Consider the following 112982-nt stretch of genomic DNA (forward strand, 5'->3'; position numbering starts at 1 on the left):
CGAAAATTTCAACCAACTGTGTTATACTGTCTGCTTCGTTTTCTTCACCGCGTCAGCAGCGAAGAACCGAACTATACACCTCACAACAAAACCAGTCAACACCTTTCGCAAAATTATTTCTAGAAATTTAACCACTTCCCTGTTTTAACAGGGTTTTTATTTTATAAAAAACTCAATCAAACTTTCTACACAATCCATACATACAAAAAAAATACAAAACAAAGGCCGTCTGAATTGCTCTTTCAGACGGCCTGTTTACATGATTTCTATTTATCCAATACGTTGAAGGACAATTTCTAGGACAAATTTACTGCCTACATAGGCAAAAATCAGACTGACAAATCCGACAATAGTCCAAACGGCAGCTTTTTTGCCGCGCCATGCGGTCATACTGTGTTTCAGCAATAATGCACCATAAATCAGCCACGACATAATACTGAAGATGGTTTTATGCGTGAAGGTCATCGGCTTGCCGAAAACGGTTTCTGCAAAAAATGTACCGCTGATTACGGAATAGGTCAATAAAACGAACCCTGCCCACATACCTTGGAACATAAGTTTTTCCAAACTCAATAATGGCGGCAAGAAGCTGACCAATACGGAAAAGCGGCGTTTGTGCAGATTGCGGTCGAGCAAAAGGATCAGGATGGCAAATAAGGTAACAATGCCAAATAATCCGTATGCGAGCAATGATGATGCGATGTGCGACAGCGGCAATAAGTCTACGATTTGACGGCCTGAAAAATCCCCCGGGAAAAGGAAACCCAACAATAAAGTCAATGCGGCACAAGGATACAATAAGAGCTGTACCCCGCGCAGACAATAAAAGAAGCTGCCCAGGCAGTACATCATCAGCATCAGCCAGACTATCAGACTGAGCGAATAGCCAAAACCGGTAATCAATACCCTATCCTGCAATACCGGAAACATCAATGCTGCTCCATGCACCAATAATGCGCCACTCAAAATCAGCAGCTCGGTTTTCAGCGGGTAAGACTTATTATTGTGCTTTTTATGTTGCAACCAGGAAAATGCGCCTAATCCGGCATACACCAGCATAAGGCAGATTAAGACAATCGGCATAAATATCTTTCTCAATAGACATGTGAACACTAGACGTACAGCCGTTAGGGTTTCAGACGGCCTTGCTGTGCGTATTTGTGTTCTTGAAGCATAACTTCGGACTATCGTGTAAAATAATCCGAATTTTATTTTAACAAAGAATGCCCTGTATTGGGCAGCTATTCTCATTATCAAGGATAAGTATGTTAGACAACCTGACCAACCGCTTCAGCAAGGTACTTAAAAATATTCGCGGCCAATCAACGCTGACCGAAGACAATATTAAAGAAGCCTTGCGCGAGGTTCGTCTTGCCCTGCTGGAAGCCGACGTTGCATTGCCCGTCGTTAAAGAATTCGTCAACACAGTCAAAGAACAGGCCCTTGGCCAAGAAGTCGTCGGCAGCCTGACACCTGACCAAGCCTTTATTGGTGTGGTCAACCAAGCCTTAGTCGAATTGATGGGCAAGGAAAACAAAACGCTGGATTTATCGGTTTCACCGCCTGCCATCGTTTTGATGGCCGGTTTGCAGGGTGCCGGTAAGACAACAACCGTCGGCAAACTCGCCCGCCTACTGAAAAACAATCAGAAGAAAAAAGTTTTGGTGGTATCTGCCGACGTTTACCGCCCTGCCGCGATTGAACAGCTGCGCCTGTTGGCCGAACAGGTCGGCGTGGACTTTTTCCCATCCGATACCAACCAAAAACCGGTTGAGATTGCAACTACCGCCGTTGATTACGCTAAAAAACATTTTTACGATGTCTTGATGGTCGATACCGCCGGCCGCCTGGCAATCGATGAAGAGATGATGAATGAAATCAAAGCGCTTCATGCAGCGGTCAACCCGGTTGAAACTTTGTTCGTTATTGATGCCATGTTGGGTCAGGATGCGGTAAATACCGCTCAGGCATTTAATGAAGCCCTACCGCTGACCGGTGTCGTATTGACCAAGATGGACGGCGACTCGCGCGGCGGTGCGGCATTGTCCGTACGCCATGTGACCGGCAAACCAATTAAATTTATTGGTGTCGGCGAGAAAATCAACGGCCTCGAACCTTTCCACCCCGACCGTCTTGCCAGCCGTATCCTCGGCATGGGCGACGTATTGACCCTGATTGAAGACGTTCAAAAAGGTATTGATGAAGAAGCCGCCGCCAAAATGGCGAAAAAGCTGCAAAAAGGCAAAGGCTTCGACCTCAACGACTTTAAAGAACAAATCCAACAGATGCGCAATATGGGCGGCTTGGAAAACCTGATGTCGAAAATGCCGGGCGAACTGGGGCAAATATCAAAACAAATCCCCGAAGGCACGGCTGAAAAAGCGATGGGCAAAGTAGAAGCCATCATCAACTCGATGACCCCTAAAGAACGCGCCAACCCTGCCCTGCTCAAAGCCAGCCGCAAACGCCGTATTGCAATGGGTGCGGGTACGACCGTACAGGAAGTAAACAAATTGCTCAAACAGTTTGAACAAATGCAACAAATGATGAAGATGTTTAGCGGCAACGGCTTGGGCAAACTGATGCGCTTGGCCAAAGGCATGAAGGGAATGAAAGGCATGTTCCCAGGTTTGTAAGCTGATTTGACAGAAAACGCCGTCTGAAAAGTTTCAGACGGCGTTTTTGTTTTGTATTCTGATTAAAACCATGAGGCTTTAAACAATCATTTCTTTCTATAACGTCTAATATAAAAGGCCGCCTGAAATCCTATTTTCAGACGGCCTTTGCTTATTCAACCTTCAACTTATTGCGACTTTTTCTGCTCTTCGCGTACTTTGTCCACCAACTGGTCAATCGTGGTCATGCCGGACTGCCAGTCTTTAAATTCGACTTGGTATTTGCCGCCGACGATAACGGTCGGTGTGCCGCTGATTTGGAATTTATTGGTCAATTCTTCCATTTGAGCCGCACGTGCTTGGCTTTCGGGCGCTTCAAATGCAGCCAATACTTTTTTGCCGTCAAATGCAGTTTGCTCGGACAACCATTTTTTCAGGGTATCGGTATCGGCCAAGTTGATTTTTTGGTTAACCATCGCATCGAAAATATGGCTGTTGGCTTTATCTGATTCACCGGCCATTTCCACTGCGGCCGCCAAACGTGCCAAAGGTTTCATTTCATCGCCCCACACGACATGCTCCCGGCGCATATAGGTATCGTCTTTAAACGTTTTGATGTGCTCGCTCAAGACCGGCTCAAGATGGGCGCAATGCGGGCAGAAGTAGCCGAAGAATTCCAATACTTCGATTTTGCCGGCCTGCTGTTGCGGAATCGGATTGGACAATACGGTGTAATTGACACCTTCGGTCAATGCGGCAGGGGCTGCCGGAGCGGATGCGCTGCTTTGGGCGCTGTCTGCCGGAACGCTGGTTTCAGCCTGTTTGCCGCAAGCGGCCAATGCCAACAGGGTCAATGAAGTCAAAGCTAAGGTTTTCAGTCTCATAGGTATCTCTTTACATTCAAATCAATGTGCGGATTTTATGGCATTTTGTTGAAGGCGTGTTCAATTTGAGTGAAAAAATGTGTTTAGTTTTATTTCAGCCTTTATAAAGGCCGTCTGAAATATGGCTTAGATAATTAGCCTTATTTTCAGACGGCCTTTGCCTGATTTCATCAGAAACGGTAATTTACCCGAGCAGTATAGCCGCGCGGATTACCCGGCATAGAGTCCGAACGCCAGTATTTTTGATTGAGCAGATTGGCTGCGGCAAAGGTAACGTTAACATTTTTATGGTTCCAGCCGAGCATGGCATCAACTCGGGCAAAGCCTGGAAGCGTGGTCACTTCTTTATTTCTTGAGTCGTAGCCGTAGCGTTTGCCTGTACCGGTTACGCCGATTTCGCCGTAGAGGTTTTCAGTCGGGGTATAACGGAAAAACAGGTTGCCGGTAACGTTACTGGTGTTGTCCAAATGGATGCCCACGCGGTTGCGATTTTCCTTGTCTTCAACCACTTTCGCCTGCATTACGCCCAACGATCCGCGCAGGTAGAGTTTTTTGGGGATGATTTGTCCGATGGCGGACAACTCCACGCCGCGCGAACGGTGTTTGCCGCCGACTGCCCAAGTGTAGGGATCATTTTGCGCGTCGGGGCGGTAGCGGATATTGAAGCGTTCGATTTGGTAGGCGGACAATGTGGTGCTGAGGCGGTCGTCCAGCCAACTGCTTTTAACGCCGGTTTCGTATTGGCGGGTGTACTCGGGGTCGGCGTTGAACACGGCGGAAGACGAAGTATCGATACTCAAATAGCCGCCGCGTCCGCCATAAGGCGCGAAGCCTTTGTTATATGAGGCGTAAAGTGTGTGGATGGGATTGATGTTCCACACTGCGCCGATGTTGGGGCTGAACGAGTGACCGCTGTATTGGCGGCTGCTACCGGTGAGTTTGTTTTCGGAATTGAACGTATACTTGTCGTAACGACCGCCGAGGACGAATTTCAAATCGGGCGTGGCGGAGAAGATGTTTTGCACGAAGATGCCGTAGGAGTCGGCTTTGTGGCGGTTTTGAGTGAGGACGGGTTGCAATCTGCCCGAAGCCGGCCAGCTTGCGCGGTCGTAGGGGTCGATGGAGGCGGTAAAGGCGCGGCTGTAACCTAATGTCGGGTTGCGGTGTTCGCGGCTATAATCCATGCCTACGGTCAGATGGTTTTCAAAACGGCCGATGGTGTAGTCGCCGTTGAGCGTAAAGTTGGACGACAGGGTTTTGTTGTCGGTCTGCTGCCAAGCGTAGTTGCGTTTGATTCGGCTGCCGTTTTCGCTGCCTGCATAAAAATGGTCGAAATCCTGCGCCGCCGTGCGGTGGGCGAGCTGCCATTGGGCGCGCCATTTGTCGTTGAAGGCGTATTCAAGGTCGGAACGCCAAACTTGCAGCTTGTCTTTCACAAAATCGTTCGGGTGGGCGAAACCCATACGGTAAGGCAGTCCGAAGCGGTCGTACACGGACTTGGTCGGGCTGCGGTCGGGTGTACGCTCCACATTGTCGTAGGTGTATTGCCCCGTCCATTTCAAGCCGTTGTCGAGTTTGACGGTAATGCTGGGCGAAACCATGACGTTTTTGCTGTCTATGCCGCTGCGGAACGAATTGGCACGCCCGACTTCGCCGGTAAGGCGGATGGCGACGTTTTTGTTCAGCACTTCGTTGATGTCCATATTCAGGCTGCGGTTTGCCCACGAACCGTAAACCGCACCGATATTACGGCTTTGTTTGAAGTTGGCGTATTTACTAACCATATTGATGACGCCGCCACCGTTGGTGCGGCCGTAAAGCACGGAAGACGGGCCTTTCAGGATTTCCACGCGCTCGATGTTGGCAGTGCTGCGGCGCACCTGGCCGCTTTCGCGTACGCCGTCGCGGTAAATATCGGATGCGTCGGCTTGAAAGCCGCGCAGGAAAATGCTTTCGCCGCGCATATCGTAGGCAGCGTCGATGCCGGCGTTGCCTTCAAGGATAGAACTCAAATCGTTCGTACCGTAATTTTTGTTTTTCTGGATATTGAGCGTATCGACAGTTTGCGGCGTTTCTTTAATGAGCTGGCCGTTGCGGGTAACGGCGGCTTCATCGTAGTTGATGTAGCCTTTGAGTACGCTGGTGTCGGACTGTCCGACCACGGAAACGGTAGGTAGCGTGGCGGTGTAATGTTCGCCATTGTCTTGCGTATCGGCGGCAGCGACAGGGAAGGAAGCGATAATCAGCGTGGGTAATAAAGCCAAATGAAATGGTATTTGCATTTTTATACTCAACTTAACAAAACAACCGAATTATATTGCTTCAAAAAAGAAATGAGAATAGTTTCTTTTAATTATATTTAACATGATATTTGTGAATAAAGGCCGTCTGAAATACATATCAGTTTCAGACGGCCTCTCTTCTTGATAGACACTTCTAAACTATTGACTCAACAGCATTTCCTGCATCAGCTTCATGCCCCATTGCCAGCCACCGAGTGCGCCGTTCAACTGGCCGGAATGCGGCGATTGAAGCAGGCGTGCATGCCAGCGGTCGGCCTGTTCTTGCGCCCAATCGCGTGGCGTGCCGTTTGTTTCGGAGATAACCAGCGCTGTACGGCAAGGGCAGCGGACACGTTGGAACGTATGGATTTCGTCTTCGGGAAAAGCTTCTGGACGCGGCGAGACCAAAATAATATTGGTCAGGCGTTTTTGCGTCAGGATGTCGGCTTGATACAACCACGCCAAAAATGCAGATACGCCGGCACCATGAGCCACGACGGCAATATTTCTGCTGACGATATGGTCGAAGGCCGTCTGAATGGCGTGTTGCCATTCGGAAATGGTTTGACGGCCATCAGCTTCGGCAGTGTGGACAATCGGATAGCTAACCGTCCAACGGTCTATCCACATTTCCGCTTCATCCGCATCGCGTATCAGAAACAGTGCCATTTCTTCGAGTTCGAAGCTCTGCATTTCAGACGGCCTATTTGAGCAAGTCGTTGAGTGTAAATGCAATCAGCAATGCGGCAGGCACGCTGAGGATGGCACAAATCGCCAGACAAAGTACGATGTTGGCAATCAGTCGCCAACCCTTCCAAGCAAAGCATTTGGCAGCAATCAGCAGGCAAGGCAGGGAAAACAGCAGCCATACCAACGCCCAAGTCGGATTTGCCTTGGTCGGTGCAACCCAGCCGGACATCCGCGCCAGCATAAACACCGCCCACACCAGCATAGGCAGCACAAATGCTGCCACGACCCACGCCGCGCCTACGCCGGTTTTGCCGTTTACATTCCAGTCATATTTACCCAAAACCTTATTCGGCAACATAGTCATACTCCACAACTAAAGGGGCGTGATCCGAGAATTTTTCGTCTTTATAAACATGTGCGGAAACGGCTTTGGCGGCCAACTCCGGCGTAACCATCTGATAATCGATACGCCACCCAACATCTTTCGCATACGCTTGTCCGCGGTTGCTCCACCAGGTATAGCCCGGCACATCGGGATAAAGTGTGCGCCACATATCCGTCCAGCCGAGCGTATGGATGACTTTGCCTATCCATTCGCGCTCTTCCGGCAGGAAGCCTGAGTTTTTCTGGTTGCCTTTCCAGTTTTTCAGGTCGATGTTTTGGTGGGCAATGTTCCAGTCTCCGCAGACGACGATGTCGCGTCCTTCGTTTTTCATGGCTTCGAGCATGGGATAGAACGCGTCCAGAAAGCGGTATTTCACTTGTTGGCGCTCTTCCGCGCTGCTGCCGCTGGGCAGATACAGCGAAATTACCGACAACTTGCCGAAATCGCAACGGACAAAACGGCCTTCCCTGTCAAATTCTTCAATGCCCATGCCGATTTGCACATTGTCGGGTTTGCGTTTGCTGTACACCGCCACGCCGCTGTAACCACGCTTTTCGGCGCAATGCCAGTAGCCGTGCATACCGTGCGGATTTTTCATATCGTCTGACAGGTCGGCCTCTTGAGCTTTCAGTTCCTGCACGCAGACGATGTCGGCATCGGAAGCGGCGATGTATTCATAAAAACCTTTTTTATAGGCGGAGCGGATGCCGTTGACGTTGGCAGAGATAATTTTCAACATAAGATTTGAGTGATTTTTAAAAACGGATAATAGGATTGAGGTTTTCAGACGGCCTGCAAGTCATAAACAAATACTTTGGAATTGCGGCCGTTGGCATTGTATTCCTGCCGGCGTTCGGCAGGCAGGTCATCGGCTGAGGCCGTCTGAAAGCCCCGTTCGACAAACCATTCGCCCGTGTGCGTAGATAAGGCGAAAAGCGTTTTGATATTTAAGGCGCGTGCTTTTTGAAACAGATGTTCCAACAGTAATTCGCCGTAGCCGCCATCGCGCGCTTCGGGCGACACCACCAGACAGGCCAATTCGCCGCAGTCCGACTCGGAAAAGGTTTTCAGCGCCACGCAGCCGTAAATGTTTTGATCGTGTTCCAATACGGAAAAACTGGAAATATGGTTTTCCAAATACTCGCGGCTGCGGTGTAACAAGATGCCTTGTTCCGCCAACGGACGGATTAAGGCGATGATGTGCGGAATGTCGTCGCTGCGTGCCTGACGGATGGAAACAAACGGCTCACGCGCAATAGATGTACCGCTGCCCTCGCGGGTAAACAGCTCGCGCAACAGGCTGCCGTCTTCACGGCCATTGAGAATCTGTACCCGCGATACGCCGTTTTCCAACGCGCCTACCGCCGCATGCAGCAAATCGGCCGGCGCATCGGGATTGTCGTGTATCAGCTCCTGCACTTCGCCGACAGACAAAGTGTTGGCCAACGAGCCGTCGGCGCGGCGGATACCGGCTTCTTCGGTCAAGAAAACCAGTTTCTCCGCCTGCAAAGCCATGGCCACTTCCTGAGCGGTTTCGCACATACTCAGGTTGAAGGTTTTGCCGCTGTACGAATGTCCCAAAGGACTGATCAGCACCACCGCGCCGCCATCCAAACGCAAACGGATTTCTTCCGCGTCGATTTTGCGGACGGTACCGGTATAGCCCATGTCCACGCCGTCGATAACGCCCAACGGACGGGCGGTAATAAAGTTGCCACACGCGATAACCGGCGGCTTGCTCCGTTGCGGTGCGGATACGCTGCTGAACAAAGCTGCTTCCACATCGCTGCGGATAATCCCCGCCACCTGCTTCACTTCCATCAAAGTCGCTTCATCGGTAATCCGGCGGCTGCCGCTGTATTTCGGAACAAAATTCCGACCCGAAGCCAATTTGTCGAGCAAATGCCGCGAACCGTGTACCAAGATCAAACGCAAGCCCAAGCTGGCCAACAGATTTAAATCGGCGGCCAAACGAATCAGGGTTTCGCCTTCCAACAGGCTGTCGGTCACGCCGACCACCATGGTTTTGCCGCGCAAATATTGGATATAGGGTGCGGCCTCACGAAAGCTGGCGACAAAATGGGTGATGGCACTCATAGCAGGGCAAGATAAAAGAGTTGCATAATCAAAACCGTCAGCGCAATCAGCGATGCCAAAGTCCAGTTGAAACCGTCCTTGCGCGTTTTGACCGCCGCCTGCTCTTCTGCCTTAGGCTCTTCCTTGAGCGCGCTGTTGAGCAAATCGGAAATTTCTTTGCGCGAGAGTTTGGAATGTTTGAGGATTTGCGCACCGATATTATGCACGAGGCGCACATCCGTTACCGCCACAGGCAGATGGGCCGGATCGGCCGGCAAGTTGCCCGACAGATAATCCTTGGCCTTAAACATCCCCGAACAACGCGTGCAGACCACGAAACCCTGCGCCACGTTCAACTGGGCATCTTTCACCCAATGCGGTGTTTTACAATGAGGACAAGAACAAGCAGGCATGAGTATTTCCGTAAGTGTATTGAATCAAAATATATTTTAGCCAATGTTCCAGGCCGTCTGAAAACTGTTTCAGACGACCTGAGCATGATGTTATGGTTTAAACCGCGCCGTAACGTTCGCGATAAGCTTTGACCGGCTCGAAGAAGCCGCCAAATTCGGCATTGTTTTGCAAGAGCGTGAACAAGTCGTTCAAGTTGGCAATCGAAACCACCGGCAGGCCGTATTGTTTTTCGACTTCCTGCACCGCCGACAATTCGCCCGTGCCTTTTTCCATACGGTCGAGCGCAATAGCCACTGCGGCAGGCGTTGCGCCTTCGGCCTCAATCAGTTTGACCGACTCGCGCACGGATGTACCGGCGGAAATCACATCATCGATAATCAGCACGCGGCCTTTCAAAGGCGCACCCACCAACACGCCGCCCTCCCCGTGGTCTTTGGCTTCTTTGCGGTTGTAGGCAAAAGGCACGTTCACGCCTTTTTCCGCCAACATCATCGCTGTTGCCGCCGCCAAAATAATGCCTTTATAGGCTGGGCCGAACAACATATCGAACTTCACGCCGCTGGCAATAATGGCCTCAGCGTAAAACTTTGCCAGTTGCAAAGTCGATGCGCCGTCATTGAACAAACCAGCATTGAAAAAATAAGGCGACTGACGGCCGGCCTTAGTCGTAAATTCGCCAAATTTCAACACATTTTGTGCCAAAGCGAATTTGAGGAAGTCTTGACGGAAATCGGACATTTGGGTTCTCCCGAAAGATGTTGATTTATCAAAGAAACGATTATAAAGGATTCATGCGGAAAAATCAGGCCGTCTGAAAACAGGTTCAACCCTGCTTTTAACCGACAAGGCGGCATTGCCGTCTTATCCCTACAATCAAAACGGATTATTCCCGATGATACGGATGGTTGTGCAAAATCGAAACGGCGCGATAAAGCTGCTCGGTCAATAAAACGCGCACCATGCCGTGCGGCAAAGTCAGGCTGGAAAGGCGCATCATCATGTTTGCCTGCTGTTTCAAACGGTCGGTCATGCCGTCTGCGCCGCCGATAATAAAGCAGACGTGTTCACCGTTTTGCTGCCAGCCTTTCAAATGTTGTGCCAATTCGACCGAAGTCGGCGCTTTGCCGCGCTCGTCCAATACCACCAAAAACGCGCCCTGCGGTATGGCTTCCAACAGGCGTTTTTCTTCAGCCGCCATGCCCTGAGCCGCATTCACACCCGCGCCGCGTTTCTCTGGCTTGATTTCTTTCAGCGCATAATTGACATCGCGCCCGAAGCGCTTGGCGTACTCGCCGACAGCTTCATCCACCCAACGCGGCATTTTCGTGCCGACAGCCAAGACGGTGATATTCATGGAGTATCCTTTTGTTCTCGAATTGTCGGTTGTAAATTATGGTCAAGCAAGCCTTTAACCTGTTCCAACTATGGGAAACTGCCCACGCAACCGACTGAAAATAAAAGGCCGTCTGAAAGCCGAATGTATCCCGTTCGGCTGTTTCAGACGGCCTTTCAATGATTAGCAGTGAACCAGTGTACCTTCGTTTTCGCCGGTTACCACGCGTTTGAGCGAGCCTTCTTTAGCAATGCCGAATACCACGATATTGAGCTTGCGTTCTCGGCAGAGGGCGAAAGCGGTGGCATCCATTACTTTGAGGTTTTTCAACAAGGCTTCGTCAAAAGTAATGGTTTCGTAGCGTGTTGCAGATGGGTCTTTTTTCGGGTCTGCGGTGTACACGCCGTCGACATTGGTGGCTTTGAGCATCACGTCGCAGTTCATTTCCGCACCGCGCAATGCGGCGGCAGTGTCGGTCGTGAAGAACGGGTTACCGGTACCGGCGGCGAAAATCACGACTTTGCCTTCTTCCAAATATTGAATGGCTTTAGGACGGGCGTAAGTTTCAGCGATTTGCTGCATAGACAGTGCGGATTGTACGCGCGCTTTGATGCCCAAGGTTTCGAACGCGTCTTTGAGTGCTAACGCGTTCATCACGGTTGCCATCATGCCCATGTAGTCGGCAGTGGCGCGGTCCATGCTGCCTGCTTGGGCGGATACGCCGCGGAAAATGTTACCGCCGCCGACAACGATACCGACTTGCACGCCCATTTTAACGACTTCGGCAATTTCGCCGACAGTTTGAACGATGGTATCGTGATTGATGCCGAACGGATCAGAACCCATCAGGGATTCGCCGGAGAGTTTCAGTAATACGCGTTTGTATTTGATTTGCTGTGTCATGGGATACCTTGCTTTCTTGAATGTCGTCGGTCGGAGTTTGGGCCGTCTGAATTTTCAAACGGTCGGATTACAATGATATGGTGTGTCGTTCTATTATTGTTTTGTTTTCAGACAGCCTTTATATTCGACCGTCTTAAAATAGGTACCGTAAACGGTTTTCTCAAAAAAAAGCACCCTGATTCGTTTGGAATCTAGGTGCTTTCTTTTTCATAAGTGCCTTACACTTTAGCTGCGGCAGCAACTTCGGCTGCGTAGTCAACAACGGCTTTCTCGATACCGTCGCCTACTTTGTAGCGTACGAAGCTAACCACTTCAGTGCCGTTTTCTTTAGCGAATTGGGCAACAGTTTGATCAGGGTTCATCACGAACGCTTGGCCGTTCAGAGTGATTTCAGCCAAGAATTTGCGGATACGGCCTTCAACCATTTTAGCGGCGATGTCGGCAGGTTTGCCGGAAGCGATAGCTTGTTCGGTGTAGATGTGGCGTTCTTTTTCAACGGTTTCAGCATCTACTTCGGCTTCGCTTACGCATTGTGGTTTAGCGGCAACGATGTGCATACCGATTTTGCGTGCTACGTCTTCAGAGCCTTTGAACTCAACCAATACGCCTTCGGTAGCCAAAGCACCGTGGATGTAGGCAACCAGTTGGTTGGCAGTGTCGATCACTTGGAAGCGGCGAACAGACATGTTTTCGCCCAATTTAGCGATGATGGCTTTGCGTTCTGCTTCAACCAGTTCGCTCAGTTCTTCAACAGAAGCCGGTTTTTTCTCGGCAGCAGTTTTAGCAACGAAGTTGGCAAATTCCACGAAGCCGGCGTCTTTAGCAACGAAGTCGGTTTCGCAGTTTACTTCAACCAATGCGCCGACATTGCCGTTGATCGCGTAAGCCAATACGCCTTCGGCAGCAGTACGGCCAGCCAGTTTACCGGCTTTCGCACCAGATTTAATACGCAGGATTTCTTCGGCTTTATCGAAGTTGCCTTCAGCTTCAACCAAGGCTTTTTTGCATTCCATCATGCCCAGGCCGGTAGCGGCGCGCAGGTCGGCAACCATTTTTGCAGTAATTTCTGCCATTTTGAATCTCCTAGATTTTTGGGAACACGGCGATTGCCGTGTTTGGAAATAGTGGCCGTCTGAAACGAATTTCAGAACGGGATTTGAGAAAAGGGGCATAACGCCCCTCTTCTGTGTACCGGATTACTCGGCAGCAGCTTCTTGGGCAGCGGCTACAGTTTCTTGCAGCGCTTGGTTTTTGCCTTCCAAAACTGCGTCAGCGATGCCGCGGCAGTACAGGCGGATAGCTTTAGCGGAGTCATCGTTACCAGGGATAACGTATTTCACGCCGTCAGGGCTGTTGTTGGTATCGACTACGGCGATAACAGGGATGCCCAGTTTTTCAGCTTCAACCAGAGTACCTTTTTGGTAGCCGGTATCGATAACGAAAATCGCGTCAGGCAGGCCTTTCATGTTTTTGATACCGCCCAAAGAACGTTCCAGTTTTTCAACGTCGCGTTGCATTTCCAGAATTTCTTTTTTGTTGAAACCGCCTTCAGCAGCGTTTTCCAGGGCAGCAGTTTTTTCTTCCAGGCGTTTGATGGATTGCTTAACGGTTTTGTAGTTAGTCAGCATACCACCCAACCAGCGGTAATCAACGAAAGGCATACCGGCACGGGTAGCTTCTTCGCGGATGATGTCGCGGGCTTGGCGTTTGGTACCTACGAACAATACTGTACCTTTGTTGGCAACCAGACGACGTACGGCTTCTTGCGCCTCTTGGAACATCGGCAGGGTTTTTTCCAAGTTTACGATATGGATTTTATTGCGCGCACCGAAAATGTATTGTGCCATTTTCGGGTTCCAGAAACGGGTTTGGTGACCGAAGTGAACGCCGGCTTCAATCATCTGACGCATAGTAATTTGAGACATGTTATTTCCTTGAAAGGGTTAAAGAGCACACATTCAATCGCATAGAACTTGATAGGCCAGGCCTATTGTCAAGCACCCTTCGGCGAAAGTGGGCATAAGTTTTAAAAATAAAAGAGTGTTTCCGAAATGGAAAACTGACGGATTATAGCGGATAAGAGGCCGTCTGAAAAGGGATTTTATACCTTTCCGTCCTGTTTTTCATCCGTCTGTACCGCCTTTTGGCGGGCCGCTTCAAACTCCGCCTGTTCCTGCCGTTTCATCAAGCGGTTGCGGCGGCGGATGGTCACGACGAAGACCGTGAACACAGTGGGCAACACCGCCCAAAAAACCAAATAAATCAACGCGCGCGCAATACTCGGCTGCGCGGCGGAAAACATCACGGCAACAAAAAGATAGCCGATGGCGACAATGTGCCACATTGTGTGCGTCCTGTTTGAATGTTAATAAAATCGTTATAATCGCAACATTCTACCGCAATCCCGAAAGGCCGTCTGAAAATGAGGAATCCCGAAAAATCGGCACTACGCAAACAGTTCCGCCGCGCACGCGCCCAAATGAGCGCAGACGAGCGAAACGCCGCCACCGAAACCATCAGCCGCCTGCTCAAACCCTACATCAAAAAAGGACGGAAAATTGGCGTGTATTGGCCGATAGGCAAGGAATTGCGACTGGACGGCTTTGTCCGTGCCGCACAAAAACGCGGCGCAAAACTCTACCTGCCCTATATCGAACCGAACACGCGGCGGATGTGGTTCACCCCCTACCCTGCCGACGGCGCCAAACAAGAACGCAAACGCGGCCGCGCTAAATTGCATGTCCCCCAATTCACCGGCAAAAAAATCCGCGTCCACCAACTCAGCCTACTGATTGTCCCCATCGTTGGCATCGACAAACGCGGCTACCGCCTCGGACAAGCCGGCGGCTATTACGATGCCACCCTCTCCGCCACGAAATACCGCCTGCAAACCCAAACCCTAGGCGTAGGCTTCGGCTGCCAACTGACCGACACCCTACCGACCGAACCCCACGACATCCCCCTAAACGGCTTTGCCTCCGAGCTTGGCGTATTGAAATTCAGACGGCCTCGATAGGACAATTATCGGTTTATTAAAATGATAAAAGGCCGTCTGAAAACCTGATTTTTTAGGTTTCAGACTGCCTTTTTTTGTTAGTTAAGACTTTGGGGAAATGAAGATATGTTTGAAGTTGTTGCTTAATGTGTAGGTTTAGGAAGCCTGAACGAGAGAAAGGCCACCTGAAAAAAGGTTGGATTATCAATCTGATAGTTGTTACTTGCTGTTTGAATAATTGTAAAATTTTTGTTAAGATATAGTAATATTTTCAACTACACGAGAGAACGAGAAGATAATGCGTTTAATCCGAGTGCTGGCAGGAGACTTCCCAAAAGCTACTGTTGCTTACAATGATTCATTTATTGTTTTCAACCGTAAAACAAAGATTTATCTAATTGATATCGAATCATATAATGAAAAAAGTGGCGAAGTAATTGAAGTCTACCTTTTTGATGGTAGACGACTTCTTATAGAACAAAATGATCGGTTTATCAAAACATTGCGTACCGCTTTATTTAATGAACCGCAAGATTTGGAGGTACGTAGGCAAAACTGGCTACAGCGGCAAAGATCAGATTCTGCAGAGACTAAACAAAAAAATCCTATGAAAAAGGTGCTTTGGATACTTTTTGCAAGCTTTGTAATTTTTTCACTTGTTAGAGGTTGCGATGGTAGAGACTCTTCTAGTGACAGCAGCCAACCTTCCACTATCTCACCAGAATCCAAAATCTATCCAGATATTTTAAATTTCAAGTATACGAAAAAAGACAATCCGAAACTTTATCAGCGTTGGGGCAAGTCAGGTGTTGCAAAAATTAACGAACTCATTCCCCAAGCAGCACGACTCGTAGCCAAAGAATCCAGTTGCGACAGAGTAGAGCTTGTAGAAGTTTCTGACAGTAAAAGCAAACCTCGCAGCAAAATTGTATTCTTTGCCGATTGCACCAACGGTAAACGTTTCTATGTTTCCGAGGATGATATTAAAAACCAAGCCCATGTTACAGCTGTGCAAGATAAGCAGATTGATGAAGCTGCTGCTATTAACCTATGCGATGTCGCCATTAAACAGCAATTAGTAAATCCGTCCACGTTTAGAGGGCATGTTCTCGATACAGGGACATTCCTCGGAATAACAGAGAATATTGTAGTTACTCGTGGCTTTACCGCAAAAAATAACGCTGGCATGGAAATAGAGTACCGTGCTCGTTGCATTATTACTGATACAGACGTCGAAGTCAGTATGGAGATGAAATAACAAATATAGACACAAGTGTGGGTATTGCTCACATAAATTACAAACATATTCTGCTCTGACAATAAATTGCCTGCCAGAATAAGCCTTATTATTCGACAGGTTTTGGGTATACAGTAGATCAGATTCTAGATTCACGCCTGCACGAGAATGACAGCAGGGATGCGTTCTATTTTAATCTACATAAATATGTGTCAGTTTTAAAAAGGCCGTCTGAAAGTTTCAGACGGCCTTTATTCGGATTAAACCTTACTTGGCATCTTTAAACCCGCGTTTTAAATGCACCATCAGCAATGCAACGGCGGCAGGGGTTACGCCGGAAATGCGGCTGGCTTGCCCGACGGTTTCGGGTTTGTGCTGGTTGAGCTTTTGCTGCACTTCGGCGGATAAACCTTTGACTTTGCCGTAATCGATGTCGTCGGGCAGCTTTAGGGTTTCGATGTCGCGGCGGTTGTCGATTTCTTCGTTTTGGCGGTCGATATAGCCTTGGTATTTGACTTGGATTTCGACTTGTTCGATGACTTCGGCGGAAAGGTTTTCAGACGACCTTGCGCCTTCGAGCGTCATCAGTGCGGCGTAGTCGAGGTTCGGACGGCGCAGGAGGTCGTGCAGGTTGGCTTCGCGGCTGAGTTTTTGTCCGAACACGCGGATTTGTTCGTCTTCGGCGAGTTTTTGCGGCGTGTACCACGTTGTTTTCAAACGTTGGATTTCGCGTTCGATGGCTTCGCGTTTTTCGTTGAACATGCGCCATTGTTCTTCACTCACCAAGCCGATTTTGTGGCCGTCTTCGGTCAGACGCATGTCGGCGTTGTCTTCTCTGAGTTGCAGGCGGTATTCGGCGCGGCTGGTGAACATGCGGTAGGGTTCGTTCACGCCTTTGGTGATGAGGTCGTCCACCAATACGCCGAGGTAGGCTTGTTCGCGGCGCAGTAGGAGCGGGTCTTGTTCGCGGATGTATTGCACGGCGTTCGCGCCTGCGAGCAGGCCTTGTGCGGCGGCTTCTTCGTAGCCGGTCGTGCCGTTGATTTGTCCGGCGAAGAAGAGGCCTTGGATGGTTTTGGTTTCGAGGCTGGCTTTGAGGTTGCGCGGGTCGAAGTAGTCGTATTCGATGGCGTAGCCGGGGCGCAGGATATGGGCGTTTTCAAGGCCTTTCATGCTGCGCACGAGGGCGATTTGAATATCGAACGGCAGGCTGGTGGAGATGCCGTTGGGGTAGTATTCGTGCGTGGTCAGGCCTTCGGGTTCGAGGAAAATCTGGTGGCTGTCTTTGTCGGCGAAGCGGTTGATTTTGTCTTCGATAGACGGACAATAACGCGGGCCGACGCCTTCGATTTTGCCGGTAAACATCGGGCTGCGGTCGAAGCCTGAGCGGATGATGTCGTGGGTTTGCGTGTTGGTATGCGTAATCCAGCAGGACACTTGGCGCGGGTGCATATCGGCGTTGCCGCGTACGGACATTACGGGAACGGGTGTGTCGCCGGGCTGTTCGGTCAATTGGGAGAAGTCAATCGTGCGTCCGTCGATACGCGGCGGCGTGCCGGTTTTCAGACGGCCTTGTGGCAGGTTCAATTCGCGTAAACGGCCGCCCAAGGATTTGGCGGCGGGGTCGCCGGCGCGGCCGCCTTCGTAATTTTCCAAACCGATATGGATTTTGCCGGACAAAAACGTGCCGGCGGTCAACACGACGGCGCGGGCTTTGAATTCCACGCCCATCGCGGTGATTACGCCGCTGATGCGGTCGCCGTCGAGCGTTACGTCGTCAACCGACTGCTGGAACAGGTCGAGGTTTTCTTGGTTTTCCAGCATTTCGCGGATGGCGGCTTTGTACAAAATGCGGTCCGCCTGCGCGCGCGTGGCACGCACTGCCGCTCCTTTGCTGGCGTTCAGGCGGCGGAACTGGATGCCGGATTTGTCGGTTGCCAGCGCCATCGCGCCGCCCAATGCGTCGAGTTCGCGTACTAAATGTCCTTTGCCGATGCCGCCGATGGAGGGATTGCACGACATTTGTCCGAGGGTTTCGATGTTGTGCGAGAGCAGCAGGGTTTGCGCACCCATGCGTGCGGCGGCAAGTGCGGCTTCGGTACCGGCATGGCCGCCGCCGACGACAATCACGTCGTAGGTTTTGGGGTAAATCATGTAAGTCATGTTTATGTGTTCTGTAAAGGTTTCAGACGGCCTTTTGTTGATCAGGCCGTCTGAAAAGTGGAATCAAATCTTAAAAAACCAAGCTTAGAAGGTATAGCCTGTTTCCAATTCATCATCGCCGACCAATTCGACCAGCAACGCATAAAGCGGCGCCAAATCGTTGTAACGGCGCGATACGCGGCGCAAATAGTTCAAGAAGCGCGGGATTTCCGGGCGGTATTTGTCTTTGCCGTCGCGGTAGTACAGGCGGGCAAAAATACCGGCCACTTTCAAATGGCGTTGTACACCCATCCATTCAAACCAGCGGTAGAACTCGTCAAACTCGGCAGGCACGGGCAGCTGGGCAGCGCGTGCTTTTTCCCAGTAACGGATGACCAAGTCCAATACAAATTCTTCTTCCCATTCGATAAACGCATCGCGCAGCAGCGACACCAAATCATAGGAAATCGGACCGTAAAGCGCATCTTGGAAGTCCAATACGCCCGGGCGGCCTTTCGCCAGCATCAGGTTGCGGACGATAAAGTCGCGGTGGACATACACTTTGGGTTGCGCCAACAGGGGCGGCAACAGCGTATCGACGGTTTGCTGCCACAACTGGCGTTGCTTGAAGGTCAGCTCGCGGCCCAATTCTTTGGCCACAAACCATTCGGGGAACAAGTTAATCTCGCGCAGCATGACTTCGCGGTCGTATTCCGGCAGTTTGCCGGGTTGGCTGGCTTTTTGCAGCTCGATCAATTCGTCGATGGCTTCGAGCAGCAGGGCTTTGTGGGCGGTTTCGCTGTTTTCCTGATTCATGGCAGTCAGGAATGTGGTGTTGCCCAAATCGTTCAACACCATAAAGCCCAACGCTTCATCCACATGAAGCACTTGCGGCACATTAACCATATTAAACAGTTTTTGCACTTTCAAATAAGGCGCAACACTCATCTTCTCAGGAGGCGCGTCCATACAGATGACGGTCTGGCCGTCTGAAAACGTCGCGCGGAAATAACGGCGGAAGTCGGCATCGGCTGCCGCAAAGCTCAATTCAAACGGCTGGTTCGGATAAACAGACTCCAGCCAGTTTTGTAATTCGGTTTGTCGTTGCATAGCGGTATCGCAGAATTTCAGGTTACAATAACCGCTATTCTAACTGGCAAACCGATTTAAGGGGCGATTTTGGCTCGTTTATTTTCACTCAAACCCTTGGTACTCGCCTTAATTATGGGCTTTGGCGCAACAGCCGTGCGCGCGGAAGATGCTTCTGTTCCGCAGGCGGAAGACTATACCCCTGCCCACGCCGCCGAATCCAAACCGGCAAAAACCGGCCAAAGCGAAGCCGATCCGCTTTCTTTGGGCAGCACTTGCCTGTTTTGCGACCATGAAGATGCCAAGCCGGCCGAAACCGCCGAAATCAAACGCAGCGGCGAGCCTGCCCTGCCTGCCGATTACACCCGCGTCAACGCCGATAAAATAGAAGGCCAGACCCAAGTCGGCGTCCGTGCCGAAGGCGACGTCATTGTCGAGCGCAATGCCGATGTTCTCAACGCCGATTGGGCGCAATACGATCAAGCCGCCGATACCGTTACCGCCGGCGACCGCTTTACCCTGTATCAAAACGGTTCGACCGTATCCGGCGACCAATTGGTTTACAACCTCAAAGACCAAACCGGTTCCGGCACCGCCGTGCGCCTCAATACCGAACAAGGCGGCCGCCGGCTTCAAAGTGTCAGCGAAAAAGCCGAACTCAAAGGCAAAGGCCTCTACAAGCTCATCAATACCAAATTCAACACCTGTTCGCCCGGCGACGCCAGCTGGTATATCCAAGCACAAAGCATTGAAGCCGATGAATCGACAGGTATCGGCGTAGCCAAACACGCTTCGCTCGTATTCGGCGGCGTCCCCGTCCTCTACACGCCTTGGGCGGACTTCCCCATCAACGGCAACCGCAAAAGCGGCCTGCTCGTTCCGACTATTGCCACAGGTTCAGACGGCCTGGAGCTGAGCCTGCCCTACTACTTCAACCTTGCACCGAATTTGGATGCCACCATCCGTCCGGGCATTATCAGCAAACGCGGCGTGCAACTGGGCGGCCAAGTGCGTTATCTGCAACCGAATTACAGCGGCGAAGTCGATGGCGACTGGATGCCCAACGACCAAAAAAGCGTCCACAACAACCGCTACCAGTTCAAATGGAAACACCAGCAGCAGCTGAACAGCAAAATCAGCGGCGGCATCAACTACAACCAAGTTTCCGATGACGATTACTACCGCGACTTCTACGGCCGCGAAGACATCGCGCGCAACGTCAACCTCGACCGTCAAGCATGGCTCAATTACAGCGACAAACTGCTAGGCGGCAGCTTCGACGGCTCGTTGCGCGTACAAAAATATCAAACGCTTGCCAACCAAGACGGTTATAAAGACGAGCCTTATGCCATCATGCCCCGTCTGACCGGCCGTTGGCAAAACCATCTCGGCAAAGCGCAACTCAACGTGTTCGGCCAATTTACCCGTTTTGACCACGATACCAAGCAAGACGGCAGCCGCGTGGTGCTCTACCCGAGCGTCAAATGGGACTTCCACAACCAATGGGGCTACATCCGACCTAAAGTCGGCGTACACGCCACTTATTACAGCCTCAACAGCTTCAATGGCCAAAGCGGCCGCAATGTCAGCCGCGTCCTGCCGATCATCAACGTCGACAGCGGCCTGACTTTCGAGCGCAGGGCCCGTCTCTTCGGCGGAGAATACCTCCAAACGCTCGAACCGCGCCTGTTTTACAACTACATTCCGACCAAGTCCCAAAACGACCTGCCCAATTTCGACAGCTCCGAAAACAGCTTTACCTACTCGCAGCTGTTCCGCGAAAACCTGTATTCGGGCAACGACCGCATCAATTCGGCCAACAGCCTGACGCTGGCCACACAAAGCCGCATCCTCAACCCCAACACCGGTGCGGAACTCTTCCGTGCAGGCATCGGCCAGAAGTTTTATTTCAAAAAAGACAACGTCCTGCCTGACGGCAACGTCAGTAATTATCCGCGCAGCCAATCCGACTGGGTAGCCTTTGCACACGGCAACCTTACTCCGAGCACACGCATTGATTTGGACATCCACTACAACCAAAACCTAAGCCGTGCCGAGAGCTACGCCGCAGGAATTACCTACAACCCCGAACCCGGCAAAGTCTTAAGCGCGCGCTACAAATACGGACGCAACGAACGCATTTATCTGCAAGCCAACGGCGACTATTTCTACGATAGGCTCAGCCAAGTCGATCTTGCCGCCCAATGGCCGTTGAGTAAAAACCTGTACGCCGTCGCCCGTTACAACTACGAAATCGAAGCCAAAAAACCGCTGGAAATGCTCATCGGTGCAGAATACAAAAGCAACTGCGGCTGCTGGAGCGCAAGCTTGGTCGGCCAACGCTATGTTACCGGCGAAAACAGCCACAAAAACGCCGTATTCTTCAACCTCCAACTCAAAGACTTGAGCAATATCAGCAACAACCCATTCGAAAAACTCCGCTTAGCCATCCCCGGTTACAGCAAAACCAACGAGGTAGTCAAACAATGAACTTCAAACCCCTGATTCTCGTCGCCGCACTCACTCTCGCAGTAGGCGCACACGCCGCTCCTAAAGCCAAAGCGACCAAAGCGCGTACCAGCAAAACTCCAGTCGTCAGCGCCACTACCATGCCTGCCGTACAAAGCGGCGTACATCTTTCAGACGGCATTGCCGCGGTTGTCGACAACGAAGTCATTACCCACCGCCAAGTAGCACAAGCCGTGGCGCAAGCGCGTCAAACCATGCCTAAAGGCACACAAATGGACGCCAACGAGCTGCGCCAACAAGTTTTGGCACAAATGATCAACCAATCCCTGATCCTCCAAGCAGGCAAACGCCGCAACATCCAAGCGACCGATAGCGAAATCGAAGCCGTTATCGCGCACAACCCCAACATCAAAAACCCGTCTGCCGCCGTCCGTCAAGACATCGCCGACAGCATTATTGTTGAAAAAGTGCGCCAACAGGCCATCATGCAAAACAGCCGCGTGAGCGACTCCGAAGTGGCACGTTACATCGAGCAGGCCAAACAACAAGGCGTAACCCTGCCTGAAGCAGACCCTGTGCGCCAATACCATGCCCAACACATCCTCATTAAAGCCGACAACGACAATGCCGCCGTCGGCGCAGAAAGCACCATCCGCAAAATCTACTCACAAGCCCGCAGCGGCGCAGATTTCGGCGGTTTGGCACGCCAATACTCGCAAGACAGCAGCGCCGGCAATGGCGGCGATTTGGGCTGGTTTGCCGACGGCATGATGGTTGCCCCGTTTGAAGAAGCCGTCCACAAACTCAAACCCGGCCAAATCAGCGCCCCTGTCCGCACCCAATTCGGCTGGCACATCATCAAGCTGAACGACGTCCGCGAAGCAGGTACGCCTGAAGAGCGTCAACAAAACGCTGTCCGCCAATACCTGTCTCAACAAAAAGCGCAACAGGCGACCACCAACCTCCTGCGCGAACTGCACAGCAGCTCCTACGTTGACGTACGCTAATCGCGCGTATTGTTAAAAAGACAAGAATCGGTACAATAAGGTCGTCTGAAACCTATTTTCAGACGGCCTTATTCCCTTTTACTTAAACAACCTATTGATTAAAGCACCCCATCATGCCCATCCGCCCCAACTGGCAAGCCGCCACCCTGCTGCAAGCCGAAGAAACCGCCCTTACTTCCGCCCACACCGGCCGCACCTACCGCATTCAAGCCGCGGCTCTCGGCGAGCGTCCGGCAAGTGGCTATCCCGTGCTGTATATTCTTGACGGGGATGCCTTTTTCCCTGCCATCCTCAATATGGCGCAATCCCTGCTCATCAACCCCATCACCAAAAGCCATGCCGCCTGTCTGATTGTCGGCATCGGCTACACCGGCGGCACCATCCGCGACTTAAGCCAACGCGCCCTCGACTACACGCCGCCGCTGCCCGACAATGCGCCCGAATCCGAACGCAAACAATACGGCCAAGCCGACCGCTTCAGCCGCTTTATCGATGACGAACTCTCCGCCCTGCTCAACAGCAAATACCGCATCGATACCCAAAACCAAGCCGTCTTCGGCCATTCGTTCGGCGCACTGTACGGCCTCTATTCCCTGTTCACCCGTCCCGAACGATTCCGCCATTATTTGCTGGTTTCGCCGTCTATCTGGTGGCAAGACCGCCGCGTACTCGATTGGCTGCCCGACACTTTGCCTCAAGGAATCGGCATCCGCCTTGGCGCAGGCGAACATGAAGGCAGAAACAACCGCCCCGACCAAACCAGCAGCGGCATGGTTGCACAAGCCAAAATTCTTGCCGGCACTTTGCACCACCTCGGCGCGGATGTCCGCTTTACCCTCTACCCCAACGCCAATCACGGCAACGCCCCGTTTTACGCCCTGACCGACTGCATCGAATATTTGCGCAACGTATGGCAGCGTTAAAGCAGGTTTGCCAAACATTGAGGCCGTCTGAAACGCAAACTTAGAAGCGTATTGAACCTATTGGATCGATCTAAAATCCAATTATAAAAAGGCCGAGACCTTTGCAATAACATAGACCTTTGCAATAACATAGGTTGAGACCTTTGCAAAGGCCTCGGGGCATGAAAAAGGGAGAGGCTACCTGAAAAATAGATTTTCAGGTAGCCTCAAACTGGTTTGGCATGCATCCGAAACGGAAAATTTGAGCGGTTACATACCTTGGGTTGGTGGCAGTGTTATTTCAACTTGGCTGCCAATTTGTCGAATTTTTGTTTGATGTCGGCCTTGAAGGCTTCCACTTTCCCTTGGCGTTCGGCTTTGCGTTCGGCTTTGCGCTGTTTTTTCCACGCTTCGTGTGCCTGACGTGCCACTTCTTTCTCCGCTTCTATTGCTGCCAATACCTCCTCTTGGGCAACGGCTGCATCTTGCCGGAGAATAACGGTTTTGAAACGGTGGAAGAAAGCATCCAATATAGCTTCGTTGAGTTCTTGCGCCAAAATAATGATTGCAGTACTGCCGTTATCCAGTTTTTTGGCTGCATTTTCCAGCAACGCCCCCTCTCCCAATGTTTGGGCAGTGCCTACATCACTGCCGATGAGTGCGCCAGTAGCTCCACCCAACAGAACACCGATAGGACCGCCGAGGATGCCGACCAGTGAACCAATGAGGCCGCCCGTCCATGCGCTTTCGGCCGTATTGGCGGTAAAGTCGGTGCTTTCTGCTGGGATAATCAGACCATTTTCCTTTTTAATCAAAACGGCTTGTGCCACCAAAGCATCTGTTGTCTGCGAGTAAGCTTTCAATTCAGAAAAGGCTTGATAAGCTTCGCTGGAGATGTCGAATAAGGCAACGATGATATTTTGTTTCATAAGTCCACTCCCGTAGATTGAAAGATTTAAGAACATACTAGTTGTATGCAGTGTCATTGTAAATTACAAGGGGGGGGGGGGAGCAATGCGGCAAACAGAACTTTACCTATATAAAGCCTGTAGAACCGGCAAACGGATAACGAACAATACCCAGTTTTGCCTGTAGGAAATCGTCGCATCGTTCACACCACAGGTTGAGAAAAATAAGCCTGCAAGACCTCAAGCGTCGTCTGAAATCCGTTTCCACTCCAACGCTAAATCATACAGCGCCTTTTTATTCTCGCCGGTAATCTTGGCGGCAAGCTCGGCAGCTTGTTTGGTCGGCAACTCGGCCGCAAGGATTTTCATGGTATTTTGCGCCGCCTCGGGCAAATCGCTGTGTTTCTCTTTCACCGAAGGGTGCAACACCAGCACCATCTCGCCGCGCGTTTGGTTGCTGTCGTTTTTGAGGGCGGCTTGGATTTCGGCAACCGTGCCGCTGAGGAAGGTTTCAAACGTTTTGGTGATTTCGCGCGCCAGAGTCAACCGGCGTTCGGGGAACTGCGCGGCCATATCCGCAAGGCTTGCTTCGATGCGGTGCGGCGTTTCAAACATCACAATCGGAAAATCGGCTTCCGCCCATTTGGCCAACAGCTTTTGGCGTTCGCCGGCCTTAGGCGGCAGGAAACCGTTGAAGTAAAAATCGGATTCCGTCACCCCGGCCACGCTCAATGCCCCCATGACCGCGCTTGCGCCGACCACAGGCACCACTTTAAATCCGGCTTCGCGCACGCGGGCGGCAAGTTTTGCACCGGGATCGCAAACCGCAGGCGTACCCGCATCCGAAACTTGGGCGACGCTCAGGCCGTCTGAAAGATGGGCGATGATTTTATCGGCCATTTGCTGCTCGTTGTGTTCGCGCACGCTCACGAGTTTGCCCTGAATGCCGTACGCACTCAAAAGCTGGGCGGTAACACGGGTGTCCTCGGCGCAGATAATGTCGGCCTTTTGCAGAACGGCCAGCGCGCGCAGCGTTATGTCGGCTAAATTGCCGATGGGTGTGGCGACAACGTATAATGTCTGTTTTTCGATGCTGTCGACGGCTTTTTGCAGGTGTTTTGTGTACATAGATTCAAGGCCGTCTGAAACGGCGTCTCTTTAAAAACAATGATTATATAACGGGTAAACTTTTCATGCGCTTAAACCACAAACAGGGGGCGGCGGCCGAAGATGCGGCACTGGCATTCCTGCTGGGCAAAGGCTGCTCGCTGCTGGCGCGAAACTGGCATTGCGCCTACGGCGAAATCGATTTAATCGTCAAAAACGGCGGTACGATTGTGTTTGTTGAAGTAAAATACCGCAAAAACCGAGGTTTCGGTGGTGCCGCATACAGCATCCCGCCGTCCAAATTATTGAAATTGCAACGAAGTGTAGAGTATTATCTGCAAAAGCACGGGTTAAACCATGCGCCCTGCCGCCTGGATGCGGTACTGATTGAGGGCGACGGACAACCCGAATGGATTCAAAATATTACAGGTTAACCTCATGACAACATTACAAGAACGCGTTTCCGCGCATTTTGCCGAGAGCATCCGCGCCAAGCAGGAAGCCGAAAAAGTACTGGTCGAGCCGACCGTACAGGCTGCCGAGCTGATGCTGCAATGCCTGATGAACGACGGCAAAATCCTGGCCTGCGGCAACGGCGGTTCGGCTGCCGACGCGCAACACTTCGCCGCAGAAATGACCGGCCGTTTTGAAAAAGAACGCATGGAATTGGCCGCTGTCGCGCTGACGACGGACACTTCCGCCCTGACCGCCATCGGCAACGACTACGGTTTCGACCATGTGTTCAGCAAACAAGTGCGCGCGCTCGGACGTGCCGGCGACGTATTGGTCGGCATCTCCACTTCCGGCAATTCAGCCAACGTCATCGAAGCCATCAAAGCGGCACACGAGCGCGACATGCACGTCATCGCCATGACCGGCCGCGACGGCGGAAAAATCGCTGCCATGCTCAAAGATACCGATGTTTTGCTCAACGTCCCTTATCCACGCACTGCCCGCATTCAGGAAAACCATATTTTGCTGATTCACGCCATGTGCGACTGCATCGACTCCGTCCTGCTTGAAGGCATGTAACCCTTTCTTTTCAGACGGCCCATCCCTTAAAGGCCGTCTGAACACCCAACCGTCCATACCCAAGGAAAAGGATATGAAGAATATCAAACGCTACGCCCTCCCCGTTCTGACTGCGACCCTCTTAAGCCTGAGTCTGAGCGGCTGCGTCGGCGCACTGATCGGCGGTGCAGCCGTCGGCACCAAATCCGCCGTCGACCGCCGCACCACCGGCGCGCAAACAGACGACAACGTTATGGCACTGCGCGTCGAAACCACCGCACGCTCCTACCTGCGCCAAAACAACCAAGTCCAAGGCTACACGCCCAAACTGAACGTTGTCGGCTACAACCGCCACCTGCTCCTGCTCGGCCAAGTGGCTACCGAAGGCGAAAAACAATTTGTTGAACGCATCGCCCGTTCCGAACAAGCCGCAGAAGGCGTGTACAACTACATCACCGTTGCCTCACAAGCGCGTTCGCTCGGCGACGTGACCAACGACACCTGGGGTACATCCAAAGTCCGCGCCTCCCTGTTGGGCCTCAGCCCGGCCACCCAAGCACGCGTCAAAATCGTGACTTACGGCAACGTGACCTATGTGATGGGCATCCTCACGCCTGATGAGCAAGCCCGCGTGACCCAAAAAGTCAGCACGACCGTCGGCGTACAAAAAGTCGTGACCCTCTATCAAAACTACGTTGCCAACTGATTCACAGCCAACCCGGGGCCGTCTGAATATTCAGACGGCCATTCCTCCAACGATTACCCGACCCATCATGTCAAAGAATAATAAAACCCCTTTCCAACTTAAGCCCAAACACCTAATCCGCGCTTTATTCCTTGTCAGCTTTATCGCCGTCGCCGCCCTTGTTGCCGGCGTATTCAGCACCCTACACTCCGGTAAAACCGACGTACCCGAAAAAAGCCCTGCCGAACAAACCGACACACGCATTGAAGTTTGGCGCCCCAACGGCACAGTCGAACCTGAAACCGTTCAGCCTGCCAAGGACGGCGACGCAAAAACTGCCTCCGGCAATCCTGTCGTCCCACAAAATGAAAAAGGTGAAAAAGCGGAAGAAGGTGTAAAAAACGACCGCGCCGCTGCACACCGCGGCAAACGCACAGAAAACAAACGCACTGAAGCCGACAAATCAGAAAACACACCATCCGACAACAGCAGCCCTGCCGCTCAAAACAAACCTAAAGCAGACAGCCAGCCGGTAGAAAACAAAGTCGCAAGCAACAAACCTGCCGCACAAGCGGTAGAAAACAAACCGGAAAAAGCCAAAGCCCCCGAGTCAAAACCGACTCCGAAAGCCGAGCCTAGGGCAAAACCACAAGCCAAACCGCGCAATAAAGACAATCTCGATAACCTGTTTTAAACAGACGGCACACCCGTCCCGTTCAGACGGCCTCCATGCCGTCTGAAACAAGAAGGAAACCTCATGAACGAAGTCATCATCAAAACCCCCGAAGAAATCGAAAAAATGCGCGAACTCGGCCGCTTGGTCGCCGAAGCCCTCGATTACATCGGCCAATTCGTCAAACCCGGCGTCACCACCAACGAAATCGACAAACTCGTTTACGACTACCACGTCAACGTTCAAGGCGGTTATCCAGCTCCCCTCAACTACGGCAACCCGCCCTACCCGAAATCCTGTTGCACCTCCGTCAACCACGTCATCTGCCATGGCATTCCCGACGACAAGCCGCTGAAAGAAGGCGACATCGTCAACATCGACCTGACCATTAAAAAAGACGGTTTCCACGGTGACTCCAGCCGTATGTTTACCGTCGGCAAAGTCTCCCCGATTGCCCAACGCCTGATCGACGTGACCCACGCCTCCATGATGGCGGGTATAGAAGCGGTCAAACCCGGCGCCACCCTCGGCGACGTCGGCTATGCCTGCCAACAGGTTGCCGAAAATGCCGGCTACTCCGTCGTGCAGGAATTCTGCGGACACGGCATCGGCCGCGGCTTCCACGAAGCACCTCAAGTAGTCCACTACGGCCGCAAAGGTGAGGGCCTCGTCCTCAAACCGGGCATGATTTTTACCATCGAGCCGATGATCAACCAAGGCAAACGCCATCTGCGCATCCTGAACGACGGTTGGACAGTGGTTACCAAAGACCGCTCCCTCTCCGCCCAATGGGAACACGAAGTTTTGGTTACCGAAACCGGCTACGAAATCCTCACCATCAGCCCTGCCAGCGGTAAGCCTTAACCTTGAAAAAACCTTCAGGCCGTCTGAAAACATAGATTCAGACGGCCTGAAGTTTATTCGCATTCTCAATCTGGAAAACCGAATAAAAACTCGAAATTAAGTTTTCACCCAAATTGAATTGTTTAATTATGTAAAAATTTGCTTACGCCATATTTAAGATAAGCGCATAATTTAATGATTTATATAATGAAAATTTACTGAAATAATGAATTAAGAAATATTTACATAAATTATGGCAGACAGCGGAAAACTTCTTTCGAATATACTGTCTAATTATCTAGATCAGTCATTTGCAATACGCCCACATATCACCCCAAAAGCCTACAGGAAAGGGATGCCGGCATTCTTGCAGACCCATTTTTATGCCTAGAGGCATGCAACAAATACCACAATAAGGAAGATTCATGAAATCGTTCGAAAAAATTGAAAACATCCGCGATATCCGTAAAAAACTCGGCCTGAACCAAATGGACTTCTGGAGTCGCATTGGTGTGACTCAATCCGGCGGTTCCCGTTACGAATCTGGCCGCAATATGCCTAAACCTGTACGCGAATTGCTGCGTTTGGTACACATCGAGCGCGTAGATTTGGCTAAAGTTAACCGTGACGACTTGGCCGTTGCTTCCCTGCTGAAAAACCGCGACCCTGAGTTGTACGCTTCTCTGAAAAGAGAAGCCAAAGCCGACAAAGGTAAATAATCAAGCTATTCAAAAGGCCGTCTGAAACTCGTTTTCAGACGGCCTTTTTACTTTCTACGCCCTAAGGGCATGTCTGCATACATGCCCTTTTCCATTTACGGCTGATACTGTTTGAAATAGTCCAACACGATTTGTGGCAGCCATTGCAGATTCAGACGGCCTTGATCGCGGCTGACAAAACCGACATGCCCGCCGTATGCCGGTTGCAGCAGCGTAACGGCCGAGGACACGTCCCGCCCGGTCGGCAGGGCTTCTGGCGGCAGGAAAGGGTCATTGACGGCATTGAGCAGCAGTAACGGCGTACCCACGCCTTTCAGGAACGGTTTGCAGGAATTACGGCGGTAGTAATCGTGGCGGTCGGCAAAACCATGTAGCGGCGCGGTAAAGCGGTCGTCAAAATCGCCAAGCGTTTTGCAGTTTTGCTGGCTTAAGGCCGTCTGAAACTGAGGAATCGCCTGGGCTTTCGGCAACAGCGAATTTAAAAAATAGCGCGTGTAAATCAGTCGCGTCATGCCCTGATCAAATCGCGTACCTGCCGCTACGGCATCAACCGGCGCGGAAACGACGGCAGATGCGCGTGGAACGGCATTGCTGCCCTGCTCACCCAAATATTTGGCCAGGGCATTGCCCCCCAAAGAAACGCCGACAGCGTAGATGGTTGAATAGCGTCGGGCCAGTGTGTTGAGCATAAAGGCGATTTCGGGCGTATCGCCGAGGTGGTAGAACACGGGCGCGGTGTTTTCTATACCGCCGCAACTGCGGAAATGGGCAACCACGCCGTTCCAACCGCGCTGCTGCACGGCTTTCATCAGCTCGACTGCGTAATGACTCTCGCTGCTGCCTTCCAGTCCGTGGAACAAAACCACCAACGGCGCATCAGGATTGGCGCTGTCGACAAAATCGTAGGCAACTTGGGTTTTGCCGGTACTGTCGGGCAGAAGCTCGCGGCGGTAGTCGGGCGCCTTGCCTTGCAGCAGCTTGGCAAACAGAGTATCGGCATGGCCGTTTCTGAGCCAATAAGGCGTGTTGGGTGAACGTGTATTCATGATTTATTTTTTCTATTTTTCAGACGGCCTGAAGATGATCATATACACCAGCAATGCAGTCAGCGTGCCGTTTGTCCAGCCTGCCCAAACGTCGGTGGGATAATGCACGCCCAAATAAATGCGTGAAAACCCGGTCAGCAGGGCAAAGGAAATGCCGCCTACCCAAGCAGCACGGCGGTAGCGCGTGCGACGGCAAAGCAATATCAACATGACGGCAATGGCAGCGGAAAACGTACTGTGGCCGCTGGGAAAGGAAAAATTGCTCTTCTCAATCAGGCGCGGCCAAAGCAACGGGCGTTCGCGGGCAAACCATACCTTCACAATCAGCATGTTCAAAGTCGGCACCAATGCCGCCAACACGCAAAACAGCGCTTCGCGCTTCTTATCGGCAAAATACAGGGCGGCGGCAACCGCGCCGATCAGCGGCACGGCAATCGCGGTTTTGCCCAGATAGTGCAACACGGTGGCAATCGGATCAAACCATGTTCCCGCGTGGGCATGGACGGCGTGCATCAGCGGCGGTTCAAAAGCGAAGCCGCCATATTGCGCCAGCCAAATGCCGATGATGAGGGTCGGCGGTAAAAACAGCAAAGAGGCAAAAGTCAGTGCGCGTCTGGATTGGGCTGGGGATAAATGCATTATTCCACCGTTTCTTTCAAAGTCGCGCCAATCGCCTGCAAACCCTGCAACGCATCTTCCCACGCCGCATCCAGCAAGCGGCAGGCCTCACCTTCCGCTTTAATGCCGAACTCGATATGCGGCGGAGTATAACGGCCGTCTGAATCGGTACGGCCCACGGTGGGCAGGCTGTACGAACGGACACCGGCGTAGGTACGCTCAAGATGTTCCATAATCGGCGTAATGCGCGATTCGGGTTGGTCGAACACATACACGCTGCGGCTGCCGCGTTCGGTTTGGTTAAAGCGGTCGGCGTAATAAGTTTCCAATACCCATTCCGCCATCGGGTGCGCCATCACGGGGAAGCCGGGGAAGAAATAATGTTCGCGGATGGAAAATCCGGCGATGTTGTTGAACGGGTTGGGCACAAGTTCCGCGCCTGCGGGAAAATCCGCCATTTTCAGGCGCTGGGCGTGTTCTGGGGCGTCAAGCGGTTCGCCGCGTTTAAGGGTAACGCCCTCGATGAACTTGGCGGCTTCGGGATGGCGGACGACGGGCAAATCCAAAGCGGCGGCGGCAGCTTGGCGGGTATGGTCGTCGGGCGTGGAACCGATGCCGCCGGTAACGAAGGTCGGCAGGTCGTCTGAAAAGCTGCGGCGCAGTTGTTTAACCAACAAATCGGGTTCGTCGGGCAGATATTGCACCTGACTGAGCTTCAGTCCGCGCGATTCCAGCAGGGATTTGAAAAAGGCGAAATGCTTGTCTTGGCGGCTGCCGTGCAGGATTTCGTCGCCGATGATGATGAGGTTGAAAGCGTTCATGATGAGGTTTCTTTAATACGGCCCTCCGAACATTCAGACGGCCTAATTGCTGACAATGTATTCCATTTATAAGATAATGGTTTCAACTTTTCAAGTCTGGAGAAATCCCAATGAGCCAAAACCATACTATTTTACAAAATCTCCCCATCGGTCAAAAAGTCGGCATCGCCTTCTCCGGCGGTCTTGATACCTCTGCCGCACTGTTGTGGATGAAACTCAAAGGCGCGCTGCCTTATGCCTACACCGCCAACCTCGGCCAACCTGACGAAGACGATTACAACGCTATTCCCAAAAAAGCGATGGAATACGGTGCAGAAAATGCCCGCCTGATTGACTGCCGCGCGCAGTTGGCACACGAAGGCATTGCCGCCATCCAATGCGGCGCGTTCCACGTTTCCACCGGCGGCATCGCCTACTTCAACACCACGCCTCTGGGCCGCGCCGTGACCGGCACCATGCTCGTTTCCACCATGAAAGAAGACGACGTCAACATCTGGGGCGACGGCAGCACCTACAAAGGCAACGACATCGAGCGTTTCTACCGCTACGGCCTCTTGACCAATCCCGCGCTGAAAATCTACAAACCTTGGCTCGACCAACAATTTATCGACGAACTCGGCGGCCGCCACGAAATGAGCGAATTTCTGATTGCCAACGGCTTCAACTACAAAATGTCGGTGGAGAAAGCCTATTCCACCGATTCCAATATGCTCGGCGCGACGCATGAAGCCAAAGACTTGGAGTTCCTCAACAGCGGCATCAAAATCGTCAAACCCATCATGGGCGTTGCCTTCTGGGACGAAAGCGTCGAAGTCAAACCCGAAGAAGTCAGCGTGCGCTTTGAAGAAGGCGTGCCGGTTGCATTGAACGGCAAAGAATACGCCGATCCTGTCGAACTCTTCCTCGAAGCCAACCGCATCGGCGGCCGTCACGGCTTGGGCATGAGCGACCAAATCGAAAACCGCATCATCGAAGCCAAATCGCGCGGCATCTACGAAGCCCCGGGCATGGCGTTGTTCCACATCGCCTACGAGCGCTTAGTAACCGGCATCCACAACGAGGACACCATCGAACAATACCGCATCAACGGCCTGCGCCTCGGCCGCCTGCTCTACCAAGGCCGCTGGTTCGACAGCCAAGCCCTCATGTTGCGCGAAACCGCCCAACGCTGGGTCGCCAAAGCCATTACCGGCGAAGTCACCCTCGAATTGCGCCGCGGCAACGACTACTCGATTCTGAACACCGAATCGCCCAACCTGACCTACCAACCCGAACGCCTGAGTATGGAAAAAGTCGAAGACGCCGCGTTCACACCGCTCGACCGCATCGGACAACTGACTATGCGCAACCTCGACATCACCGACACCCGCGCCAAACTGGGTATCTACTCGCAAAGCGGTTTGCTGTCGCTGGGCGAAGGTTCGGTGTTGCCGCAGTTGGGTAATAAGAAATAAAGCAACCCTGCCATTTGGGACCGTTTCAAACGGGAAAGGTCGTCTGAAATTTAGTTTTCAGACGACCTTTCTATTTTTCCTCAGATTAGATGGATATTTTATGTTTAATTTTGTAAATCAACATCTTAGACAAAGGCAACCTCGCGCCGACCTCCGCCATGGAACAAGTGCAAAACTTTGTACTCGGCGGCATCATCGGCGGCGTGATTTACAGCGACAGCGTCGGCCTGCTGCAATTTTTCCTCGTACTGATTTTGTGGACGCTATTGGTATTGAGCCTGAAATTCATCAAAAACCACAACCGCTGGATCAAATCCGTAATTGACGGCAAATCCGTTTGGACCATCGTCAACGGCGAAGTCCAAGCAGAAGAATGTATGAAAAACGGCATCAGCGCACACGACCTCATGTTCAAACTCCGCGCCGCCGGCATCTACGAAATCTCTGCCGTCAAACGCGCCGTGATGGAACAAAACGGCCAGCTCGCCGTCATTAAGTACGGCGACGAAAGCCTGCGCTATCCACTGATTACAGACGGCCAAGTCGACACCGACATCCTCGAAATCATTAAGCGTGATGAAGAATGGCTGCAACAGGAACTCGACCGCCTCCACCTTGAAGCCTCGCAAGTCTATATCGGCGAATATATAGACGGAAAATTGGTGGCACACCGTTATTCTTCTTGATTTGAAAATAGCAGGCCGTCTGAAACCTTGATTTCAGACGGCCTTTTTATATTCAATCCAAACACTGATTTTTTAATCGCGATATTCAAACGTTGTGCCCAAAAATTGAGCCAGCGCAGAGACGTGGGAATGTCGGGGATCTTTGACGGCGGTCAGCAGCAGGATATTGCCGTGTTGCCGCTCCAAATCCAGCAACTGCTTGATGGCGGCCTGCTCGGCATTGCCTTGCAGCTCTTCATGATAACGGCTGACAAAACTGTCAAAATTTTGAGCCGGATTTTCGTGATACCAGCGACGCAGGTTTGCACTGGGCGTAATATCTTTCAGCCAAAGTGCGGTGGCAAAAACTTCTTTATGGACGCCGCGCGGATAGAGGCGGTCGATAAAGACGGCGGTTTGTTTAGAATCGGGTTGATAGGCGTAAATGCGCTGTACGGTAAACATTTTTTCTCGTCTCCAATGGATTCAGGCCGTCTGAAAATTCAGACGGCCTGATGTTTTTTAGGGTTTAAAACAGTTTTTTGACTTCGGCTTCGATGTCGTCGGCTCGCATAAAGGTTTCGCCGATCAGGAAAGTATGCACGCCGTGGCTGCGCATGAAATCAACGTCTTCTTTGTTGCGAATGCCGCTTTCGGTTACAACGGTTTTGCCGTTCAATTCAGGCAAGAGGTCGAGGGTTTGTTGCAGGGTTACTTCAAACGTACGCAGGTTGCGGTTGTTGACACCCCACAACGGCGTGGCCATGTTGCGGCATTTTTCCAGCTCGGACGCATCGTGCAACTCCAACAATACAGTCATGCCCAATTCGTGGGCAACGACTTCAAAACGCTCAAGCTGCTCTGCTTCCAGTGCGGCGGCAATCAGAAGAACCGCATCCGCACCCCACGCGCGCGCCTGATAGATTTGGTATTCGTCGATGATGAAATCTTTACGCAAGACCGGCAGTGCCACGGCCGCACGCGCCTGTTTCAAATACTCGGGTGAGCCTTGGAAATAATGTTCGTCCGTCAACACGGACAAACAGGCCGCGCCGGCTTTTTCATAGGCAACAGCAATTTCGGCAGGATGAAAATCAGGACGGATCAGGCCTTTGCTCGGGCTGGCTTTTTTGACTTCGGCAATAATGGCAGGTAGATTCTGCGCGTGTTTTTCACGGATTGAGCCGATAAAGCTGCGAACCGACGCGGCAGCCTGCGCTTGGGCTTTGATGTCTTCTAAGGAAATGGCGGCTTTTTGGGCGGCCACTTCTTCTGCTTTGGTGGCAAGGATTTTGTTGAGAATATCGGTCATGGCGTTTTTCTATTGGGGCTGATTTTCGGGTTTGAATCGTGCAACATGCTGTCACAGATTAGATTTCAGACGGCCTGAATGCCGCTATTTTAATGGTTTGAAAAAAGGCGGGCAAGAATGCCCGCCTTTGTGTCTGCTTCAATTTAGTGATGAATGCCCAAAACGGCCGAAGTGTGGCTGATGATTTCGTCCGCCAAAGTCGGATTGTCGTTCAGCTTGATACCGTAGCCGGGCACCAATTCTTTCAGACGGCCTGACCATGACTCGATACGGCCCGGGAAGCATTGGTTGATCAGCTTAATCATCAAAGGCACGGCGGTTGATGCGCCTGGGGACGCGCCTAGCAATGCGGCCAGCGAACCGTCGGCATGAGCGACGATTTCGGTACCGAATTGGAGTACGCCGCCTTTTTTCGGGTCTTTTTTGATGATTTGTACGCGTTGACCGGCGGTAATCAGTTCCCAATTGTCAGGATTGGCTTCCGGATAATACTCTAAGAGCGAATTAAAGCGTTCTTCTTTGGTTTTACGCAATTCACCCAAGAGATATTTGGTCAGCGGCATATTAGCCCAACCGGCGCGGAGCATAGGATAGAGGTTGTCCATTTGGATGGACATCGGCAAATCCATGAGCGAGCCTTGTTTGAGGAAGTTGGGGCGGAAGCCTGCATACGGGCCGAACATCAAATGGCGTTGGCCGTCCACGTTGCGGGTATCCAAATGCGGAACGGACATAGGGGGCGCGCCGACGGAGGCTTGGCCGTACACTTTGGCGTTGTGTTGCGCGGCCGTTTCGGGATTGCTGTTGCGGAAGAAGAGGCCGGAAACCGGAAAGCCGCCGTAGCCTTTGCCTTCGGGGATACCGGATTTTTGCAGCAGAGTCAGTGCGCCGCCGCCTGCGCCGAGGAAGACGAAACGGGTGCGGAGTGTCAACGGGTCGTCATCGTCTTTGGTGCTGCTGGTTTTCAGCACCCATGCGCCGTCCGATTCGCGGTTGAGGTCGTCGACATGACGGTTGAATTTGATTTTTACGCCTTTGTCGCTCAAGTATTTGACCATCTGGCGGGTCAGGCTGCCGAAATCGACGTCTGTGCCTTCGGCGGAGTAGTTGGCGGCGATGGATTGGTTTTCATCACGGCCGTTGACAACCAGCGGCGCCCATTCGGCAATTTTGGCGCGATCGGTAGAAAACTCCATTTTTTCAAAGAGTTTTTGGTTTTTGAACACGTCGAAACGTTTTTGCAGATAACTGCAATGGTCGGCGTTCATCACCAGCGACATATGAGGGACGGAATTGATGAAAGTGCGGTCGGTCAGTTTGCCTTCTTCGACCAAAGTCGCCCAAAATTGGCGGCTGATATGGAATTGTTCGGCAATATTGAGGGCGCGGGTCGGATCGATCGTGCCATCGGCAGTCAGGGGCGCATAGTTCAATTCACACAGCGCAGAGTGTCCCGTACCGGCATTGTTCCATGCATTTGATGATTCCAACGCTACATCTTCCAAGCGTTCGATCAGGGTGATTTCCCAAGATGGTTCGAGTTCTTTGAGCAATACGCCCAAAGTGGCGCTCATAATGCCGCCGCCTACTAATACGACATCGGTTGCTTCAGCCATGGTTTTACTCCTACTAAAGTCAGGCATGGTTTGCCTTGTGGTTATCTATCATTATAAACAACTGATTTCAGAGGAATTATTTTGTATTTTATCGTGTGTGAAACTTTTGTTGCCTGCTGAGTTTCCGAGCGTAAATGGCGGAAGGCAGTTTCGGTTTGGGTTCCAGATTTCAGGTCTTTATAATATGTTATTAAGAATTTAGTAGATTTTACGGAGAAATGCAAAGATTTTCTGTTCGGTTCATATAAAAATAATAGATTAGGCCGTCTGAAAACGTTTTCTTACCCTTTATCTGCCAATGTTTGCCAAGAAAAAAGAATTTTTCATTTCTTTTTTAATTGACTGTTTTTGTCAGCAATTTCGGCGTCAGACTAACGTGAATCAACCGCCGATCTGCTATCATTTCAACTTATTTCCCCAAGGCAAGCCGCCATGTACCTGACTCAAGAAAAGCCCTACCGCCCCCTATTGGTCGCACTGATGTTCCTTACCCTGCCGCTGGCGATGATATTGCACAATATCGTGCAAATCGCCTTTTCAGACGGCCAAGGTCTGTTGGTTACAGTCAAAGACGGCGCGTGGGCATGGCAAAGCGGTTGGCAGGATTCCGTCGCATGGTTTGTCTGCGGCATGTTTGCCTTCCTCAACCTACCAATTGCCGGCGGACTGACTAAGCTGGCGTATAAAAAAATGATGCGCCGGCATTCGCGTTACGCCATCTTCCTTGCCGGTGTTGCAGCGTGTGCCTCGGCGGCGGCGGGTTTGATTTTTGAAGCCATCTTAGGCAATGCCGCATTGGCCGGTATGCGCGGACAAGGCGTGTTCTACTACACCCTTTCCGTGTGGATCATCGCCATGCTGACCCTGCCCAAACAGCTCACGCGCGCGCCGGAGCAGCCCATCGTCTTTCACAAGATGAAACGTTGATTCAACAGGCGCAAACATTTTCAGACGGCATGCTTTCCGTTACCATTACATCCAACGCGTTTTAACCAATAAGGAATAACAAATGAATCAGGCGCAACAGCTCCGCGACGGCATACAGGCACTGGGTTTGGACATCGACGAAGCCAAACAGGCCAAACTGCTAGACTATGCCGCCCTGCTGCAAAAGTGGAACAAAACCTACAACCTGACCGCCCTGCGTGATCCCGCCCAAACCGTCAGCCACCACCTGCTCGACAGCCTGACCCTCTTGCCCTATATCGAACACGCGCAAACCATGCTCGACGTCGGCTCCGGCGGCGGACAGCCCGGCATACCCACCGCCATCTGCCGCCCCGACCTTAACATCACCCTCCTCGATGCCAACACCAAAAAAACCGCCTTTCTACAACAAGCCGTCATCGAACTCGGCCTTAAAAACGTCCGCGTCATCAGCGGCCGCGTAGAAGCCGCCGCCGACTGCCGCGCCGACGTCATCACCAGCCGCGCCTTTGCCGAACTCGCCGACTTCGTCAACTGGACAGAGCACCTCCTCAAAGACGGCGGCTACTGGGCGGCCATGAAAGGCGTATATCCGCAAGAAGAAATCGACAAACTACCCGAAAGCGTCGCCGTCGAAAAAGTCGAAGCATTGCACGTTCCCCAACTCAATGCCGAACGCCATATCGTCATCATCCGCAAAAAGGCCGTCTGAAAACAACCCAAGCATACCGAATAACGGTACAATCCAGCCATCCACACTTAACACGACAGCAAAGCACATGAGCGCACAAATCCTCGCCGTCGCCAACCAAAAAGGCGGAGTCGGCAAAACCACCACCACCGTCAACCTAGCCGCCTCCCTAGCCTCCAAAGGCCGCCGCGTCCTCGTCGTCGACCTCGACCCCCAAGGCAACGCCACCACAGGCAGCGGCATCAACAAAGCCACCATCGAAAACGGCGTTTACCAAGTTGTCCTCGGCGAAACCGACATCCCCAACGCCGTCGTCCGCAGCAAAGAAGGCGGCTACGACGTATTGGGTGCCAACCGCACACTGGCCGGCGCAGAAGTCGAACTCGTCCAAGAAATCGCACGCGAAATCCGCCTCAAAAACGCCCTGCAGCTCGTTGCCGACGACTACGACTACGTCCTCATCGACTGCCCCCCGTCCCTGACCCTGCTCACCCTCAACGGCCTGGTCGCCGCCAACGGCGTCATCGTCCCCATGCTTTGCGAATACTACGCCCTCGAAGGCATCTCCGACTTAGTGGCCACTGTCCGCAAAATCCGCCAAGCCATCAACCCCGACCTCGACGTAACCGGCATCGTCCGCACCATGTACGACAGCCGCAGCCGCCTCGTCGTCGAAGTTAGCGAACAGCTCAAACAACACTTCGGCAACCTGCTCTTCGACACCGTCATCCCCCGCAACATCCGCCTCGCCGAAGCCCCCAGCCACGGCCTCCCCGCCCTCGCCTACGATGCTCACGCCAAAGGCACCCAAGCTTATCTCGACTTGGCCGATGAACTGATTGCGCGTTTGGAAAAATAAACAGAAATATAAATATAAAAAGGCCGTCTGAAAGGTAGAAAGTACTTTCAGACGGCCTTTGGTTTGATTGGAAAGAATATTTCTTAAAGACCGCGTGCGTGCGTACCGCACACACCCTACGCATAAATTTCAAATTCTTTGTGATTCATAGGTAGGGTGTGCGCCCGAAGGCACGCACGCGGTTTGATGCAGGCTACAGCTTGCTATTTAGAAAGATCTATTACTCTATTACAAGGTATAGATGAACAGCTTTCTCCTAAAACCCCGCCCGATCCAATTCTTCCAACAGCGCAGGCCGGCGCGGTTTTTCGCTATATCGCTCCCTGATTTCGTCGGCAAAGTCTTCTATCGCCTGCCGTTGTGCGGAATATTGGCGGCGGAGGATCTTTAATTGGTTCAAGAGCTGGCGGTATTGCTTACGGTTGCTTGCCTTATTGATTTCAGCCGTAAAGATTTGCAGATAGCAAGCCACGATTTGGTCGTGATACGGCTCGGGGAAAGACGGGGCAAAACGTTCCATCATGTACAACGAAAGGTGTTGCTGCAATAGGGCGAGCAGCAGATCGAATTCCTGTTCATACTCCAATATTTCAGCTTGCAGCGAATATTGACCCGACAAGCGCGCAAGCAGGCGGTTGAATTCATTTGGCCATTCAGCGGCGGAAAACGTGGCTTTCCACGCTTCGTAATGCGGCAATGAAAGGCTGGTGGAAAATGCCAAATCTGCTGCGATTTCGCGTACATTTTTACCGGTTTCCTTCAATACATCGAAAAGTTGCAGCTTCCATTTGTGCATTGTGCCGAGTGTTCCTTCATCTTCGGCAATGCTGATGCCTTCGCGCAAGAGGCGTTCTGCTTCCGCCCAATCTTGCTGCCCGACTGCTTGCTCTACCGCAATTTGTCTGAATTTCGGCAGGCGCAGATGTCGTCTGAAATAATCCTGCGCGGCAGCAGTATCGCCTTTCGCCTGTAATACCTGCCAGCCTTCGAGTGCCCAAAATTCATGTTCCCAACCCGACTTGGTAACAGCCAAACGTTTAACCACATAATCTTGCCACGCCTGCCATTCGCCGCGCAGCCGCCAGATTCGGGCGCGGATTTGGTAGATTTTATTGCCTGCCTCCGAGAAATCAAAATAGCGGCTGTCGTCCAAGCATTTGTCCAAAAAATTGATCAAACGCTTTGGGACATTTTCCATGACTGCCTCTTCCAGCAGCTCGATTGCCATATACATAGCATCGCCCAACATACCGTCCGAATCATCCGCCTTTTCAAAAGCATCCTGCAAACGCGGTATCAACAGAGGCAAAGCCTGCTGCAACGCCGCCGTCCCCTCCTGCGCCACATCTTCCAACCAGTTTTGCAGCCTGAAGCCCAAATCGGCGGCTTCATAGTAATCATAATATCGGGTTCGGGAAAAGATTTGAGAGAGCTGCTGCCGATACGGATTGCCGCCCTTTTTAGGCTGCTGCGCGTCAGATTCGTCCGGCTGCTCGTCTGGCGTTTCGGCGCGCACCGCATACCACAACGCCGCCATATGCTTGCACGCCCAGCCATAAGGACAATCGCAGCCCCCGTCCTTAATGTACAAATCACTATCCAGCTTCAGCCATACCGAATAGTTTTCCGAACCGCACACCTCCGCCCGATAACGCCCGGCGGAAGTTTTTTGGATGTAGCGAACTTTGCCCTGCTGAAAATACAACAGGCCGCGTTCGGCGATGTGGGGCGGGAACAGGTGGAGCGGATGGATACGGGGCATGGTTGGCTTCCAAGAAGTTGTTGAAATATGGGGAGTTTACTGGTTCGGGTGATGTTTGGGGAGAGGGTAGTGGGAATTCTTGTTTGGCAAAGTGGCAAAAGGTCGTCTGAAAATGGGTTTCAGACGACCTTTGGTGTGGTTGGAAAAGGAGTAGTTTAGAAAGACCGCGTGCGTGCGTACCGCACACACCCTACAGACGGGTTTTGTGGGATTACGGGTAGGGTGTGTGCCCAAAGGCACGCACGCGGTTGCAGGCTACGGCTTGCTACGCACGGATTCCAAGTTTTGCGTGATTTGCAGGTCGGGTGTGCCGAAAGATACGGACACGGCTGGACAGGCTATTTATTAATTACTTTATATAGTTGTACGTTTTCATATTTCCTGATATATTGCGTAAACATTACGTATAAAATTAGGAAATTTTTTATGGTGGAATTTGCATTATCAGAACCTTTCCCATTTGAAGTAGGAGAAGTGGTTGAACAACAAAATATTGATATTGCTTTGAGTGAAATCAGCGAGTATTTATCTCAGGAGGTGCTTAAAGAGATTGTGCTTACTGCACATAATAATATTCAGGACAAAGCAGCATTATCTGATAGGAATACATTGGGAAATTATCGGCAAGGAGAAATCACACTTGCTCTAAGGGTATATTTAAGTAAATATGGCTGGACGCTTGAGCCTTGGTCGGGTGGTGCATATCTATGGCTATCTCCATGTCGGACTAAAAATATTATTGTGGCTACTGCTACTTCTGACGTTGGTAGGCGTAATGGGATGCCAATGACTACCGCACGAAAAGGTAGGAAATTTGAGGAGGCTATTCGTAATTCAAAATTAGATTTGCCTGATACTGCTCAGTTTTGGGTTCTACTGTTTCACTGGGAGTATAATAAAGTGCAACTTGAACTATCTTTACCTAGTGGTTTTGTTAGTCATCAAATCACTGGATACAAGCAGCGAATTATATTAGCTGATATTGATTTGACTAAATTTGATGAGATTGAGCGTAAGCAACCTGTTGAAGAATATGAACCTTTGGTTGAAAGAAAACAAAAAGCAGGATAAGTTGAATGATACATCATGCAGACATTTAATCGTGAGAGACTGGAGTTTGCGCTGGATAAACGTGGTTGTACGCAAACAAAATTAGCTGAGTTATTAGGTATTACCGCTCGACAGGTTAGAAACTATGTAAAAGATGAGCAAATACCTGATTTAAATGAATTAGCTAATTTATTAGAGTTTCCAGTTCATTTCTTTACTAATGACGAAAGACTGCCTGAGTTGAAATCTCAGGCAGTAAGTTTTCGTGCTCGTTCACGCACCTCGAAGAGGCTTGAAAAACAAGCATTAAATCATAGCATTACGGCTTTTTTGTTAAATGACTGGCTCGAGACAGAATTTACACTAAGTCAAGCCGTATTGCCTGATTTTTCTGATATTCCTCCTGAAGAGGCTGCTCAGGAACTAAGATTAGAATGGGGGCTTGGCAATGAACCTATTCCGAATATGATCACCCTACTTGAAGCTAAGGGTGTTCGTGTATTTTCATTATCTTTAGATACAAAGGACATTGATGCCTTTTGTACTTGGTATGAAAATCATCCATTTGTATTTTTAAATACACAAAAATCTGCAGAACGTAGTCGATTTGATGCTGCCCATGAATTAGGGCACTTAATCCGTGATAAATACAGTATGGAACATAGTAAAAATAGTGAAATTACAGAAGATGAACCTCGTGATATTATCGAAAAAGAGGCTAATGCCTTTGCTTCAGCTTTTTTAATGCCGGAGGCTGCACTACGCTTATATCGTCATGTTCCTATCACTATTGAAAATTTATTAAAAATCAAAAGACGATTTGGTGTATCACTTGTTGCCTTAGCATATCGGATGCATAAATTAGGAATGATTACTGATAGGATGTATATACACAATCTTTGTCCTTTGTTTGCAAAGAAAAAATATCGAACTATCGAACCAGAGCCAATGGAAAGGGAAATATCAAGCGCATTACGTAAAATGCTTACTATTTTAAAAAATGATGGCATTGGTATTGAACAGATTGCTGAAAATTTAAACGTATCCCCCAAAGATGTTGCTGATTTAACTTTTGGATTAGTTGAGAGGGACTTAAATAGATATAGGAAACTTCGATTAGTCAAATAAAAAAACAGCCTGAAACTTTTCAGGCTGTTTTTTATTTTCCAATTTTTTCCCACTCTTTCAACAACCTCTTCACCGACACCGGATACGGCGTCTTCAATTCCTGCGCAAAAAGCGACACCCTCAATTCTTCAATCATCCATCTAAACGCGGCGAGGTCGTCTGAAACGGGTTGTCCTTGTTTCATCAAGCCGTCGGTTTTTTCCTGCCACATTTGTTCCAGCTCTTGAATATCGGCTTCGCGGGCTGCGTCGCGGGCGGGGTTGCTGCTGTATTTTTCGAGGCGCAGGGTCATGGCTTTGAGGTAGATGGGGAGGCGCGGCCATTGTGCCCACGGGGTGCGGGTGGCGAAGCCGGCGGCGAGCAGGGTTTGCAGGCGTTGGCGCAGGAGGTGAGTGAGCGGGTGTTTGCCGAGTTTGCTGTTGAGTTCGGCGTAGGCGGCTGCGGTTTCCTGCAGGTAGCGGCTGAGGGCTTCTTTGACGGCGGGCAGGCGGCTGCGGGCGCGTTTGATTTGTTCTTTGAAGGCTTTTTCGTTGCGCGGCAGCTCGTCTTCGCCGATAAAGGCGCGGTCGCAGACGGCCTGTGTGAGGTCGTCGCGCAGGGTGTCGGCGTTGATGTGTTTGAGCAGCATGGCGGCTTGAGTGAAGCCTTGGATGCCTTTGTTCAGGTCTTTAACTTGTTCTTTTAGTTGTAGTTTCATGAGTTCGATCACGCCTAATCGGTGGGCTTGTTCGGCGGCGGCAGACGTGTCGAACAGGCGTAGGGCGATGCGGCCGTCTTTTTCTTTTTGCAGGCTGAGGTAGCCGGTGAGCTGTTGTTTGCCGCGGGCGAATTTGATGGATTCGGGCAGGGTGCCGATGTCCCATGCGGTAACGTTGTCGCGCTCGAATTCTTGGGTGTTGTCGCGGAAGGTGGTGGCGGCGGCTTTGCCAAGTTGTTGTTGGATTTGGATTAAATTGCGACCCATGGCTAATTCTTGTCCGCCGTCGTCGATGATGCGGAGGTTGAAATAGCAGTGTTCGGGCAGCCTGAACGCGGCCCATTCGTCTTGGTTGATTTGCTCCAGTATGCGGATGTCGCCCGCGCTTTTGGCGATAAAGTGCGCCAACTGGGGAATGATGGCCGCTTGACGGTCGGGATTGCTTTCGAGGAATTTGGTGATGAAATCGGGTACGGGCACGCAAATGCGGCGGATTTGTTTGGGCAATGCTTTAATCAGCAGCTGGATTTTTTCGCGCAACATACCGGGCACCAGCCATTCGAGCGACGGCGCGTGCAAGCGGTTGAGGACGGTCAGCGGCACGGTCATGGTCACGCCGTCGAGCGGATGGTTCGGCTCGAAGCGGTAGGAAAGTTTGAACTTGCCGTCTGCGGTTTGCCAGAATTTGGGGAACTGCTCTTCGGTAATGTGCGCGGCAGCGTGTTGCATCAAATCGTCGCGACTGAGGAACAACAGGCGCGGATTGTCGCGCTCGGCGGTTTTGAGCCATGCGGCGAAGGTGCGGATGTCGGCAAGGGGTTTTTCAGACGGCGTTTGGGATTTCAGGCTGCTTTTGGGGTCGTCTAAACGGTTTTCAGGCTGCCTTTGGGCTTTCAGGCTGCCTGCTTGACGAACCATGCGGTAATTGGTCAAAACCAAACCGTTACGCGGGATTTGGTTTTCGTGTTGCCGCACAAAGCCTTGTTTTTGAAAAAATGCCAATGCGGCTTTGGACACGTCTGCCGTTATCGCCTTGCCGCTGTCTGTCGGCGGCAAAACAGCAGCCAGCAGCGCGGTGGCAATGCCCTGCCGCTGGTGGTGCGGGTTGGTATAAAGGCAGTTTAGGTGGCTTTGTTCGGGCTGGTATTCAATAAAACCGAGCACGCGCCCGTTGTGCGTGGCGACGCGGACATTGCCGCCGCCAATGCGTTGTTGCCAAAACTCGGCATCGTCCGCACCTTGCAGCCATGCGTTTTTTTCCTGCTCGCTGTAATAGCGGTTTGAAATGTGCTGCACGGCGCGGCGGAATAATTCGGCAACGGCGGTGGCATCGCTAGTTGTGGCGGGGCGAATATGGGGTTTCAGGCTGCCTGAAAGGCCATCTGAACGGTTTTCAGGCTGCCCGACTATCTCGCCGCCGCTTTTAAATACGGTTTTAGGCAAACGCGCATCGTAAAACTCAAACAAAATCTCATTGTTCACCAGCACATCTTGGCGGCGCGATTTGTGTTCCAGCTCGGCGACTTCGCGGATCAGTTTTTGGTTGTGTACGAAAAACGGCGCGGTGAAACTGCCCATTTCTTGCGCCACCAATGCGCTGCGGATAAAGATTTCGCGCGCTTCTTCGGGTGCAACTTTGCCGTAAGACACGGGGCGGCGCGGCAATACGGTCAGGCCGTAAAGCGTCACGCGTTCGCTGGCGACGACTTCGCCGCGTTTTTGTTCCCAGTGCGGCTCGAAATAATGATAGCGGACAAGGTGCGGCGTTTCCTGCTCGATCCATTCGGGCTGGATGACGGCCACATCGCGCGCGTAAAGGCGCGTGGTTTCAACCAGTTCTGCCGCCATCACCCATTTGGGTTTGGCTTTGAACAGGGCTGAGGCAGGGAAAAGGTGGAAGCGGCTGCCGCGCGCGCCGGTATAGTCGTTGCCGTCGGGCGATTTCATGCCGACGTTAGCGATGAGGCCGGTCAGCAGGGCGCGGTGGATTTGTTCGTAGCCGGCTTCTTTGGCGGCACGGATTTGGGCGCGGTGTTGTTTCTTGTCCAGTTGTTTTTGTTTGAGCTTTGCCGTCAAATCTTGATCATCTTGACTTTCAGACGGCCTTAATTGCTCTTGGGTAGGAGGTTGTCGAAACGCGGCTTCCTTGGTGGTCAAACCCATTTCAATCGCGGTTTGGGCAAGCTGGTGGTGCAGCTCGCGCCACTCGCGCATCCGCAGGTGCGACAGGAAATATTGACGACACCATTGCACTAGCTGCTTGTTGGACAAACCTTTGTCACGCTCGCGCTGGAAGCTGTCCCAAATATTCAGATAGGCAAGGAAATCGGATTGCTTGTCGGTAAAACGCTCGTGCGCCTTGGCCGCGGCATCGCGCGCTTCCAACGGCCGCTCGCGCGGGTCTTGAATCGACAGCGCAGACGCAATCACCAATATTTCCGCCATGCAGTCGTGTTTCTTCGCCGCTAACAAAATGCGCGCGATTTTCGGGTCGATGGGCAGGCGCGCCATTTGTTCGCCGAGGCGGGTTAAGCGGTAGCGGGGTTTGGTGAGTGTTTTCAGGCTGCCTGAAAAATTTTTGCTTTGCGAAAACTCGTTTCGCCCGTTTTCAGACGACATATGGATATGGCTTTTCATGTTTTGTATAACAGATGTGTAGGGCGGGTATTGATGCCGACCTACGCATTGGATTCAGATAATATTTATTCTGTGAATTGAATTTCAGATGGCCTGAAATTCAATTCAACAATGCCGATAAACCTTGTTTTGGGAAATGAAAAAGTAGAAGCCGCTTTTTATTGATGTGCATCAAGCTACTAACCCGGCAGTTTACCAATTATGCTTTCTTCAAAATCAAGAAGGTTTTTGATATTTCTATTCAAATTTGAATAATTTAATTTAAAATTGGGTCGACGCTCCTTAATTAAATGTAAATATTCAACACAATTTTTCTGCAATACTTCCAAATTTTCTATTTCCTCATGAAAATTAAAAAATATTTCCATATACTTATAATAACTCCCCTTTTTGATTGAGTCATGGGAAAAAGAAAACTTACCATACGTTTGTTCATTAATTTCTTTGTAATCCTCTATATTCATAGTATTAAAATGATAAAATATTTCATATTCAATGCATAATCGTAAGTCGTTAAAAATATCATCAATTTTACTTTCTATATTTTCTTTATCCTTATCAAGCACACTTCTAAGCAAATTTCTCCAATCAGTACAAGATAAATTTCTGATATATCTATATTTTTTATAATATGAATCGTAGGGGTTATATTTTAAAATATTACTAATAGAAAACGGCGATGAAGGATTTATTGTTATATTATTAAACTTATTGAACCCGTCACTGATATTTTTAAATGCATTAAATATGATTTCTCTTAATTTGTTTTGCTTATCTTTATTAATGATGAAATCTATTTCATCAGATAAGTTATTACTATATGCAAAGATATCCCTTGCGCATAATGCAAATCCATCAGATAGAAACAAAACCTTATCATCATCTGAATATTGCTGATGCCAATATTCAGCACGCTCTAATAACAAACAACGAAGCTCATCAAATTTTTTATTTTTAAGAAATTTTTCTACTTCTTGCATACGAAGTTGATTCATCCGTAGTATCCTTAATGTTTAAATTAATATAACTTAATGTGTTTTCGAGGAAAACTTTTAGCCCAACATGGTTTATTGTTTATCTGTTTTCGTCGGGCATAAATGCCCGATTTTCAAGCTACCTGAAAGATTTTCAGACGGCCTCCACCGCCCCCAATTCCAGCAACACCTGAAACCCGTCATTGATATACCGCGAATCGGGCATTTCTAAAAACGGGAATGCTGCTACGTCGCCCAAGTTCAGTGATGCCATGCGCAGGATGACGGCGGCGAGGTTGCTGCGGACGATTTCTGGGTCAGTAAATTCGGGGCGACTGTTGAAATCTTCTTCTGAAAACAGTCGGATACATACGCCTGCGGAGACGCGGCCGCAGCGGCCGGAGCGTTGGCGGGCGGCAGCTTGGGAGATTTTTTCGACATGAAGCTGCTCTACTTTTGCCCGTGCGGAATAGCGTTTGACGCGTGCGAGGCCGGTGTCGATGACGTATTTGATGCCCGGCACGGTAAGCGAGGTTTCAGCGACGTTGGTTGCCAGCACGATGCGGCGTTTCGCGCCTGTGGGGTGGAAGATTTTGTGCTGCTCGGCGTGCGACAGGCGTGCGAACAGGGGCAGGATTTCGTCGTTGCGGCGCAGCGTGGATTTGCGCAAGGCTTCGGCGGCTTCGCGGATTTCGCGCTCGCCCGGTAGGAACACCAAAATATCGCCTTCGCCGTGTCGCGCCAATTCGTCCGCCGCATCGACAATCGCGTCGGTCAACTCCACTTCCGCGTCGTCTTCGTCTTTGCTGGTCAGCGGGCGGTAGAGGATTTCGACGGGATAGGTGCGCCCGCTCACTTCCAGCACGGGCGCGCCGTTGAAGTGTTGGGAGAAGCGTTCTGCATCTATCGTTGCCGAGGTGATGATGACTTTCAAATCGGGGCGGCGCGGCAGTAGCTGTTTCAGGTAGCCCAAGAGGAAGTCGATGTTCAGGCTGCGTTCGTGTGCTTCGTCGATGATAATCGTGTCGTAGGCGGCGAGATAACGGTCGGTCTGCGTTTCCGCCAGCAGGATGCCGTCGGTCATCAGCTTGACGCAGGCATCGCGCGATGTGTGGTCGGTAAAGCGCACTTTATAGCCGACCGCGCTGCCGATTTCCGATTTCAGCTCTTCGGCAATCCGCTCTGCCACCGAGCGCGCGGCCAAACGGCGCGGCTGGGTATGCCCGATTAGCCCCGCTGCCCCGCGCCCGAGTTCCAAACAAATCTTGGGCAACTGCGTGGTTTTTCCCGAACCGGTTTCGCCGCAAATAATCGTTACCTGATTTTCAGCAATGGCTTTTTTGATTTCTTCGAGCTTTTCGTGAACGGGCAGAGTGTTGTCGAATTCGGGCTTGGGCAGTTTGGACAGGCGTTGCAGATAGAGGTCGTGCGATTTTTTGTATTTTTCCTCAACCTTGGCCAAGCCGCCGTATTTATTGGGGTTTTTAAAGGCAGATCGCAGAAAATGGCGGTCTTTGGAGAGAGTTTGGGCGAAATCGGGTTGCGGCATGATAGTGCAATAAATTGAATAATGTGAAAAGAATGGAATTATAGCAAAAGGCCGTCTGAAACTTGCTTGCTTTCAAGTTTCAGACGGCCTTTGTATGGATAAACCGTTTTAGTCGGCGGCGTGCCAAGGTTTTTGCATACCGGCGTGGAAACTCGGTTTTTCTCCGCCCCACAAGGTGTCGATGTCGTAGAAGTCGCGCACGGCAGGGAGCATGACGTGGACAACGAGGTCGCCTGCGTCGACGAGCGTCCATTCGCCGCTGTCGCCTTCGGTGCTGAGGATTTCAAAACCGGCTTCTTTCAAATCGACGGCAACGTTGTTCGCCAGTGCTTTGACTTGGCGTGTGCTGTCGCCGCTGGCAATAATCATGCGGGCGAACAGGGAGGTTTTGTCTTGGGTTTCCAAAACAGAGATGTCTTTGGCTTTGATGTCTTCAAGGGCGTTTACGGCCACTTCGACCATTTTTTGCAGGTCTTGCAATTCTTGTTCGTTCATTATTTTCCTAGTTGAAATGTTTTCAGACGGCATTATAGCTTATCTGCCTGAATAAACGCTATTTTTCATAGAGTTTGTGTTGGCGGATGTATTGGGCGACGGATTGCGGCAGGCCGTCTGAATGGTGCGTTTTGGCGAGATTGGCGCGGATTTGGGTGGAGCTGGTGTTGTGCAGCGGCGCGTTGAGGATACGGACGCTGCCGTTTTGTAGGGCTTCGCCAAGCCATGCGTGTAATTCGCGCGGGGTTTTGTTGAGGTTGTCGCCTTGGCGCATGGCGATGGCGATATTAGTCTGGCGTACGAGGGTTTGCCATTTTTTCCATGTGTGCAGCTGCATCAGGCTGTCGCTGCCCATCAGCCACCACAGTTGCGCGCCGGGAAATTGCTGGCGGAAGATTTGGACGGTGTCAAACGTATAAGTCGCGCCGTCGCGGACGATGTCGCAGTCGCTGGCGGCGAATTTCGGCTCGTCGGCGATGGCGAGTTCGACCATATTGAGGCGCTCTTGTGCCGGCGTGCGCGTGCTGTCTTTATGGTACGGGTCGCCTGCCGGCAGGAAGACGACAAGGTCCAAACCGATTTCGTCGGCGAAGGCTCGGGCGATGTGGAGGTGGCCGTTGTGGATGGGGTCAAACGTGCCGCCGAATAATCCGATGTTTTTCATTTCGTGGTGGTGTCTGCGTTAGATGTTTTGGCCGTCTGAAGCAGGCAGGCTGCCATCAACAATCAGGTTGAGCTTGCCTGTAGTCGGGTGGATGACCAGGCCGTGGATGGCGATGTTGTCGGGCATCAGCGGATGTTTGCGAATCAGCTCGACGGTATGGCGCACGCTGTCTTCGACGTTGTCAAAACCGGTCAGCCAGCCGTCCAAATCGATACCGGCATTGCGCAGGGTTTCGATGCGGTCGTCGGGAATATTGCTGTCGTGTACGCGTTGGAGGAACTCTTCGGCGTGTAGTCCGCGCATACCGCAGTCGTGGTGGGCGATGACCATGATTTCTTTGACTTTGAGCTCAAATACGGCCACCAACAAACTGCGCATCACCGAACCCCAAGGGTGCGTCACCAGCGCACCGGCGTTTTTGATGAGCTTGGCATCGCCGTTTTTCAAGCCCAAGGCATTGGGCAGCAATTCAATAATGCGTGCGTCCATGCAGGAAAGAATGGCCAGCTCGCGGCCGGGGTATTTGTCGGTGAAATATTTTTCGTACTCTCCCGATTCAACGAAATGTTGGTTGTAGGAAAGAATATCAGTCAATTCGCTCATGATGTGCTCGTTTCGGATGATTTACTCTATTATAGCGGTTTTCGGGTAGTGCGGTTATTTTGCAAATTCGCCGTAAACGGCTAAAATCGACGTATCTTTAGTTCTTTTGGAGGATGCGCCATGTCTCAGTCTTTCCGTTTTGAACAAGTATTCACACCCGATGTCCACGATGCGTTGTGGGATTGGGCGCAGGCAAGCTATGGCGCATCCGACGATTGGTGCATTCTGTATCTCAACGGCCTGCCTTTAGGCCGTCTGAACCCGTTATGGCGCGAACACCTCGGACAAGATTGGACAGGCAGGCAGTCGACCCTTTCAGACGGCCTGAATTTGGAAACAGACAGCTGGTCTCAGATGGGTGACAGTTTACAAACGCTGGCGCAACAATGGCGCGAGTGCGGTTGGCTCAAAGGTTGGCGCGGTGAAAAGTTCGACATCTGCGACCAGTCGGGCAAGCCTTTATGCGCACTCGAACGCGCCGCCTTCCGTCCGTTCGGCCTGATGAGTCAGGCGGTTCACTTGAACGGATTGGTCGAAACAAAAAACGGTTTGCGCTTTTGGATAGGCCGCCGCAGTCCGCACAAAGCCGTTGATCCAAACAAACTCGACAACCTGACCGGCGGCGGCATCAGCAGCGGCGAGAGGCCGTCTGAAGCCGTCTGCCGCGAAGGCGAAGAAGAAGCCGGCATTCCCGCTTCATTAACACCCCATATCCGACCGACCGCCCAAATATATAGTTTGCGCCCCGTTAATCGCGGTGTCCACAACGAAATCCTGTATATCTTCGACATCGTCCTGCCCGAAAGCTTCCAACCCGCCAACCAAGACGGCGAAGTCGCCGGTTTTGAACTGATGGACATCCCCACCCTGCTTGATGCCATGTTGGGCGGACACATGATGCACGATGCCCAGTTGGTCACGATCGAAGCCTGCCGTCGATACGGCCTGATCGACCCCAAACATCCGCTGTCCGCATGGCTCGACAGCATCCGTTGCCGACCCCATTTTTAAAGGCCGTCTGAAACCATGTTGCAACTCAAAAACATCAACAAACGCTTCGGCAGCAAAACCGTTGCCCAAGACATCAACCTAAACGTCGAAGCAGGCGAAATCCTCGCCGTACTCGGCCGCTCCGGCTGCGGCAAATCCACCCTGCTCAAAACCATCGTCGGCTTGGTGCATCCCGACAGCGGCGAAGTCTGGCTCAACGGCGACAACATCACCGACATGCCGTCTGAAAAACGCAATATCTCGCTGATGTTTCAAGACTACGCCCTTTTGCCGCATTTAACCGCCCTCGACAACGTCGGCTTCGGCCTCAAAATGCGCCGCCTGCCCAAAGCCGAAATCGAAGAACAATCCATGCAGGCCTTGCGCGACATCGGCTTGGAACACGAAGCGCAACGCAAACCCGAAAGCCTCTCCGGCGGCGAACAGCAACGCCTCGCCCTCGCGCGCGCCCTCATCACGCGCCCTTCGCTGTTGCTCTTGGACGAAGCCTTCTCCAGCCTCGACACACACCTGCGTCACCACCTGCGCACCCTGACCGCCGAGCGCATCCGCAGTCAAAACATCCCCGCCATTCTCGTGACCCACTCCGCCGAGGAAGCCTGCACCATGGCCGACACCATCGCCATCATGCACGAAGGCCGCATTCTCCAACACGGCACGCCGGAAACCCTTATCCGCCGTCCCGTCAACGCCCAAGCCGCCCTGCTGCTCGGTTTGACCAACACCGGCGACATACGCTACATTCCCCAACACGCCATCCGATTTGACCCGAACGGCACAGCCGTCCGCATCAGCGAAGCCGTCCCCCTCGCCGAAGGCACACGCCTCACCCTCGCCCATCCGCAATACGGCAATTTGATTTGGTATCCCCACGCCGACCACAATGCAGACAAACCGCAAACCGGACAGGAAATCCGCATCAGCGTGGATGAAAGTCAGATTGTTTGGTTTGATTGAATTTGATGGATTAAGAAAAAGAAAAAGGCCGTCTGAAAGATCAGTTTCAGACGGCCTTTTGGTAGGTTGGGTTGTAAACCCAACACAAAACAGATGATTTAACGGTTTTGTTGGGGCTTGACCCAATCTACGCTTACTTACAGAGAAATTTATATTGACTGATGCGTCATTACGCGTCATAATGCATCAAATAATTTTTTTAGGAAAGTGAAATGGGTTTTGATTTTGCCTCAAATGATGTTCTGTTAGGGATTGATGAAATTTGTCAAAAACTTAGTATCTCGCGTTCAACGTTTGAACGGATGAGACGCAGCAATAAAAAGACGATCTTGCCACCGTCTTACAATCCATCATCAGAGGAGTTTTCAGGACTTGCGCCCTTTCCTGAACCAACGATTATTTTAGGTAGAAGTCCACGATGGAGTGCAACCGTACTCAACGAATGGCTTCGCAAAAATTCAATATCTTCCTTAAGAAAGGATACATTTAATGACTACCGAAGAAAATTTGGCTCGTTGTAAGCAAAAGATTGAAGCACTAGATGAAAGATTAACCAAACTGGAAATAAAAAATTCTCTTTTGCATGAAAGAGTTAATTCACTGGAAGAGTATCGTAATTCAGCAATAAAGGCTGATTTAAATAATGGGATGAAAGGAGTGGATGCAGCTAAAAAATATGACTTAAGCCCTGGACGCATTTCACAGATTAAAAATAGCGATAATAAAGAGCGGTATGGGGGTAATAGTAGAAGAAAACACTAAGCAACCTATTTAATAAAAGCAGCCTGAAAACGAGATATGTTTTCAGGCTGCCTTTCGTACAATCAAATAGCTATTACTCTCTCAACTTCGCCAACTGCGCCTGAACTTTCGCCATTTTGTCTTCCAACTCCGCCAATTCCGCCTTATCTTTCTCCACCAAATGTGCGGGGGCTTTGTCCACATAGCCGGGTTTGGAGAGCTTGGCATTGAGTTTGTCCAAGGCTTTTTGCAGCTTCTCGGCTTCTTTGCTCAAACGGGCGGTTTCTGCGGCTTTGTCGATTTCGACTTTCAGCATCAGGCGTGCGCCGTTGCAGACGGCGACAGGTGCATCTTCCGCTTCGGGCAGGTTGTCCACCAGCTTGGCTTCGGTCAGTCGGGTCAGCGATGGCAGGTATTTGAGCAGGCCTTCGAGTTCTGCACTGCCTTCGACGAAGAGCGGTGCTTTGACGTTTGGCGCGATACCCATTTCGCCGCGCAGTTTGCGCACTTCTTCCACCAAGTCTTTCAATGCGGCCATTTTGTCGAAGGCCGTCTGAACGATTTTTTCTTTATCGGCTTGCGGATAGGCGGCCAACATGATGCTGTCGGCGGTTTTGGCATTGGCCAGAGGCGCAACGACCTGCCACAGCTCTTCGGTAATGAAAGGCATGATTGGGTGCAGCAGGCGCAGGATGGTTTCGAGTACGCGCACGAGGGTGCGGCGTGTGGTGCGCTGGGTTGTCGGGCAGCCGGTTTGGATTTGCACTTTTGCCAGCTCGATGTACCAGTCGCAATATTCGTTCCACACAAATTCGTACAGCGTTTGCGCGGCAAGGTCGAAGCGGTAGGTTTCAAAGGCTTCGGCAACGGCGGCTTCGGCTTGTTGCAGTTTGCCGATAATCCATTGGTCGGCGAAGGTAAACGCCAACGGCTGCATTTCGTCTTGACCGCAGTCTTTGTCTTCGGTGTTCATCAACACGAAGTTGGTGGCGTTCCACAATTTATTGCAGAAGTTGCGGTAGCCTTCGGCACGTTTGAAGTCGAAGTTCACGCTGCGGCCGAGGCTGGCGTAGCTCGCCATGGTGAAGCGCAATGCGTCCGCACCCATGCTGGGGATGCCTTCGGGGAAGAGTTTTTTCGTGGCTTCTTCCACTTTCGGCGCGGTTTCGGGTTTGCGCAGACCGGTCGTGCGTTTTACCAGCAGTTTTTCCAAGTCGATGCCGTCGATCAAATCCACAGGGTCGATGACGTTGCCTTCGGATTTGGACATTTTTTTGCCTTCGTGGTCGCGCACGATGCCGTGGATGTACACGTCTTTAAACGGTACTTTGCCGGTGAAGTGGGTGGTCATCATAATCATGCGCGCCACCCAGAAGAAGATGATTTCGTAGCCGGTAACCAAGACGTTGGACGGCAGGAAGGCTTTGAGTTCGTCGGTTTCAGACGGCCAGCCCAGTGTAGAGAACGGCACGAGCGCGGAGGAGAACCATGTGTCCAATACGTCTTCTTCGCGGGTCAAGCCTGTTTTGCCGGCTTGTTTTTCGGCTTCCGCCTGATTGCGGGCGACGTAAACATTGCCTGCTTCGTCGTACCATGCGGGGATTTGATGTCCCCACCACAGTTGGCGCGAGATACACCAGTCTTGGATGTTGTTCATCCATTGGTTGTAGGTATTGACCCAGTTTTCAGGGATAAAGCGCACCGCGCCGCTGTCGACGGCTTTTTTGGCTTTGTCGGCGAGACTCAAGCCTTTGTATTCACTGTCAGGCTCGCCGCCGTTTGGTGTGGCGGACATGGCGACAAACCATTGGCTGGTCAGCATCGGTTCAATTACTGAGCCGGTGCGGTCGCCTTTTGGCGTCATCAGCGTGTGCGCTTTGATTTCGACCAGCAAGCCTTGTTCCTGCAAATCGGCGACCATTTGTTTGCGCGCGGCAAAGCGGTCTAAGCCTGCGTATTTTTCAGGCAGGGCAAAACCTTGTTGCGCTTCGCCTTTGAAGTTGAACACTTCGGCGTTTGCCAGCACTTTGGCTTCCAAATCGAACACATTAACCAAGCGCGTGTCGTGGCGTTTGCCGACTTCGTAGTCGTTGAAGTCGTGCGCAGGCGTGATTTTCACGCAGCCTGTGCCGAAGTCTTTTTCGACGTATTCGTCGGCAATCACGGGGATGGTGCGGCCGGTCAGCGGCAGGATTAATTCCTTGCCAATCAAATGGGTATAACGTTCGTCTTCAGGATTGACGGCAACGGCAACGTCGCCCAGCAGCGTTTCGGGACGGGTGGTCGCCACGATAACGGCTTCGGCGGGATTGTCCGCCAGCGGATAGCGGATGTGCCACATAGAGCCCTGTTCTTCCACGCTTTCCACTTCCAAATCCGATACTGCTGTACCCAAAACTGGATCCCAGTTCACCAAGCGTTTGCCGCGGTAAATCAAGCCTTGCTCATACAGGCGCACGAACACTTCGGTCACGGTTTCGGCGCGCACGTCGTCCATCGTAAAATACTCGCGCGTCCAGTCTGCGGAACAGCCCACGCGGCGCATCTGCTGCGTAATCGTGCCGCCGGAAACTTCTTTCCATTCCCACACTTTTTCTAAGAATTTTTCGCGGCCCAAGTCATGACGGGACACATTTTGCGCGGCAAGCTGACGCTCGACCACGATTTGCGTGGCAATGCCCGCATGGTCGGTGCCGGGAATCCAGGCGGTGTTGCAGCCTTTCATGCGGTAGTAGCGGGTCAGACCGTCCATAATGGTTTGGTTGAAGGCATGACCCATGTGCAGCGTACCGGTTACGTTGGGCGGCGGCAGTTGGATGGAAAAAGACGGTTTGGTCAAATCCATATCGGGCTGGAAATAACCTTGGGTTTCCCAGTTTTGATAGTGTTTGGATTCGATTTCGGCGGGATTGTATTTGTCTAACATGATGGAACTTTGTGAAATTAAGGTTATTTTTGATGTGCGGATTATAACGCAAAAAGGCCGTCTGAATCATTTCAGACGGCCTTTGGCATACGGGTTTTAAAAATGGAACAATACCAGGCTGACGGCAATCACCGCCATGCCCGTTGTCAGGCCGTAAACGGTTTCGTGGCCGTCTGAATAACGTTTGGCGGCCGGCAGCAGCTCGTCCAACGCCAAAAACACCATCACGCCGGCTATCACGCCGAATACCGAACCAAACACGGCAGGCGACAAAAACGGCTGTAAAATCAAATAGCCCAAAGCCGCACCCAAAGGCTCGGCCAAGCCGGATAGCAGACACGCCCATACCGTTTTCTTACGGCTGCGGGTGGCAAAATAAACCGGCGCGGCGATGGAAATACCCTCCGGAATATTATGGATGGCAATCGCCAAGGCCAAAGGCATCCCGACCGCCGGATTCTCCAAGGTGGCAAAAAACGTCGCCAAACCTTCGGGGAAATTGTGCGCCGTAATCGCAAACGCCGCCATCATGCCGACTCGCGCGATATGGCGGCGTTTGCTTTCTTGAAACGACGGGTCTTGCGCGTCTAAGGTTTCATGCGGGTTCGGCACCAGGCGGTCGATCAGCGCAATGCCGCCCATCCCGGCCAAAAATGCCATGGTCGCCGCCGCAAACGCGTGGTCTTTATCATAAATTTCAGCGAACGCCTCACTGGATTTACTGAAAATCTCCGTCAGGGAAACATACACCATCGCACCGCCGGCAAATGCCAAACCGAACGATAACACACGCGGATTGGGCGTTTTGGAAAACATCACCAAGCCACTGCCTAATACGGTAAACAAACCGGCAGCCAACGTGATGGAAAAGGCAACGGCCAAATTGGACATCGAAAAATCGTGCATGAGAAAACCTGCGCTAAAAGCTGGGACAGGGTCAGACTAACACCTTTTAATGCGCATGATAATAGTTATTATTTATTTTATTGATTGGATACACGGATTTTGAAACAAAAGGCCGTCTGAAAAATAATTTTCAGACGGCCTTTAAATTTGAAATGCCGCTAAACCTTATCGCTTTCCAGCTTAAGCCTGATAGCGAGACAGGCTCAAATCGTCGCTGCGGATTTCGGTGTCTTTGCCGCTTACGATATCGGCGGTTAATTTTGCCGAACCCAGCGACATGGTCCAGCCCAAAGTGCCGTGGCCGGTATTCAGGAATAAGTTTTCAAAGCGGGTGCGCCCGATTAACGGCGTACTGTCGGGCGTCATCGGTCTGAGGCCGCTCCAGAACAATGCTTGGCTCAAATCGCCGCCTTCGGGGAACAAGTCGTTGACGACCAAAGCCAAGGTTTCGCGGCGTTTTTCGGGCAGTTTGATTTCGTAGCCCGACAATTCCGCCATGCCGCCGACGCGGATTCTGTTATCAAAGCGCGTGATGGCGACTTTGTAGCTCTCATCTAACATGGTGGAAACCGGAGCGCCGTCTGAATTTGTGACCGGCAGGGTCAAAGAATAGCCTTTGACGGGATAAATCGGCAGATTGAGATCCAACTGAGCCAAAACCGTCCTGCTGAAGCAGCCGAGCGCGCAGACGAAGGCATCTGCTTCAAAGCGTTCTTTTTCGGTTTCGACTGCGCTGATGCGCTGCCCGTTGTGTTCGATGCGACGGATGGTTTGGTTGAAGTGGAACTGTACGCCCTTTTCCTGACACAATTTGTATAGGTTTTCAGTGAAGAGGTGGCAGTCGCCGGTTGCGTCTGCGGGCAGGTGCAGGCCGCCGGCAATTTTGGCGGTAACGCGTGCCAGCGCAGGCTCAAATTCTGCGCATTCTTCGGGTTTCAGACGACGGTACGGCACACCATAGCGTTCCAAAACAGCAATGTCTTGTTCTGCCGCTTCGACTTCTTTGGTTTGGCGGAAAATCTGCAACGTCCCTTTTTTACGTCCTTCAAAATTCATGCTGGTTTGCGCTTCAAAACGGCGGAACATTTCGCGGCTGTATTCGGAAATCCTGACCATGCGCTCTTTATTGATTTGATAGTGCGCTGCCGTGCAGTTTTGCAGCATTTGCCACAGCCATTCGATTTGATACAGGCTGCCGTCAGGGCGAAACAACAAAGGCGGATGGCTTTTAAACAGCCATTTCAGCGCTTTGATCGGAATACCGGGAGCAGCCCAAGGCGTGGTATAGCCGTAAGAGAGCTGGCCTGCGTTGGCAAAACTGGTTTCCATCGCCACACCCTCGGCGCGGTCGATGACCGTTACTTCATGTCCTGCCTCTGCCAGATACCACGCGGAAGATACGCCGGCCACACCAGCACCTAAAACAAGCACTTTCATTTTTCTCCTCCTCTGACTTTTTTCAAAACAAACTTAATATACATCGGGCCGTCTGAATGTTCAGGTTCAGACGGCCTTGGACATTAATGCGGCAATTCGCCGTTTTTGATTTTTTGTTTGAAGTCGCGCGTTTCATTGACGATGACTTTCGCCATCAACAAAAGCGCAATCAGGTTGGGCAAGGCCATCAAACCGTTGAATGTATCCGAAGCCAGCCACACCAAATCAAGGCTCAACACAGTTCCCAGCATAACCGAAGAAACATAACCGACGCGGTACAAACCGGCAAACTTCTCGCCGAAGACGTAAACCGCGCATTTCTCGCCGTAATAACACCAGCCGAGAATGGTTGAGTAGGCAAAGAAAATCAGGCCGATGGTGACAATCCAACCGCCGATACCGGGCAGCATTTTTTGGAAAGTGACGGTTGTCAGCGCTGCGCCGCTCAATTCAGGTTTGACAAACTCGCCGCCTGCGCCGAGCAGACCCATCACCAAAATAATGCCGGTAATCGAGCAAACAACGATGGTGTCCAAAAACGTGCCGGTCATGGAAACCAAAGCCTGACGGACGGGGTGGTCGGTTTTCGCGGCGGCGGCGGCAATCGGCGCAGAACCCATACCCGCCTCATTGGAGAATACCCCGCGTGCCACGCCGTAGCGGATGACTGTACCGATGGCACCGCCTGCCACGGCCTGTGCGCTAAACGCATCGGAGAAAATCAGTTTGACGGCAGGCATCAGTACATCGGAATTAATCACGATAATGGCAATACCGCCTACTACATAAAACACTGCCATGGCAGGTACGATAAAGGACGCGGCTTTGGCGATGCCCTTAATGCCGCCCAAAAGCACGATGGCCGTTAATACGGTCAATATCACGCCGGTGTAGGCAGGTTCAACACCAAAGCTGGTCTGCACTGCCTGCGCAACCGAGTTGGACTGCACCGAGCTGCCGATACCGAAGGAAGCGAATGTGCCGAACAGCGCAAATGCAACGGCCATCCATTTCCAGTTTTTGCCCAAGCCTTTTTCGATGTAATACATCGGGCCGCCGGACATTTCGCCTTTAGAATTGGTGACACGGTATTTCACCGCCAACACGCCCTCGCCGTATTTGGTGGCCATACCGAAAATGGCGGTCATCCACATCCAAAATACCGCGCCCGGGCCGCCGGTTACCACCGCAGTCGCCACACCGGCGATGTTACCCGTACCGATGGTGGCGGACAGCGCGGTCATCAACGCCGCGAAATGGGAAATATCGCCTTCATGGTCTTCACCGTCTTCATGCTTCTTTGACGGCACAAACGCCTGTTTCAGCGCATAACCCAACATGGTGAACTGCAAGCCTTTCAGCAAAACGGTCAGCAAAATGCCCGTACCGACCAGCAGCATCAACATAATAGGTCCCCAGACCCAGCCGCTGATGGTTTCGAAAAAGGCTTTGAGATTATCTAAAAAAAATTGCATGGCTTTCTCCTTTGTCTGTTTTATTTTTTATGCACTACTTTTTGTAGTGTCATGTAATTTCAGCACAGAATATTCAATAAGACAATATCTTTCTTTTTAAAAAGATTTTTGAGGTTTTACCCTAAAAAGATATCTATTTAGACCGACCAGATTGTTTACAATCCGCTAAAAATAAAGGCTGTAGCCGAGATAAAATGCCAAATGAAAGTTAATTAATCTTCAATTAAGACTGCAACAATTAAAATGACACAATCGACAAATGGCACATTATTGAAAAATACAAACACGCTAATCTTGTTTAAAAAAAGCCTCAGGCCGTCTGAAAAATGGTTTTCAGACGGCCTGAGGCTTGCTATTTATATTGATAAAGTCAGGTTGATGAATGTTGCCCAAGCAACTGCGCCAACACTCGGGCAAAGCGTTCCGGCGCGCCTTCGCTGGTGTGCAAATACAGGGCGGGCTCGATGAGTTCCAATTCATTGAGCAGGAAGGTGTCGCCGACCAATGTGCCGTCCACTCGGGCGTAAACCGGCATTTGCGGCAAAGCGGCCAGTGCGTCTTGCGCGGCACGGATGGCAAACTCGGGCGGCTCGATACCAAATACCGACACGCCATAGGCCGAGTTGGCGCGCCATTCGCCTTGAGGCGGCTGACGGCGTACGGCATGGCTGAATACGCCGTTGAAAAACACCAGCGAGGTTTCACCCGCCGTTTCGATTTCGCGGATATAAGGTTGAACAATCATGCCTTGCGGATAATCCGCCATATCCACGTCCAATACCTCCGCACAAACTTTGACCACGCCTTTGCCGCTCTGCCCGAATGCCGGCTTGATGACTGCTTCCGTCCAGCCTTGTCGGTTCAGGATGTCGGCCAATTCGGCTTTTTGCGGCGGAACGAACACGCTGGGAATCACTCGCGCGCCGCGCGCTGCCAAATCGCACAAATAAGTCTTTTCCATATTCCAAGCCATCAGCTCGGGCGGATTGATAAAACGCTGCCCCGCCCGCCCGGCTTGCTCCAGCCATTGGCGGAAGGCTTCGGGTTCGGCGGCATAATCCCATGCGCACAAAGGCAGTAAAAACGGCGCGGACGGATGGTTTTGCCACGCATCAAATACGGTTTTCACGCCCATGGTTTCCAAGCATGCCGCCAATGTTTTCAGGTTGTCCGATGGTTCGGGATAGGTTTGGCAGGTAATGAGTGCCAAAACGGTTTGCTCGGTCATGGTTGCCGCCTCATTGCTAAAACCAAAATTATATAGCAAAATCAAACCAAAAGATTTTTCAGACGGCCTGATACATGAGGCTGATTCTGATAAAATGGTTTTCCCTTTTCCGTCGGAACATGCTCATGAAATCTGCTCACGTCCTTGTCTGGTTCCGCCGCAACCTTCGTCTGCACGACAATGCCGCGCTTAATGCCGCCGTTGCAAGCGGTTTTCCCATCGCCTGCGTCTGGGTCAGCCAAAGGCCGTCTGAAAACCACAATCTGCGTCAAAGCCTGTTCCACTATCAAGCCGCGCAAGAGCTGCATACCCGTCTGGCGGCGCACCATATCCCTTTATATGTCGTCGCTTCCGACGAAGACCTCCTCCTCTTGGCTGCTGCGTTCAATGCCCATACCGTCATCACAGACGAAGCCTACACCGAAGCCGAAATCCGCCAAGACAACCACCTCTGGCACAATTTCGACCGAGCAGGCATTGCCCTGCAACACGCCAACGACCGCGGCATTTTGGCCAAATCCCCCCTCATGGATGCCAACGGCCTGCCCTACACCGATTTTGCCGCCTATAAACAAGCATGGTCGCAGGCTTATTCAGGACAAAGGCCGTCTGAAACCGAATTGCCTGTTCAAACCGGACAAAACGTTCCACTGTTTCCAGCCCATACCGGCGCAGTATTGCCTGCCTATCAGCAGGGCGGCGAAACCGCAGCCTTAACGCAATGGCACGCGTTCAAACAGAATTTGGTTCACTACCCGATTACCCAAAACTTTCCTGCACGAAAAAACACCAGCCTCCTCAATGCCTACCTGTCCGCAGGCTGCATTTCACCGCGTCTGCTGGCCGCCGAAGGCTTGGCAAACCGACATTTCGAATGGCTGGACAAGCTTATTTTCCGCGACTACTGCTACCAGCTCGCCTACCACCGCCGCCTACCCGAAACAACCGATGCCGCTCCGGTACGCGAATACTGGCGACTCGGCCAAACCGGCGTACCCATCATCGACGCCTCCATCCGCGGCCTCGAAGCCACCGGTCACTTACACCCTGTTCTCCAGCAGCTGTGCGCCCACTATTTCTGCCACGCCCTCAACTTCGACCCCAACCAAGGCATTGCGTGGGCAGCCTCCGTCCAAACCGGCACCGACCCCGCGCTCAACCAAGCCAACTGGCACCTCGCCGCACAAGACACGGCCACCGTCCGCTATGCCCACCGTTCGCATCAAATCGATCCCGACGGCAGCTACATCCGCAGTTACGTCCCCGAATTGGCGCACCTACCGTCCACCCTCATCCACACGCCGTGGGCCGCCGCCGATGACATCGACACACACGGCTACCCCTTTCCCAAGGCCGTCTGAAACCTGCATTCACACCAAAAAACCACACTAAATACAGCTGAAAAACGTTCAAACAAAATATTTTGGTTTCAGATGGTCAAACAGATTGAATAGCCAAGATTTACACGGTAAACTTACGTCATTAAAAAATTTTATTATTTCATGACAATGAAACCCGCATTCGACATAAAAACATCACGTTTGGACGTCTTATCCATCCATCTGCACACCGCAGATTTAACCGAATTGGAAGAATTCCTGCGCCAACTGGCAGGCCAATCCCAAGACGAATTCGTTCCCTTCATTTTAGACGTACAAGATTTCGACCACCCCGAATCCATCGATTTGGGCGGCATGATTTCCCTGTTTGCCCGTTACGGCATGCAAATTTTAGGGCTGCACCACACCAGCGACACATGGGCGGCAGCGGCGGCGCGTTATCACTTGGTATTCAAACAAGGCAACTCCACCCAAGCAGCCGACACACAGGCAGCGCCTGCCTCACGCCAAGCACCGCAGCCGCAAGACGTACAGGCCACCGTTATCAACAATCCGACCGTATTGGTCAGCACGCCCGTGCGTACCGGCCAGCAGGTTTACGCTGAAAACGGCGACCTCATCGTCACCGGCATCGTCAGCCAAGGTGCGGAACTTATTGCCGACGGCAACATCCATATTTATGCCCCCATGCGCGGCAGAGCGTTGGCCGGTGCAAAAGGCAATACCAACGCGCGCATCTTTATTCATTCCATGCAGGCCGAATTAGTCTCCGTTGCCGGTATCTACCGCAACTTCGAGCAAGACCTGCCCGAGCATCTGCACAAAAAACCCGTACAAGTATCATTGCAAGACAACCGACTGGTTATCAGCGCAATCGACGCCGAATAAACATCAGTACTTAAAAAGGAAATATCGTGTCCAAAATCATCGTAGTAACTTCAGGTAAAGGCGGCGTAGGCAAGACCACTACCAGCGCCAGCATCGCAACCGGCCTGGCCCTGCGCGGCCACAAAACTGCCGTAATCGACTTCGACGTCGGTTTGCGCAACCTTGACCTGATTATGGGTTGCGAACGCCGCGTCGTATACGACCTCATCAACGTTATCCACGGCGAAGCGACTCTCAACCAAGCCCTTATTAAAGACAAAAACTGCGAAAACCTCTACATCCTGCCTGCATCGCAAACCCGCGATAAAGACGCACTGACCCGCGAAGGTGTAGACAACGTGATGAAAGAGTTAGCCAGCGAAAAAATGGGCTTCGAATTCATCATCTGCGACTCTCCTGCCGGTATCGAACAAGGCGCACTGATGGCGCTCTACTTTGCCGACGAAGCCATCATTACCACCAACCCGGAAGTATCCAGCGTCCGCGATTCCGACCGTATCTTGGGCATTTTGCAAAGCAAATCCCGCAAAGCAGAACAAGGCAGCACTGTTAAAGAGCACCTGCTGATTACTCGCTACTCCCCTGAGCGCGTAGCCAAAGGCGAAATGCTGTCTGTACAAGACATCTGCGACATCTTGCGTATTCCGTTGATCGGTGTGATTCCTGAATCACAAAACGTTTTGCAAGCTTCCAATTCCGGCGAACCTGTCATCCACCAAGACAATGCCGCAGCAGCAGAAGCCTATAAAGACGTTATCGCCCGCCTCTTGGGTGAAAACCGCGAAATGCGTTTCCTCGAAGCTGAGAAGAAAAGCTTCTTAAAACGACTGTTCGGAGGTTAATACATGTCACTGCTCGATATGCTGTTCGGCAGAAAGCCGAAAACCGCCACAGTCGCGCGCGACCGCCTGCAAATCATCATCGCACAAGAACGCGCACAAGAAGGCCAAGCTCCAGACTATCTGCCGACCTTGCGTAAAGAGTTGTTGGAAGTCCTGTCCAAATACGTCAACGTATCATTGGACGACATCCGCATCTCCCAAGAGAAACAAGACGGCTTGGACGTTCTTGAGCTGAACATCACCCTGCCGGAACAAAAAAAGGCTTAACACATGACCTTGACCGAATTGCGTTACATCGTAGCCGTCGCACAAGAACGTCACTTCGGACGTGCCGCACGACGCTGCTTTGTCAGCCAGCCCACCCTCTCCATTGCCATCAAAAAGCTGGAGGAAGAGCTGTCGGTATCCCTGTTCGACCGTAGCAGCAACGACATCATCACGACTGAAGCGGGCGAGCGCATTGTCGCCCAAGCCCGCCGGGTTCTGGAAGAAGCAGAACTCATCAAACACCTTGCCAATGAAGAACAAAACGAATTGGAAGGCGCATTCAAACTCGGCCTGATTTTTACCGTTGCCCCCTACCTTCTGCCCAAGCTCATTACCGCGCTGCGTGAAACCGCACCGAAAATGCCGCTGATGCTGGAAGAGAACTATACCCACATCCTGACCGAGTCGCTCAAACGTGGCGATGTCGATGCAATCGTCGTTGCCGAACCGTTCCAAGAGCCAGGCATCGTGACCGAGCCTCTGTATGACGAACCTTTCTTCGTCATTGTTCCCAAAGGCCATCACTTTGAAGAACTCGATGCCGTTACGCCTCAGCTTTTGGGCGAAGAACAAGTGTTGCTGCTGTCCGAAGGTAACTGTATGCGCGACCAAGTGTTGGCAAGCTGTTCCGAATTGGCTTCCAAACAGAAAATCCAAGGTTTGACCAATACCCTGCAAGGCAGCTCCATCAACACCATCCGCCACATGGTTGCCAGCGGTTTGGCCATCAGCGTCATGCCAGCTACCGCATTGACCGAAAACGACCATATGCTTTTCAGCATTATCCCGTTTGAAGGCAATGCGCCGCACCGCCGTGTCGTTTTGGCCTATCGCCGCAACTTTGTCCGTCCGAAAGCACTGACTGCTTTGCGCACTGCTATTTTGCAATCGCAACTGACCGGTGTGACCTTCGTCAACGAATAAACCGCAAAACAAAAGGCCGTCTGAATGTTCAGACGGCCTTTTTATTTCTAACCGAATAAAGGATTAGTAGCGGGTATGAACTTGGCTGCCGATAACGCCACCTAAAGCCGCACCACCCAAGGTAGAGCCGGTATCGCCACCAATCAAGTTACCTGCCACGCCACCCAATACCGCACCAGCAGCAGTGTTGCGTTGGGTTTGAGTCATATTGGCACATGCACCCAAAGAGGTGGCCAGCATGATCAAGGTCACAGTTTTTGCAAAAGTTTTCTTCATGGTTTGATTCTCCATCAGGGGTTAAGCTGTATATAGAACAGTATGGCACAACCTTACATTAATATATTTTCTGATAAGTAAAGACAGATTAAACTAAGATAACGCTTTTGATGAACGGTTAACTTCAAAAACAAACGAAAATTCCAATAGAATATTTATAAATTTTAATATATTTGGCATAAAATTGCGCATACATCAACCGCATTCGGTAGTGATACAATGACGACTTGTCTGAACTACCGGAAACACCCGTCATGAGTACCTACGCACTGGCACACATCATCCACGTTTATTGCGCGATTGCCTTTGTCGGCGGCGTATTTTTCGAAATGCTGGTTCTCTCCGTTTTGCACACCGGCCGCGTTTCGCGTGAATCGCGCCGCGAAGTCGAACGTGCCATGTCCCATCGTGCCGTCCGCGTGATGCCGATTGTCGTCATCACCCTTTTCATCAGCGGCATCGTCATGGTGTACAACCGTTATCTGCCAACGCTGCACCATCCTCTCGACAGCGCCTTCAGCATTATGTTGAGCATCAAAATCCTGTTGGCAGTAAGCGTTTTGGTACATTTTGCCATCGCCGTTGTCAAAATGGCCCGACACACCCTTACCGTCGGCTGGTCGAAATACATACACGCCGTTGTCTTCAGCCATATGCTGTTTATCGTCTTTTTTGCCAAAGCGATGTTCTACCTGTCTTGGTAAACCTTACCCATACCCCACACACAAGGATTTTTTATGACCCAATACCCGTCCGTCGGCTCGCCGATGTTTTACGGCATCTTCTTTATTGCCGTCTTAATCATGATCGCCATCGATATGGTATCGCTGAAAAAAAACGGCGCCCACAAAGTCAGCATCAAAGAAGCCCTCGCCTGGAGCGGCATTTGGGTAGCCGTATCCTGCGCATTTGCAGGCTGGCTCTATTTTGAACTGGCGGGTAATCCGACTTACGGGGCCGTTGTCGCCAAAGAAAAAGTCCTCGAATTTTTCACCGGCTATGTACTCGAAAAATCCCTTGCCATCGATAACATATTCGTTTTCCTGATGATTTTCGGCTACTTCAAAGTCGAACCTAAATTCCAACACCGCGTCTTGCTCTATGGCGTATTCGGTGCCATCGTCCTGCGCGCCATCATGATCTTCATCGGCGCAGCCTTGGTACAACAATTTGAATGGATTTTGTACCTCTTCGGCGCATTCCTCTTATACACCGGCATTCATATGATGAAGCCCGAAGCCGAAGCTGAAGAAGACCTTTCCCAAAACAAGATCCTGACCCTGCTCAAAAAAGTCATCCCGACCAGCCAACAGTTTGACGGTGAAAAATTCTTTACCATCGAAAACGGTAAACGCATCGCTACACCACTTTTGCTGATATTAATTATGATCGAATTGAGCGACGTCATCTTCGCCGTGGACAGCATCCCCGCTATTTTTGCCGTAACCACCGACCCTTTCATCGTCCTCACTTCCAACATTTTTGCCATCTTGGGCCTGCGTGCCATGTACTTCTTACTGGCAGACTTTGCCGAACGCTTTATTTTCCTCAAATACGGCTTGGCTTTCGTATTGAGCTTTATCGGTATTAAGATGCTGATTATGCACTGGGTACATATCCCGATTTCCATTTCCCTGTCCGTCGTCTTCGGCGCACTGGGCGCGTCCATCCTGACTTCTTTGGTGTACACGCGTCAGCAAGAGAAAAAATAATCTGCCAATATGAAAAGGCCGTCTGAACATTTCAGACGGCCTTTTCAAATATCAAACACCAGCTTATTTAGCAGCGTCTTTCAATTTGTCGGCAGCTTCTTGAGTCGCATCGGCTGCTTTACCCAAAGCATCTTTAGCCGCATCTTTAGCCGCATCTTTAGCCGCATCTTTGGCAGCATCTTTAGCTTCACCCACAGCAGCTTTTGCATCGTCCAAGGCTTTGTCGCTGGCTTCTTTAGCACCATCGATGGCTTTGCCGGTAGTTTCTTTAGCATCGGAAATTGCTTTCTCCGCAGTTTCCTTCGCTTCGGCACCGGCTTCTTTAGCGTCAGAAACAGCCTGTTCAGCAGCGCCTTTAGCTTCGGAAGCAGCAGCGTTCACATCAGAAGCAACGGCAGAAGCCGCTTCTTGAGTTTCCTGTTTCGCCTCTTGAGAACAAGCAGCCAAGCCGGCTACCATCATTGCAGCAATCAATAATTTTTTCATGTTGTATATCCTTTGGTCTAAAAAATATCTGTCAAAACTGACAGACCAAAAAATCATAACATAATAAACGCTCAAAAAAGGAAGAATTAACGCCAAATAACAGCCGGTTTACGTTTTTTGAAAAAAATTTCAAAAAAACAGTTGACGAAAAGAAACAAGCTACCTATAATGCACAGCTTATCGGGTCGTTAGCTCAGTCGGTAGAGCAGCGGACTTTTAATCCGTTGGTCGAGCGTTCGAATCGCTCACGACCCACCAAATATGAAAACCTGCTTTGAAAAAAGCAGGTTTTTTTATATTCTCCATCAAGCCTTTCTTCACTTGATACCTACTTTATTATCAACATCAAGAATATTCGAACTTTGTCACAATGCTGTTATAGATGTAACTCAAAGCATCACAAACCTCTTAAATCAATCAAACCCAACTCCCCACACATCATCTTTTTCTAAAAGCTTCCAAACACCTATCATCAAACCACGCTAAATCCTCTTGTATGCCAGACAATTTAGGCATAGACTAAAACTACATCCAACTACAACAACAGGAGAAGGTTTGATGAAACAACTGTCTATGTATATCAACGGCCGCTTTGAAACTGACTTTAACGGCACATGGCGTGATGTATTGAATCCAGCAACCGAAGAAGTCATCGCGCGTGAGCCTAAAGGTGGAAAAGCCGATGTTGATCGTGCCGTTGCCGCAGCCAAAGATGCGCAAACTGCATGGGAGCGTTTGCCTGCCGTTGAGCGCGGCGCATACCTGCGCAAAATTGCCCAAGGCATCCGCGAACGCGCCGACGAGCTGACTGACACCATTGTTGCCGAAGGCGGCAAAACCAAAGATTTAGCACGCATAGAAGTCATGTTCACTGCCGATTATCTCGATTATCAAGCCGAATGGGCGCGCCGTTATGAAGGCGAAATCATCCAAAGCGACCGTCCGCGCGAAAACATTTTATTGTTCAAACGTCCTTTGGGCGTGATCGCCGGCATTTTGCCGTGGAACTTCCCATTCTTCCTGATCGCCCGCAAAATGGGCCCGGCTTTGGTAACAGGCAATACCATCGTCGTCAAACCAAGCAGCGTTACCCCGATTAACTGCCACATCTTTGCTGAAATCGTTCATGCTTCAGGCTTACCGGCCGGCGTATTCAACGTCGTCAACGGCTCGGGCGCAGAAATCGGCAATGCCTTGGCATCGCATCCACAAGTCGATATGGTCAGCCTAACCGGTTCTGTCGATGCCGGCCGCCAAGTGATGGAAGCCGCCGCCACCAACATCACCAAAGTCTCACTGGAACTGGGCGGCAAAGCCCCTGCTATCGTCCTGAAAGATGCCGGCTTGGATCTGGCCGTCAAATCCATCTTAGCTTCACGCGTCGGCAATACCGGTCAAATCTGCAACTGTGCCGAGCGCGTCTATGTCCACAGCAGCCTGAAAGACGCATTTATTGAAAAAATGACCGCAGCCATGAAAGGCGTACGCTACGGCAACCCGGCCGAAGCTGAAGCAGGCGCACTGGAAATGGGCCCATTGATTGAAGAACGCGCCGTAAAATCCGTTGCCGAAAAAGTGGAACGCGCTGTCAAACAAGGTGCGACACTGGTCTGCGGCGGCAAACGCGCCGAAGGACGCGGCTATTTCTTCGAGCCGACCCTGCTGACCGATACCGACAACAGTATGGACATCATGAAGGAAGAAACCTTCGGCCCCGTCCTGCCGGTCGCCACTTTCGACACGCTCGATCAAGTCATCGCTTTGGCAAACGACAGCGAATTCGGCCTGACCAGTTCCGTCTACACCACCAATCTGAATGAAGCGTTTTATGTAACCCGCCGCCTGCGTTTCGGCGAAACCTACATCAACCGCGAAAACTTTGAAGCCATGCAGGGCTTCCATGCCGGTTGGAAAAAATCAGGTATCGGCGGCGCCGATGGCAAACATGGTTTGGAAGAATATCTGCAAACCCAAGTTGTTTATTTGGAAACCGATATCTAACCACCGATACGACCCTTCATGAAACAAAAGGCCGTCTGAAACCGATTTTTCAGGTTTCAGACGGCCTTTCTGCCTTTATAGAAAAAAACACCGACATCGCGTAAAATAGAGCCAATTTTTCACTTTATTCAGGCCGTCTGAAAATATCAGCAGCCTGACTCATTTTCCCGGAAAACACCATGAGCGAACAAAACAATCCGCAAATCGAGCCGCAGTTGGACGAAAACCAAATCATCGCCCTGCGTCGCGAAAAACTGCACAACATCCGCAAAGAACGCAACGCCTACCCTAACGATTTCAAACGCGACAGCTTTGCCGCCGATTTGCACGCCCGATACGGCGACATCGGCAAAGAAGAACTCGACCCGCAAGCCGTTCCCGTCAAAATTGCCGGCCGCATGATGCTCAAACGCCAAATGGGTAAGGCGAGCTTCGCCACCATTCAAGACGTGACCGGTCAAATCCAGCTTTATCTGAACAACAAAGGCGTGAGTCAGGAGGTTTTGGACGATTTCAACCATTGGGACTTGGGCGACATCGTCGGCACGGAAGGTACTTTGTTCAAAACCAACCACGGCGAATTGACCGTACGCGTGTCCAACATCCGCCTGCTGTCCAAATCACTGCGCCCTCTGCCGGACAAACACAAAGGCTTGAGCGATCAGGAAACCAAATACCGTCAACGCTACGTCGATTTGATTGCCAACGAAGAATCGCGCAATACGTTTATCAAACGCAGCCAAATCATCCAATCCGTGCGTAATTTCATGGTGAACGAGCATTATCTCGAAGTTGAAACCCCAATGATGCACCCGATTCCGGGCGGAGCGACAGCGAAACCTTTCGTTACCCACCACAATGCCTTGGATATCCCGCTCTACCTGCGCATTGCGCCCGAGCTGTATCTGAAACGCCTGGTGGTCGGCGGTTTGGAGCGCGTGTTTGAAATCAACCGCAGCTTCCGCAACGAAGGCATGTCCGTTCGCCACAACCCCGAATTCACCATGATTGAATTCTACGAAGCCTTCTCCGACTACGAACGCATGATGCAGATGGCGGAAGACATCATCCGCAACGCTTCCCGCGCGGTAAACGGTATGGCAAAAATCAGCTACAACGGCAAAGAAGTCGATTTGGAAAGCCCGTTTGAACGCCTGACCATTCTCGGCGCCATCAAGAAATACAATCCGCACTACACCGACGAGCAGTTGAACGATGAAGAATGGCTGAAAAAAGAAATCGTCAAACACGGCGAAAGCCTGCCTCCTTCTCCAGGCATCGGCAGCCTGCAACTTGCCCTGTTTGAAGGTTGCGCCGAGGGCAAACTGTGGAACCCAACTTTCATTATCGACTACCCTGTCGAAGTATCGCCATTGGCACGCGCATCCGACAGCAAACCGGGCTTGACCGAGCGCTTCGAGCTTTTCGTTGTCGGCCGAGAACTGGCAAACGGCTACTCCGAGTTGAACGATCCAGAAGACCAAGCTGAACGCTTCAAGGCGCAAGTGGCACAAAAAGATGCCGGCGACGACGAAGCCATGCACTACGATGCCGACTACATCCGCGCCATGGAATTCGGTCTGCCGCCGACCGGCGGCTGCGGCATCGGCATCGACCGCTTGGTCATGTTGCTGACCGATTCGCAAACCATCCGCGATGTGATTTTGTTCCCGCAAATGCGTCCCGAATAACGCATTGAAATAAAATCAAGGCCGTCTGAAAACAAAACTCTGTTTTCAGACGGCCTTTTTGTTCAAATATGTAAAACGGAAAAATTAAAATCGATAAATCCTTTACACCATAATAATAAAATTACATGATAATCAAAAAGATAATATAAAAAAGAATATGTAAACGTTTTTCAGTTTGTTGACAGTCTGCTAGAATACATCCAGTTACAGACAGCCTCCACACACAGGCCGTCTGAAAATGCAGAAACTCTGAAAGGTTTGTATGGATCAATTTTTCGAACAGCTTCACGGCTGGGTAAACGCCATCAACGACCCAATGTGGTCGGGGTTGGTATATATGCTTTTAGGCGCAGGCCTCTTTTTCACCGTTACCACCGGTTTTGTACAATTCCGCCTCTTCGGCCGCAGTATCAAAGAAATGTTGGGTGGCCGCAAACAAGGTGATGATCCGCACGGAATTACACCGTTCCAAGCATTCGTTACCGGCTTGGCCAGCCGCGTAGGCGTGGGCAACATCGCCGGCGTGGCGATTGCCATCAAACTCGGCGGACCGGGCGCGGTGTTCTGGATGTGGGTAACCGCCTTAATCGGCATGAGTTCGGCGTTTGTCGAATCTTCACTGGCTCAACTCTTTAAAATCCGGGACTACGACAACCACCACTTCCGCGGCGGCCCTGCCTACTACATCACTCAAGGCCTGGGACAAAAATGGCTGGGCGTTTTATTCGCCCTGAGTCTAATTTTCTGTTTCGGCTTTGTATTTGAAGCCGTACAGACCAATACCATCGCCGATACCACCAAAGCGGCATGGGGCTGGGATCAACACTATGTCGGCGTCGCTCTGGTCATTCTGACTGCCCCGATTATCTTCGGCGGTATCCGCCGCGTATCCAAAGCCGCGGAAATCATCGTCCCGCTGATGGCGGTTTTATATCTCGTCATAGCACTCTTCATCATTGTTACCAATATTTCCCTGATTCCTGAAGTGTTCGGTCAGATTTTTTCCAACGCGTTCAACTTCGATTCGGCTGCAGGCGGTTTCCTCGGCGGTCTGATTTCGACCACCATGATGCAGGGTATCAAACGCGGCCTGTATTCCAATGAAGCGGGTATGGGTTCCGCGCCGAACGCCGCAGCCGCAGCCGAAGTGAAGCACCCCGTCTCCCAAGGCATGATTCAAATGCTGGGCGTTTTCGTCGATACCATCATCGTCTGCTCATGCACCGCCTTTATCATCTTGACCTATCAACAGCCTTACGGAGACCTGAGCGGTGCGGCGCTGACCCAAGCGGCAATCGTCAGCCAGGTAGGCGAATGGGGCGCGGGCTTCCTTGCCGTCATCCTATTTATGTTTGCCTTTTCAACCGTTATCGGCAACTATGCCTATGCCGAGTCCAACGTCCAATTCATCAAGAGCCATTGGCTGGTTACCGCCGTTTTCCGTATGCTGGTTTTGGCATGGGTATACTTCGGCGCAGTTGCCAACGTACCCTTGGTATGGGATATGGCAGACATGGCCATGGGCATCATGGCATGGATTAACCTCGTCGCCATCTTACTCCTGTCCCCACTTGCCTTCCTGCTGTTGAAAGACTACACAGCCAAGCTGAAAATGGGCAAAGACCCAGAGTTCAAACTCTCTGAACACCCAGGCTTGAAACGCAAAATCAAATCTGATATCTGGTAACACCAAAGGCCGTCTGAAATTTCAGACGGCCTTTTTAATCCCTGCCATTTAGACAAAACGATGCCCCTTAAAGCCGAAGCCTTAAGGGGCAGAGCGTTGCGGCACATCTTTTCAGACGGCCTTATTGTAGCAACGTTTCTCATTTCGCAGTGCAACAATATGTCCAAATTCTAATTCCAAATCGGCACCCAGTCAAGCATTTCATTTGCATGGTAATACTTACCTAAGATATATTTATACTTACTAAACATCATATTACGGAGAAACTGATGGCTGCATTCAAACCCAATCCAATCAACTACATCCTCGGCCTCGATATCGGCATCGCATCCGTCGGCTGGGCGATGGTAGAAATTGACGAAGAAGAAAACCCCATCCGCCTGATTGATTTGGGCGTGCGCGTATTTGAGCGTGCAGAAGTACCGAAAACAGGCGACTCTCTCGCAGCGGCAAGACGCTTGGCACGCAGCGTCCGCCGCCTGACCCGCCGTCGCGCCCACCGCCTGCTTCGGGCCCGTCGCCTATTGAAACGCGAGGGCGTATTACAGGCTGCCGATTTTGATGAAAACGGCTTGATTAAATCCTTACCGAATACACCATGGCAACTTCGCGCAGCCGCATTAGACCGCAAACTGACGCCTTTAGAGTGGTCGGCAGTCTTGTTGCATTTAATCAAACACCGCGGCTATTTGTCGCAACGGAAAAATGAAGGCGAAACTGCCGACAAGGAGCTTGGTGCTTTGCTTAAAGGCGTAGCCGACAATGCCCATGCCTTACAGACAGGCGATTTCCGCACACCGGCTGAATTGGCTTTAAATAAATTTGAGAAAGAAAGCGGCCATATCCGCAACCAGCGCGGCGATTATTCGCATACGTTCAGCCGCAAAGATTTGCAGGCAGAGCTAGTTTTGCTGTTTGAAAAACAAAAAGAATTTGGCAATCCGCATATTTCAGACGGCCTTAAAGAAGGTATTGAAACCCTGCTGATGGCGCAACGCCCTGCCCTGTCTGGCGATGCTGTTCAAAAAATGTTGGGGTATTGCACCTTTGAGCCGACAGAGCCGAAAGCCGCTAAAAACACCTATACCGCCGAACGTTTCATCTGGCTGACCAAGCTAAACAACCTGCGTATTTTAGAGCAAGGCAGCGAGCGGCCATTGACCGATACCGAACGCGCCACGCTTATGGACGAGCCATACAGAAAATCCAAACTGACTTACGCACAAGCCCGTAAACTTTTGGATCTAGACGATACCGCCTTTTTCAAAGGTTTGCGCTATGGTAAAGACAATGCCGAAGCTTCAACATTGATGGAAATGAAGGCCTACCATGCCATCAGCCGTGCACTGGAAAAAGAAGGATTGAAAGACAAAAAATCCCCATTAAACCTTTCTCCCGAATTACAAGACGAAATCGGTACGGCATTCTCCCTGTTCAAAACCGATGAGGGCATTACAGGCCGTCTGAAAGACCGTGTTCAGCCCGAAATCTTAGAAGCGCTGTTGAAACACATCAGCTTCGACAAGTTCGTCCAAATTTCCTTGAAAGCATTGCGCCGAATTGTGCCTCTAATGGAGCAAGGCAAACGTTACGATGAAGCCTGCGCCGAAATCTACGGAGACCATTACGGCAAGAAAAATGCGGAAGAAAAGATTTATCTGCCACCGATTCCTGCCGACGAAATCCGCAACCCCGTCGTCTTACGCGCCTTATCTCAAGCCAGAAAAGTCATTAACGGCGTGGTTCGGCGTTACGGCTCCCCTGCGCGTATCCATATTGAAACGGCAAGGGAAGTAGGAAAATCGTTTAAAGACCGCAAAGAAATCGAAAAACGCCAAGAAGAAAACCGTAAAGACCGGGAAAAAGCAGCCGCCAAATTCCGAGAGTATTTCCCCAATTTTGTCGGCGAACCCAAATCCAAAGATATTCTGAAACTGCGCCTGTACGAGCAGCAGCACGGCAAATGCCTGTATTCAGGCAAGGCAATCGATATACGTCGTCTGAACGGAAAAGGCTATGTCGAAATCGACCATGCACTGCCGTTTTCGCGCACATGGGACGACAGTTTCAACAATAAAGTGCTGGTATTGGGCAGCGAAAACCAAAACAAAGGCAACCGAACACCTTATGAATATTTAAACGGCAAAGACAACAGCCGCGAATGGCTGGAATTTAAAGCACGTGTAGAAACCAGCCGTTTTCCTCACAGTAAAAAGCAACGGGTTCTACTGCAGAAATTCGATGAAAAAGGATTTAAAGAACGCAACTTGAACGACACGCGCTACGTCAACCGTTTCCTATGTCAATTTGTTGCCGACCATATGCAACTGACCGGAAAAGGAAAAAGACGTGTATTTGCCTCCAACGGACAAATTACCAATTTATTGCGCGGCTTTTGGGGATTGCACAAAGTGCGTGCGGAAAACGACCGCCATCATGCTTTGGACGCAGTTGTCGTTGCCTGTTCGACCGTCGCTATGCAGCAGAAAATTACCTGTTTCGTACGTTACAAAGAAATGAACGCATTTGACGGCAAAACCGTGGACAAAGAGACGGGAGAAGTGCTGCATCAAAAAACACACTTCCCGCAACCTTGGGAATTTTTCGCGCAGGAAGTTATGATTCGCGTCTTTGGCAAACCGGACGGCAAACCCGAATTTGAAGAAGCCGATACACCCGAAAAACTGCGCGCGCTGCTTGCTGAAAAATTATCATCTCGCCCCGAAGCCGTACACGAATACGTTACGCCACTGTTTGTTTCACGCGCGCCCAATCGGAAGATGAGCGGTGCACATAAAGATACTTTGAGATCTGCTAAACGATTTGTTAAACATAATGAAAAAATTAGTGTTAAACGAGTATGGTTAACCGAAATCAAGTTGGCCGACCTTGAAAATATGGTTAATTATAAAAATGGTAGGGAGATTGAATTATATGAGGCTCTTAAGGCACGTTTAGGGGCATATGGAGGTAATGCTAAACAAGCATTTGACCCTAAGGACAATCCGTTTTATAAAAAGGGGGGACAACTGGTTAAAGCTGTGAGGGTCGAAAAAACCCAAGAGAGTGGAGTCTTATTAAACAAAAAAAATGCTTATACCATTGCAGATAATGGAGACATGGTACGTGTTGATGTGTTCTGTAAAGTGGATAAGAAAGGAAAAAATCAGTATTTTATTGTTCCCATCTATGCTTGGCAGGTTGCTGAAAACATTCTTCCCGATATTGATTGTAAAGGATACCGGATTGATGATAGCTATACATTCTGTTTTAGCTTGCATAAGTATGATCTGATTGCTTTTCAGAAAGATGAAAAATCTAAAGTAGAATTCGCCTACTATATCAACTGTGATAGCTCTAATGGACGATTCTATTTAGCTTGGCATGATAAAGGCTCTAAAGAACAGCAATTCCGTATTAGTACCCAAAATCTTGTATTGATGCAAAAATACCAAATCGATGAACTGGGCAAAGAAATCAGACCATGCCGTCTGAAAAAACGCCCGCCTGTCCGCTAAATTAATCTATCCCTGTTTCAGACGGCCTGAAGCAGGGATTTTTTATATCAAAATAAGGGGAAAAACATGACTTGGCGCAGCCTGCTCATTCAAAATGGCGGCAAACTATCCTTGCAATGCCGGCGACTGCTGATTCAACAAAACGGCGAGCCCCATACCGTACCATTAGAAGACATCGCCGTTATCATCATCGAAAACCGCGAAACCCTGATTACTGCCCCGCTCCTATCAGCCTTAGCCGAACATGGCTCAACCCTGCTGACATGTGACGAACAGTTCCTACCCTGCGGACAATGGCTGCCTTATGCCCAATATCACCGCCAACTTAAAATCCTCAAGCTGCAGCTGAATATAAGCGAACCCTTAAAAAAGCAACTCTGGCAACATATCATCCGCCAAAAAATCCTAAATCAAGCATTTGTCGCAGACGAAACAGGCAATGATCTTGCTGCCAAACGGCTGCGCACTTTGGCAGTCGAAGTCCGTTCGGGCGATACAGGAAACCGTGAAGCCCAAGCTGCCGCCCTCTACTTCCAAGCCCTCTTTGGAGAAAAGTTTACTCGCAATGACAACAATGCCGTCAATGCCGCATTGAACTACACCTACGCCGTACTCCGTGCAGCAGTTGCACGCGCCCTGACTTTATATGGATGGTTGCCTGCATTAGGCTTGTTTCATAGAAGCGAACTAAATCCATTCAACCTCGCCGATGACTTTATCGAACCCTTACGCCCATTGGCCGACCTGGTCGTTATACATTTGCATGAACAAGGCCGTCTGAAAACTGATCTGACCCCTAATATCAAACAAAACCTTATCAAGACCCTTCACTGTCAAATCTGCATCGAACGGCAATACTTCAGCACCTTGGCTGCCATAGACAAAATGATTTCCTCATTTCAAGCCAGCGTAACTGACAAAAATGCCAAACAGCTGAAACTGCCTGAAATCTTGCCATTGAAAGAATACCAATATGAGTGAGGCCAAATTTATGAGGATTATTGTCTTCTTCGACCTACCGGTTACCACAGCGGCAAAGCGCAAAGCTGCCAATCAATTCCGCCAGTTTCTATTAAAAGATGGATACCAAATGCTCCAGCTTTCCGTATACAGCCGTATTGTCAAAGGTCGAAATTCGTTGCAAAAACACCACAACAGGCTATGTGCAAACCTACCGCAAGAAGGGTCAATCCGCTGTTTGGAAGTAACGGAAAAGCAATATGCCACCATGAAACTACTGTTGGGAGAGCTGAAAACCCAAGAAAAAAGAGTAAATTCAGACCAACTATTATTATTTTAAACACATTTTTTTAGACAAAATAAAACGGGAAACCCTTATAAAATAAGGGTTTCCCGTTGAGGTATTGTAGCACTGCGAAATGAGAAAGGGAGCTACAACATTAAAACAACTGAGACAGTGAACCATCAAATTGTAGCACTGCGAAATGAGAAAGGGAGCTACAACCCACCGGAAACTGTAACGGGGCGTTACAGTATTGTAGCACTGCGAAATGAGAAAGGGAGCTACAACGGTAAAACCGTATTGACCGCAACCTGTCCAATTGTAGCACTGCGAAATGAGAAAGGGAGCTACAACGCAAACCTGCGAGGCAATTTATAAAGCAACATTGTAGCACTGCGAAATGAGAAAGGGAGCTACAACAACATGAGTGGTGGGTTTGTTAATGCTGTAATTGTAGCACTGCGAAATGAGAAAGGGAGCTACAACGTTTCCAAGCCATACTCGGCAACTAATTTAATTGTAGCACTGCGAAATGAGAAAGGGAGCTACAACCATACATCTGCTTCTGTTAAACCGAATTTTATTGTAGCACTGCGAAATGAGAAAGGGAGCTACAACGGCAATGAAAAGCACTGAAGCTAATCTGCAATTGTAGCACTGCGAAATGAGAAAGGGAGCTACAACCTCTTCAACGTAACGGGTTGTCATCTCGCGATTGTAGCACTGCGAAATGAGAAAGGGAGCTACAACCGACTTTCGCGTCACAGATTCCGTGCATCTATTGTAGCACTGCGAAATGAGAAAGGGAGCTACAACTCATAAATCCACGCCACCGTCTTACCCTTCATTGTAGCACTGCGAAATGAGAAAGGGAGCTACAACGCACGGTTTCGCCGCGCGTTGCCAAATCTTATTGTAGCACTGCGAAATGAGAAAGGGTCTATCCAAATAAAAAAGCACCACCTAAACAGGTAGTGCTTTCATATTAATTTGCTTATTCAGCAGAATCAGCTGCTTTATCAACCAATTCAACCAATGCCAAAGGAGCATTGTCGCCTTTACGGAAACCGTATTTCAGTACACGAACATAGCCGCCGTTACGAGCAGCAAAGCGTGGACCCAATTCGTCAAACAATTTAACTACAACATCACGATCGCGAGTGCGGTCAAAAGCCAAACGACGGTTTGCCAAAGAAGGTTTTTTACCCAAGGTAATCAAGGGCTCAACTACGCGGCGCAATTCTTTTGCTTTAGGCAAAGTTGTCACGATGGTTTCGTGAGTCAACAAGGAATTCGCCATATTGCGCAGCATCGCAGCACGGTGGCTGCTAGTACGGTTTAATTTGCGGTTGCCATTACGATGACGCATGTCATTATCCTTTAATCTTCAAACTTACGGCTTTTCTAAGCCTACAGGCGGCCAAGCTTCTAATTTGGAACCTAATGTCAGACCTTTAGAGGCCAACACTTCTTTGATCTCATTCAAAGATTTACGACCCAAATTAGGGGTCTTGAGAAGCTCGGTTTCAGTACGTTGAATCAAATCGCCAATATAGTAAATATCTTCAGCTTTCAGACAATTAGCTGAACGTACGGTTAATTCCAAATCATCTACAGGACGCAGCAAGATAGGATCGATAGGAGGCGCTTTTTCTTCAACCTCTTCAACCGGAGTACCTTGCAGATCTGCAAAAATAGACATTTGGTCAATTAAGATACGTGCGGCACTACGTACAGCTTCTTCTGGATCAATAGAACCATTGGTTTCAATATCCAAAACCAATTTATCCAAATCCGTGCGTTGCTCTACGCGTGCAGGTTCAACTTCAAAGCTAACACGACTGATGGGCGAAAAGCTCGCATCCAACTGAATCGCACCAATCTGTTTGTTCTCATCACGCAATACGCGACGGCCTGAAACAGATTGATAACCACGACCTTGCTCAACTTTAATTTCCATGTCGATTTGGCCATTGTCAGCCAAGTGGCAAATAACATGTTCAGGATTGATGATTTCCACATCGTGTGGCAAATCAATATCACCGGCTACAACAGCACCGGCACCTGTTTTTTTCAAAGTCAACTGAACTTGGTTACGACCGTGAAGCTTGAATACGATACCTTTAATGTTCAAGAGAACGTCGACAACATCCTCTTGAACACCATCAATAGTAGAGTATTCGTGCAATACGCCGGAAATAACTACTTCAGTTGGGGCAAAGCCATTCATGGATGACAGTAAGATACGACGCAAAGCATTACCTAAAGTATGACCAAAACCACGTTCAAATGGCTGCATAGACACCTTGGCCCGAGTGGAAGACAAAGTATCTACATCGATTTGACGAGGTTTCAAAAATTCGGTTGTGCTATTTTGCATTTAACTGTCCCTCATTGAGCTAGCATTATTTAGAGTAGAACTCTACCACCAGCTGTTCATTAATATCGCCAGACAATTCTGAGCGATCCGGCATATTTTTGAATACGCCTTCCAATTTATCGGCATCAACAGATACCCAGCTTGGCAAGCCAATTTGAGTAGCCAGGCTCAATGCTTCTTGGATACGTACTTGTTTCTTAGCTTTTTCACGAACAGCTACAACATCACCTGCTTTAACTTGGAAAGAAGGGATATTAACAACTTGACCGTTTACAATGATAGCTTTGTGAGAAACCAATTGACGTGCTTCGGCGCGAGTAGAGCCAAAACCCATACGGTAAACGACATTGTCCAAACGAGACTCCAGCAATTGAAGCAGCAATTCACCGGTAGAGCCTTTACGACGATCTGCTTCCGCAAAGTAACGACGGAATTGACGCTCTAATACGCCATAAATACGACGGATTTTTTGTTTTTCACGCAATTGCAAACCGTAGTCTGACAAACGTGGTTTTTTCGCACCGTGTTGACCAGGTGCAGAATCCATTTTACATTTGGAATCCAAAGAGCGACGTGCACTCTTCAAAAACAGATCCGTACCTTCGCGACGTGCTAATTTACATTTAGGGCCAATATAACGTGCCATGTTTTAAATCACTCCAATATTAAATACGACGTTTTTTAGGCGGACGGCAACCGTTATGAGGCAACGGGGTAACGTCAGTAATGCTGGTAATCTTGAAACCAAGAGCGTTTAAAGCACGTACAGAAGATTCGCGACCAGGGCCAGGGCCTTTAATGCGAACTTCTAAATTTTTAACGCCATACTCTTGGGCAACTTTACCAGCTGCTTCTGTTGCAACTTGTGCTGCAAATGGTGTACTTTTACGAGAACCTTTAAAACCAGCGCCGCCAGAGGTAGCCCAAGACAATGCATTGCCTTGACGGTCAGTGATTGTAATGATGGTATTGTTGAAAGATGCATGAACGTGCACAATACCTTCGCTTACGGTTTTACGTACTTTTTTACGTACACGCGAAGCTGTGTTTGCTTTAGCCATTAATCAAATTCCTTAAAATTTATTTCTTACCGGCAATCGCTTTGCGCGGACCTTTACGGGTACGAGCATTTGTGCGAGTGCGTTGACCACGACAAGGCAAGCCACGACGATGACGGAAGCCGCGATAGCAACCCATATCCATCAGTCGTTTAATGCTCATCGTTACTTCACGACGCAAATCGCCTTCAACTTCATATTTAGCAACTTGCTCACGCAAAGCGTCTAATTGAGCCTCGTCCAAATCTTTTGCTTTAGTACTAGGAGCAATATTTGCTGCCTCACAAATCAATTTAGCACGAGTCGCACCAATACCATAAATAGCCTGAAGGCCAATTACGATATGGGCATTATTAGGGATATTTACCCCTGCAATACGAGCCATATTTTTTCCTTTTTAGGGCAAATTATGTCACTATACCACAAAATCAATAGTTAAGAAAACTAGCTTCTTAACCTTGACGTTGTTTGTGACGTGGGTCAGTACAAATTACGCGAACTACACGATTACGACGAATAATCTTGCAATTGCGACAAATTTTCTTTACAGAAGGTTGTACACGCATTTTATTTCCTTTTATCGTTTATCTTGCTCGGAAAACAATCCGAGCACGGGTTAAATCATAAGGAGTCAATTCAACTGTTACCTTATCACCTGGAGAAATACGGATATAGTGCATCCGCATTTTGCCAGATATATGACCAAGTACTACATGATCATTTTCCAGTTTTACTTTAAATGTTGCATTGGGCAAAGTCTCAAGGATTTCGCCCTGCATCTGTATGGTATCTTCTTTAGCCATAAGCCTACTTACGTGACAAAGATTTCATATCTGGACGACTCATCAAGTCTTCATACTGACTACTCATTCGATATGAATTGATTTGCGTCCTAAAATCCATTGTAACGACAACCAAAATGAGCAGAGATGTTCCACCTAAATAGAAAGGAACTTTCAATGCCGTCGTTAAAAATTCAGGTATCAGACAGATTGTAGTAATATACAAAGCACCAAATAATGTCAGTCTCAGTACAACTTTTTCCAAATATCTAGAGGTTTGCTCACCTGGGCGAATACCCGGCACAAATGCACCACTCTTCTTCAAATTTTCAGCCATCTCTTTAGGGCTAAATACTAAAGCAGTATAGAAATAGCAGAAGAAGATGATAGTTGTGGCAAATAATACAATATACAAAGGCTGTCCGTGTTGCAGCATCGCAGCAACCTTATGAAGAACAGAATTTGTACTATTTGAACCAAACCAACCTAAAAGGGTAGATGGAAATAAAATGATACTGGAAGCAAAAATAGGAGGAATAACACCTGCCATATTTAGCTTGAACGGCATATGAATGCTTTGTCCCGGCATCATTCCAGAGCCAAACTGTCTTTTAGCATAATGCACAGGAACTTTACGCTGAGCACTCTCAAAATAAACTACAGCATAGATCAACAGCAAAATACCAATCACAATTGATACTGCCATCAACATACTCATGGAACCTTGTTCAGTCAAAGTTAACAACCGAACAATACCGGATGGGATACCCGATACAATGCCTGCTGTAATGATTAAAGAAATACCATTACCAATACCACGCTCGGTAATTTGCTCCCCTAACCACATCAGAAACATAGTACCTGTAACCAAACAGACTACTGTAGAAATATGAAACTCAAGCGAACTTGTTACAACAACACCTTGTTGATAAACAAATGTTGCAACACCAAAGCTTTGCAATACAGCCAATAATACCGTCCCATACCTAGTATACTTCGTAATTATTTTTCTACCAGCCTCACCTTCCTTCTTCAAAGCTTTTAAAGAAGGAACAATCTCAGAAGCAAGCTGAACAATAATCGATGCCGAAATATAAGGCATGATACCAATTGCAAATATACTAAAGCGCTCCAACGAACCACCCGAGAACATATTTAACATTCCGAATATGCCGTTTGCAGCGCCTTCGTATAACTTAGCTAATGCAACAGCATCTACGCCCGGTACCGGTATATGAGCACCAATACGGAAAACGACTAAAGCACCTAAAAGGAACGCCAGACGTTTTTTCAGATCACCAAATTTGGATAATCCTGATAAAGATTGTTGATTAGCCACTGTAGTGCAAGCCTTATTCTTCTACTTTACCACCGGCAGCTTCAATAGCAGCTTTAGCACCTTTAGTAGCTTTTACACCTTTCAAGGTAACTGCTTTTGAGATTTCACCAGAAGCAATAACTTTTACATTAGAAACAGTTGCAGGAATCAGACCAGCTTGTTTAAGAACCAAGACATCAATCTCGTTCACAGCAATCAGATTTAATTCACTCAAACGAACTTCAGCATTTGCGGCAGCAGTCAAAGATTTGAAACCACGTTTCGGCAGACGGCGTTGCAAAGGCATTTGACCGCCTTCAAAACCTACCTTGTGGAAGCCACCAGAACGGCTTTTTTGACCTTTATGACCACGACCACCTGTCTTACCCAAGCCGCTACCAATACCACGGCCTACACGACGACTGGCGCGAGTAGCACCCTCAGCAGGTTGAATAGTATTCAAAAACATATTAAGACTCCACTTTCAACAAGTAGCTGATTTTATTGATCATGCCACGGTTTTCAGGGGTATCCAAAACCTCTACAGTATGTTCACGGCGGCGCAAACCTAAACCACGAGCACATGCACGATGAGATTCAATTGTACCGATCAGGCTCTTAACCAATGTAACTTTAATCTTTTTTTGCTCAGTCATGGTTAGCTCCCAAAATATCTTCTACTGTCAAGCCACGTTTAGCAGCAATATCAGCAGGGGTATACAGTTTAGACAAACCGTCTAATGTAGCGCGTACAATATTGTAAGGATTAGTAGAACCATGTACTTTAGCTGAAATGTTATGAATACCCATAGCATCAAATACTAAACGCATTGGACCACCAGCTTTTACACCGCTACCTTCTTTAGCAGGTTGCATAAATACCTTAGTAGCACCATGACGACCAATAACCTCATGATGAATAGTACCGTTTTTCAAAGGTACTTTAATCATAGAGCGTCGAGCTTGATCCATTGCTTTTTGAACAGCAACTGGTACTTCTTTTGATTTGCCTTTGCCCATACCGATGCGACCATCACCATCACCAACAACAGTCAGTGCGGAGAAAGCCATGATACGACCACCTTTAACTACTTTAGTCACGCGATTAACTGCGACCATCTTTTCAATCAGGCCGTCACCGCGTTCTTCAATTTCATGTTTTGCCATCTGAAAGTCTCCAAATATTAGAAGCTTAAACCATTTTCACGTGCAGCTTCAGCCAAAGCTTTCACACGACCGTGATATTGGAAACCTGAACGGTCAAAAGCAACTTTTTCAACACCCGCTGCTTTAGCTTTTTCAGCAATACGCTTACCAACTACAGCTGCTGCTTCAACGTTACTACCTGATTTCAGGCTACTACGTACTTCAGCTTCCAATGTAGAGGCTTGAGCCAATACTTTATCACCTTCAGCACTAATTACTTGAGCATAAATATGATTATTGCTGCGGAACACACATAATCTTACCATTTTCAAGTCCGCAATACGCGCACGGGTTTTGCGTGCACGACGGAGTCGGGTTGTATGTTTATCCATTAGTGAACCTCAATTATTTTTTCTTGGCTTCTTTCATCACTACTACTTCACCCACATAACGAACACCTTTACCTTTATAAGGCTCAGGAGAACGGAATGCGCGAATTTCAGCAGCGACTTGGCCAACCACTTGTTTATCTGCACCAGTCAAAACGATTTCTGTTTGGCTAGGAGTTTGAACAGAAACACCTTCAGGCATTTCATATACGATTGGATGAGAGAAACCCAAAGACAAGTTCAAAACTTTGCCTTGAGCTTGGGCACGATAACCCACACCAATCAATTGAAGTTTTTTCTCAAAACCTTCAGAAACACCCTTAACCATGTTATTAACCAATGCACGAGCAGTACCAGACATAGCATTAGCCTGTTTACTGTCATTTTTTGCAGCAAAAGTCAATTTACCATCGTTCAGTTCAATAGCAACATCGGAATGCAAAGGAAAAGACAATTCGCCGTTTTTACCTTTGATAACCAATGTATCTGTTCCGAATTTTACTTCTACACCAGCAGGAACAGTCACTGGGTTTTTTGCGACGCGTGACATTTACTTTTCTCCACTAGGCTACGATGCACAACAACTCACCACCAACACCCTCAGAACGGGCTTTGCGATCAGTCATTACACCTTTAGAAGTACTAACAATAGCGACACCCAAGCCATTCATTACGCTAGGGATCTCACTTGATGCTTTGTAAATACGCAAACCTGGACGTGAAACACGTTTAATTTGCTCAATCACAGGACGACCTGCATAGTATTTTAATTGAATTTCCAATACCGGTTTTGCATCAGCAGAAACCGCAAAATCCTCGATATAACCTTCTTCTTTCAGAACTTTTGCAATTGCACATTTCAGTTTTGAGGAAGGCATGGCAACTGCTGCTTTATTAGCACGTTGCGCATTGCGAATACGAGTCAACATATCGGAAATAGGATCATGCATACTCATTATTTATACTCCTATTACCAGCTAGCTTTAACAACACCAGGGATCTCGCCACGCATAGCGATTTCACGGATTTTAATACGGCCCAAACCAAATTTACGGAAAGTGCCACGAGGACGACCTGTTAAAGCACAACGACGACGTTGACGTACAGGTGCTGCATTACGAGGAATGGATTGAAATTTCAAACGTGCTTCAAAACGTTCTTCTTCAGTCGCATTAGCATCATTAATAACAGCGAAAATTGCCTCACGTTTAGCTGCAAACTTTTTCGCCAATGCTTGACGTTTCAGCTCACGATTAATAAGTGCTTTCTTAGCCATGATTATCCTTTAAACGGAAACTTGAACAGTGACAACAAAGCTTTCGCTTCTTCATCAGTTTTTGCAGTAGTTGTAATAGTAATGTTCAAACCACGCAAAGCATCGATTTTATCGTATTCAATTTCCGGGAAAATAATTTGCTCACGAACGCCCATATTGTAATTGCCACGACCATCAAATGATTTACCGCTTACACCACGGAAGTCACGTACGCGAGGCAACGCAATAGTAATCAAACGATCCAAGAATTCAAACATTTGATCACGACGCAATGTTACTTTGCAACCAACTGGATAGTTATCACGGATTTTAAAACCTGCGATAGATTTACGAGCAACAGTAACAACTGGTTTTTGACCAGCAATTTTCTCTAAATCAGAAACAGCATGCTCCATAACTTTTTTATCAGCAACAGCTTCACCCACACCCATATTCAAGGTGATTTTTTCAATACGTGGAACTTCCATTACTGATTTGTAACCAAATTGTTTAACTAATTCAGGAACAACTGTATCTTTATAAAACTCTCTCAAACGAGCCATGTTATCTCCTTATGCTCCAATGATAGAGCCATTTGATTTGAAGAAACGAACGCGTTTAACTTTGCCTTCATTTTCAATCAGTTTAATACCAACACGGTCTGCTTTATTAGTTTCCGGATTCAGGATTGCAATATTAGAAATATCCAAAGGCATTTCTTTAGTAATAATACCACCCTCAATACCACGCATTGGATTAGGTTTTTGATGGCGTTTCACAACATTAACACCCTCAACAACAACTTTATCACCCAACACTCGAACTACTTGACCTTGCTTACCTTTATCTTTACCGGTAATCACTACAACCTGATCGCCTTTAATGATCTTATTCATCGCGCTATTCCTTATAATACTTCAGGCGCCAATGAAACGATTTTCATAAATCGCTCAGTACGCAATTCACGGGTTACCGGACCAAAAATACGGGTACCCAGAGGTTCAAGTTTATTATTCAACAACACAGCAGCATTGTTATCGAATTTAATTAACGCACCATCAGGACGACGTACACCCTTAGCAGTACGAACAACTACCGCATTGTATACATCACCTTTTTTGACACGACCACGTGGGGCTGCATCCTTAACTGCAACTTTAATAATGTCGCCAACAGAAGCGTAGCGACGCTTAGATCCGCCCAATACTTTGATGCACATTACGCGACGCGCACCAGAGTTATCAGCCACATCTAAGATGGTCTGCATTTGAATCATATTAGTACCTTTAAATTAACCAACTTAATTTACCACTTTCATATAACTCGCACCTTACTTTAAGCTGCTTATTAAATGAAACCTTCACGGTTCTAGTAAACCAGTCTTGGATCCCGAAGGGAGAGAAACTTCCATAAGAAGCTGGAAGATAAGAAACGAAGTTTACACGCAAATTAACTTTGCTGCAAGACTTCGTTTCTTATTAAGCTACATTACTGTGTTTTAAATCAAACAGTACGCGCTTTCTCAACCAATTCTTTTACAACCCAAGACTTGGTTTTTGACAAAGGACGAGATTCCTCAATTACCACTACATCACCAATGCCATATTGATTGTTTTCATCATGAGCATGGATTTTAGTTGATAAACGAATAATTTTACCGTACAGAGGGTGTTTAACTTTACGCTCAACCAATACTGTAACAGTTTTGTCCATTTTGTCGCTTACCACTTTGCCTTGCAAAGTACGAACATTTTTAGCTTCGCTCATTACTTAGCACCTTTTTCAGTTAAAATGGTTTTAATACGAGCAATATCGCGACGTACACGTTTCAACTCGCTTGATTTACCCAACTGACCGGTTGCATTTTGCATGCGTAAGCCAAACTGAGCTTTCAACAAGTCCAACAAATCAGAGTTTAATTGCTCAATAGATTTGTCTTTCAATTCATTTGCTTTCATTATTGACCCACCTGTCTTACTACAAAGGTTGTAGGAATAGGCAATTTGGCAGCGGCCAATTCAAATGCTTCACGAGCCAAAGACTCAGGAACACCGTCCATTTCGTACAATACTTTGCCTGGTTTAACTTCAGCAATGTAATATTCCACATTACCTTTACCGCCACCCATACGAACTTGGATAGGTTTCTCAGTAATTGGTTTATCAGGGAATACACGAATCCAAATACGACCGCCACGTTTAATATGACGAGTCATAGTACGACGAGCAGCTTCGATTTGGCGGGCAGTCAAACGGCCACGGCCTACGGCTTTCAAACCGAACTCACCGAAACTTACTTTGTTACCGCGAGTAGCAATACCGGTGTTACGGCCTTTTTGTTGCTTGCGATATTTCAGTCTAGTTGGCTGCAGCATTACGTCCACCTGCCTTTCTTTGTTTCTTCTCATGCTCAGGTTTAGAAGATTTAATATTACCTTCTGTATAAACCCAAACTTTCAGACCCAGTACACCATAAGTAGTGTGTGCTTCGCTAGTTGCATAATCTACGTTCGCACGCAAAGTATGCAAAGGTACACGACCTTCACGGTACCATTCGCTACGAGCAATATCAGCACCATTCAGACGGCCTGAAGTCATGATCTTGATGCCTTTAGCACCAGAACGCATTGCATTTTGCATTGCACGTTTCATAGCGCGACGGAATTGAACACGTTTTTCAAGCTGCTGGGCAATACCATCAGCAATGATTTGAGCATCCAATTCAGGACGACGAATCTCTTCAATATTTACATGAACAGGCACACCCATCAGAGCTTGCAAGTCACGTTTCAAGATTTCGATATCCTCGCCTTTTTTACCAATAACCACACCTGGACGAGCAGAGTGAATGGTAATACGTGCAGATTTAGCAGGACGTTCGATCACTACGCGACCAACTGAAGCATTAGCCAGTTTTTTACGCAAGTAGTTACGAACATCAATATCTTGTTTCAAAACAGTAGAAAAGTCGGTGCTTTTAGCAAACCATTTTGAAGCCCAGTCTTTAGTTACCGCCAGGCGAAAGCCTGTAGGGTTAATCTTTTGTCCCATAGCTTTTCCTTAGTTGCCCACTGTCACGTTAATATGACAAGTTTGTTTCTCGATGCGGTTACCGCGACCTTTGGCACGAGCTTGGAAACGTTTCAAGCTTGAGCCTTTGTCAACAAAGATAGTTACCACTTTCAGTTCGTCAATGTCGGCACCATTGTTGTGCTCGGCATTGGCGATTGCTGATTCCAATACTTTTTTAATCAGCTCAGCACCTTTTTTAGGGCTGAATGCCAAGATATTCAAAGCTTGGGCAACGTCTTTACCACGAATCAAATCAGCTACCAAACGAGCTTTTTGAGCTGAAATACGGGCGTTTTTATGTTGTGCACTTACTCTCATGATTCACCTTATTTCTTTTTAGCCTTTTTATCAGCCAAGTGGCCTTTAAAGGTACGGGTCAATGAGAACTCACCTAATTTATGACCAACCATGTTATCGCTGATGAACACAGGCACGTGAGTGCGACCGTTGTGAACAGCGATAGTCAGACCGATGAAATCAGGCAAAATGGTAGAACGACGTGACCAAGTTTTAATTGGGCGTTTGTCGTTGCTTGCACGAGCAGCATCTACTTTTTTCAGCAAATGCAGGTCTACATATGGGCCTTTTTTTAATGAACGAGCCATACTAATTAACCTTTATTTGAGTAACGACGACGAACAATCATGTTATCCGTGCGTTTGTTATTACGAGTGCGGTAGCCCTTAGCAGGAGTACCCCATGGGCTAACCGGTTCGCGAGCCTCACCAGTACGGCCTTCACCACCACCATGTGGGTGATCAACAGGGTTCATTACAACACCACGAACGGTCGGACGAATACCACGCCAGCGGTTAGCACCAGCTTTACCGATTTTTTTCAGGCTTTGTTCTTCGTTACCAACTTCACCGATAGTTGCACGGCAATTTACGCTAATTTTGCGTACTTCGCCAGAACGCAAACGAACCTGTGCGTAAGCACCTTCTTTTGCAAGCAATACCGCAGAAGCACCAGCAGAACGTGCAATTTGTGCACCTTTACCTGGTTTCATTTCGATACAGTGAATAGTTGTACCAACAGGAATATTGCGGATCGGCAGAGTGTTACCTACTTTGATCGCAGCTTCAGCACCGGAAACCAATACTGCACCGGCTTGAATACCACGAGGAGCAATAATGTAGCGACGCTCACCATCTGCATAGCACAACAGTGCGATAAATGCAGTACGGTTAGGGTCATATTCGATACGCTCTACTTTTGCAGGGATACCGTCTTTGTTACGTTTAAAATCTACGACGCGGTAATGATGTTTATGACCACCACCTTTATGACGGGTAGTGATATGACCATTGTTGTTACGACCGGCAGTAGAATTTTTCTTTTCCAGCAGAGGTGCATAAGGTGCACCTTTGTGCAAACCTTCTGTTACCACGCGAACCATGCCGCGACGGCCTGCAGAGGTCGGCTTCATTTTAACGATTGCCATTTTGTTTATTCCTTATCTGCAGCTGCAGCAGCGGCTTCCAAATCCAACTCTTGACCGGCAGCCAAGCTTACATAAGCCTTTTTAACATCGCTGCGACGGCCTAAAGTGCGACCAAAACGTTTAACTTTACCTTTAATGGTAACAGTAGTAACGTCTGCAACTTGAACGCCGAACAGCAGCTCAACAGCCGCTTTAATTTCAGGTTTAGTTGCATTTGCCAAAACTTTAAACGTCATTTGGTTACATTTTTCAGCCAATACGTTGCTTTTTTCAGAAACGATAGGTGCCAAGATTACTTGAGTCAAACGTTGTTGATTCATACCCATTGCTCCTCTAATTGTGCAACTGCATCTTTAGTGATAACGACTTTTTTGTAACGCAGCAAGCTGTAAGGATCAACTTGTTGAGCTTCCAAAACCAATACGTTAGGCAAGTTGCGTGAAGCCAAGTAAACATTCTCGTCGAGCTGTTTAGTTACAAACAGAACTTGCTCCAAACCCAAATTTTTCACTTGTTCAGCAAAAACTTTAGTTTTAGGAGTTTCAGCAGTCAATGCTTCGATTGCAAACAAACGTTCATCACGAGCCAATTGGGACAAAATAGTCGCCATACCGGCACGGTACATTTTACGGTTCACTTTTTGAGTGAAGTTTTCATCAGGTTTGTTTGGGAATGCACGACCACCTTTACGCCACAGCGGAGAAGAAGTCATACCGGAACGAGCACGGCCGGTACCTTTTTGGCGCCATGGTTTTTTAGTAGAGTGGTTTACTTCGGCACGAGTTTTTTGAGCACGATTACCAGAACGGGCATTTGCTAAGTAAGCAGTAACCAGTTGGTGAACCAGAGCTTCATTGTATTCACGAGCAAACAAAGCATCAGAAACAGCCAAGCTGCCAGATACTTGTCCTTTAGCGTCAATTACTTTCAATTCCATTACGCACCTACTTTCACGCTAGGACGAACCACGACGTCGCTGTTAACCGAACCAGGAACAGCACCTTTAACCAACAAGAGTTGGCGTTCAGCATCAACACGTACAACTTCCAATTTTTGAACAGTTGCTTTAGTGTTGCCGTATTGACCTGCCATACGTTTACCAGGGAACACGCGACCAGGGTCTTGTGCCATACCGATAGAACCAGGAACACGGTGAGAACGGGAGTTACCGTGGGAAGTACGTTGAGCACCGAAGTTATGGCGTTTGATCGTACCAGAGAAACCTTTACCTTTAGAGGTACCGGTTACATCTACCAATTGACCAACTTCAAACATAGAAACGGTAATTTCATCACCGGCTTTCAATTCAGCCAGTTTTTCTTCAGTCAAAGCAAATTCAACCAAACCGCGACCAGCTTCAACACCTGCTTTAGCAAAGTGACCGGCTTCAGTTTTGTTGACACGATTAGCTTTTTTCTGACCAAAGGTAACTTGTACAGCAGTGTAGCCGTCAGTATCTTTGGATTTCACTTGTGTAACGCGGTTGGCAGACATATCTAAAACGGTTACCGGAACAGAAACACCCTGTTCGTCGAACACGCGAGTCATACCAACTTTGCGTCCAACCAGACCTAAAGTCATGATTATTTTCCTTTTAAGTAAAGGGGCGGGCTACGATTGGCCTGCCTTTCAGACAAAGTTAAACTTGATACGGATGTACCAAGTCCGCCATTATAATTGACAAATCAAAGAAATATCAACAAAAATTTCAATTTAACTTCTTAAACCCATCATTTTTTCGGATGAAGTGTTGCCAAATATCTGAAAATTTTCAGACGGCCTAAGAATTCTATAAAAAACCGAACAGCCAAGCTGTTCGGTTTTTCAGTTCTTATTGAACTTTAATTTCTACATCCACACCTGCTGGAAGATCCAGTTTCATCAGTGCATCAGTAGTTTTGTCAGTCCAGTCCACGATGTCCATCAAACGTAAGTGGGTACGGATTTCCAATTGTTCACGAGAAGTTTTGTTCACGTGAGGGGAACGCAAGATATTGAAACGTTCGATTTTAGTTGGCAAAGGAATCGGACCTTTAACAACAGCACCAGTACGTTTGGCAGTTTCAACGATTTCTTGTGCAGAACGGTCAATCAGACTGTAATCATAAGCTTTCAGGCGGATACGGATTTTTTGGTTTGCCATTTATCAATATCCCTCAATTAAGCGATTATAGAAGAAACCACACCCGCACCTACGGTACGACCACCTTCGCGAATCGCAAAGCGCAGACCTTCTTCCATAGCGATAGGCGCAATCAGTTCTACAGTAATGGTTACGTTCTCACCTGGCATTACCATTTCTACGCCTTCTTCCAAAGTAACTGCACCAGTTACGTCAGTAGTACGGAAGTAGAATTGTGGACGGTAGTTAGCGAAGAATGGAGTGTGACGACCACCCTCTTCTTTGCTCAGTACGTATACTTCTGCTTTGAATTTGGTGTGAGGAGTGATAGTACCTGGTTTAGCCAATACTTGACCACGCTCTACATCTTCACGTTTAGTACCACGCAACAATACACCTACGTTATCGCCTGCTTGACCTTCGTCCAGCAGTTTGCGGAACATTTCAACGCCGGTACAAGTGGTTTTTTGGGTTTCTTTCAGACCTACGATTTCGATCTCGTCACCAACGTGGATGATACCGCGCTCTACACGACCGGTTACTACTGTACCACGGCCAGAGATAGAGAATACGTCTTCAATAGGCAACAAGAAAGGTTTGTCCACAGCACGCTCAGGTGTTGGGATATAGCTGTCCAAGGCAGCAGCCAATTCGAAGATTTTTTCTTCGTAAGCAGCATCACCTTCTAAAGCTTTCAGTGCAGAACCTTGTACGATTGGGCAGTCGTCGCCTGGGAAGTCGTAGCTTGACAACAAGTCACGAATTTCCATTTCAACCAGTTCCAACAGCTCGGCATCGTCAACCATGTCGCATTTGTTCATGAATACGATGATGTAAGGTACACCTACTTGGCGAGCCAACAGGATGTGTTCGCGAGTTTGAGGCATAGGACCGTCAGCTGCGGAACATACCAAGATCGCGCCGTCCATTTGGGCAGCACCGGTAATCATGTTTTTAACGTAGTCGGCGTGGCCCGGGCAGTCTACGTGCGCGTAGTGACGGGTTTCAGTTTCGTATTCTACGTGTGAGGTATTAATGGTAATACCACGAGCTTTTTCTTCAGGAGCGTTGTCGATTTGGTCGTAAGCTTTTGCAGCGCCACCGAATTTTTTAGCCAAAATAGTAGTCAAAGCAGCAGTCAGAGTGGTTTTACCATGGTCAACGTGACCGATGGTGCCAACGTTTACGTGCGGTTTGCTACGTTCAAATTTTTCCTTAGCCATGAGCTAATTCCTTTACATATAAAGATCGATTAAAGAACAATGGCCGTCTGAAAATTTATTTTCAGTTTCAGACGGCCTTTTCTGATTAGCCTTTGCGGGCTTCAGTTACAGCAGCAGCTACGTGAGCAGGAGCTTCAGCGTATTTTTTGAACTCCATGGAGTAAGTAGCGCGGCCTTGGGTTGCAGAACGCAGGTCGGTTGAGTAACCAAACATTTCTGCCAGAGGCACTTCGGCACGAACTTTCTTACCGCCGATACCGTCATCATCCATACCCAATACAACGCCACGACGACGGTTCAAGTCGCCCATTACGTCACCCATGTATTCTTCAGGGGTTTCCACTTCAACTGCCATGATTGGCTCAAGCAGAGCAGGATTGGCTTTACGCATACCTTCTTTAAAGGCTTGAGAAGCTGCCAATTCAAAGGCCAATTGTGAAGAGTCGACATCATGCGAAGAACCGAAGATCAAACGTACGCGTACGTCAACCACTGGGTAGCCCGCAACGATACCGTTAGGCAGGGTGTCACGGATACCTTTATCAACAGAAGGAATGAATTCGCGAGGAATCACACCACCTTTAATTTCGTCGATAAATTCGTAACCTGCACCACCCGGCTCCATAGGTTCCATTTTGATCACAACGTGACCGTATTGACCTTTACCACCGGATTGTTTAGCGTGTTTGTATTCAGCTTCAACTTCTTTGCGGATAGTTTCACGGTATGCAACTTGAGGCGCACCAATGTTAGCTTCCACACCGAATTCGCGTTTCATACGGTCAACAATAATTTCCAAGTGCAATTCACCCATACCGGAAATAATGGTTTGACCGGATTCTTCGTCTGTACGAACACGGAAAGAAGGGTCTTCTTTAGCCAGACGGTTCAGGGCAATACCCATTTTCTCTTGGTCAGCTTTGGTTTTTGGCTCAACGGCAATATGGATTACCGGCTCAGGGAATTCCATGCGTTCCAAGATGATTGGTGCGCTTTCAGCACACAGAGTTTCACCAGTGGTAACGTCTTTCAAACCGATTGCAGCTGCAATATCACCAGCGCGTACTTCTTCGATTTCAGTACGGTCCGCAGCAGTCATTTGCACCAAACGACCGATACGTTCACGAGTACCTTTTACAGAGTTCAATACGGTATCACCGGATTTCACGACACCAGAGTAAACGCGGATGAAAGTCAGCTGACCAACGTATTTGTCGTTCAACATTTTGAACGCCAATGCAGAGAATTTCTCTTCGTCGCTGGCTTGGCGGCTGTCTGCTTCTTCAGTGTCAGGGTTAACACCTTGAACAGGAGGAATGTCGGTAGGAGCAGGCAACAATTCTACTACTGCGTCCAACATACGTTGAACACCTTTGTTTTTAAATGCAGAACCGCACAACATTGGTTGGATTTCACCTGCCAAAGTACGTTGACGCAATGCACCTACGATTTCTTCTTCGGTCAGCTCTTCACCACCCAAGTATTTATCCATCAATTCTTCGCTGGCTTCTGCTGCGGCTTCAATCATGTTTTGACGCCATTCTTCAGCAGTTTCAACCAACTCAGCAGGAATATCGCCATAGGTAAAGGTTGTACCTTTATCAGCTTCGTTCCAGATGATAGATTTCATTTTCAGCAGGTCAACAACACCACTGAAGCTATCTTCTGCACCAACTGGGATTACGATAGGTACAGGGTTTGCGCGCAAACGGGTTTTCATTTGCTCGACAACGCGGAAGAAGTTGGCACCTTGACGGTCCATTTTGTTTACAAATGCCAAGCGAGGAACTTGGTATTTGTTAGCTTGACGCCATACGGTTTCGGATTGAGGTTGAACACCACCTACTGCACAGTAAACCATTACTGCACCGTCCAATACACGCATAGAACGCTCTACCTCTACGGTAAAGTCAACGTGTCCTGGGGTATCAATGATGTTGAAACGGTGTTCAGGGAACTGTTTCGCCATACCGGACCAATAAGAAGTCACAGCAGCAGAAGTAATGGTAATACCACGCTCTTGCTCTTGTTCCATGTAGTCGGTAGTTGCTGCGCCGTCATGCACCTCACCCAACTTGTGAGTCAAACCTGTATAGAACAGAATACGTTCTGTTGTGGTTGTTTTACCCGCGTCAATATGGGCAGAAATACCAATATTGCGATACAGGCTGATAGGGGTCTTACGAGCCATTTTGTTAGCCTTTCGATATTAGAAACGGAAGTGAGAGAATGCTTTGTTAGCTTCAGCCATACGGTGTACTTCTTCACGTTTTTTCAACGCACCGCCACGACCTTCAGCCGCATCAATCAATTCGCCTGCCAAACGCAGGTCCATAGATTTCTCACCACGTTTACGGGCCGCATCGCGAACCCAGCGCATTGCCAAAGCCAGGCGACGTGAAGGACGAACTTCAACAGGAACTTGGTAGTTTGCACCACCTACACGGCGGCTTTTCACTTCCACGATAGGTTTGGCATTTGCAATGGCTTCGTTAAATACTTCGATTGCTACTTTGCCGGTTTTTTTCTCAATTTGTTCCAGTGCACCGTAAACGATACGTTCTGCAACAGATTTTTTACCGTCAATCATCAATACATTCATGAATTTAGTCAGCTCAACGCTGCCGAACTTAGGATCTGGCAGTACGTCGCGCTTAGGGACTTCTCTACGTCTTGGCATTTTAATTTCCTTTAATCTATTCAGTTGGGTCAATTCCCATGAATACCCAATTGAGTATTCACTTACTCGGCCGTTGTTCAGCTTAGGCGGCCGACGTGCCTATTTGAGTCCCGATAATTATTTAGGACGCTTAGCACCGTATTTAGAACGGGCTTGTTTACGGTCTTTAACACCTGCAGTATCCAAGGAACCGCGTACAGTGTGGTAACGTACACCTGGCAAGTCTTTTACACGACCGCCGCGGATCAATACGACGCTGTGCTCTTGCAGGTTGTGGCCTTCACCGCCGATATATGAAATGACTTCAAAACCGTTGGTCAGGCGAACTTTACATACTTTACGCAATGCAGAGTTAGGTTTTTTAGGGGTAGTTGTGTATACACGGGTGCACACGCCACGTTTTTGCGGGCAAGCTTCCAGTGCAGGCACTTTGTTTACGTACACAGGCTTTTGACGGCCTTTGCGTACCAATTGGTTAATAGTTGGCATATTTTCTCGTCCTGTTGAGTTAAATACTTGCCGACACCATGTCGACAAGATTGGAATTATATTTTTACTGCAAGGGTTTAGTCAAGCAAATGACTGATAAAGTTTGGTGTTTTCCAATTTATGTCTAAATTTTGGAAACAAAGGCCGTCTGAAAGATTCAGACGGCCTTTGTCATTTTAAATAAGTCCGTAATTTGCTCTCTACTTATTTTCTCCATTGCTTTCCTTATTTATTCAGACAGCCTTAAACTCCACTTTCTTTTAAATCCTCTAAAAAATAAAACCGCAAGACTGGCTTGCGGTTTTATTTTCACAATAATCCCAAGGGATTATTCGTCTGAAGCTTCGGTTTCAGAAGTTTCTTGATCAGCTTGCTGCCATTGTTGGTGACGGCTGCGGTGGTAGGTCAAACCTGTACCGGCAGGAATCAAACGACCGACAATCACGTTCTCTTTCAAACCGCGCAGCTCGTCTTGTTTGCCCATAATAGCGGCCTCTGTCAAGACGCGGGTTGTTTCTTGGAACGATGCCGCAGAAATGAAGCTGTCTGTAGACAAGGAAGCTTTGGTAATACCCAGCAACACGTTTTCGTAACGTGCTGGCTCTTTGTCTTCAGCCATGGCTTTTTCATTGGCAAGCATCACATCGCCACGCTCAACTTGCTCACCAGTAATGAACTCTGTATCACCTGAATCAACGATGTTCACTCGACGCAGCATTTGACGGATGATGACTTCGATGTGTTTATCGGAAATCTTCACACCTTGCAGGCGGTAAACCTCTTGCACCTCTTGAACAATGTAGCGGGCCAATGCTTCGATACCTTGCAGACGCAGAATGTCGTGTGGATCTACAGCACCGTCTACGATGGTTTCACCGCGGTTTACCACTTGACCGTCGTGTACCAGAATTTGTTTCTCTTTAGAAATCAGGGTTTCGTATGCTACACCGTCTACGTCGGTAATAATCAGACGCTGTTTACCTTTGGTTTCTTTACCGAAGGAAACTGTACCGGTAATTTCTGCCAACATACCTGCATCTTTCGGCACGCGTGCTTCAAACAATTCGGCTACGCGTGGCAGACCACCGGTAATATCGCGGGTTTTAGAAGACGCTTGCGGAATACGCGCCAATACATCACCCTTACCGACTTCCTGACCTTCACGGATGGTAATCACCGCACCGACCGGGAATGCCATAGAAACTGGGGTAGTGGTACCTGGGATGCAAATTTCCAGACCGTTTTCATCCAACAGTTTGACAGTCGGACGCAACAGTTTAGAAGCACCAGAGGAACGACGTTTACCGTCAATCACTACCAGAGTAGACAAACCGGTGACATCGTCGGTTTGTTTCGCAACGGTAACACCCTCTTCCACGTTTTCGAATTTCACCATACCTGCGTGTTCGGTGATCATCGGACGGGTATGCGGATCCCAAGTTGCCAAGGTTTGACCGGCTTTAATGGCTTCGCCGTCTTGTACCAGCAGGATTGCACCGTAAGGTACTTTGTGACGTTCACGTTCGCGACCGATATCGTCATGAATCACTACTTCACAAGAACGGCCGATGACAACCAACTCGCCTTTGTTGTTGGCAACGTAACGCATTTGGCTGCTGAAACGCGCTGTACCGTTGGATTTGGCTTCTACTTGGCTGGCTGCTGCCGCACGAGATGCCGCACCACCGATGTGGAACGTACGCATGGTCAGCTGAGTACCTGGCTCACCAATGGATTGTGCAGCAATCACACCAACTGCCTCACCGGCATTAACCAGTTTACCGCGTGCCAAGTCGCGACCATAGCAGTGTGCACACAGGCCATGACGGGTTTTACAAGTAATCGGCGTACGGACTTTGACTTCATCGACACCGGATTGGTCGATCATATCTACCAGTTTCTCGGTCAACAACGTACCGGCTTCAACCAAAGTCTCTCCAGTCGAAGGATCGACAACATCAGAAGCAGTAACGCGGCCCAAAATACGCTCACGCAAAGCTTCAATTACGTCACCGCCTTGTACCACTGCCTTCATCACAAAGCCGTCTGAAGTACCGCAATCGTCTTCAACAACCACCAAGTCTTGGGTTACGTCTACCAAACGACGGGTCAGGTAACCGGAGTTTGCAGTTTTCAATGCGGTATCCGCCAAACCCTTACGCGCACCGTGGGTCGCAATAAAGTATTGCAATACGGTCAGGCCTTCGCGGAAGTTAGAGGTAATAGGCGTTTCAATAATGGAGCCGTCAGGTTTCGCCATCAAACCACGCATACCGGACAACTGTTTAATCTGAGCCGCAGAACCACGGGCACCAGAGTCGGCCATCATGTAAATAGAGTTGAAGGACTCTTGGTCAACTTCGTTGCCGTCACGGTCGATGACTTTTTGTTTGGACAGGTTGTCCATCATCGCTTTAGCGATCTTATCGCCGGCACGACCCCAAATATCGACCACTTTGTTGTAACGTTCGCCATTGGTCACCAAACCTTGACGGTATTGGTCTTCGATTTCTTTAACTTCGGCATTAGCTTCAGCCAGCAAGGCTGCTTTTTCTTTCGGAATTTCCATATCGTCAACCGCAATGGAAATACCGCCTTTTGCCGCAAAACCGAAACCAGTATACATCAGGTGGTCGGCGAAAATAACTGTTTCACGCAAGCCGCACAGACGGAATGATGCGTTAATCAGTTTAGAAATTTCTTTTTTCTTCAGCGCTTTGTTGATGTACTCGAACGGCAGGCCTTTAGGCAAGATTTCGCTCAACAATGCACGGCCGACAGTTGTTTCGTAACGGTTAACAACAGGCTCAAACTCACCTGCTTCGTTTTTCACCCATTCACGCAGACGTACGGTAATTTTCGTACCCAGTTCAACCTGTTTGGTATGGTATGCACGATGCACTTCTTTCACATCGGCAAACAGGCTGCCTTCGCCTTTGGCATTGATACGGTCGCGGGTCATGTAGTACAGACCCAATACGATATCTTGAGAAGGTACGATGATTGGTTCGCCGTTGGCTGGAGACAATACGTTGTTTGAAGCCAGCATCAGCGTACGTGCTTCCATTTGTGCTTCCAAGCTCAATGGAACGTGTACAGCCATTTGGTCACCGTCAAAGTCGGCGTTAAATGCGGCACACACCAATGGGTGCAACTGAATCGCTTTACCTTCGATCAGGATAGGTTCGAACGCTTGAATACCCAAACGGTGCAGGGTTGGCGCACGGTTCAGCATAATCGGATGTTCGCGGATGACTTCTTCCAAGATATCCCATACTTCAGGTACTTCTTGCTCTACCAATTTTTTCGCAGCTTTAACGGTAGAAGCCAAACCTTGTTTTTCTAATTTGTGGAAAATGAATGGTTTGAACAGTTCCAAAGCCATTTTTTTCGGCAGACCACATTGGTGCAGACGCAGGTATGGGCCTACGGTAATCACGGAACGACCGGAGTAGTCCACACGTTTACCCAACAGGTTTTGACGGAAGCGGCCGCCTTTACCTTTAATCATGTCAGCCAATGATTTCAGCGGACGTTTGTTGGCACCGGTCATGGCTTTACCGCGACGGCCGTTATCCAACAGAGAGTCAACTGCTTCTTGCAACATACGTTTTTCGTTACGAACGATGATGTCAGGCGCATGCAGTTCCAACAGACGTTTCAGACGGTTGTTGCGGTTAATAACGCGGCGATACAAATCGTTCAAATCGGAAGTGGCAAAACGACCGCCATCCAATGGAACCAACGGACGCAAATCAGGCGGCAATACCGGCAGCACATCCATAATCATCCATTCCAGTTTCATACCGGAACGGTGGAAGGCTTCCAATACTTTCAAACGTTTGGCAATTTTTTTGATTTTGGTGTCAGAACCGGTAGATTCCAGCTCTTGACGCAGGATTTCGATTTCGCCGGTAATATCCAAGGTACGCAGCAATTCGCGGATACCTTCTGCACCCATTTTGGCATCGAAGTCGTCGCCGTATTCGTCCAGTTTGTTGTAGTAATCGTCTTCTGTCAGCAATTGACGACGTTGCAACGGAGTCATGCCGGGATCGGTTACCACAAATGCTTCAAAGTACAATACGCGTTCGATATCGCGCAAAGTCATGTCCAATACCATACCCAAGCGGGAAGGCAGGGATTTCAAGAACCAAATGTGGGCAACAGGTGCAGCCAATTCAATGTGGCCCATGCGTTCGCGGCGTACTTTAGACAAGGTCACTTCTACGCCACATTTTTCACAGGTTACGCCTTTAAATTTTAAGCGTTTGTATTTACCGCACAAACATTCATAGTCTTTGACCGGACCAAAGATTTTGGCGCAGAACAAACCGTCGCGCTCAGGTTTGAACGTACGGTAGTTGATGGTTTCAGGTTTTTTAACTTCGCCATAAGACCATGAGCGGATGGTTTCGGGAGAGGCAATACCGATTTTGATGGCATCAAACTCTTCTTCCATGCCGGCAGTTTGCAACGGATTAAATAAGTTCAACAAATTCATTTTTGCTCCTTGAAGGAAGTATTTTTACCGCATGGCGGATTTTCGATATTGGGAACCGGTACTTTCGATTTCAGACGGCCTAAATGCCGATTGCTTCATTCTTATTCTGAAACCGCTTTTTCAGACGACCTTAAAAGGCCGTCTGAAAACTTCTGTTTAGTAGCGTTCCAAATCGATATCCAAGCCCAGTGAGCGAATCTCTTTAACCAATACGTTGAAGGATTCAGGCATACCGGCATCGATTTTGTGTTCGCCTTTGACGATGTTCTCGTACATTTTGGTACGGCCGTTCACATCGTCAGACTTCACAGTCAGCATCTCTTGCAGCGTGTATGCCGCGCCGTATGCTTCCAATGCCCAAACCTCCATCTCACCGAAACGTTGGCCACCGAACTGAGCTTTACCGCCCAGAGGCTGCTGGGTAACCAGACTGTATGGACCGGTAGAACGGGCGTGCATTTTTTCGTCAACCAAGTGGTGCAGTTTCAGATAGTGCATCACACCGACTGTAACCTTACGGTCAAATGCTTCGCCTGAACGGCCGTCATAGAGCGTGATTTGAGTTTTACTGTCGTTAAAGCCCAGTTTCTCAACCTCAGGATCTTCGCTTGGGTAAGCCAAGTTCAACATTTCGCGGATTTCAGACTCTTTCGCACCGTCGAATACAGGAGAGGCAAAAGATGCACCTTTACGTAGGTTGGAAGCCAATTCGATAATTTCTTCATCTGTCAGACTGTCCAAATCTTCTTTCTTACCGCTACTGTTGTAGAGCTTGTTCAAGAATTCACGCAGCTCGCTGGCTTTGCGTTGCTCTTTCAGCATGCGGTCGATGCGTTCACCGATACCTTTTGCCGCCCAACCCAAGTGAACTTCCAAAATCTGACCGATGTTCATACGGGAAGGTACGCCCAATGGGTTCAGTACGATGTCTACCGGACGGCCGTCAGCCATATAAGGCATGTCTTCCACCGGCAGAATGCGTGATACCACACCTTTGTTACCGTGGCGACCCGCCATTTTGTCACCGGCTTGCAGACGGCGTTTGATGGCGATAAATACTTTCACCATTTTTTGTACGCCCGGTTGCAGCTCGTCGCCTTGGGTCAGTTTTTTCTTTTTGATCTCATACAACTCATCCGCTTCTTCGCGTTTTTGTTGCAGGCTCAATTTAATCAGTTCCAACTGTTTGGCCAAATCTTCATCAGCCAGACGGATGTCAAACCAATCATGTTTGCTGGACAGGCTTGCCAAATATTCGGTAGTGATTTCGCTGCCTTTAGCCAGCTTCATCGGACCACCATTGGCTTTTTGACCAACAATCATACGCTCGATACGGTCGAATGCGTCATTATCGAAAATACGCAATTGATCGCCCAAATCTTGACGGTAACGTTTCAATTCAGAATCAATAATGGATTGAGCACGTTTGTCGCGTTGAATACCTTCACGAGTGAAGACTTGAACGTCGATAACGGTACCGCTCATGCCGGTAGGCATACGCAATGAAGTATCTTTTACGTCAGATGCTTTTTCACCGAAGATAGCACGCAGCAGTTTTTCTTCAGGAGTCAGTTGGGTTTCGCCTTTAGGTGTTACTTTACCTACCAAGACATCACCGGCTTCTACTTCTGCACCGATATATACGATACCGGATTCATCCAAACGGTTTTGCATACGTTCGGACAAGTTCGGAATATCGCGGGTAATATCTTCCGCACCCAGTTTAGTGTCACGTGCAACAACGTTCAATTCTTCAATGTGAATCGAAGTGTAACGATCGTCCGCAGCCACTTTTTCTGAAATCAGAATCGAGTCTTCATAGTTGTAACCGTTCCATGGCATGAAGGCGATGGTCATGTTTTGACCCAAAGCTAACTCGCCCAAGTCGGTAGATGCACCGTCGGCTACCAAGTCACCACGTTGCAACACATCGCCTGCTTTTACAGCCGGACGTTGGTTGATGTTGGTAGATTGGTTGGAACGGGTGAATTTAACCAAGTTGTAAATATCGACACCCACTTCACCGGCAGTCGCTTCATCATCATGAACACGAACCACAACGCGGTTGGCGTCTACATACTCAACCACACCACCACGGCGGGCAACGATTGCAGTTGCAGAGTCAACGGCAACAGAGCGCTCGATACCGGTACCAACCATCGGTTTCTCAGGACGCAGGCACGGTACGGCCTGACGTTGCATGTTGGCACCCATCAATGCACGGTTCGCGTCATCATGTTCCAAAAATGGAATCAGAGATGCTGCAACGGATACCACTTGACCGGTTGCCACGTCCATATATTGAACGCGGTCAGGCGTTGCCATAATGGTTTCGCCTTTTTCACGACAAGTAACCAAGTCGCCAATCAGATTACCGTCTTTGTCCAAATCGGCATTCGCCTGTGCAATCACATAACGGCCTTCTTCGATAGCAGACAAGTAATCGATTTCTTCAGTTACTTTACCATCGACAACACGGCGGTAAGGGGTTTCCAAGAAGCCATAATCATTGGTACGCGCATAAACGGACAGTGAGTTGATCAAACCAATGTTTGGACCCTCAGGTGTTTCAATAGGACATACACGGCCATAGTGAGTCGGATGTACGTCTCGCACCTCAAAGCCTGCACGTTCGCGAGTCAAACCGCCAGGGCCCAATGCAGATACACGGCGTTTATGGGTTACTTCAGACAATGGGTTAGTCTGATCCATAAATTGGCTCAATTGGCTAGAGCCGAAGAATTCTTTAATCGCGGCAGAAACAGGTTTTGCATTAATCAAGTCATGCGGCATCAAGTTCTCAGATTCTGCTTGGTTCAAACGCTCTTTAACTGCACGTTCTACACGAGCCAAACCGCTACGGAATTGGTTTTCAGTCAACTCACCCACAGAACGGACACGACGATTACCCAAGTGGTCGATATCGTCTACTTCGCCATGACCGTTACGCAGTTCAACCAATGTCGCAATAGAAGCAACAATGTCTTCAACGCTCAGAACGTAACCACCTTTTTCAGCTACGCCAGCCAAAGTTTCGTTCAGCAAACGGCCATACCAAGAGTTTTGTTGTGCTTCAGACAATTTTTGCTCGTATGTGCGCGTATTAAATTTCATACGGCCTACGCGAGACAAATCATAGCTGTCTTCACTGAAGAACAAGCGGTTGAAGAGCTGCTCAACAGCTTCTTCGGTAGGCGGTTCACCAGGACGCATCATGCGGTAAATCGCTACGCGTGCAGCCTGCTGATCAGCAGTTTCGTCTGTACGCAGAGTGCTGGAGATGTAACCGCCTTGATCCAATTCATTGATATAAAGGGTCGTAATTTCTTTTACGCCATGGATATCAAGCTTGGCCAACAGTTCTTCTGTAATTTCATCATTAGCAGAAGCCAATACTTCGCCGGTTTCCGGATCAATCAGGTCAGCAGCCAATGCTTTGCCTATCAGGTTTTCTGGCTCCACATCCAAACGAGTCAAGCCTGCATTGGTAATATCACGGATATTTTTCGCAGTAATGCGTTTACCTTTGGCAACCAGTACATTGCCTTCTTTATCCAAGATATCAACTTTGGCAGTTTCACCTTTCAGACGGCCTGCAATCAGATCAGTTTGAACACCGTTTGAAGACAAATAGAAAGTTTCTTTGTCGTAGAAAATATCCAAGATTTGCTCATTATTGTAGCCCAAAGCTTTCAACAAAATCGTAACCGGCATTTTACGGCGACGGTCGATACGGAAATACAACAAATCTTTTGGATCAAATTCAAAATCCAACCATGAACCACGGTAAGGAATAATACGAGCAGAGAACAACAGCTTACCGGAAGAATGTGTTTTACCACGGTCATGCTCAAAGAACACGCCTGGAGAACGGTGCAGCTGGGAAACAATCACACGCTCAGTACCATTGATGACAAAAGAGCCACTTGGCGTCATCAATGGGATTTCACCCATATACACTTCGTTTTCACGAACTTCTTTTACAGTCGGCTTAGATGCTTCTTTATCCAAAATCACTAAACGGATACGGGCACGCAATGGAGCCGCGTAAGTAATGCCGCGCAATTGACATTCAGGAATATCGAATAAAGGCTCGCCCAATGTGTAATGCACAAACTCCAAGCGCGCATAACCGTTATGGCTCACAATCGGGAAAATAGAATTAAATGCTGCTTGCAGACCATCATCAGTGCGTTGGTCAAAAGCATTTTCCAGCTGCAAAAATTTCGCATAAGAATCAATTTGGGTTGCCAGCAGGAAAGGAACATCTAAGACATTCTCTCGCTTTGCAAAACTCTTACGGATACGTTTTTTCTCGGTAAACGAATAGCTCATATACACTCCGAAAAGCAATTTTAAATAATAGGCCGTCTGAAACAACGGCATGCATCAACCTGATATTTACATTTATTTGCAATGGTTTCATAAAGACTATGCAAATAAATGTAAACAATACCTGATACTTATTTTAAGAAGCAAAATAAGGCTGGCAGAAAACTGCCAGCCTTCATGGGAAGCATCAAATTATTTGATTTCGACTTTAGCGCCGGCTTCTTCCAGTTGTTTTTGGATGTCTTCAGCTTCAGCTTTAGAAACACCTTCTTTCAGAGTTTTAGGTGCACCGTCAACGATGTCTTTAGCTTCTTTCAGACCCAGACCAGTGATAGCGCGGACAACTTTGATCACGCCAACTTTTTGATCACCGGCAGAAGCCAATACTACGTCGAATTCAGTTTTTTCTTCAGCAGCAGCTGCACCAGCACCTGCAGGACCTGCAACTGCAACTGCAGCAGCAGAAACGCCAAATTTTTCTTCAAAAGCTTTAACCAGGTCGTTCAATTCCATTACGGTCAAAGAACCAACGGCTTCCAAAATGTCTTCTTTAGTAATAGCCATGCTATTTATACTCCAAATATTGTATTAAAAAATAATTGATTAAATGAAACAAAATCGATTAAGCGGCTTCTTCGCCAGCTTTTTTCTCTGCCAAAGCAGCCAAACCACGTGCAAAGCCTGATACAGGAGCTTGCATAACGAACAACAGTTTGGACAACAGCTCTTCGCGACTTGGAATAGAAGCCAACTCAGCAACCTGAGCAGGATTCATCACTTCGCCATTGTAAGAACCAGCTTTAACGATAATTTTGTCATCTTTTTTCGCGAATTGGTGCAGCACTTTAGCAGCAGCAACAGCATCTTCAGAAGCAGCGTAAACCAATGGACCAACCATTTGATCGGCCAAACCTGCGAATGAAGTACCCTCTACTGCGCGACGAGCCAAAGTATTTTTCAGAACGCGCAAGTAAACGCCTTCTTTACGTGCATTTGCACGAAGCTCAGTCATGCTGGAAACACTGATACCGCGATATTCAGCGACTACGAGAGTTTGAGCGTTAGCAATTGCTGCGCTAATTTCCTCTACGGCCACTTTCTTGGTTTCAATATTGAGACTCAAGGTCTACCTCCCACTGTTTACAAACAGGATACCGAAATGATATCCCACCAGCGCGGTAACCTAAAAAGACATCTTACAAGCAATCTTGCAATGTGTTTCAGGACTACCGTCTGCGTAGGGCAGTTACGATTAAATCTTACGATCCCTACGGTCTTGGACATCTACTTAATTTTAAGTAGCCCAAATTCAGGCAATCCAGAAAACTGGATCACCTGAAAATTTCTTAGTTGTTCACGCTTGCAGTATCAACGCGAACACCCAAACCCATAGTGCTAGATACAGCAACTTTTTTCAGGTACTGACCTTTAGCAGCAGCAGGTTTGGCTTTAACGATAGCATCCAGCAACGCATTGAAGTTTTCTTTCAAGTCAGCTTCAACGAAAGAAGCACGACCGATAGTTGCGTGAACGATACCGGCTTTATCTGTACGGTATTGTACTTGACCTGCTTTTGCATTTTTAACTGCTTCAGCAACGTTAGGAGTAACAGTACCTACTTTAGGGTTTGGCATCAGGCCACGAGGACCCAAGATGGTACCCAATTGACCAACGATACGCATTGCATCAGGAGAAGCAATAACAACGTCAAAGTTCAGGTTACCAGCTTTGATTTCAGCAGCCAGATCTTCAAAACCGACAATATCTGCACCAGCTTCTTTAGCAGCATCTGCATTTGCACCTTGGGTAAATACAGCTACGCGAGTTGTTTTACCGGTACCTTTAGGCAGAACGACTGAACCACGAATAACTTGGTCAGATTTACGAGGATCAACACCCAGGTTGAAAGATACGTCAACAGACTCGTCAAATTTAGCAGTGGCAGCTTTTTTAACCAAAGCAATTGCTTCATCGATTGCGTACAATTTGTTAGCTTCAACAGAAGAGCGCAGAGCTTTCAAGCGTTTAGATACTTTAGCCATTATACAACACCCTCCACATCCAAGCCCATTGAGCGAGCAGAGCCGGCGATAGTACGGACAGCAGCATCCAAGTCAGCAGCAGTCAAATCAGGCTCTTTAGTTTTAGCAATTTCTTCCAACTGAGCGCGGGTCAATTTACCCACTTTGTTAGTCAGAGGATTAGAACTACCTTTTTGCAGACCAGCAGCTTTTTTCAACAAGATAGAAGCTGGTGGAGTTTTCATCACAAAAGTGAATGATTTATCTGCAAATGCAGTGATCACGACTGGAATTGGCAACCCAGGTTCCATACCTTGGGTTGCAGCATTAAATGCTTTACAGAATTCCATGATGTTCAAACCACGTTGACCCAAAGCAGGACCAACTGGGGGAGATGGATTGGCTTTACCTGCAGGAATTTGCAGTTTGATGTAGCCGATAATTTTCTTTGCCATTTAAGGACTCCTAAAAACGGGTATAACGCGGAACCATTCCGCTTCCCAAACAGAATTTGCGATTATATCCGCTTAAAAAAAATTTTTCAAGCGAATTAAACCACTTAAATCTTTTCAACCTGACCGAACTCTAATTCAACCGGTGTTTCACGACCAAAAATCTGAACTGAAACACGCAATCTATTACGCTCGTAGTTAACTTCATCAACAATTCCATTGAAATCAGCAAATGGACCTTCATTCACACGAACCTGCTGACCAACCTCAAATTCAACTTTTGGTTTTGGCTTCTCAACACCTGTTTTGGCTTGTTGCAAAATAGCATCTGCATCTTTTTGAGAAATTGGGATTGGACGATTTCCGCTACCACCTACAAAACCATTTACTCGAGGGGTGCTCTTAACCAAGTGCCATGAATCATCGGTCATTTCCATTTCAACCAACACATAGCCTGGATAGAATTTACGCTCACTGATGGTTTTTCGGCCATTCTTGATATCTACCACTTCCTCTACAGGAACGAGAATCTGACCGAAATATTCTTCCATGTTTTCACGAGCAATGCGCTCTTTCAATGTTTTTTGAACATTTTTCTCGAAACCGGAATAGGCCTGTACCACATACCAACGCTTTGACATCTTTACCCTTTCCTATTTAATAAAACATCAAAAAACAACCATGAAATAATTGTATCTGCCGCATAAATGAAGGCTGCTAAAACTGCAACGAAGATAATCACGAATACAGTCATTTTGACCGCTTCATCGCGACTCGGCCAAACTACCTTCTTAAACTCAGTCCAAGAGCTCTTAAAATATGCAAACAGACCTTCTTTCTTTTCAGGAGCCGGCTTATTACTTACCACAACTTCCTTTTTCTGATGGTTTTCTTTGCGTCCAGACGGATGTTCTGTCATCTTTACTCACTTATCAATACCCCACCCGCCTTCATTTTAGATAGTGGCATTGATCCATTAATTAATTCCAAATAATCTTAAAACTTAAGTACAAAAAAATTAACCGGCACAAGGCCGGTTAATTTTTTATTTGGCAGGCCAAGAGGGTCTCGAACCCCCAACCCTCGGTTTTGGAGACCGATACTCTACCAATTGAGCTATTGGCCTCTAAACTTAAGCGATTACAGAAGAAACCACACCCGCACCTACGGTACGACCACCTTCGCGAATCGCAAAGCGCAGACCTTCTTCCATAGCGATAGGCGCAATCAGTTCTACAGTAATGGTTACGTTCTCACCTGGCATTACCATTTCTACGCCTTCTTCCAAAGTAACTGCACCAGTTACGTCAGTAGTACGGAAGTAGAATTGTGGACGGTAGTTAGCGAAGAATGGAGTGTGACGACCACCCTCTTCTTTGCTCAGTACGTATACTTCTGCTTTGAATTTGGTGTGAGGAGTGATAGTACCTGGTTTAGCCAATACTTGACCACGCTCTACATCTTCACGTTTAGTACCACGCAACAATACACCTACGTTATCGCCTGCTTGACCTTCGTCCAGCAGTTTGCGGAACATTTCAACGCCGGTACAAGTGGTTTTTTGGGTTTCTTTCAGACCTACGATTTCGATCTCGTCACCAACGTGGATGATACCGCGCTCTACACGACCGGTTACTACTGTACCACGGCCAGAGATAGAGAATACGTCTTCAATAGGCAACAAGAAAGGTTTGTCCACAGCACGCTCAGGTGTTGGGATATAGCTGTCCAAGGCAGCAGCCAATTCGAAGATTTTTTCTTCGTAAGCAGCATCACCTTCTAAAGCTTTCAGTGCAGAACCTTGTACGATTGGGCAGTCGTCGCCTGGGAAGTCGTAGCTTGACAACAAGTCACGAATTTCCATTTCAACCAGTTCCAACAGCTCGGCATCGTCAACCATGTCGCATTTGTTCATGAATACGATGATGTAAGGTACACCTACTTGGCGAGCCAACAGGATGTGTTCGCGAGTTTGAGGCATAGGACCGTCAGCTGCGGAACATACCAAGATCGCGCCGTCCATTTGGGCAGCACCGGTAATCATGTTTTTAACGTAGTCGGCGTGGCCCGGGCAGTCTACGTGCGCGTAGTGACGGGTTTCAGTTTCGTATTCTACGTGTGAGGTATTAATGGTAATACCACGAGCTTTTTCTTCAGGAGCGTTGTCGATTTGGTCGTAAGCTTTTGCAGCGCCACCGAATTTTTTAGCCAAAATAGTAGTCAAAGCAGCAGTCAGAGTGGTTTTACCATGGTCAACGTGACCGATGGTGCCAACGTTTACGTGCGGTTTGCTACGTTCAAATTTTTCCTTAGCCATGGCAATATCCTATAATCTATAGCTTTTTGAAAGAAAGGGTAATAATGAGATGGTGCCCATGGGCAGATTTGAACTGCCGACCTCTCCCTTACCAAGGGAGTGCTCTACCCCTGAGCTACATGGGCAAAATTGTTTGGAGCGGGTGAAGGGAATCGAACCCTCACCGTAAGCTTGGAAGGCTTCTGCTCTACCATTGAGCTACACCCGCATACTCACTTTTTTGCTCCAAGTAAGAATTTTTGGTGGAGGGAGAAGGATTCGAACCTTCGAAGCTCACGCAACAGATTTACAGTCTGCCCCCTTTGACCGCTCGGGAATCCCTCCAAAAGAGAACGCTAGTTTATTGGCAACTCAGATTTCCGTCAAGATTTTTTTTCATTTATTTCTTTAAAAACATCCAAGCTTTTGCTTTTAAACACTATTTATTTAAACTGAATGATTTTTTCGTACTTAGCCATCAGTTCTTCATGCGTTTCAGGATGTTCTTCATCGATCAAGATACAGTCGACAGGGCATACCTGTTGGCACTGAGGCTCATCGTAATGGCCTACACATTGCGTACACAAATTTGGATTGATTTCGTAAATTTCTTCACCTTGCGAAATGGCATCATTAGGGCATTCCGGCTCGCACACATCGCAGTTAATGCACTCATCTGTAATAAAGAGCGACATTTCTATTTCCTTTTTTCTTAAATTATCAAAACCGATTGGGCGCGGATTATAGCACAAATGACGTCGGAACAATCCGTTTGAAAGAATGTTTTACACCTTGGGAATGATTCTCAAATTCTATACTATTCAGCAACTTGCGAATGGAGCAATAATTCAAACCTACTCATTCCCGCCTTTCCTTCCCGATAAACTTCCAGCCAATCCGGTTTTTCAGGCAACTTCCCTGCTTCAATATAGACCATTGCCCCATTTTTCAAGTGGCTTTGCAATCGGATAAACAGATTTTGCCAATCTTCCCATGCAAACGGCGGATCAAGAAACACAACATCAAATTTTTCAGACGGCCTTGTCAGATAAGCCATGCCGTCTGAACACACAATTTCCACCTGTTTCAAACCTAATTCACAGATATTTTTCTGAAGCGTTTGAACAGTTTGGCGGTGGTTATCGACCATTAGCACTTTTGCCGCATTACGAGAAGCGGCCTCCATTCCTAAAGCACCGCTACCGCTGAATAAATCTAATACCGTTTTGCCGGTTAAATCCTGACCCAGCCAGTTAAACAGTTTTTCACGCACGCTGTCAGGCGTCGGACGCAGACCATCTGCAGACAGAAAAGTTAACTTTCGTCCCCTGCATTGCCCGCCAATAATGCGTACTTGATTGGTGTGCTTGGAATGTTTGTTATTTGCCATGATTTTTAAAAAGATGCCGAGTTTTCAGACGGCCTCAATTATATAGTGAAACTGCCATCAAGCCCTATTTCACTCTATTCTTTTAGATACAACAAAGCCGTCTGAAAATCATTTTTCAGATAGCCTTGTTGTTTCGA

117 protein-coding genes, 5 tRNA genes and 1 CRISPR repeat array are annotated in these 112982 nt (G+C 49.0%); of the genes, 36 read left to right on the forward strand and 86 right to left on the reverse strand.

The genetic code is table 11. The features are described 5' to 3' along the window. Positions 1 to 270: 270 nt before the first annotated feature. On the reverse strand, positions 271 to 1083 hold the full coding sequence (locus tag ACTHSQ_RS07695) for a cytochrome C assembly family protein (protein ID WP_308887490.1): 813 nt from the start codon (positions 1081 to 1083) through the stop codon (positions 271 to 273). Positions 1084 to 1265: 182 nt separating this feature from the next. On the opposite strand from ACTHSQ_RS07695, the gene ffh reads away from it, so the two are divergent. Then, positions 1266 to 2636 (forward strand): signal recognition particle protein, encoded by a 1371-nt coding sequence (gene ffh, locus ACTHSQ_RS07700; protein ID WP_440371654.1) that lies wholly within the window; start codon positions 1266 to 1268, stop codon positions 2634 to 2636. 167 nt (positions 2637 to 2803) lie between these two features. Here the strand turns inward: ffh and ACTHSQ_RS07705 are convergent, their stop codons facing one another. From ACTHSQ_RS07705 to ACTHSQ_RS07765, 13 genes are all read right to left on the reverse strand, one after another. Continuing rightward, a complete protein-coding gene (locus tag ACTHSQ_RS07705) occupies positions 2804 to 3499 on the reverse strand; it encodes a thiol:disulfide interchange protein DsbA/DsbL (RefSeq protein ID WP_308887491.1) in 696 nt (231 codons plus the stop codon). A 170-nt stretch (positions 3500 to 3669) separates the two neighbouring features. Further along, the gene (locus ACTHSQ_RS07710) at positions 3670 to 5781 is read right to left on the reverse strand and encodes a TonB-dependent receptor (protein WP_440371655.1); all 2112 of its coding nucleotides are present in this window, start codon (positions 5779 to 5781) and stop codon (positions 3670 to 3672) included. Between the two features lie 159 nt (positions 5782 to 5940). After that, positions 5941 to 6474: an alpha/beta hydrolase gene (locus ACTHSQ_RS07715; RefSeq protein ID WP_003684036.1), complete on the reverse strand. Its 534-nt coding sequence runs from the start codon at positions 6472 to 6474 to the stop codon at positions 5941 to 5943. Between the two features lie 10 nt (positions 6475 to 6484). Continuing rightward, complete coding sequence (locus tag ACTHSQ_RS07720; RefSeq protein ID WP_003684012.1) at positions 6485 to 6829, reverse strand: hypothetical protein; 345 nt, start codon at positions 6827 to 6829, stop codon at positions 6485 to 6487. Continuing rightward, positions 6816 to 7595 (reverse strand): exodeoxyribonuclease III, encoded by a 780-nt coding sequence (locus tag ACTHSQ_RS07725; RefSeq protein WP_250601551.1) that lies wholly within the window; start codon positions 7593 to 7595, stop codon positions 6816 to 6818. The genes ACTHSQ_RS07720 and ACTHSQ_RS07725 overlap by 14 nt, the downstream gene beginning before the upstream one ends. A 44-nt stretch (positions 7596 to 7639) precedes the next feature. Further along, positions 7640 to 8953 carry an amino-acid N-acetyltransferase gene (gene argA, locus ACTHSQ_RS07730; RefSeq protein ID WP_440371656.1) on the reverse strand — a complete coding sequence of 438 codons (1314 nt, stop codon included), beginning with the start codon at positions 8951 to 8953 and terminating at the stop codon, positions 7640 to 7642. Continuing rightward, positions 8950 to 9345, reverse strand: a complete 396-nt coding sequence (locus ACTHSQ_RS07735) for an MJ0042-type zinc finger domain-containing protein (protein ID WP_039862294.1) — start codon at positions 9343 to 9345, stop codon at positions 8950 to 8952. The genes argA and ACTHSQ_RS07735 overlap by 4 nt, the downstream gene beginning before the upstream one ends. Before the next feature lie 97 nt (positions 9346 to 9442). Next, positions 9443 to 10084, reverse strand: a complete 642-nt coding sequence (gene pyrE, locus ACTHSQ_RS07740) for an orotate phosphoribosyltransferase (protein WP_003682682.1) — start codon at positions 10082 to 10084, stop codon at positions 9443 to 9445. 145 nt (positions 10085 to 10229) lie between these two features. Further along, positions 10230 to 10700, reverse strand: coding sequence for a 23S rRNA (pseudouridine(1915)-N(3))-methyltransferase RlmH (gene rlmH / locus ACTHSQ_RS07745; RefSeq protein WP_003682681.1), 471 nt, complete (start codon positions 10698 to 10700; stop codon positions 10230 to 10232). 162 nt (positions 10701 to 10862) lie between these two features. Beyond that, positions 10863 to 11582 (reverse strand): UMP kinase, encoded by a 720-nt coding sequence (gene pyrH, locus ACTHSQ_RS07750; protein WP_002243681.1) that lies wholly within the window; start codon positions 11580 to 11582, stop codon positions 10863 to 10865. Between the two features lie 218 nt (positions 11583 to 11800). Then, positions 11801 to 12655 (reverse strand): translation elongation factor Ts, encoded by an 855-nt coding sequence (gene tsf, locus ACTHSQ_RS07755; protein WP_012779539.1) that lies wholly within the window; start codon positions 12653 to 12655, stop codon positions 11801 to 11803. A gap of 123 nt (positions 12656 to 12778) precedes the next feature. After that, on the reverse strand, positions 12779 to 13507 hold the full coding sequence (rpsB, locus tag ACTHSQ_RS07760; RefSeq protein WP_002230071.1) for a 30S ribosomal protein S2: 729 nt from the start codon (positions 13505 to 13507) through the stop codon (positions 12779 to 12781). Between the two features lie 176 nt (positions 13508 to 13683). Further along, positions 13684 to 13926, reverse strand: a complete 243-nt coding sequence (locus tag ACTHSQ_RS07765) for a hypothetical protein (protein ID WP_004520263.1) — start codon at positions 13924 to 13926, stop codon at positions 13684 to 13686. Between the two features lie 78 nt (positions 13927 to 14004). On the opposite strand from ACTHSQ_RS07765, the gene ACTHSQ_RS07770 reads away from it, so the two are divergent. Further along, positions 14005 to 14598, forward strand: coding sequence for a 5-formyltetrahydrofolate cyclo-ligase (locus tag ACTHSQ_RS07770; RefSeq protein WP_440371657.1), 594 nt, complete (start codon positions 14005 to 14007; stop codon positions 14596 to 14598). A gap of 277 nt (positions 14599 to 14875) precedes the next feature. Further along, positions 14876 to 15835, forward strand: a complete 960-nt coding sequence (locus ACTHSQ_RS07775) for a hypothetical protein (RefSeq protein ID WP_128582056.1) — start codon at positions 14876 to 14878, stop codon at positions 15833 to 15835. A gap of 246 nt (positions 15836 to 16081) precedes the next feature. Here ACTHSQ_RS07775 and mnmG read toward each other — a convergent pair whose 3' ends face one another. Both mnmG and amgK read right to left on the reverse strand, forming a co-directional pair. Then, complete coding sequence (gene mnmG, locus ACTHSQ_RS07780) at positions 16082 to 17977, reverse strand: tRNA uridine-5-carboxymethylaminomethyl(34) synthesis enzyme MnmG (RefSeq protein ID WP_440371658.1); 1896 nt, start codon at positions 17975 to 17977, stop codon at positions 16082 to 16084. Positions 17978 to 18061: 84 nt separating this feature from the next. Beyond that, positions 18062 to 19066, reverse strand: a complete 1005-nt coding sequence (gene amgK / locus ACTHSQ_RS07785; RefSeq protein ID WP_004520257.1) for an N-acetylmuramate/N-acetylglucosamine kinase AmgK — start codon at positions 19064 to 19066, stop codon at positions 18062 to 18064. 69 nt (positions 19067 to 19135) lie between these two features. Here amgK and ACTHSQ_RS07790 point away from each other — a divergent pair, with 69 nt between their 5' ends. The 3 genes from ACTHSQ_RS07790 to ACTHSQ_RS07800 all read left to right on the forward strand — a co-directional run bounded on the left by ACTHSQ_RS07790 (position 19136) and on the right by ACTHSQ_RS07800 (position 23444). Beyond that, on the forward strand, positions 19136 to 21535 hold the full coding sequence (locus ACTHSQ_RS07790) for an LPS-assembly protein LptD (protein ID WP_440371659.1): 2400 nt from the start codon (positions 19136 to 19138) through the stop codon (positions 21533 to 21535). After that, on the forward strand, positions 21532 to 22521 hold the full coding sequence (locus tag ACTHSQ_RS07795; RefSeq protein ID WP_049322474.1) for a peptidylprolyl isomerase: 990 nt from the start codon (positions 21532 to 21534) through the stop codon (positions 22519 to 22521). The genes ACTHSQ_RS07790 and ACTHSQ_RS07795 overlap by 4 nt, the downstream gene beginning before the upstream one ends. Before the next feature lie 113 nt (positions 22522 to 22634). Then, the gene (locus tag ACTHSQ_RS07800; protein ID WP_219089083.1) at positions 22635 to 23444 is read left to right on the forward strand and encodes an alpha/beta hydrolase; all 810 of its coding nucleotides are present in this window, start codon (positions 22635 to 22637) and stop codon (positions 23442 to 23444) included. Positions 23445 to 23719: 275 nt separating this feature from the next. Here ACTHSQ_RS07800 and ACTHSQ_RS07805 read toward each other — a convergent pair whose 3' ends face one another. Both ACTHSQ_RS07805 and rsmI read right to left on the reverse strand, forming a co-directional pair. Beyond that, entirely contained in the window at positions 23720 to 24352 is a 633-nt protein-coding gene (locus tag ACTHSQ_RS07805) for a DUF1269 domain-containing protein (protein WP_049343748.1), read from the reverse strand. 219 nt (positions 24353 to 24571) lie between these two features. Beyond that, positions 24572 to 25459, reverse strand: a complete 888-nt coding sequence (gene rsmI, locus ACTHSQ_RS07810; protein ID WP_049343746.1) for a 16S rRNA (cytidine(1402)-2'-O)-methyltransferase — start codon at positions 25457 to 25459, stop codon at positions 24572 to 24574. Positions 25460 to 25524: 65 nt separating this feature from the next. Between rsmI and ACTHSQ_RS07815 the strand changes: the two genes are divergently transcribed. The 6 genes from ACTHSQ_RS07815 (at position 25525) to ACTHSQ_RS07840 (ending at position 29369) form a co-directional block, all read left to right on the forward strand. Then, positions 25525 to 25872 (forward strand): YraN family protein, encoded by a 348-nt coding sequence (locus ACTHSQ_RS07815; RefSeq protein WP_070829721.1) that lies wholly within the window; start codon positions 25525 to 25527, stop codon positions 25870 to 25872. 4 nt (positions 25873 to 25876) lie between these two features. Next, entirely contained in the window at positions 25877 to 26470 is a 594-nt protein-coding gene (locus tag ACTHSQ_RS07820; protein ID WP_003680645.1) for a phosphoheptose isomerase, read from the forward strand. 73 nt (positions 26471 to 26543) lie between these two features. Continuing rightward, positions 26544 to 27155: a BON domain-containing protein gene (locus ACTHSQ_RS07825; RefSeq protein ID WP_154954139.1), complete on the forward strand. Its 612-nt coding sequence runs from the start codon at positions 26544 to 26546 to the stop codon at positions 27153 to 27155. 67 nt (positions 27156 to 27222) lie between these two features. Then, complete coding sequence (locus ACTHSQ_RS07830) at positions 27223 to 27828, forward strand: hypothetical protein (RefSeq protein ID WP_440371660.1); 606 nt, start codon at positions 27223 to 27225, stop codon at positions 27826 to 27828. Positions 27829 to 27870: 42 nt separating this feature from the next. Further along, on the forward strand, positions 27871 to 28671 hold the full coding sequence (map, locus tag ACTHSQ_RS07835) for a type I methionyl aminopeptidase (RefSeq protein ID WP_224783515.1): 801 nt from the start codon (positions 27871 to 27873) through the stop codon (positions 28669 to 28671). 404 nt (positions 28672 to 29075) lie between these two features. Further along, positions 29076 to 29369, forward strand: coding sequence for a helix-turn-helix domain-containing protein (locus ACTHSQ_RS07840; RefSeq protein WP_049352669.1), 294 nt, complete (start codon positions 29076 to 29078; stop codon positions 29367 to 29369). Between the two features lie 95 nt (positions 29370 to 29464). Here the strand turns inward: ACTHSQ_RS07840 and ACTHSQ_RS07845 are convergent, their stop codons facing one another. Genes ACTHSQ_RS07845 through ACTHSQ_RS07855 form a run of 3 tightly spaced genes read right to left on the reverse strand, consistent with a single transcriptional unit; the run spans position 29465 to position 31854 of the window. Further along, positions 29465 to 30415, reverse strand: a complete 951-nt coding sequence (locus ACTHSQ_RS07845; protein WP_049352667.1) for a YheT family hydrolase — start codon at positions 30413 to 30415, stop codon at positions 29465 to 29467. A 12-nt stretch (positions 30416 to 30427) separates the two neighbouring features. Continuing rightward, a complete protein-coding gene (locus tag ACTHSQ_RS07850; protein WP_440371661.1) occupies positions 30428 to 31054 on the reverse strand; it encodes a phosphatase PAP2 family protein in 627 nt (208 codons plus the stop codon). After that, positions 31054 to 31854, reverse strand: coding sequence for a competence/damage-inducible protein A (locus ACTHSQ_RS07855; RefSeq protein WP_440371662.1), 801 nt, complete (start codon positions 31852 to 31854; stop codon positions 31054 to 31056). The genes ACTHSQ_RS07850 and ACTHSQ_RS07855 overlap by 1 nt, the downstream gene beginning before the upstream one ends. 110 nt (positions 31855 to 31964) lie before the next feature. On the opposite strand from ACTHSQ_RS07855, the gene argG reads away from it, so the two are divergent. Together argG and ACTHSQ_RS07865 are read left to right on the forward strand one after the other, a co-directional pair. Continuing rightward, positions 31965 to 33308 carry an argininosuccinate synthase gene (gene argG, locus ACTHSQ_RS07860; protein WP_440371663.1) on the forward strand — a complete coding sequence of 448 codons (1344 nt, stop codon included), beginning with the start codon at positions 31965 to 31967 and terminating at the stop codon, positions 33306 to 33308. A 122-nt stretch (positions 33309 to 33430) separates the two neighbouring features. Next, positions 33431 to 33994 carry a DUF421 domain-containing protein gene (locus tag ACTHSQ_RS07865; RefSeq protein WP_440371702.1) on the forward strand — a complete coding sequence of 188 codons (564 nt, stop codon included), beginning with the start codon at positions 33431 to 33433 and terminating at the stop codon, positions 33992 to 33994. A gap of 72 nt (positions 33995 to 34066) precedes the next feature. Here ACTHSQ_RS07865 and ACTHSQ_RS07870 read toward each other — a convergent pair whose 3' ends face one another. The 3 genes from ACTHSQ_RS07870 to ACTHSQ_RS07880 form a co-directional block, all read right to left on the reverse strand. Next, positions 34067 to 34438: a DUF488 domain-containing protein gene (locus ACTHSQ_RS07870; RefSeq protein ID WP_440371664.1), complete on the reverse strand. Its 372-nt coding sequence runs from the start codon at positions 34436 to 34438 to the stop codon at positions 34067 to 34069. Positions 34439 to 34502: 64 nt separating this feature from the next. Continuing rightward, positions 34503 to 35285: an indole-3-glycerol phosphate synthase TrpC gene (trpC, locus tag ACTHSQ_RS07875; protein ID WP_440371665.1), complete on the reverse strand. Its 783-nt coding sequence runs from the start codon at positions 35283 to 35285 to the stop codon at positions 34503 to 34505. Positions 35286 to 35428: 143 nt separating this feature from the next. Further along, on the reverse strand, positions 35429 to 36901 hold the full coding sequence (locus ACTHSQ_RS07880) for a malate:quinone oxidoreductase (protein ID WP_308186977.1): 1473 nt from the start codon (positions 36899 to 36901) through the stop codon (positions 35429 to 35431). A gap of 432 nt (positions 36902 to 37333) precedes the next feature. On the opposite strand from ACTHSQ_RS07880, the gene ACTHSQ_RS07885 reads away from it, so the two are divergent. The 3 genes from ACTHSQ_RS07885 (at position 37334) to ACTHSQ_RS07895 (ending at position 39378) form a co-directional block, all read left to right on the forward strand. Continuing rightward, positions 37334 to 37828 carry a hypothetical protein gene (locus ACTHSQ_RS07885; protein ID WP_003749363.1) on the forward strand — a complete coding sequence of 165 codons (495 nt, stop codon included), beginning with the start codon at positions 37334 to 37336 and terminating at the stop codon, positions 37826 to 37828. A gap of 82 nt (positions 37829 to 37910) precedes the next feature. Beyond that, positions 37911 to 38540: a 16S rRNA (guanine(527)-N(7))-methyltransferase RsmG gene (rsmG, locus tag ACTHSQ_RS07890; protein ID WP_440371666.1), complete on the forward strand. Its 630-nt coding sequence runs from the start codon at positions 37911 to 37913 to the stop codon at positions 38538 to 38540. Positions 38541 to 38607: 67 nt separating this feature from the next. After that, positions 38608 to 39378 carry a ParA family protein gene (locus ACTHSQ_RS07895; protein ID WP_049336841.1) on the forward strand — a complete coding sequence of 257 codons (771 nt, stop codon included), beginning with the start codon at positions 38608 to 38610 and terminating at the stop codon, positions 39376 to 39378. 256 nt (positions 39379 to 39634) lie between these two features. Here ACTHSQ_RS07895 and ACTHSQ_RS07900 read toward each other — a convergent pair whose 3' ends face one another. Beyond that, positions 39635 to 41140, reverse strand: a complete 1506-nt coding sequence (locus tag ACTHSQ_RS07900) for an SWIM zinc finger family protein (protein ID WP_440371667.1) — start codon at positions 41138 to 41140, stop codon at positions 39635 to 39637. A gap of 426 nt (positions 41141 to 41566) precedes the next feature. Here ACTHSQ_RS07900 and ACTHSQ_RS07905 point away from each other — a divergent pair, with 426 nt between their 5' ends. Then, positions 41567 to 42211, forward strand: coding sequence for a hypothetical protein (locus ACTHSQ_RS07905; protein ID WP_440371668.1), 645 nt, complete (start codon positions 41567 to 41569; stop codon positions 42209 to 42211). 15 nt (positions 42212 to 42226) lie between these two features. After that, on the forward strand, positions 42227 to 43318 hold the full coding sequence (locus ACTHSQ_RS07910; protein WP_440371669.1) for an XRE family transcriptional regulator: 1092 nt from the start codon (positions 42227 to 42229) through the stop codon (positions 43316 to 43318). Positions 43319 to 43349: 31 nt separating this feature from the next. Here ACTHSQ_RS07910 and ACTHSQ_RS07915 read toward each other — a convergent pair whose 3' ends face one another. From ACTHSQ_RS07915 to ACTHSQ_RS07940, 6 genes are all read right to left on the reverse strand, one after another. Beyond that, positions 43350 to 46634: a GNAT family N-acetyltransferase gene (locus ACTHSQ_RS07915; protein ID WP_440375948.1), complete on the reverse strand. Its 3285-nt coding sequence runs from the start codon at positions 46632 to 46634 to the stop codon at positions 43350 to 43352. A gap of 197 nt (positions 46635 to 46831) precedes the next feature. Next, positions 46832 to 47647 carry a hypothetical protein gene (locus tag ACTHSQ_RS07920; protein ID WP_440371671.1) on the reverse strand — a complete coding sequence of 272 codons (816 nt, stop codon included), beginning with the start codon at positions 47645 to 47647 and terminating at the stop codon, positions 46832 to 46834. 133 nt (positions 47648 to 47780) lie between these two features. Beyond that, positions 47781 to 49175, reverse strand: a complete 1395-nt coding sequence (hrpA, locus tag ACTHSQ_RS07925) for an ATP-dependent RNA helicase HrpA (protein WP_440371672.1) — start codon at positions 49173 to 49175, stop codon at positions 47781 to 47783. Between the two features lie 108 nt (positions 49176 to 49283). Further along, positions 49284 to 49670, reverse strand: a complete 387-nt coding sequence (gene rsfS / locus ACTHSQ_RS07930; RefSeq protein ID WP_002246503.1) for a ribosome silencing factor — start codon at positions 49668 to 49670, stop codon at positions 49284 to 49286. Positions 49671 to 49728: 58 nt separating this feature from the next. Beyond that, complete coding sequence (nadD, locus tag ACTHSQ_RS07935) at positions 49729 to 50334, reverse strand: nicotinate-nucleotide adenylyltransferase (protein WP_063076212.1); 606 nt, start codon at positions 50332 to 50334, stop codon at positions 49729 to 49731. 18 nt (positions 50335 to 50352) lie between these two features. Beyond that, positions 50353 to 50937 carry a beta-class carbonic anhydrase gene (locus ACTHSQ_RS07940; RefSeq protein ID WP_070748605.1) on the reverse strand — a complete coding sequence of 195 codons (585 nt, stop codon included), beginning with the start codon at positions 50935 to 50937 and terminating at the stop codon, positions 50353 to 50355. Between the two features lie 120 nt (positions 50938 to 51057). On the opposite strand from ACTHSQ_RS07940, the gene ACTHSQ_RS07945 reads away from it, so the two are divergent. From ACTHSQ_RS07945 to ACTHSQ_RS07955, 3 genes are all read left to right on the forward strand, one after another. Next, the gene (locus tag ACTHSQ_RS07945) at positions 51058 to 51948 is read left to right on the forward strand and encodes an NUDIX domain-containing protein (RefSeq protein WP_440371673.1); all 891 of its coding nucleotides are present in this window, start codon (positions 51058 to 51060) and stop codon (positions 51946 to 51948) included. 15 nt (positions 51949 to 51963) lie between these two features. Continuing rightward, positions 51964 to 52905 carry an ABC transporter ATP-binding protein gene (locus ACTHSQ_RS07950; protein WP_440371674.1) on the forward strand — a complete coding sequence of 314 codons (942 nt, stop codon included), beginning with the start codon at positions 51964 to 51966 and terminating at the stop codon, positions 52903 to 52905. A 489-nt stretch (positions 52906 to 53394) separates the two neighbouring features. Next, positions 53395 to 53667, forward strand: coding sequence for a hypothetical protein (locus ACTHSQ_RS07955; RefSeq protein ID WP_107867938.1), 273 nt, complete (start codon positions 53395 to 53397; stop codon positions 53665 to 53667). A 73-nt stretch (positions 53668 to 53740) separates the two neighbouring features. Here the strand turns inward: ACTHSQ_RS07955 and ACTHSQ_RS07960 are convergent, their stop codons facing one another. The 5 genes from ACTHSQ_RS07960 to ACTHSQ_RS07980 all read right to left on the reverse strand — a co-directional run bounded on the left by ACTHSQ_RS07960 (position 53741) and on the right by ACTHSQ_RS07980 (position 61618). Further along, on the reverse strand, positions 53741 to 56572 hold the full coding sequence (locus tag ACTHSQ_RS07960; protein ID WP_440371675.1) for a valine--tRNA ligase: 2832 nt from the start codon (positions 56570 to 56572) through the stop codon (positions 53741 to 53743). A 96-nt stretch (positions 56573 to 56668) separates the two neighbouring features. Then, positions 56669 to 57478: a zinc transporter ZupT gene (gene zupT, locus ACTHSQ_RS07965; RefSeq protein WP_440371676.1), complete on the reverse strand. Its 810-nt coding sequence runs from the start codon at positions 57476 to 57478 to the stop codon at positions 56669 to 56671. A 180-nt stretch (positions 57479 to 57658) separates the two neighbouring features. Next, the gene (locus ACTHSQ_RS07970; protein WP_440371677.1) at positions 57659 to 58915 is read right to left on the reverse strand and encodes a D-amino acid dehydrogenase; all 1257 of its coding nucleotides are present in this window, start codon (positions 58913 to 58915) and stop codon (positions 57659 to 57661) included. Between the two features lie 83 nt (positions 58916 to 58998). Then, positions 58999 to 60390: an alanine/glycine:cation symporter family protein gene (locus ACTHSQ_RS07975; protein WP_440371678.1), complete on the reverse strand. Its 1392-nt coding sequence runs from the start codon at positions 60388 to 60390 to the stop codon at positions 58999 to 59001. Positions 60391 to 60760: 370 nt separating this feature from the next. Then, positions 60761 to 61618 (reverse strand): ATP-grasp domain-containing protein, encoded by an 858-nt coding sequence (locus ACTHSQ_RS07980; protein WP_440371679.1) that lies wholly within the window; start codon positions 61616 to 61618, stop codon positions 60761 to 60763. 125 nt (positions 61619 to 61743) lie between these two features. Between ACTHSQ_RS07980 and ACTHSQ_RS07985 the strand changes: the two genes are divergently transcribed. The 5 genes from ACTHSQ_RS07985 to ACTHSQ_RS08005 all read left to right on the forward strand — a co-directional run bounded on the left by ACTHSQ_RS07985 (position 61744) and on the right by ACTHSQ_RS08005 (position 65879). Next, positions 61744 to 62979, forward strand: a complete 1236-nt coding sequence (locus ACTHSQ_RS07985; protein WP_440371680.1) for an FAD-binding domain-containing protein — start codon at positions 61744 to 61746, stop codon at positions 62977 to 62979. A gap of 147 nt (positions 62980 to 63126) precedes the next feature. Further along, a complete protein-coding gene (minC, locus tag ACTHSQ_RS07990) occupies positions 63127 to 63846 on the forward strand; it encodes a septum site-determining protein MinC (protein ID WP_003684756.1) in 720 nt (239 codons plus the stop codon). 26 nt (positions 63847 to 63872) lie between these two features. Then, a complete protein-coding gene (gene minD, locus ACTHSQ_RS07995) occupies positions 63873 to 64688 on the forward strand; it encodes a septum site-determining protein MinD (protein ID WP_003684743.1) in 816 nt (271 codons plus the stop codon). Between the two features lie 3 nt (positions 64689 to 64691). Continuing rightward, the gene (minE, locus tag ACTHSQ_RS08000; protein ID WP_003680625.1) at positions 64692 to 64955 is read left to right on the forward strand and encodes a cell division topological specificity factor MinE; all 264 of its coding nucleotides are present in this window, start codon (positions 64692 to 64694) and stop codon (positions 64953 to 64955) included. Between the two features lie 3 nt (positions 64956 to 64958). Continuing rightward, positions 64959 to 65879 carry a hydrogen peroxide-inducible genes activator gene (locus ACTHSQ_RS08005; protein ID WP_004520212.1) on the forward strand — a complete coding sequence of 307 codons (921 nt, stop codon included), beginning with the start codon at positions 64959 to 64961 and terminating at the stop codon, positions 65877 to 65879. Between the two features lie 63 nt (positions 65880 to 65942). On the opposite strand, the gene ACTHSQ_RS08010 is transcribed toward ACTHSQ_RS08005, so the two are convergent. Continuing rightward, on the reverse strand, positions 65943 to 66155 hold the full coding sequence (locus ACTHSQ_RS08010; RefSeq protein ID WP_080974685.1) for a glycine zipper 2TM domain-containing protein: 213 nt from the start codon (positions 66153 to 66155) through the stop codon (positions 65943 to 65945). 254 nt (positions 66156 to 66409) lie between these two features. On the opposite strand from ACTHSQ_RS08010, the gene ACTHSQ_RS08015 reads away from it, so the two are divergent. Next, on the forward strand, positions 66410 to 66859 hold the full coding sequence (locus ACTHSQ_RS08015; protein WP_049329308.1) for a CopD family copper resistance protein: 450 nt from the start codon (positions 66410 to 66412) through the stop codon (positions 66857 to 66859). Between the two features lie 33 nt (positions 66860 to 66892). Next, a complete protein-coding gene (locus tag ACTHSQ_RS08020) occupies positions 66893 to 67867 on the forward strand; it encodes a TerC family protein (protein ID WP_440371681.1) in 975 nt (324 codons plus the stop codon). A gap of 63 nt (positions 67868 to 67930) precedes the next feature. Here the strand turns inward: ACTHSQ_RS08020 and ACTHSQ_RS08025 are convergent, their stop codons facing one another. Then, on the reverse strand, positions 67931 to 68353 hold the full coding sequence (locus ACTHSQ_RS08025) for an Ag473 family lipoprotein (protein ID WP_440371682.1): 423 nt from the start codon (positions 68351 to 68353) through the stop codon (positions 67931 to 67933). Positions 68354 to 68535: 182 nt separating this feature from the next. On the opposite strand from ACTHSQ_RS08025, the gene ACTHSQ_RS08030 reads away from it, so the two are divergent. The 7 genes from ACTHSQ_RS08030 (at position 68536) to cas2 (ending at position 78550) form a co-directional block, all read left to right on the forward strand. Next, positions 68536 to 68611: transfer RNA gene (locus tag ACTHSQ_RS08030), tRNA-Lys, on the forward strand. 300 nt (positions 68612 to 68911) lie between these two features. Beyond that, on the forward strand, positions 68912 to 70354 hold the full coding sequence (aldA, locus tag ACTHSQ_RS08035) for an aldehyde dehydrogenase (protein WP_440371683.1): 1443 nt from the start codon (positions 68912 to 68914) through the stop codon (positions 70352 to 70354). A gap of 179 nt (positions 70355 to 70533) precedes the next feature. Then, positions 70534 to 72045 (forward strand): lysine--tRNA ligase, encoded by a 1512-nt coding sequence (lysS, locus tag ACTHSQ_RS08040; RefSeq protein ID WP_440371684.1) that lies wholly within the window; start codon positions 70534 to 70536, stop codon positions 72043 to 72045. Between the two features lie 262 nt (positions 72046 to 72307). Next, positions 72308 to 73732, forward strand: a complete 1425-nt coding sequence (locus ACTHSQ_RS08045; RefSeq protein WP_440371685.1) for an alanine/glycine:cation symporter family protein — start codon at positions 72308 to 72310, stop codon at positions 73730 to 73732. A 269-nt stretch (positions 73733 to 74001) separates the two neighbouring features. Next, the gene (gene cas9 / locus ACTHSQ_RS08050) at positions 74002 to 77250 is read left to right on the forward strand and encodes a type II CRISPR RNA-guided endonuclease Cas9 (protein WP_440371686.1); all 3249 of its coding nucleotides are present in this window, start codon (positions 74002 to 74004) and stop codon (positions 77248 to 77250) included. A 66-nt stretch (positions 77251 to 77316) separates the two neighbouring features. Continuing rightward, a complete protein-coding gene (cas1, locus tag ACTHSQ_RS08055) occupies positions 77317 to 78231 on the forward strand; it encodes a type II CRISPR-associated endonuclease Cas1 (protein ID WP_440371687.1) in 915 nt (304 codons plus the stop codon). Continuing rightward, positions 78224 to 78550 carry a CRISPR-associated endonuclease Cas2 gene (gene cas2, locus ACTHSQ_RS08060; RefSeq protein ID WP_263338900.1) on the forward strand — a complete coding sequence of 109 codons (327 nt, stop codon included), beginning with the start codon at positions 78224 to 78226 and terminating at the stop codon, positions 78548 to 78550. Before cas1 ends, cas2 begins: the two co-directional genes overlap by 8 nt. A 63-nt stretch (positions 78551 to 78613) precedes the next feature. Continuing rightward, positions 78614 to 79441: direct repeats of the CRISPR family, unit length 36 nt; unit sequence ATTGTAGCACTGCGAAATGAGAAAGGGAGCTACAAC. 46 nt (positions 79442 to 79487) lie between these two features. Here the strand turns inward: cas2 and rplQ are convergent. From rplQ to rsmD, 48 genes are all read right to left on the reverse strand, one after another. After that, the gene (gene rplQ, locus ACTHSQ_RS08065) at positions 79488 to 79862 is read right to left on the reverse strand and encodes a 50S ribosomal protein L17 (RefSeq protein WP_003684792.1); all 375 of its coding nucleotides are present in this window, start codon (positions 79860 to 79862) and stop codon (positions 79488 to 79490) included. 24 nt (positions 79863 to 79886) lie between these two features. Next, complete coding sequence (locus ACTHSQ_RS08070; RefSeq protein WP_003684706.1) at positions 79887 to 80873, reverse strand: DNA-directed RNA polymerase subunit alpha; 987 nt, start codon at positions 80871 to 80873, stop codon at positions 79887 to 79889. A gap of 25 nt (positions 80874 to 80898) precedes the next feature. Next, complete coding sequence (gene rpsD / locus ACTHSQ_RS08075; protein WP_003684796.1) at positions 80899 to 81519, reverse strand: 30S ribosomal protein S4; 621 nt, start codon at positions 81517 to 81519, stop codon at positions 80899 to 80901. A 19-nt stretch (positions 81520 to 81538) separates the two neighbouring features. Next, complete coding sequence (rpsK, locus tag ACTHSQ_RS08080) at positions 81539 to 81934, reverse strand: 30S ribosomal protein S11 (protein WP_440371688.1); 396 nt, start codon at positions 81932 to 81934, stop codon at positions 81539 to 81541. Positions 81935 to 81953: 19 nt separating this feature from the next. Beyond that, positions 81954 to 82316: a 30S ribosomal protein S13 gene (gene rpsM, locus ACTHSQ_RS08085; protein ID WP_003684758.1), complete on the reverse strand. Its 363-nt coding sequence runs from the start codon at positions 82314 to 82316 to the stop codon at positions 81954 to 81956. A 67-nt stretch (positions 82317 to 82383) separates the two neighbouring features. Then, positions 82384 to 82497: a 50S ribosomal protein L36 gene (gene rpmJ, locus ACTHSQ_RS08090; protein ID WP_003697674.1), complete on the reverse strand. Its 114-nt coding sequence runs from the start codon at positions 82495 to 82497 to the stop codon at positions 82384 to 82386. Between the two features lie 18 nt (positions 82498 to 82515). After that, positions 82516 to 82734, reverse strand: a complete 219-nt coding sequence (gene infA / locus ACTHSQ_RS08095; protein ID WP_003684714.1) for a translation initiation factor IF-1 — start codon at positions 82732 to 82734, stop codon at positions 82516 to 82518. A gap of 4 nt (positions 82735 to 82738) precedes the next feature. Then, the gene (gene secY / locus ACTHSQ_RS08100) at positions 82739 to 84052 is read right to left on the reverse strand and encodes a preprotein translocase subunit SecY (RefSeq protein ID WP_003684726.1); all 1314 of its coding nucleotides are present in this window, start codon (positions 84050 to 84052) and stop codon (positions 82739 to 82741) included. A gap of 13 nt (positions 84053 to 84065) precedes the next feature. After that, entirely contained in the window at positions 84066 to 84500 is a 435-nt protein-coding gene (gene rplO / locus ACTHSQ_RS08105) for a 50S ribosomal protein L15 (RefSeq protein WP_003684730.1), read from the reverse strand. Between the two features lies 1 nt (position 84501). Then, positions 84502 to 84687: a 50S ribosomal protein L30 gene (gene rpmD, locus ACTHSQ_RS08110; RefSeq protein ID WP_003684808.1), complete on the reverse strand. Its 186-nt coding sequence runs from the start codon at positions 84685 to 84687 to the stop codon at positions 84502 to 84504. Further along, positions 84680 to 85198 carry a 30S ribosomal protein S5 gene (rpsE, locus tag ACTHSQ_RS08115; protein ID WP_003684704.1) on the reverse strand — a complete coding sequence of 173 codons (519 nt, stop codon included), beginning with the start codon at positions 85196 to 85198 and terminating at the stop codon, positions 84680 to 84682. The genes rpmD and rpsE overlap by 8 nt, the downstream gene beginning before the upstream one ends. A gap of 17 nt (positions 85199 to 85215) precedes the next feature. After that, the gene (gene rplR, locus ACTHSQ_RS08120; RefSeq protein WP_003684709.1) at positions 85216 to 85569 is read right to left on the reverse strand and encodes a 50S ribosomal protein L18; all 354 of its coding nucleotides are present in this window, start codon (positions 85567 to 85569) and stop codon (positions 85216 to 85218) included. Positions 85570 to 85582: 13 nt separating this feature from the next. After that, positions 85583 to 86116: a 50S ribosomal protein L6 gene (gene rplF, locus ACTHSQ_RS08125; protein ID WP_003684811.1), complete on the reverse strand. Its 534-nt coding sequence runs from the start codon at positions 86114 to 86116 to the stop codon at positions 85583 to 85585. A gap of 13 nt (positions 86117 to 86129) precedes the next feature. Continuing rightward, a complete protein-coding gene (gene rpsH, locus ACTHSQ_RS08130) occupies positions 86130 to 86522 on the reverse strand; it encodes a 30S ribosomal protein S8 (RefSeq protein WP_003684738.1) in 393 nt (130 codons plus the stop codon). A 14-nt stretch (positions 86523 to 86536) separates the two neighbouring features. Beyond that, the gene (rpsN, locus tag ACTHSQ_RS08135) at positions 86537 to 86842 is read right to left on the reverse strand and encodes a 30S ribosomal protein S14 (RefSeq protein ID WP_003684736.1); all 306 of its coding nucleotides are present in this window, start codon (positions 86840 to 86842) and stop codon (positions 86537 to 86539) included. Between the two features lie 2 nt (positions 86843 to 86844). Beyond that, a complete protein-coding gene (gene rplE, locus ACTHSQ_RS08140; RefSeq protein WP_003684750.1) occupies positions 86845 to 87384 on the reverse strand; it encodes a 50S ribosomal protein L5 in 540 nt (179 codons plus the stop codon). A gap of 9 nt (positions 87385 to 87393) precedes the next feature. After that, the gene (gene rplX / locus ACTHSQ_RS08145) at positions 87394 to 87717 is read right to left on the reverse strand and encodes a 50S ribosomal protein L24 (protein ID WP_003684754.1); all 324 of its coding nucleotides are present in this window, start codon (positions 87715 to 87717) and stop codon (positions 87394 to 87396) included. Between the two features lie 11 nt (positions 87718 to 87728). Further along, positions 87729 to 88097 carry a 50S ribosomal protein L14 gene (gene rplN / locus ACTHSQ_RS08150; protein WP_002215434.1) on the reverse strand — a complete coding sequence of 123 codons (369 nt, stop codon included), beginning with the start codon at positions 88095 to 88097 and terminating at the stop codon, positions 87729 to 87731. Positions 88098 to 88324: 227 nt separating this feature from the next. Continuing rightward, positions 88325 to 88588, reverse strand: a complete 264-nt coding sequence (rpsQ, locus tag ACTHSQ_RS08155; RefSeq protein ID WP_003684766.1) for a 30S ribosomal protein S17 — start codon at positions 88586 to 88588, stop codon at positions 88325 to 88327. Next, positions 88588 to 88779, reverse strand: a complete 192-nt coding sequence (gene rpmC / locus ACTHSQ_RS08160) for a 50S ribosomal protein L29 (protein ID WP_003684705.1) — start codon at positions 88777 to 88779, stop codon at positions 88588 to 88590. The genes rpsQ and rpmC overlap by 1 nt, the downstream gene beginning before the upstream one ends. After that, a complete protein-coding gene (gene rplP / locus ACTHSQ_RS08165; protein ID WP_003684741.1) occupies positions 88779 to 89195 on the reverse strand; it encodes a 50S ribosomal protein L16 in 417 nt (138 codons plus the stop codon). The genes rpmC and rplP overlap by 1 nt, the downstream gene beginning before the upstream one ends. Continuing rightward, positions 89179 to 89871, reverse strand: a complete 693-nt coding sequence (gene rpsC / locus ACTHSQ_RS08170; RefSeq protein ID WP_003684753.1) for a 30S ribosomal protein S3 — start codon at positions 89869 to 89871, stop codon at positions 89179 to 89181. The genes rplP and rpsC overlap by 17 nt, the downstream gene beginning before the upstream one ends. 9 nt (positions 89872 to 89880) lie before the next feature. Beyond that, positions 89881 to 90210 (reverse strand): 50S ribosomal protein L22, encoded by a 330-nt coding sequence (rplV, locus tag ACTHSQ_RS08175; RefSeq protein WP_003684712.1) that lies wholly within the window; start codon positions 90208 to 90210, stop codon positions 89881 to 89883. An 8-nt stretch (positions 90211 to 90218) separates the two neighbouring features. Further along, positions 90219 to 90497, reverse strand: a complete 279-nt coding sequence (gene rpsS, locus ACTHSQ_RS08180; RefSeq protein WP_002215422.1) for a 30S ribosomal protein S19 — start codon at positions 90495 to 90497, stop codon at positions 90219 to 90221. Between the two features lie 5 nt (positions 90498 to 90502). Then, complete coding sequence (gene rplB / locus ACTHSQ_RS08185) at positions 90503 to 91336, reverse strand: 50S ribosomal protein L2 (protein ID WP_003684813.1); 834 nt, start codon at positions 91334 to 91336, stop codon at positions 90503 to 90505. A gap of 5 nt (positions 91337 to 91341) precedes the next feature. After that, positions 91342 to 91656 (reverse strand): 50S ribosomal protein L23, encoded by a 315-nt coding sequence (gene rplW, locus ACTHSQ_RS08190; RefSeq protein ID WP_003684762.1) that lies wholly within the window; start codon positions 91654 to 91656, stop codon positions 91342 to 91344. Beyond that, positions 91653 to 92273, reverse strand: coding sequence for a 50S ribosomal protein L4 (rplD, locus tag ACTHSQ_RS08195; protein ID WP_003684798.1), 621 nt, complete (start codon positions 92271 to 92273; stop codon positions 91653 to 91655). The genes rplW and rplD overlap by 4 nt, the downstream gene beginning before the upstream one ends. Then, entirely contained in the window at positions 92273 to 92917 is a 645-nt protein-coding gene (gene rplC / locus ACTHSQ_RS08200) for a 50S ribosomal protein L3 (protein ID WP_004464584.1), read from the reverse strand. The genes rplD and rplC overlap by 1 nt, the downstream gene beginning before the upstream one ends. Before the next feature lie 250 nt (positions 92918 to 93167). Beyond that, positions 93168 to 93479: a 30S ribosomal protein S10 gene (rpsJ, locus tag ACTHSQ_RS08205; protein WP_002642322.1), complete on the reverse strand. Its 312-nt coding sequence runs from the start codon at positions 93477 to 93479 to the stop codon at positions 93168 to 93170. 17 nt (positions 93480 to 93496) lie between these two features. After that, positions 93497 to 94681, reverse strand: coding sequence for an elongation factor Tu (gene tuf / locus ACTHSQ_RS08210; protein ID WP_003684779.1), 1185 nt, complete (start codon positions 94679 to 94681; stop codon positions 93497 to 93499). An 85-nt stretch (positions 94682 to 94766) separates the two neighbouring features. Beyond that, the gene (fusA, locus tag ACTHSQ_RS08215; RefSeq protein WP_308905216.1) at positions 94767 to 96872 is read right to left on the reverse strand and encodes an elongation factor G; all 2106 of its coding nucleotides are present in this window, start codon (positions 96870 to 96872) and stop codon (positions 94767 to 94769) included. 18 nt (positions 96873 to 96890) lie between these two features. Then, a complete protein-coding gene (gene rpsG, locus ACTHSQ_RS08220; protein WP_002240962.1) occupies positions 96891 to 97361 on the reverse strand; it encodes a 30S ribosomal protein S7 in 471 nt (156 codons plus the stop codon). A gap of 117 nt (positions 97362 to 97478) precedes the next feature. Next, positions 97479 to 97850, reverse strand: a complete 372-nt coding sequence (rpsL, locus tag ACTHSQ_RS08225) for a 30S ribosomal protein S12 (RefSeq protein WP_002218431.1) — start codon at positions 97848 to 97850, stop codon at positions 97479 to 97481. Positions 97851 to 98178: 328 nt separating this feature from the next. Then, positions 98179 to 102354, reverse strand: a complete 4176-nt coding sequence (gene rpoC, locus ACTHSQ_RS08230) for a DNA-directed RNA polymerase subunit beta' (RefSeq protein ID WP_440371689.1) — start codon at positions 102352 to 102354, stop codon at positions 98179 to 98181. A gap of 156 nt (positions 102355 to 102510) precedes the next feature. Further along, entirely contained in the window at positions 102511 to 106689 is a 4179-nt protein-coding gene (rpoB, locus tag ACTHSQ_RS08235) for a DNA-directed RNA polymerase subunit beta (protein WP_440371690.1), read from the reverse strand. Between the two features lie 189 nt (positions 106690 to 106878). Beyond that, complete coding sequence (rplL, locus tag ACTHSQ_RS08240) at positions 106879 to 107250, reverse strand: 50S ribosomal protein L7/L12 (RefSeq protein WP_003677916.1); 372 nt, start codon at positions 107248 to 107250, stop codon at positions 106879 to 106881. A gap of 58 nt (positions 107251 to 107308) precedes the next feature. Then, on the reverse strand, positions 107309 to 107809 hold the full coding sequence (gene rplJ / locus ACTHSQ_RS08245; protein ID WP_003680699.1) for a 50S ribosomal protein L10: 501 nt from the start codon (positions 107807 to 107809) through the stop codon (positions 107309 to 107311). Positions 107810 to 108032: 223 nt separating this feature from the next. Continuing rightward, positions 108033 to 108728: a 50S ribosomal protein L1 gene (gene rplA, locus ACTHSQ_RS08250; protein WP_003686260.1), complete on the reverse strand. Its 696-nt coding sequence runs from the start codon at positions 108726 to 108728 to the stop codon at positions 108033 to 108035. After that, the gene (gene rplK / locus ACTHSQ_RS08255; protein WP_002220151.1) at positions 108728 to 109162 is read right to left on the reverse strand and encodes a 50S ribosomal protein L11; all 435 of its coding nucleotides are present in this window, start codon (positions 109160 to 109162) and stop codon (positions 108728 to 108730) included. Before rplK ends, rplA begins: the two co-directional genes overlap by 1 nt. Before the next feature lie 104 nt (positions 109163 to 109266). Continuing rightward, entirely contained in the window at positions 109267 to 109800 is a 534-nt protein-coding gene (gene nusG / locus ACTHSQ_RS08260; protein WP_003680697.1) for a transcription termination/antitermination protein NusG, read from the reverse strand. Positions 109801 to 109802: 2 nt separating this feature from the next. After that, positions 109803 to 110078 (reverse strand): preprotein translocase subunit SecE, encoded by a 276-nt coding sequence (secE, locus tag ACTHSQ_RS08265; RefSeq protein ID WP_137041335.1) that lies wholly within the window; start codon positions 110076 to 110078, stop codon positions 109803 to 109805. Between the two features lie 131 nt (positions 110079 to 110209). Beyond that, a tRNA-Trp gene (locus ACTHSQ_RS08270) sits at positions 110210 to 110285 on the reverse strand. Between the two features lie 6 nt (positions 110286 to 110291). After that, positions 110292 to 111476, reverse strand: coding sequence for an elongation factor Tu (gene tuf / locus ACTHSQ_RS08275; RefSeq protein ID WP_002215366.1), 1185 nt, complete (start codon positions 111474 to 111476; stop codon positions 110292 to 110294). Positions 111477 to 111526: 50 nt separating this feature from the next. Beyond that, positions 111527 to 111601: transfer RNA gene (locus ACTHSQ_RS08280), tRNA-Thr, on the reverse strand. A 9-nt stretch (positions 111602 to 111610) separates the two neighbouring features. Further along, positions 111611 to 111684: transfer RNA gene (locus ACTHSQ_RS08285), tRNA-Gly, on the reverse strand. Positions 111685 to 111716: 32 nt separating this feature from the next. Next, positions 111717 to 111800 (reverse strand) — tRNA-Tyr (locus ACTHSQ_RS08290). A gap of 98 nt (positions 111801 to 111898) precedes the next feature. Beyond that, positions 111899 to 112150: a YfhL family 4Fe-4S dicluster ferredoxin gene (locus ACTHSQ_RS08295; protein ID WP_003679513.1), complete on the reverse strand. Its 252-nt coding sequence runs from the start codon at positions 112148 to 112150 to the stop codon at positions 111899 to 111901. A gap of 122 nt (positions 112151 to 112272) precedes the next feature. Further along, complete coding sequence (gene rsmD, locus ACTHSQ_RS08300) at positions 112273 to 112845, reverse strand: 16S rRNA (guanine(966)-N(2))-methyltransferase RsmD (RefSeq protein ID WP_440371691.1); 573 nt, start codon at positions 112843 to 112845, stop codon at positions 112273 to 112275. Between the last annotated feature and the right edge of the window lie 137 nt (positions 112846 to 112982).

Source organism: Neisseria sp. P0009.S008 (assembly GCF_051958615.1).
Taxonomy (GTDB): Bacteria; Pseudomonadota; Gammaproteobacteria; order Burkholderiales; family Neisseriaceae; genus Neisseria; species Neisseria subflava.

Excerpts from the sequence above, each read along its gene's own strand:
- ACTHSQ_RS07695 (WP_308887490.1), bottom strand. The coding sequence starts at position 1,083 with ATGCCGATTGTCTTAATCTGCCTTATGCTGGTGTATGCCGGATTAGGC.
- ffh (WP_440371654.1), top strand. The coding sequence starts at position 1,266 with ATGTTAGACAACCTGACCAACCGCTTCAGCAAGGTACTTAAAAATATT.
- ACTHSQ_RS07705 (WP_308887491.1), bottom strand. The coding sequence starts at position 3,499 with ATGAGACTGAAAACCTTAGCTTTGACTTCATTGACCCTGTTGGCATTG.
- ACTHSQ_RS07710 (WP_440371655.1), bottom strand. The coding sequence starts at position 5,781 with ATGCAAATACCATTTCATTTGGCTTTATTACCCACGCTGATTATCGCT.
- ACTHSQ_RS07715 (WP_003684036.1), bottom strand. The coding sequence starts at position 6,474 with ATGCAGAGCTTCGAACTCGAAGAAATGGCACTGTTTCTGATACGCGAT.
- ACTHSQ_RS07720 (WP_003684012.1), bottom strand. The coding sequence starts at position 6,829 with ATGTTGCCGAATAAGGTTTTGGGTAAATATGACTGGAATGTAAACGGC.
- ACTHSQ_RS07725 (WP_250601551.1), bottom strand. The coding sequence starts at position 7,595 with ATGTTGAAAATTATCTCTGCCAACGTCAACGGCATCCGCTCCGCCTAT.
- argA (WP_440371656.1), bottom strand. The coding sequence starts at position 8,953 with ATGAGTGCCATCACCCATTTTGTCGCCAGCTTTCGTGAGGCCGCACCC.
- ACTHSQ_RS07735 (WP_039862294.1), bottom strand. The coding sequence starts at position 9,345 with ATGCCTGCTTGTTCTTGTCCTCATTGTAAAACACCGCATTGGGTGAAA.
- pyrE (WP_003682682.1), bottom strand. The coding sequence starts at position 10,084 with ATGTCCGATTTCCGTCAAGACTTCCTCAAATTCGCTTTGGCACAAAAT.
- rlmH (WP_003682681.1), bottom strand. The coding sequence starts at position 10,700 with ATGAATATCACCGTCTTGGCTGTCGGCACGAAAATGCCGCGTTGGGTG.
- pyrH (WP_002243681.1), bottom strand. The coding sequence starts at position 11,582 with ATGACACAGCAAATCAAATACAAACGCGTATTACTGAAACTCTCCGGC.
- tsf (WP_012779539.1), bottom strand. The coding sequence starts at position 12,655 with ATGGCAGAAATTACTGCAAAAATGGTTGCCGACCTGCGCGCCGCTACC.
- rpsB (WP_002230071.1), bottom strand. The coding sequence starts at position 13,507 with ATGTCTCAAATTACTATGCGTCAGATGATTGAAGCCGGCGTTCACTTC.
- ACTHSQ_RS07765 (WP_004520263.1), bottom strand. The coding sequence starts at position 13,926 with ATGTGGCACATTGTCGCCATCGGCTATCTTTTTGTTGCCGTGATGTTT.
- ACTHSQ_RS07770 (WP_440371657.1), top strand. The coding sequence starts at position 14,005 with ATGAGGAATCCCGAAAAATCGGCACTACGCAAACAGTTCCGCCGCGCA.
- ACTHSQ_RS07775 (WP_128582056.1), top strand. The coding sequence starts at position 14,876 with ATGCGTTTAATCCGAGTGCTGGCAGGAGACTTCCCAAAAGCTACTGTT.
- mnmG (WP_440371658.1), bottom strand. The coding sequence starts at position 17,977 with ATGACTTACATGATTTACCCCAAAACCTACGACGTGATTGTCGTCGGC.
- amgK (WP_004520257.1), bottom strand. The coding sequence starts at position 19,066 with ATGCAACGACAAACCGAATTACAAAACTGGCTGGAGTCTGTTTATCCG.
- ACTHSQ_RS07795 (WP_049322474.1), top strand. The coding sequence starts at position 21,532 with ATGAACTTCAAACCCCTGATTCTCGTCGCCGCACTCACTCTCGCAGTA.
- ACTHSQ_RS07800 (WP_219089083.1), top strand. The coding sequence starts at position 22,635 with ATGCCCATCCGCCCCAACTGGCAAGCCGCCACCCTGCTGCAAGCCGAA.
- ACTHSQ_RS07805 (WP_049343748.1), bottom strand. The coding sequence starts at position 24,352 with ATGAAACAAAATATCATCGTTGCCTTATTCGACATCTCCAGCGAAGCT.
- rsmI (WP_049343746.1), bottom strand. The coding sequence starts at position 25,459 with ATGTACACAAAACACCTGCAAAAAGCCGTCGACAGCATCGAAAAACAG.
- ACTHSQ_RS07815 (WP_070829721.1), top strand. The coding sequence starts at position 25,525 with ATGCGCTTAAACCACAAACAGGGGGCGGCGGCCGAAGATGCGGCACTG.
- ACTHSQ_RS07820 (WP_003680645.1), top strand. The coding sequence starts at position 25,877 with ATGACAACATTACAAGAACGCGTTTCCGCGCATTTTGCCGAGAGCATC.
- ACTHSQ_RS07825 (WP_154954139.1), top strand. The coding sequence starts at position 26,544 with ATGAAGAATATCAAACGCTACGCCCTCCCCGTTCTGACTGCGACCCTC.
- ACTHSQ_RS07830 (WP_440371660.1), top strand. The coding sequence starts at position 27,223 with ATGTCAAAGAATAATAAAACCCCTTTCCAACTTAAGCCCAAACACCTA.
- ACTHSQ_RS07840 (WP_049352669.1), top strand. The coding sequence starts at position 29,076 with ATGAAATCGTTCGAAAAAATTGAAAACATCCGCGATATCCGTAAAAAA.
- ACTHSQ_RS07845 (WP_049352667.1), bottom strand. The coding sequence starts at position 30,415 with ATGAATACACGTTCACCCAACACGCCTTATTGGCTCAGAAACGGCCAT.
- ACTHSQ_RS07850 (WP_440371661.1), bottom strand. The coding sequence starts at position 31,054 with ATGCATTTATCCCCAGCCCAATCCAGACGCGCACTGACTTTTGCCTCT.
- ACTHSQ_RS07855 (WP_440371662.1), bottom strand. The coding sequence starts at position 31,854 with ATGAACGCTTTCAACCTCATCATCATCGGCGACGAAATCCTGCACGGC.
- argG (WP_440371663.1), top strand. The coding sequence starts at position 31,965 with ATGAGCCAAAACCATACTATTTTACAAAATCTCCCCATCGGTCAAAAA.
- ACTHSQ_RS07870 (WP_440371664.1), bottom strand. The coding sequence starts at position 34,438 with ATGTTTACCGTACAGCGCATTTACGCCTATCAACCCGATTCTAAACAA.
- trpC (WP_440371665.1), bottom strand. The coding sequence starts at position 35,285 with ATGACCGATATTCTCAACAAAATCCTTGCCACCAAAGCAGAAGAAGTG.
- ACTHSQ_RS07880 (WP_308186977.1), bottom strand. The coding sequence starts at position 36,901 with ATGGCTGAAGCAACCGATGTCGTATTAGTAGGCGGCGGCATTATGAGC.
- ACTHSQ_RS07885 (WP_003749363.1), top strand. The coding sequence starts at position 37,334 with ATGTACCTGACTCAAGAAAAGCCCTACCGCCCCCTATTGGTCGCACTG.
- rsmG (WP_440371666.1), top strand. The coding sequence starts at position 37,911 with ATGAATCAGGCGCAACAGCTCCGCGACGGCATACAGGCACTGGGTTTG.
- ACTHSQ_RS07895 (WP_049336841.1), top strand. The coding sequence starts at position 38,608 with ATGAGCGCACAAATCCTCGCCGTCGCCAACCAAAAAGGCGGAGTCGGC.
- ACTHSQ_RS07900 (WP_440371667.1), bottom strand. The coding sequence starts at position 41,140 with ATGCCCCGTATCCATCCGCTCCACCTGTTCCCGCCCCACATCGCCGAA.
- ACTHSQ_RS07905 (WP_440371668.1), top strand. The coding sequence starts at position 41,567 with ATGGTGGAATTTGCATTATCAGAACCTTTCCCATTTGAAGTAGGAGAA.
- ACTHSQ_RS07910 (WP_440371669.1), top strand. The coding sequence starts at position 42,227 with ATGCAGACATTTAATCGTGAGAGACTGGAGTTTGCGCTGGATAAACGT.
- ACTHSQ_RS07915 (WP_440375948.1), bottom strand. The coding sequence starts at position 46,634 with ATGTCGTCTGAAAACGGGCGAAACGAGTTTTCGCAAAGCAAAAATTTT.
- ACTHSQ_RS07920 (WP_440371671.1), bottom strand. The coding sequence starts at position 47,647 with ATGAATCAACTTCGTATGCAAGAAGTAGAAAAATTTCTTAAAAATAAA.
- hrpA (WP_440371672.1), bottom strand. The coding sequence starts at position 49,175 with ATGCCGCAACCCGATTTCGCCCAAACTCTCTCCAAAGACCGCCATTTT.
- rsfS (WP_002246503.1), bottom strand. The coding sequence starts at position 49,670 with ATGAACGAACAAGAATTGCAAGACCTGCAAAAAATGGTCGAAGTGGCC.
- nadD (WP_063076212.1), bottom strand. The coding sequence starts at position 50,334 with ATGAAAAACATCGGATTATTCGGCGGCACGTTTGACCCCATCCACAAC.
- ACTHSQ_RS07940 (WP_070748605.1), bottom strand. The coding sequence starts at position 50,937 with ATGAGCGAATTGACTGATATTCTTTCCTACAACCAACATTTCGTTGAA.
- ACTHSQ_RS07945 (WP_440371673.1), top strand. The coding sequence starts at position 51,058 with ATGTCTCAGTCTTTCCGTTTTGAACAAGTATTCACACCCGATGTCCAC.
- ACTHSQ_RS07950 (WP_440371674.1), top strand. The coding sequence starts at position 51,964 with ATGTTGCAACTCAAAAACATCAACAAACGCTTCGGCAGCAAAACCGTT.
- ACTHSQ_RS07955 (WP_107867938.1), top strand. The coding sequence starts at position 53,395 with ATGACTACCGAAGAAAATTTGGCTCGTTGTAAGCAAAAGATTGAAGCA.
- ACTHSQ_RS07960 (WP_440371675.1), bottom strand. The coding sequence starts at position 56,572 with ATGTTAGACAAATACAATCCCGCCGAAATCGAATCCAAACACTATCAA.
- zupT (WP_440371676.1), bottom strand. The coding sequence starts at position 57,478 with ATGCACGATTTTTCGATGTCCAATTTGGCCGTTGCCTTTTCCATCACG.
- ACTHSQ_RS07970 (WP_440371677.1), bottom strand. The coding sequence starts at position 58,915 with ATGAAAGTGCTTGTTTTAGGTGCTGGTGTGGCCGGCGTATCTTCCGCG.
- ACTHSQ_RS07975 (WP_440371678.1), bottom strand. The coding sequence starts at position 60,390 with ATGCAATTTTTTTTAGATAATCTCAAAGCCTTTTTCGAAACCATCAGC.
- ACTHSQ_RS07980 (WP_440371679.1), bottom strand. The coding sequence starts at position 61,618 with ATGACCGAGCAAACCGTTTTGGCACTCATTACCTGCCAAACCTATCCC.
- ACTHSQ_RS07985 (WP_440371680.1), top strand. The coding sequence starts at position 61,744 with ATGAAATCTGCTCACGTCCTTGTCTGGTTCCGCCGCAACCTTCGTCTG.
- minC (WP_003684756.1), top strand. The coding sequence starts at position 63,127 with ATGAAACCCGCATTCGACATAAAAACATCACGTTTGGACGTCTTATCC.
- minE (WP_003680625.1), top strand. The coding sequence starts at position 64,692 with ATGTCACTGCTCGATATGCTGTTCGGCAGAAAGCCGAAAACCGCCACA.
- ACTHSQ_RS08005 (WP_004520212.1), top strand. The coding sequence starts at position 64,959 with ATGACCTTGACCGAATTGCGTTACATCGTAGCCGTCGCACAAGAACGT.
- ACTHSQ_RS08010 (WP_080974685.1), bottom strand. The coding sequence starts at position 66,155 with ATGAAGAAAACTTTTGCAAAAACTGTGACCTTGATCATGCTGGCCACC.
- ACTHSQ_RS08015 (WP_049329308.1), top strand. The coding sequence starts at position 66,410 with ATGAGTACCTACGCACTGGCACACATCATCCACGTTTATTGCGCGATT.
- ACTHSQ_RS08020 (WP_440371681.1), top strand. The coding sequence starts at position 66,893 with ATGACCCAATACCCGTCCGTCGGCTCGCCGATGTTTTACGGCATCTTC.
- ACTHSQ_RS08025 (WP_440371682.1), bottom strand. The coding sequence starts at position 68,353 with ATGAAAAAATTATTGATTGCTGCAATGATGGTAGCCGGCTTGGCTGCT.
- aldA (WP_440371683.1), top strand. The coding sequence starts at position 68,912 with ATGAAACAACTGTCTATGTATATCAACGGCCGCTTTGAAACTGACTTT.
- lysS (WP_440371684.1), top strand. The coding sequence starts at position 70,534 with ATGAGCGAACAAAACAATCCGCAAATCGAGCCGCAGTTGGACGAAAAC.
- ACTHSQ_RS08045 (WP_440371685.1), top strand. The coding sequence starts at position 72,308 with ATGGATCAATTTTTCGAACAGCTTCACGGCTGGGTAAACGCCATCAAC.
- cas9 (WP_440371686.1), top strand. The coding sequence starts at position 74,002 with ATGGCTGCATTCAAACCCAATCCAATCAACTACATCCTCGGCCTCGAT.
- cas1 (WP_440371687.1), top strand. The coding sequence starts at position 77,317 with ATGACTTGGCGCAGCCTGCTCATTCAAAATGGCGGCAAACTATCCTTG.
- cas2 (WP_263338900.1), top strand. The coding sequence starts at position 78,224 with ATGAGTGAGGCCAAATTTATGAGGATTATTGTCTTCTTCGACCTACCG.
- rplQ (WP_003684792.1), bottom strand. The coding sequence starts at position 79,862 with ATGCGTCATCGTAATGGCAACCGCAAATTAAACCGTACTAGCAGCCAC.
- ACTHSQ_RS08070 (WP_003684706.1), bottom strand. The coding sequence starts at position 80,873 with ATGCAAAATAGCACAACCGAATTTTTGAAACCTCGTCAAATCGATGTA.
- rpsD (WP_003684796.1), bottom strand. The coding sequence starts at position 81,519 with ATGGCACGTTATATTGGCCCTAAATGTAAATTAGCACGTCGCGAAGGT.
- rpsK (WP_440371688.1), bottom strand. The coding sequence starts at position 81,934 with ATGGCTAAAGCAAACACAGCTTCGCGTGTACGTAAAAAAGTACGTAAA.
- rpsM (WP_003684758.1), bottom strand. The coding sequence starts at position 82,316 with ATGGCTCGTATTGCAGGGGTAAATATCCCTAATAATGCCCATATCGTA.
- rpmJ (WP_003697674.1), bottom strand. The coding sequence starts at position 82,497 with ATGCGTGTACAACCTTCTGTAAAGAAAATTTGTCGCAATTGCAAGATT.
- infA (WP_003684714.1), bottom strand. The coding sequence starts at position 82,734 with ATGGCTAAAGAAGATACCATACAGATGCAGGGCGAAATCCTTGAGACT.
- rplO (WP_003684730.1), bottom strand. The coding sequence starts at position 84,500 with ATGTTTTTGAATACTATTCAACCTGCTGAGGGTGCTACTCGCGCCAGT.
- rpmD (WP_003684808.1), bottom strand. The coding sequence starts at position 84,687 with ATGACTGAGCAAAAAAAGATTAAAGTTACATTGGTTAAGAGCCTGATC.
- rpsE (WP_003684704.1), bottom strand. The coding sequence starts at position 85,198 with ATGGCAAAACATGAAATTGAAGAACGCGGTGACGGCCTGATTGAAAAG.
- rplR (WP_003684709.1), bottom strand. The coding sequence starts at position 85,569 with ATGGATAAACATACAACCCGACTCCGTCGTGCACGCAAAACCCGTGCG.
- rplF (WP_003684811.1), bottom strand. The coding sequence starts at position 86,116 with ATGTCACGCGTCGCAAAAAACCCAGTGACTGTTCCTGCTGGTGTAGAA.
- rpsH (WP_003684738.1), bottom strand. The coding sequence starts at position 86,522 with ATGAGTATGCATGATCCTATTTCCGATATGTTGACTCGTATTCGCAAT.
- rpsN (WP_003684736.1), bottom strand. The coding sequence starts at position 86,842 with ATGGCTAAGAAAGCACTTATTAATCGTGAGCTGAAACGTCAAGCATTG.
- rplE (WP_003684750.1), bottom strand. The coding sequence starts at position 87,384 with ATGGCTCGTTTGAGAGAGTTTTATAAAGATACAGTTGTTCCTGAATTA.
- rplX (WP_003684754.1), bottom strand. The coding sequence starts at position 87,717 with ATGAATAAGATCATTAAAGGCGATCAGGTTGTAGTGATTACCGGTAAA.
- rplN (WP_002215434.1), bottom strand. The coding sequence starts at position 88,097 with ATGATTCAAATGCAGACCATCTTAGATGTGGCTGATAACTCTGGTGCG.
- rpsQ (WP_003684766.1), bottom strand. The coding sequence starts at position 88,588 with ATGAGCGAAGCTAAAAATGTTCGTACTTTGCAAGGCAAAGTGGTAAGC.
- rpmC (WP_003684705.1), bottom strand. The coding sequence starts at position 88,779 with ATGAAAGCAAATGAATTGAAAGACAAATCTATTGAGCAATTAAACTCT.
- rplP (WP_003684741.1), bottom strand. The coding sequence starts at position 89,195 with ATGCTGCAGCCAACTAGACTGAAATATCGCAAGCAACAAAAAGGCCGT.
- rpsC (WP_003684753.1), bottom strand. The coding sequence starts at position 89,871 with ATGGGACAAAAGATTAACCCTACAGGCTTTCGCCTGGCGGTAACTAAA.
- rplV (WP_003684712.1), bottom strand. The coding sequence starts at position 90,210 with ATGAGAGTAAGTGCACAACATAAAAACGCCCGTATTTCAGCTCAAAAA.
- rpsS (WP_002215422.1), bottom strand. The coding sequence starts at position 90,497 with ATGGCTCGTTCATTAAAAAAAGGCCCATATGTAGACCTGCATTTGCTG.
- rplB (WP_003684813.1), bottom strand. The coding sequence starts at position 91,336 with ATGGCAATCGTTAAAATGAAGCCGACCTCTGCAGGCCGTCGCGGCATG.
- rplW (WP_003684762.1), bottom strand. The coding sequence starts at position 91,656 with ATGAATCAACAACGTTTGACTCAAGTAATCTTGGCACCTATCGTTTCT.
- rplD (WP_003684798.1), bottom strand. The coding sequence starts at position 92,273 with ATGGAATTGAAAGTAATTGACGCTAAAGGACAAGTATCTGGCAGCTTG.
- rplC (WP_004464584.1), bottom strand. The coding sequence starts at position 92,917 with ATGACTTTAGGTCTGGTTGGACGCAAAGTTGGTATGACTCGCGTGTTC.
- rpsJ (WP_002642322.1), bottom strand. The coding sequence starts at position 93,479 with ATGGCAAACCAAAAAATCCGTATCCGCCTGAAAGCTTATGATTACAGT.
- tuf (WP_003684779.1), bottom strand. The coding sequence starts at position 94,681 with ATGGCTAAGGAAAAATTTGAACGTAGCAAACCGCACGTAAACGTTGGC.
- fusA (WP_308905216.1), bottom strand. The coding sequence starts at position 96,872 with ATGGCTCGTAAGACCCCTATCAGCCTGTATCGCAATATTGGTATTTCT.
- rpsG (WP_002240962.1), bottom strand. The coding sequence starts at position 97,361 with ATGCCAAGACGTAGAGAAGTCCCTAAGCGCGACGTACTGCCAGATCCT.
- rpsL (WP_002218431.1), bottom strand. The coding sequence starts at position 97,850 with ATGCCAACTATTAACCAATTGGTACGCAAAGGCCGTCAAAAGCCTGTG.
- rpoC (WP_440371689.1), bottom strand. The coding sequence starts at position 102,354 with ATGAATTTGTTGAACTTATTTAATCCGTTGCAAACTGCCGGCATGGAA.
- rpoB (WP_440371690.1), bottom strand. The coding sequence starts at position 106,689 with ATGAGCTATTCGTTTACCGAGAAAAAACGTATCCGTAAGAGTTTTGCA.
- rplL (WP_003677916.1), bottom strand. The coding sequence starts at position 107,250 with ATGGCTATTACTAAAGAAGACATTTTGGAAGCCGTTGGTTCTTTGACC.
- rplA (WP_003686260.1), bottom strand. The coding sequence starts at position 108,728 with ATGGCTAAAGTATCTAAACGCTTGAAAGCTCTGCGCTCTTCTGTTGAA.
- rplK (WP_002220151.1), bottom strand. The coding sequence starts at position 109,162 with ATGGCAAAGAAAATTATCGGCTACATCAAACTGCAAATTCCTGCAGGT.
- nusG (WP_003680697.1), bottom strand. The coding sequence starts at position 109,800 with ATGTCAAAGCGTTGGTATGTGGTACAGGCCTATTCCGGTTTCGAGAAA.
- secE (WP_137041335.1), bottom strand. The coding sequence starts at position 110,078 with ATGACAGAACATCCGTCTGGACGCAAAGAAAACCATCAGAAAAAGGAA.
- tuf (WP_002215366.1), bottom strand. The coding sequence starts at position 111,476 with ATGGCTAAGGAAAAATTTGAACGTAGCAAACCGCACGTAAACGTTGGC.
- ACTHSQ_RS08295 (WP_003679513.1), bottom strand. The coding sequence starts at position 112,150 with ATGTCGCTCTTTATTACAGATGAGTGCATTAACTGCGATGTGTGCGAG.
- rsmD (WP_440371691.1), bottom strand. The coding sequence starts at position 112,845 with ATGGCAAATAACAAACATTCCAAGCACACCAATCAAGTACGCATTATT.